104 protein-coding genes and 1 pseudogene (1 of these 105 cut by a window edge) are annotated in these 115,343 nt (G+C 48.6%); 24 read left to right on the top strand and 81 right to left on the bottom strand.

Translation table 11 applies throughout. The features are described 5' to 3' along the window. Nucleotides 1-55: 55 nt before the first annotated feature. The 4 genes from HP398_RS22720 to HP398_RS22735 form a co-directional block, all read right to left on the bottom strand. Entirely contained in the window at nucleotides 56-862 is an 807-nt protein-coding gene (locus tag HP398_RS22720) for a hypothetical protein (protein ID WP_173623699.1), read from the bottom strand. Then, entirely contained in the window at nucleotides 862-1,434 is a 573-nt protein-coding gene (locus tag HP398_RS22725; protein ID WP_173623795.1) for a Pvc16 family protein, read from the bottom strand. Before HP398_RS22725 ends, HP398_RS22720 begins: the two co-directional genes overlap by 1 nt. Before the next feature lie 113 nt (nucleotides 1,435-1,547). After that, nucleotides 1,548-3,704, bottom strand: coding sequence for an ATP-binding protein (locus HP398_RS22730; RefSeq protein WP_173623700.1), 2,157 nt, complete (start codon nucleotides 3,702-3,704; stop codon nucleotides 1,548-1,550). A gap of 18 nt (nucleotides 3,705-3,722) precedes the next feature. Beyond that, a complete protein-coding gene (locus HP398_RS22735) occupies nucleotides 3,723-6,479 on the bottom strand; it encodes an adenylate/guanylate cyclase domain-containing protein (RefSeq protein WP_173623701.1) in 2,757 nt (918 codons plus the stop codon). 170 nt (nucleotides 6,480-6,649) lie between these two features. Between HP398_RS22735 and HP398_RS22740 the strand changes: the two genes are divergently transcribed. Genes HP398_RS22740 through HP398_RS22750 form a run of 3 tightly spaced genes read left to right on the top strand, consistent with a single transcriptional unit; the run spans nucleotide 6,650 to nucleotide 10,165 of the window. Continuing rightward, entirely contained in the window at nucleotides 6,650-7,036 is a 387-nt protein-coding gene (locus tag HP398_RS22740) for a DUF4280 domain-containing protein (RefSeq protein ID WP_007721356.1), read from the top strand. 19 nt (nucleotides 7,037-7,055) lie between these two features. Further along, nucleotides 7,056-8,729 carry an MORN repeat-containing protein gene (locus tag HP398_RS22745; RefSeq protein ID WP_173623702.1) on the top strand — a complete coding sequence of 558 codons (1,674 nt, stop codon included), beginning with the start codon at nucleotides 7,056-7,058 and terminating at the stop codon, nucleotides 8,727-8,729. Between the two features lie 2 nt (nucleotides 8,730-8,731). Further along, the gene (locus HP398_RS22750; RefSeq protein WP_017250507.1) at nucleotides 8,732-10,165 is read left to right on the top strand and encodes an eCIS core domain-containing protein; all 1,434 of its coding nucleotides are present in this window, start codon (nucleotides 8,732-8,734) and stop codon (nucleotides 10,163-10,165) included. 59 nt (nucleotides 10,166-10,224) lie between these two features. Here HP398_RS22750 and HP398_RS22755 read toward each other — a convergent pair whose 3' ends face one another. From HP398_RS22755 to dpaL, 8 genes are all read right to left on the bottom strand, one after another. Further along, entirely contained in the window at nucleotides 10,225-10,863 is a 639-nt protein-coding gene (locus HP398_RS22755) for a pyridoxamine 5'-phosphate oxidase family protein (RefSeq protein ID WP_026043241.1), read from the bottom strand. Between the two features lie 94 nt (nucleotides 10,864-10,957). Continuing rightward, entirely contained in the window at nucleotides 10,958-12,232 is a 1,275-nt protein-coding gene (gene hutI, locus HP398_RS22760; RefSeq protein WP_173623703.1) for an imidazolonepropionase, read from the bottom strand. A 5-nt stretch (nucleotides 12,233-12,237) separates the two neighbouring features. Then, nucleotides 12,238-13,908 carry a urocanate hydratase gene (hutU, locus tag HP398_RS22765; protein ID WP_017250510.1) on the bottom strand — a complete coding sequence of 557 codons (1,671 nt, stop codon included), beginning with the start codon at nucleotides 13,906-13,908 and terminating at the stop codon, nucleotides 12,238-12,240. Nucleotides 13,909-14,071: 163 nt separating this feature from the next. Next, entirely contained in the window at nucleotides 14,072-15,568 is a 1,497-nt protein-coding gene (locus HP398_RS22770) for a helix-turn-helix domain-containing protein (protein ID WP_173623704.1), read from the bottom strand. A 98-nt stretch (nucleotides 15,569-15,666) separates the two neighbouring features. Beyond that, nucleotides 15,667-16,224, bottom strand: coding sequence for a signal peptidase I (gene lepB, locus HP398_RS22775; protein WP_017250512.1), 558 nt, complete (start codon nucleotides 16,222-16,224; stop codon nucleotides 15,667-15,669). 102 nt (nucleotides 16,225-16,326) lie between these two features. Beyond that, nucleotides 16,327-18,108: a sigma-54 interaction domain-containing protein gene (locus HP398_RS22780; protein ID WP_173623705.1), complete on the bottom strand. Its 1,782-nt coding sequence runs from the start codon at nucleotides 18,106-18,108 to the stop codon at nucleotides 16,327-16,329. Nucleotides 18,109-18,182: 74 nt separating this feature from the next. Next, nucleotides 18,183-19,343 (bottom strand): ArgE/DapE family deacylase, encoded by a 1,161-nt coding sequence (locus HP398_RS22785; RefSeq protein ID WP_173623706.1) that lies wholly within the window; start codon nucleotides 19,341-19,343, stop codon nucleotides 18,183-18,185. Continuing rightward, nucleotides 19,340-20,578, bottom strand: coding sequence for a diaminopropionate ammonia-lyase (gene dpaL, locus HP398_RS22790; protein WP_173623707.1), 1,239 nt, complete (start codon nucleotides 20,576-20,578; stop codon nucleotides 19,340-19,342). The genes HP398_RS22785 and dpaL overlap by 4 nt, the downstream gene beginning before the upstream one ends. A 761-nt stretch (nucleotides 20,579-21,339) precedes the next feature. Between dpaL and HP398_RS22795 the strand changes: the two genes are divergently transcribed. Then, nucleotides 21,340-22,560, top strand: a complete 1,221-nt coding sequence (locus tag HP398_RS22795; RefSeq protein WP_173623796.1) for a hypothetical protein — start codon at nucleotides 21,340-21,342, stop codon at nucleotides 22,558-22,560. A gap of 198 nt (nucleotides 22,561-22,758) precedes the next feature. Here HP398_RS22795 and HP398_RS22800 read toward each other — a convergent pair whose 3' ends face one another. The 21 genes from HP398_RS22800 to HP398_RS22900 all read right to left on the bottom strand — a co-directional run bounded on the left by HP398_RS22800 (nucleotide 22,759) and on the right by HP398_RS22900 (nucleotide 44,209). After that, nucleotides 22,759-23,337 carry a TMEM175 family protein gene (locus HP398_RS22800; protein WP_173623708.1) on the bottom strand — a complete coding sequence of 193 codons (579 nt, stop codon included), beginning with the start codon at nucleotides 23,335-23,337 and terminating at the stop codon, nucleotides 22,759-22,761. 310 nt (nucleotides 23,338-23,647) lie between these two features. Continuing rightward, complete coding sequence (locus HP398_RS22805; RefSeq protein WP_017250518.1) at nucleotides 23,648-24,061, bottom strand: VOC family protein; 414 nt, start codon at nucleotides 24,059-24,061, stop codon at nucleotides 23,648-23,650. A gap of 75 nt (nucleotides 24,062-24,136) precedes the next feature. Further along, complete coding sequence (locus HP398_RS22810) at nucleotides 24,137-24,889, bottom strand: sigma-70 family RNA polymerase sigma factor (protein ID WP_173623709.1); 753 nt, start codon at nucleotides 24,887-24,889, stop codon at nucleotides 24,137-24,139. 120 nt (nucleotides 24,890-25,009) lie between these two features. Further along, the gene (locus HP398_RS22815) at nucleotides 25,010-25,867 is read right to left on the bottom strand and encodes a putative RNA methyltransferase (protein ID WP_254476301.1); all 858 of its coding nucleotides are present in this window, start codon (nucleotides 25,865-25,867) and stop codon (nucleotides 25,010-25,012) included. 322 nt (nucleotides 25,868-26,189) lie between these two features. Beyond that, nucleotides 26,190-27,149 carry an ATP-grasp domain-containing protein gene (locus HP398_RS22820; protein ID WP_173623711.1) on the bottom strand — a complete coding sequence of 320 codons (960 nt, stop codon included), beginning with the start codon at nucleotides 27,147-27,149 and terminating at the stop codon, nucleotides 26,190-26,192. Beyond that, a complete protein-coding gene (locus HP398_RS22825; protein WP_173623712.1) occupies nucleotides 27,150-28,421 on the bottom strand; it encodes a type III PLP-dependent enzyme domain-containing protein in 1,272 nt (423 codons plus the stop codon). Beyond that, nucleotides 28,414-29,586 (bottom strand): DegT/DnrJ/EryC1/StrS family aminotransferase, encoded by a 1,173-nt coding sequence (locus HP398_RS22830; protein ID WP_217368833.1) that lies wholly within the window; start codon nucleotides 29,584-29,586, stop codon nucleotides 28,414-28,416. Before HP398_RS22830 ends, HP398_RS22825 begins: the two co-directional genes overlap by 8 nt. Further along, complete coding sequence (locus tag HP398_RS22835) at nucleotides 29,583-30,614, bottom strand: GNAT family N-acetyltransferase (protein ID WP_173623713.1); 1,032 nt, start codon at nucleotides 30,612-30,614, stop codon at nucleotides 29,583-29,585. The genes HP398_RS22830 and HP398_RS22835 overlap by 4 nt, the downstream gene beginning before the upstream one ends. Continuing rightward, the gene (locus HP398_RS22840; RefSeq protein ID WP_069847703.1) at nucleotides 30,583-31,230 is read right to left on the bottom strand and encodes a sugar transferase; all 648 of its coding nucleotides are present in this window, start codon (nucleotides 31,228-31,230) and stop codon (nucleotides 30,583-30,585) included. Before HP398_RS22840 ends, HP398_RS22835 begins: the two co-directional genes overlap by 32 nt. Further along, nucleotides 31,214-32,224 carry a polysaccharide deacetylase family protein gene (locus HP398_RS22845; RefSeq protein WP_173623714.1) on the bottom strand — a complete coding sequence of 337 codons (1,011 nt, stop codon included), beginning with the start codon at nucleotides 32,222-32,224 and terminating at the stop codon, nucleotides 31,214-31,216. Before HP398_RS22845 ends, HP398_RS22840 begins: the two co-directional genes overlap by 17 nt. Next, nucleotides 32,191-33,429, bottom strand: a complete 1,239-nt coding sequence (locus HP398_RS22850) for a glycosyltransferase family 4 protein (protein ID WP_371736780.1) — start codon at nucleotides 33,427-33,429, stop codon at nucleotides 32,191-32,193. The genes HP398_RS22845 and HP398_RS22850 overlap by 34 nt, the downstream gene beginning before the upstream one ends. Continuing rightward, on the bottom strand, nucleotides 33,389-34,591 hold the full coding sequence (locus HP398_RS22855) for an O-antigen ligase family protein (protein WP_017250528.1): 1,203 nt from the start codon (nucleotides 34,589-34,591) through the stop codon (nucleotides 33,389-33,391). Before HP398_RS22855 ends, HP398_RS22850 begins: the two co-directional genes overlap by 41 nt. Continuing rightward, nucleotides 34,592-35,308, bottom strand: a complete 717-nt coding sequence (locus HP398_RS22860) for a phosphocholine cytidylyltransferase family protein (RefSeq protein WP_173623716.1) — start codon at nucleotides 35,306-35,308, stop codon at nucleotides 34,592-34,594. After that, nucleotides 35,253-36,080 carry a CDP-alcohol phosphatidyltransferase family protein gene (locus tag HP398_RS22865; protein ID WP_017250530.1) on the bottom strand — a complete coding sequence of 276 codons (828 nt, stop codon included), beginning with the start codon at nucleotides 36,078-36,080 and terminating at the stop codon, nucleotides 35,253-35,255. The genes HP398_RS22860 and HP398_RS22865 overlap by 56 nt, the downstream gene beginning before the upstream one ends. A 15-nt stretch (nucleotides 36,081-36,095) precedes the next feature. Beyond that, the gene (locus tag HP398_RS22870) at nucleotides 36,096-37,493 is read right to left on the bottom strand and encodes a flippase (protein ID WP_173623717.1); all 1,398 of its coding nucleotides are present in this window, start codon (nucleotides 37,491-37,493) and stop codon (nucleotides 36,096-36,098) included. A gap of 23 nt (nucleotides 37,494-37,516) precedes the next feature. Then, nucleotides 37,517-38,212, bottom strand: coding sequence for a CpsD/CapB family tyrosine-protein kinase (locus HP398_RS22875; protein WP_017250532.1), 696 nt, complete (start codon nucleotides 38,210-38,212; stop codon nucleotides 37,517-37,519). After that, the gene (locus tag HP398_RS22880; protein WP_017250533.1) at nucleotides 38,187-38,939 is read right to left on the bottom strand and encodes a YveK family protein; all 753 of its coding nucleotides are present in this window, start codon (nucleotides 38,937-38,939) and stop codon (nucleotides 38,187-38,189) included. The genes HP398_RS22875 and HP398_RS22880 overlap by 26 nt, the downstream gene beginning before the upstream one ends. Beyond that, nucleotides 38,932-40,020: an LCP family glycopolymer transferase gene (locus HP398_RS22885; RefSeq protein WP_173623718.1), complete on the bottom strand. Its 1,089-nt coding sequence runs from the start codon at nucleotides 40,018-40,020 to the stop codon at nucleotides 38,932-38,934. The genes HP398_RS22880 and HP398_RS22885 overlap by 8 nt, the downstream gene beginning before the upstream one ends. Continuing rightward, nucleotides 40,017-41,912, bottom strand: a complete 1,896-nt coding sequence (locus tag HP398_RS22890; protein WP_017250535.1) for a polysaccharide biosynthesis protein — start codon at nucleotides 41,910-41,912, stop codon at nucleotides 40,017-40,019. The genes HP398_RS22885 and HP398_RS22890 overlap by 4 nt, the downstream gene beginning before the upstream one ends. A gap of 40 nt (nucleotides 41,913-41,952) precedes the next feature. Beyond that, nucleotides 41,953-43,233 carry a nucleotide sugar dehydrogenase gene (locus HP398_RS22895; RefSeq protein WP_254476303.1) on the bottom strand — a complete coding sequence of 427 codons (1,281 nt, stop codon included), beginning with the start codon at nucleotides 43,231-43,233 and terminating at the stop codon, nucleotides 41,953-41,955. Beyond that, nucleotides 43,226-44,209 (bottom strand): NAD-dependent epimerase, encoded by a 984-nt coding sequence (locus tag HP398_RS22900; protein ID WP_017250537.1) that lies wholly within the window; start codon nucleotides 44,207-44,209, stop codon nucleotides 43,226-43,228. Before HP398_RS22900 ends, HP398_RS22895 begins: the two co-directional genes overlap by 8 nt. A 193-nt stretch (nucleotides 44,210-44,402) precedes the next feature. Here HP398_RS22900 and HP398_RS22905 point away from each other — a divergent pair, with 193 nt between their 5' ends. Beyond that, entirely contained in the window at nucleotides 44,403-45,941 is a 1,539-nt protein-coding gene (locus HP398_RS22905) for a glycosyl hydrolase family 28-related protein (RefSeq protein WP_173623720.1), read from the top strand. 56 nt (nucleotides 45,942-45,997) lie between these two features. Here HP398_RS22905 and HP398_RS22910 read toward each other — a convergent pair whose 3' ends face one another. Both HP398_RS22910 and HP398_RS22915 read right to left on the bottom strand, forming a co-directional pair. After that, on the bottom strand, nucleotides 45,998-46,393 hold the full coding sequence (locus tag HP398_RS22910) for a hypothetical protein (protein ID WP_026043245.1): 396 nt from the start codon (nucleotides 46,391-46,393) through the stop codon (nucleotides 45,998-46,000). Between the two features lie 111 nt (nucleotides 46,394-46,504). Further along, a complete protein-coding gene (locus HP398_RS22915; protein ID WP_371736774.1) occupies nucleotides 46,505-49,516 on the bottom strand; it encodes a DNA translocase FtsK in 3,012 nt (1,003 codons plus the stop codon). 193 nt (nucleotides 49,517-49,709) lie between these two features. Between HP398_RS22915 and HP398_RS22920 the strand changes: the two genes are divergently transcribed. Continuing rightward, on the top strand, nucleotides 49,710-50,984 hold the full coding sequence (locus tag HP398_RS22920) for a hypothetical protein (protein ID WP_017250541.1): 1,275 nt from the start codon (nucleotides 49,710-49,712) through the stop codon (nucleotides 50,982-50,984). Between the two features lie 63 nt (nucleotides 50,985-51,047). On the opposite strand, the gene cysC is transcribed toward HP398_RS22920, so the two are convergent. The 9 genes from cysC to HP398_RS22965 form a co-directional block, all read right to left on the bottom strand. Then, the gene (cysC, locus tag HP398_RS22925; RefSeq protein WP_173623722.1) at nucleotides 51,048-51,653 is read right to left on the bottom strand and encodes an adenylyl-sulfate kinase; all 606 of its coding nucleotides are present in this window, start codon (nucleotides 51,651-51,653) and stop codon (nucleotides 51,048-51,050) included. 39 nt (nucleotides 51,654-51,692) lie between these two features. Next, a complete protein-coding gene (gene sat, locus HP398_RS22930) occupies nucleotides 51,693-52,835 on the bottom strand; it encodes a sulfate adenylyltransferase (protein WP_173623723.1) in 1,143 nt (380 codons plus the stop codon). Between the two features lie 42 nt (nucleotides 52,836-52,877). After that, nucleotides 52,878-53,594 carry a phosphoadenylyl-sulfate reductase gene (locus HP398_RS22935; protein WP_173623724.1) on the bottom strand — a complete coding sequence of 239 codons (717 nt, stop codon included), beginning with the start codon at nucleotides 53,592-53,594 and terminating at the stop codon, nucleotides 52,878-52,880. Continuing rightward, entirely contained in the window at nucleotides 53,591-55,129 is a 1,539-nt protein-coding gene (gene cobA / locus HP398_RS22940) for a uroporphyrinogen-III C-methyltransferase (RefSeq protein ID WP_254476305.1), read from the bottom strand. Before cobA ends, HP398_RS22935 begins: the two co-directional genes overlap by 4 nt. A 56-nt stretch (nucleotides 55,130-55,185) precedes the next feature. Continuing rightward, complete coding sequence (locus tag HP398_RS22945) at nucleotides 55,186-55,422, bottom strand: DUF3906 family protein (protein ID WP_173623725.1); 237 nt, start codon at nucleotides 55,420-55,422, stop codon at nucleotides 55,186-55,188. Nucleotides 55,423-55,461: 39 nt separating this feature from the next. Next, complete coding sequence (locus HP398_RS22950; protein WP_173623726.1) at nucleotides 55,462-57,078, bottom strand: nitrite/sulfite reductase; 1,617 nt, start codon at nucleotides 57,076-57,078, stop codon at nucleotides 55,462-55,464. After that, on the bottom strand, nucleotides 57,044-57,856 hold the full coding sequence (locus HP398_RS22955) for a sirohydrochlorin chelatase (RefSeq protein WP_017250548.1): 813 nt from the start codon (nucleotides 57,854-57,856) through the stop codon (nucleotides 57,044-57,046). The genes HP398_RS22950 and HP398_RS22955 overlap by 35 nt, the downstream gene beginning before the upstream one ends. A 162-nt stretch (nucleotides 57,857-58,018) precedes the next feature. Continuing rightward, nucleotides 58,019-58,912, bottom strand: a complete 894-nt coding sequence (locus tag HP398_RS22960; RefSeq protein ID WP_173623727.1) for an alpha/beta hydrolase — start codon at nucleotides 58,910-58,912, stop codon at nucleotides 58,019-58,021. A gap of 25 nt (nucleotides 58,913-58,937) precedes the next feature. Beyond that, the gene (locus HP398_RS22965; protein WP_173623728.1) at nucleotides 58,938-59,696 is read right to left on the bottom strand and encodes an arylamine N-acetyltransferase family protein; all 759 of its coding nucleotides are present in this window, start codon (nucleotides 59,694-59,696) and stop codon (nucleotides 58,938-58,940) included. A 146-nt stretch (nucleotides 59,697-59,842) separates the two neighbouring features. Here HP398_RS22965 and HP398_RS22970 point away from each other — a divergent pair, with 146 nt between their 5' ends. Continuing rightward, a complete protein-coding gene (locus tag HP398_RS22970; protein ID WP_173623729.1) occupies nucleotides 59,843-60,724 on the top strand; it encodes a LysR family transcriptional regulator in 882 nt (293 codons plus the stop codon). Nucleotides 60,725-60,766: 42 nt separating this feature from the next. Here the strand turns inward: HP398_RS22970 and HP398_RS22975 are convergent, their stop codons facing one another. The 6 genes from HP398_RS22975 to HP398_RS23000 all read right to left on the bottom strand — a co-directional run bounded on the left by HP398_RS22975 (nucleotide 60,767) and on the right by HP398_RS23000 (nucleotide 65,033). Next, nucleotides 60,767-61,534 carry a potassium channel family protein gene (locus HP398_RS22975; RefSeq protein ID WP_173623730.1) on the bottom strand — a complete coding sequence of 256 codons (768 nt, stop codon included), beginning with the start codon at nucleotides 61,532-61,534 and terminating at the stop codon, nucleotides 60,767-60,769. 147 nt (nucleotides 61,535-61,681) lie between these two features. Then, the gene (locus HP398_RS22980; RefSeq protein ID WP_017250553.1) at nucleotides 61,682-62,119 is read right to left on the bottom strand and encodes a DUF350 domain-containing protein; all 438 of its coding nucleotides are present in this window, start codon (nucleotides 62,117-62,119) and stop codon (nucleotides 61,682-61,684) included. A 21-nt stretch (nucleotides 62,120-62,140) separates the two neighbouring features. Then, nucleotides 62,141-63,388, bottom strand: coding sequence for a glutathionylspermidine synthase family protein (locus HP398_RS22985; RefSeq protein WP_173623731.1), 1,248 nt, complete (start codon nucleotides 63,386-63,388; stop codon nucleotides 62,141-62,143). Nucleotides 63,389-63,392: 4 nt separating this feature from the next. Next, nucleotides 63,393-63,653: a hypothetical protein gene (locus HP398_RS22990; RefSeq protein ID WP_017250555.1), complete on the bottom strand. Its 261-nt coding sequence runs from the start codon at nucleotides 63,651-63,653 to the stop codon at nucleotides 63,393-63,395. A gap of 11 nt (nucleotides 63,654-63,664) precedes the next feature. Next, nucleotides 63,665-64,111, bottom strand: a complete 447-nt coding sequence (locus HP398_RS22995; protein WP_017250556.1) for a hypothetical protein — start codon at nucleotides 64,109-64,111, stop codon at nucleotides 63,665-63,667. 145 nt (nucleotides 64,112-64,256) lie between these two features. Then, nucleotides 64,257-65,033: an inositol monophosphatase family protein gene (locus HP398_RS23000; protein WP_173623732.1), complete on the bottom strand. Its 777-nt coding sequence runs from the start codon at nucleotides 65,031-65,033 to the stop codon at nucleotides 64,257-64,259. Between the two features lie 261 nt (nucleotides 65,034-65,294). Between HP398_RS23000 and HP398_RS23005 the strand changes: the two genes are divergently transcribed. Continuing rightward, nucleotides 65,295-65,672 carry a hypothetical protein gene (locus tag HP398_RS23005; RefSeq protein WP_173623733.1) on the top strand — a complete coding sequence of 126 codons (378 nt, stop codon included), beginning with the start codon at nucleotides 65,295-65,297 and terminating at the stop codon, nucleotides 65,670-65,672. A gap of 47 nt (nucleotides 65,673-65,719) precedes the next feature. On the opposite strand, the gene HP398_RS23010 is transcribed toward HP398_RS23005, so the two are convergent. Beyond that, the gene (locus HP398_RS23010) at nucleotides 65,720-66,208 is read right to left on the bottom strand and encodes a PaaI family thioesterase (protein WP_017250559.1); all 489 of its coding nucleotides are present in this window, start codon (nucleotides 66,206-66,208) and stop codon (nucleotides 65,720-65,722) included. Nucleotides 66,209-66,429: 221 nt separating this feature from the next. On the opposite strand from HP398_RS23010, the gene ilvD reads away from it, so the two are divergent. The 3 genes from ilvD (at nucleotide 66,430) to HP398_RS23025 (ending at nucleotide 70,222) form a co-directional block, all read left to right on the top strand. Further along, on the top strand, nucleotides 66,430-68,106 hold the full coding sequence (gene ilvD, locus HP398_RS23015) for a dihydroxy-acid dehydratase (RefSeq protein ID WP_173623734.1): 1,677 nt from the start codon (nucleotides 66,430-66,432) through the stop codon (nucleotides 68,104-68,106). A 136-nt stretch (nucleotides 68,107-68,242) separates the two neighbouring features. Beyond that, the gene (locus tag HP398_RS23020; protein ID WP_173623735.1) at nucleotides 68,243-68,845 is read left to right on the top strand and encodes an ArsR/SmtB family transcription factor; all 603 of its coding nucleotides are present in this window, start codon (nucleotides 68,243-68,245) and stop codon (nucleotides 68,843-68,845) included. A 120-nt stretch (nucleotides 68,846-68,965) separates the two neighbouring features. After that, nucleotides 68,966-70,222: an MFS transporter gene (locus HP398_RS23025; RefSeq protein ID WP_173623736.1), complete on the top strand. Its 1,257-nt coding sequence runs from the start codon at nucleotides 68,966-68,968 to the stop codon at nucleotides 70,220-70,222. Nucleotides 70,223-70,361: 139 nt separating this feature from the next. Here HP398_RS23025 and HP398_RS23030 read toward each other — a convergent pair whose 3' ends face one another. Continuing rightward, a complete protein-coding gene (locus HP398_RS23030) occupies nucleotides 70,362-70,862 on the bottom strand; it encodes a C40 family peptidase (protein ID WP_017250563.1) in 501 nt (166 codons plus the stop codon). Nucleotides 70,863-71,311: 449 nt separating this feature from the next. On the opposite strand from HP398_RS23030, the gene trmB reads away from it, so the two are divergent. Continuing rightward, nucleotides 71,312-71,956: a tRNA (guanosine(46)-N7)-methyltransferase TrmB gene (trmB, locus tag HP398_RS23035; protein WP_017250565.1), complete on the top strand. Its 645-nt coding sequence runs from the start codon at nucleotides 71,312-71,314 to the stop codon at nucleotides 71,954-71,956. Nucleotides 71,957-71,964: 8 nt separating this feature from the next. Next, nucleotides 71,965-72,156, top strand: a complete 192-nt coding sequence (locus HP398_RS23040; RefSeq protein ID WP_173623737.1) for a hypothetical protein — start codon at nucleotides 71,965-71,967, stop codon at nucleotides 72,154-72,156. Between the two features lie 162 nt (nucleotides 72,157-72,318). Here the strand turns inward: HP398_RS23040 and HP398_RS23045 are convergent, their stop codons facing one another. From HP398_RS23045 to HP398_RS23060, 4 genes are all read right to left on the bottom strand, one after another. Continuing rightward, on the bottom strand, nucleotides 72,319-73,017 hold the full coding sequence (locus HP398_RS23045; protein WP_017250566.1) for a response regulator: 699 nt from the start codon (nucleotides 73,015-73,017) through the stop codon (nucleotides 72,319-72,321). Continuing rightward, entirely contained in the window at nucleotides 72,995-74,626 is a 1,632-nt protein-coding gene (locus HP398_RS23050; protein WP_429850210.1) for an ATP-binding protein, read from the bottom strand. Before HP398_RS23050 ends, HP398_RS23045 begins: the two co-directional genes overlap by 23 nt. Nucleotides 74,627-74,728: 102 nt before the next feature. Then, nucleotides 74,729-76,039 carry a CitMHS family transporter gene (locus tag HP398_RS23055; RefSeq protein WP_017250568.1) on the bottom strand — a complete coding sequence of 437 codons (1,311 nt, stop codon included), beginning with the start codon at nucleotides 76,037-76,039 and terminating at the stop codon, nucleotides 74,729-74,731. A gap of 327 nt (nucleotides 76,040-76,366) precedes the next feature. Then, on the bottom strand, nucleotides 76,367-77,479 hold the full coding sequence (locus tag HP398_RS23060; protein WP_173623739.1) for a M48 family metallopeptidase: 1,113 nt from the start codon (nucleotides 77,477-77,479) through the stop codon (nucleotides 76,367-76,369). 203 nt (nucleotides 77,480-77,682) lie between these two features. On the opposite strand from HP398_RS23060, the gene HP398_RS23065 reads away from it, so the two are divergent. Beyond that, nucleotides 77,683-78,519 carry an MBL fold metallo-hydrolase gene (locus HP398_RS23065; protein ID WP_017250570.1) on the top strand — a complete coding sequence of 279 codons (837 nt, stop codon included), beginning with the start codon at nucleotides 77,683-77,685 and terminating at the stop codon, nucleotides 78,517-78,519. A 280-nt stretch (nucleotides 78,520-78,799) separates the two neighbouring features. Here HP398_RS23065 and HP398_RS23070 read toward each other — a convergent pair whose 3' ends face one another. Further along, entirely contained in the window at nucleotides 78,800-79,780 is a 981-nt protein-coding gene (locus HP398_RS23070; protein ID WP_173623740.1) for an NADP-dependent oxidoreductase, read from the bottom strand. Nucleotides 79,781-79,953: 173 nt separating this feature from the next. Between HP398_RS23070 and HP398_RS23075 the strand changes: the two genes are divergently transcribed. Further along, nucleotides 79,954-80,511: a TetR/AcrR family transcriptional regulator gene (locus HP398_RS23075; protein WP_173623741.1), complete on the top strand. Its 558-nt coding sequence runs from the start codon at nucleotides 79,954-79,956 to the stop codon at nucleotides 80,509-80,511. A gap of 112 nt (nucleotides 80,512-80,623) precedes the next feature. Here HP398_RS23075 and HP398_RS23080 read toward each other — a convergent pair whose 3' ends face one another. Then, the gene (locus HP398_RS23080) at nucleotides 80,624-81,556 is read right to left on the bottom strand and encodes an aldo/keto reductase (protein WP_173623742.1); all 933 of its coding nucleotides are present in this window, start codon (nucleotides 81,554-81,556) and stop codon (nucleotides 80,624-80,626) included. Between the two features lie 148 nt (nucleotides 81,557-81,704). Between HP398_RS23080 and HP398_RS31450 the strand changes: the two genes are divergently transcribed. From HP398_RS31450 to HP398_RS23090, 3 genes are all read left to right on the top strand, one after another. Continuing rightward, nucleotides 81,705-81,902, top strand: coding sequence for a DUF6609 family protein (locus HP398_RS31450; protein WP_371736775.1), 198 nt, complete (start codon nucleotides 81,705-81,707; stop codon nucleotides 81,900-81,902). 112 nt (nucleotides 81,903-82,014) lie between these two features. Further along, a complete protein-coding gene (locus HP398_RS23085) occupies nucleotides 82,015-82,578 on the top strand; it encodes a DUF4303 domain-containing protein (RefSeq protein WP_173623743.1) in 564 nt (187 codons plus the stop codon). Nucleotides 82,579-82,701: 123 nt separating this feature from the next. Further along, a complete protein-coding gene (locus HP398_RS23090) occupies nucleotides 82,702-83,100 on the top strand; it encodes a VOC family protein (protein WP_017250575.1) in 399 nt (132 codons plus the stop codon). Between the two features lie 12 nt (nucleotides 83,101-83,112). Here HP398_RS23090 and HP398_RS30725 read toward each other — a convergent pair. The 6 genes and pseudogenes from HP398_RS30725 to HP398_RS23120 all read right to left on the bottom strand — a co-directional run. After that, a pseudogene (locus tag HP398_RS30725) lies at nucleotides 83,113-83,229 on the bottom strand (DUF1541 domain-containing protein); the annotation flags it as partial. Between the two features lie 54 nt (nucleotides 83,230-83,283). Then, a complete protein-coding gene (locus HP398_RS23100; protein ID WP_173623744.1) occupies nucleotides 83,284-84,150 on the bottom strand; it encodes an ABC transporter permease subunit in 867 nt (288 codons plus the stop codon). Then, the gene (locus HP398_RS23105) at nucleotides 84,122-85,084 is read right to left on the bottom strand and encodes an ABC transporter ATP-binding protein (RefSeq protein ID WP_173623745.1); all 963 of its coding nucleotides are present in this window, start codon (nucleotides 85,082-85,084) and stop codon (nucleotides 84,122-84,124) included. The genes HP398_RS23100 and HP398_RS23105 overlap by 29 nt, the downstream gene beginning before the upstream one ends. An 89-nt stretch (nucleotides 85,085-85,173) precedes the next feature. Continuing rightward, nucleotides 85,174-86,349, bottom strand: coding sequence for an anti-sigma factor family protein (locus HP398_RS23110; RefSeq protein WP_173623746.1), 1,176 nt, complete (start codon nucleotides 86,347-86,349; stop codon nucleotides 85,174-85,176). Next, on the bottom strand, nucleotides 86,346-86,894 hold the full coding sequence (locus HP398_RS23115; RefSeq protein WP_173623747.1) for an RNA polymerase sigma factor SigX: 549 nt from the start codon (nucleotides 86,892-86,894) through the stop codon (nucleotides 86,346-86,348). The genes HP398_RS23110 and HP398_RS23115 overlap by 4 nt, the downstream gene beginning before the upstream one ends. Nucleotides 86,895-86,994: 100 nt before the next feature. Next, nucleotides 86,995-87,714, bottom strand: a complete 720-nt coding sequence (locus HP398_RS23120) for an AAA family ATPase (protein ID WP_017250581.1) — start codon at nucleotides 87,712-87,714, stop codon at nucleotides 86,995-86,997. A gap of 95 nt (nucleotides 87,715-87,809) precedes the next feature. On the opposite strand from HP398_RS23120, the gene HP398_RS23125 reads away from it, so the two are divergent. Next, nucleotides 87,810-89,234, top strand: a complete 1,425-nt coding sequence (locus HP398_RS23125) for a L,D-transpeptidase (RefSeq protein ID WP_173623748.1) — start codon at nucleotides 87,810-87,812, stop codon at nucleotides 89,232-89,234. Nucleotides 89,235-89,377: 143 nt separating this feature from the next. Here HP398_RS23125 and HP398_RS23130 read toward each other — a convergent pair whose 3' ends face one another. The 4 genes from HP398_RS23130 to tkt all read right to left on the bottom strand — a co-directional run bounded on the left by HP398_RS23130 (nucleotide 89,378) and on the right by tkt (nucleotide 98,145). Beyond that, nucleotides 89,378-92,695 carry a collagenase gene (locus tag HP398_RS23130; RefSeq protein ID WP_173623749.1) on the bottom strand — a complete coding sequence of 1,106 codons (3,318 nt, stop codon included), beginning with the start codon at nucleotides 92,693-92,695 and terminating at the stop codon, nucleotides 89,378-89,380. 305 nt (nucleotides 92,696-93,000) lie between these two features. Beyond that, entirely contained in the window at nucleotides 93,001-93,351 is a 351-nt protein-coding gene (locus HP398_RS23135) for a hypothetical protein (protein ID WP_007721499.1), read from the bottom strand. 101 nt (nucleotides 93,352-93,452) lie between these two features. Beyond that, nucleotides 93,453-95,969, bottom strand: coding sequence for a PBP1A family penicillin-binding protein (locus HP398_RS23140; RefSeq protein WP_173623750.1), 2,517 nt, complete (start codon nucleotides 95,967-95,969; stop codon nucleotides 93,453-93,455). Between the two features lie 169 nt (nucleotides 95,970-96,138). Next, complete coding sequence (gene tkt / locus HP398_RS23145; protein ID WP_173623751.1) at nucleotides 96,139-98,145, bottom strand: transketolase; 2,007 nt, start codon at nucleotides 98,143-98,145, stop codon at nucleotides 96,139-96,141. Between the two features lie 129 nt (nucleotides 98,146-98,274). On the opposite strand from tkt, the gene HP398_RS23150 reads away from it, so the two are divergent. Then, on the top strand, nucleotides 98,275-98,430 hold the full coding sequence (locus HP398_RS23150; RefSeq protein WP_167403233.1) for a hypothetical protein: 156 nt from the start codon (nucleotides 98,275-98,277) through the stop codon (nucleotides 98,428-98,430). A gap of 15 nt (nucleotides 98,431-98,445) precedes the next feature. Beyond that, complete coding sequence (locus HP398_RS23155; protein WP_173623752.1) at nucleotides 98,446-98,904, top strand: NUDIX hydrolase; 459 nt, start codon at nucleotides 98,446-98,448, stop codon at nucleotides 98,902-98,904. Nucleotides 98,905-98,967: 63 nt separating this feature from the next. On the opposite strand, the gene HP398_RS23160 is transcribed toward HP398_RS23155, so the two are convergent. The 8 genes from HP398_RS23160 to HP398_RS23195 all read right to left on the bottom strand — a co-directional run bounded on the left by HP398_RS23160 (nucleotide 98,968) and on the right by HP398_RS23195 (nucleotide 108,546). Continuing rightward, nucleotides 98,968-100,488: an FGGY family carbohydrate kinase gene (locus HP398_RS23160; protein ID WP_173623753.1), complete on the bottom strand. Its 1,521-nt coding sequence runs from the start codon at nucleotides 100,486-100,488 to the stop codon at nucleotides 98,968-98,970. 24 nt (nucleotides 100,489-100,512) lie between these two features. Then, the gene (locus HP398_RS23165; RefSeq protein ID WP_173623754.1) at nucleotides 100,513-101,982 is read right to left on the bottom strand and encodes an amino acid permease; all 1,470 of its coding nucleotides are present in this window, start codon (nucleotides 101,980-101,982) and stop codon (nucleotides 100,513-100,515) included. A 24-nt stretch (nucleotides 101,983-102,006) separates the two neighbouring features. Continuing rightward, nucleotides 102,007-102,777 (bottom strand): DeoR/GlpR family DNA-binding transcription regulator, encoded by a 771-nt coding sequence (locus HP398_RS23170; protein WP_015892544.1) that lies wholly within the window; start codon nucleotides 102,775-102,777, stop codon nucleotides 102,007-102,009. Between the two features lie 19 nt (nucleotides 102,778-102,796). Further along, on the bottom strand, nucleotides 102,797-103,264 hold the full coding sequence (locus HP398_RS23175; protein ID WP_238144500.1) for an SRPBCC family protein: 468 nt from the start codon (nucleotides 103,262-103,264) through the stop codon (nucleotides 102,797-102,799). A 24-nt stretch (nucleotides 103,265-103,288) separates the two neighbouring features. Beyond that, the gene (locus tag HP398_RS23180; protein WP_173623755.1) at nucleotides 103,289-104,128 is read right to left on the bottom strand and encodes an NAD(P)/FAD-dependent oxidoreductase; all 840 of its coding nucleotides are present in this window, start codon (nucleotides 104,126-104,128) and stop codon (nucleotides 103,289-103,291) included. Continuing rightward, nucleotides 104,125-105,540 (bottom strand): NAD(P)/FAD-dependent oxidoreductase, encoded by a 1,416-nt coding sequence (locus HP398_RS23185; RefSeq protein WP_173623756.1) that lies wholly within the window; start codon nucleotides 105,538-105,540, stop codon nucleotides 104,125-104,127. The genes HP398_RS23180 and HP398_RS23185 overlap by 4 nt, the downstream gene beginning before the upstream one ends. A gap of 161 nt (nucleotides 105,541-105,701) precedes the next feature. Further along, nucleotides 105,702-107,744, bottom strand: coding sequence for a methyl-accepting chemotaxis protein (locus tag HP398_RS23190; protein WP_173623757.1), 2,043 nt, complete (start codon nucleotides 107,742-107,744; stop codon nucleotides 105,702-105,704). Between the two features lie 214 nt (nucleotides 107,745-107,958). Continuing rightward, nucleotides 107,959-108,546: a DedA family protein gene (locus HP398_RS23195; protein ID WP_017250594.1), complete on the bottom strand. Its 588-nt coding sequence runs from the start codon at nucleotides 108,544-108,546 to the stop codon at nucleotides 107,959-107,961. 434 nt (nucleotides 108,547-108,980) lie between these two features. On the opposite strand from HP398_RS23195, the gene HP398_RS23200 reads away from it, so the two are divergent. Together HP398_RS23200 and HP398_RS23205 are read left to right on the top strand one after the other, a co-directional pair. Beyond that, entirely contained in the window at nucleotides 108,981-109,736 is a 756-nt protein-coding gene (locus HP398_RS23200; RefSeq protein WP_173623758.1) for a hypothetical protein, read from the top strand. 68 nt (nucleotides 109,737-109,804) lie between these two features. Then, nucleotides 109,805-110,209, top strand: coding sequence for a phosphoribosylaminoimidazole synthetase (locus tag HP398_RS23205; RefSeq protein ID WP_173623759.1), 405 nt, complete (start codon nucleotides 109,805-109,807; stop codon nucleotides 110,207-110,209). A gap of 68 nt (nucleotides 110,210-110,277) precedes the next feature. Here the strand turns inward: HP398_RS23205 and HP398_RS23210 are convergent, their stop codons facing one another. The 3 genes from HP398_RS23210 to HP398_RS23220 form a co-directional block, all read right to left on the bottom strand. Further along, nucleotides 110,278-110,607, bottom strand: coding sequence for a hypothetical protein (locus HP398_RS23210; protein ID WP_017250597.1), 330 nt, complete (start codon nucleotides 110,605-110,607; stop codon nucleotides 110,278-110,280). A 188-nt stretch (nucleotides 110,608-110,795) separates the two neighbouring features. Next, the gene (locus tag HP398_RS23215) at nucleotides 110,796-111,002 is read right to left on the bottom strand and encodes a YqgQ family protein (protein ID WP_017250598.1); all 207 of its coding nucleotides are present in this window, start codon (nucleotides 111,000-111,002) and stop codon (nucleotides 110,796-110,798) included. Further along, nucleotides 110,999-111,397 (bottom strand): hypothetical protein, encoded by a 399-nt coding sequence (locus HP398_RS23220; RefSeq protein WP_069847806.1) that lies wholly within the window; start codon nucleotides 111,395-111,397, stop codon nucleotides 110,999-111,001. Before HP398_RS23220 ends, HP398_RS23215 begins: the two co-directional genes overlap by 4 nt. 61 nt (nucleotides 111,398-111,458) lie before the next feature. Here HP398_RS23220 and HP398_RS23225 point away from each other — a divergent pair, with 61 nt between their 5' ends. Next, on the top strand, nucleotides 111,459-112,757 hold the full coding sequence (locus HP398_RS23225) for an MFS transporter (RefSeq protein WP_483296518.1): 1,299 nt from the start codon (nucleotides 111,459-111,461) through the stop codon (nucleotides 112,755-112,757). A gap of 64 nt (nucleotides 112,758-112,821) precedes the next feature. Here the strand turns inward: HP398_RS23225 and abc-f are convergent, their stop codons facing one another. Next, complete coding sequence (abc-f, locus tag HP398_RS23230; protein ID WP_173623760.1) at nucleotides 112,822-114,747, bottom strand: ribosomal protection-like ABC-F family protein; 1,926 nt, start codon at nucleotides 114,745-114,747, stop codon at nucleotides 112,822-112,824. A 444-nt stretch (nucleotides 114,748-115,191) separates the two neighbouring features. Beyond that, nucleotides 115,192-115,343, bottom strand: partial view of a stalk domain-containing protein gene (locus HP398_RS23235; RefSeq protein ID WP_254476309.1) — the end only. It continues 682 nt past the right edge of the window; only the last 152 of its 834 coding nucleotides appear in the window; its start codon lies beyond the right edge, outside the window; its stop codon occupies nucleotides 115,192-115,194.

Raw genomic sequence — 115,343 nt, forward strand, 5'->3', positions numbered from 1 at the left:
CTATAATCAGGCAGCAGGGTGTCATGGACCGACGCCAAACAACTGCCGGATCACCCTATTTGGATCTGTTCATTTGGATGATACCTATGGATTGGGTCGTACCGGCTTGAATGGAAAGCTCGGCAAAACCAGCGGCTTCTTCCCGCCGCACTTCAATATTCATACGAGCATGAGTTTTTTCCAGAAACAACGGAAGGGCAACTACGAATTCTCCTCTGTCGTCGCAATGCGTTTCGAGCAGGGGGAGTAAGACAGTGCCTCTTGGGTAGGCAAAAGAAAGAGGTTCGGTCAAGGGATAAACCCGACCTTTTGGGGGACTTGCAAAACGAATGATCGTCCCTTTGCATGTGGGTGTTTCGAGAAGAAAAGCGTCAGCCAAATCGACTTGACCTTTTTTACTGGCTACGATTAGCTCCATGGCCTCTTTGTCAGCGTCCTCGGCCAATCTCACCGGGGCATCTCGCTCATACGAGATGACAGCCTGCACATAGGCTCCGCCAGCTGGGGAACCATCCTCCACGCAAGCTCTCCCTCGAACAAGGGAGTCTCCTGCCTGGAATGGATAGGCTGGACTCGGTTGCAAGTAAATGATGGACTCCGTGTAAGATGTACTCCCAGTGATCACGGAGAAGGACATGGAGTGATCCATATACTCCCGGCTGCTTATGGAGAGCGTGTAAATCCCATCAGGCAAATCCGTAAAGATATACCATCCGTCCCCTTTACATACGGGCACTTGTGGATGATTCGCCAAGCGAACAGACAAGCTCGAGCGAAAAGGGGCTCCTCTTGTATACATGTCCACCAGACGGACGGCATACGAGAAGACGGAACGAATGCGCACCTGGAAATGCTGATCCATTAACCATGACCTTCCCCTCGTATCCGAATATCCCGTTCCAGTACGCGCTTCGTTGAACGAACTCGAGTTGAATCGATATGAACCGGCCCTACCGAGTAGCCGATGGATAGCTTGTACGGAACATGTGGAAATAGTTGGATGAGTTTATCAACGGGAGGCTGCTCCACGACGACACGAAGCTCTGTATCCATGTTTGCGAGGGAGCCTTGAAGATGATCGCCACGCAAAATGGCGTTGTCGTAGAGAACCTGCATGGCACGCCCGAGGATGCGATGCTCGTCCAGCATGCGGGTATGCTGTTCTGCTGGGGAATGGGCGGTCAATATGTAGGATAGATTGACCGTCATTGGGGGATATCGCAACTGATCAGTACCTTCACTGATCATCATGTGCTGCCTCTCCTGACTTTCCCGGATTTCGTATAAAAACAAGGCTAGCGCCAAATCTCCTGGCTGAGCAGGCGAGCTTAGGCCGATCAACTCCGGCTGGCTAATCGGCTCCGGCGTCATCTCTTTGCGCAAAAGAGCGAGCAGCGTCTCTCCTACTTCAGCAATGGCGGTGTACTGGCTGATACCCGTTCACCTCGACATTATTTGACAGAATATACTTATCATAACATTGAAATTAATGGTTTTGCATGAATTTTTATCTAATTTTGTAAAATCATGCATCCTTCCGATACGTACTACCTGATGGCATACTCCCCCAAATCCTCTTTCAATAGCAGCTTACCCATCTTTTTTAACTCCTGCTTGGCAGCCGCAATCAAATGACTCATGGAAACGGGCGTACCTTCCGATGCAGCCAAGAAAGAGGCAGCGAGAACCACATTTTTGATTCCGCCCCCAGCAATGTGCAGCTTGGACGCGAGAAACTCAAAATCGATGTCAGCAGCTCGCGGCGTATCGGCCGGGAACATGCTGCGCCATATTTCTTCGCGATAGAACGGTTCGGGAAAAGGAAATTTCACCACGTAGTTAATTCTGCGCATGAAGGCCTCGTCAAAATTTTGTAGGAGATTCGTCGCCAAAATGGAGACCCCCTCGTACTCCTCCATCTTTTGCAGCAAGTAGGCCGTTTCCACATTCGCGTATTTGTCATGCGAATCTTTCACCTCTGAGCGCTTGCCAAAAAGGGCATCGGCTTCATCAAAGAAGAGGATGGCATTGCCGATTCTCGCTTCTGAAAAAATGTGGTGGAGGTTTTTTTCCGTCTCCCCAATGTACTTGCTGATCACCTGCGACAGGTCAATTTTAAAAAGCTCCAGACCTAGTTCATTTGCCACGACTTCCGCCGACATCGTCTTGCCCGTACCCGGAGGACCTGCAAACAACATGCTGACGCCCTTGCCATAAGAGAGCTTTCGCCCAAAGCCCCACTCCCCCAAAACAACATTTCGATAGGTCACCTGATTGCAGGCGTTTCGCAACAAAGTCAGTTGCTCCTCAGGCAAAATCAGATCTTCCCAGCTGTATTTGGGTCTCAATCGAGAAGCGTGCTTTTCTAGCGCATGTCTCATTTGCAGGAAACAAGCATCATGCAGGTGCATTTTCGTAATGATCCTTTCTTTCGTCTGCATCGCCATCTCATTTGCTCTGTGAAGCGCCTGATTGATTTGCCCCGCATTCAGCTTGAATTTCCCTGCGAAAACGCCTATGTCAATCTCTTGAGAAAAGCTCATGCCTGCACTGCCCGTTTCCCATAATCGCCTCCTTTCCGTTTCATCTGGACTAGGTACCTCCATTTCCAGCCAAATCCGCTTCCCCAGAGCGTTTTGCGGCTTCCATTGACTTTTCGCCACAATGGCAGTGGGTACTGAAAAGCTTTCGAGTTCATCCATCAACAGCTGCTTGCGCCCAGCTGTTTGTACCTCTTCTGTCAGAAAAACCTCGAACTGATGCAAGCACAGTACCCCCCGCCGCAGCTGCACCTCCCGCAATATCTGCTGTAATCTTCGTGCAAAAGCTTCCTCCCGGATCAAGCGCTCTGCATCGACGAACAGCACCGGCCGCCTGACGCGATGAAACAAATGCTTAACGCGATGCCTTTTACCAACACCAGTCGGACCATGCAAGTGCAGGAGAAGTCGCTCTAAATCTGCTCCTGCTGTTTCCCAAAATGTTTCAAAGCGCTCCTGCAAATGAATCGCGCTCTCCCCTACATATGGTTCCAACTCTTGATCTGGCAAGCTCCAGGATAGCCAAGGCGGCAGACTGGCATCACCTCCATCCCTTGTCGTCAAAAAGTGCAGCATGCGTTCATCCAGCTTTAACGGCCGAGAGAGCCAAGAGCCGCTTCCACCCATGTCCGCCTCGGTAAAAAGCAGCAATCGGCCCAGCTTGCTTTTTTGCGTAAACGCTGTCCAGGCCTCTATTCTCTCAGCAGCTGTCTGGCAAAATAGCTGCATCGCCAATTCGGGAGTAGGTGACTTGCACGTAATATCATCAAGGAGGTAGCCAAACAGCTTTTCGTACTTCCGATCCAGCTCGACTGCCAGGCAAAGAAATAAACATCCCAGCTCGAAGCGATTGAGCGAAAAAGCCTCTGCCACTGCCAGAATCGGTACGCTACCTGCTTCTTGCATGTGCAGGGCATCCAGTCGTTCCTCGCATGCTGCCACCCGCTCTGTGAAAGCTTCCCATAGCTGCGTTGCTGGCGGGGCTGCCTCGAGCAATTGCACGACTTCTTCCTCTGTGACAATCACCCCCCTCATTTGATCAAGCGGATAATCATCCCCCTGCTGTGCTCGCACTGCCAGCAAGCGCATCAGATGAACATCCAGCCATCGAAGCATTTCTTCGTAATAGTTCCACTGGTTGTGATTCGATTCGGGACTAGTCATTTCGCTTTTTCACCGCTCCTACGATATTTTCAATTCGCCAGACCAATCTCGTTCGGCCCCTTTTTGGGCGTATTCGTCGCATAAGTAGAAATACTTTCGCGCCGCCTGATCCCAGCGGTTTTGCTTGATGACGGACAGAAAAGCGGAGCGTGCATCGTGAAACCTCCCATTTTGATACATCACAATCGCTTGCTCAAACAATTCCTTCGTCTCCTCCTTGTGTGCACGAATCTGGTCAGTGTCCCCTTCGTAGACGTCATACAAATGCATCGGCTGAGCCTCTCCCTCTATATGCACCCAGCCTAAATCACGATATCGGTACGGCGTGCTCTCTCCCATTTTGGCAAACAGCGAATCGGACATCAGGATGCAGGCTCCGAGCGTTTCTGCCATCTTTTCCATTTTCTCCACCACGCGGACGTGATCCGATATGATCGCAGCCTCCAGACGCGTCGACTCGCCAATAATTCCGAGCATCAGTGGACCGTGATGCAGCGCAACCCGCAATTCAATCGGATCGTACCCTTTTTCCGCCCGTTGCTCGTTATAGTCCGCTAACGTACGGCGCATTTGTACAGCCGCATCCAGCGCGTCTTTCGCTTCTTTTGGATAAACAGCAAGCACGCCGGGATCGAGATATTCGGTAATCATTCCTTGATTCTCGTTCACAATCGGAGCAAAGCGCTTGAGAAACGCATTGATGACGCGGAAGGTCGTCTCTGGTCGCAGACGATGAGAGATGGCATGAAACGATTGCAGACTCATGCGCATAATCGCCATTTCCCGCTCCACCTGATCACCCAGCTCCACGTCGAGTATGCTTTCCTTCCCGAGAAAATGGATAAACTGCTGCGGCACAAAGCGATTGTTCGCCTCGCTCATCCTCGTGATATTCGAGATGTACTGACGAATGCGCTTTGCCATTTGGTTGAAGCTTTCTGCCAGCTTTTGAATTTCATCCATGGAGCGAACCCTCACCACCACACTGTAGTCGCCTTTTCCCATATCGGAGACGTTCGTTTGCAGATTGCGAATGTTTCGGTATGTCAGCCACGAGAAAAGGAAAAATAGACTCGCACAAATCGACCAGACCAGCGCAGCGCCTTTTCCGAGCTCACGGGACATGTCGGTGTGCTGCATACGGACTCCGTTCATTTCTCTGCCCAGCTCCAACACACCGGATAGCTTACCGGAGGAGTTGTATATCGGGGCCATCGCGTACATCCAGTAGCCTGTCCGATCCTGTGCTTTACCGGAAACGATCTCCCTTTTCATGACCACACTGCGGAACTCGTCATCAATGGGCACATTCTCAAACACTTCTGCGCTGTCATTGTCATCCATCATGAGAAACAATTCGCCATCTTTGTATTTATAAATCGTTTTGTACAGCCCCCTGTTCACATTCACATCATCTGGGACCTCCAGTTTTTTCAGGTCGGCCTGTACTGCTTGATAATCCGCATTCATGTAATCAATGGCTCCGTTGATTCCATCCAGCTTGTCCCCTTCGATCAGGGTAGAAATAACATAGGCTTGGAGGCGAAGATCGGTTTGATTTTCCTGCTCCATAAAAGAAAAGGTCAGCTTCGTTCCCTCCAGTTGAAGGAATACGGGGACAACAACTAGTGGAGCTATCACGATCGTTTGCTTGATAATCAACGGAATCCGGAAGAGGCGAAACAACAGAAACTGAATGACACAAAACAGGAGAATTTCCACGCCCAATCCTGTCCACCAGGTCCATTCCTTCAAGCGGTCTTTTTCGGATACTGACGGGGAAGTGAGCTTGGTCATCACATTTCCTTGTTGATCCAAGAAGACGAGCTGATTATCTGTGGCCACTACGAACTCATACTTGGGGGTTACAGCAAACGCCGTTAGTGCACTGCTATCGCTCGACTTGATCTGCTCGAATGTTTTGGAAGGCACCATCAAGGCGATTTCATCTGGATGTGCGGGATCGAAGCGTTCCATGACATTTTGATCGGAATTGTAGAAAAGGAGACGACCTGCTGGCCCCACTTTTACATGATTGGGGACGGTATGATTCTTTTCGGACCGTTCGGAGTGAATGTAGAGCGGCCCCTTCACTTGAGCTTCCCTGCTCCCAAGGGGAACGTCGACCTGGAAAACCTCTCCGCGCTTGGTAGTGACATAGGTAAGTTGCGGGTCTACTCCTGTGATTTCATTGACGTATACTTCATTAGGCAATTGGATTTGATAGAGTTGTGTGGGGGGTGAGTCAGAGGGTACAAATTGATAGGCAATCACTTCAGGGTGTTGATAAACATAAAAGGAAAGACGATCTTTCGCGACTTGCAGGGAGCGTACCTTGCCAATGCGCTTGTACGAGCTGTTCGCTCCGTATGAATCTTCATACACGACTTGTACGATTTCTCCATCTGGCGACATTCGCACGATTCTCTCGGATACGGTTCGCAAACCAAAGCTATCGAGCTTTGTAATCAGCACGTACGCATAGCCTTCTTCGTCGATGGCTACCTCTGTGAAATTTTCCAAGCCTTCTTCTGGATTTTGCTCCAGTACTTGTTGGTACCTTAGCGACCGATCAGGGGACAGGCTAATTAGCTTTTGATGTCCATCCGTTATGAGGATGACATCCTTTTGACTATTGACCGCGATGCTGTCGATCCCTCGAAACGGTACGCCCTGCTTCCCGCTTCTATCCACGTTCCAAACGAGCAGCAAGCCGATCCCAACAAACACAATCAGCAGTCCGGTCAACCAGGAATACTTCTTGTTATTTCCCATCGTTTGCGGTTCTCCCATCTCTCGAAAACATATTTTCGAAAATGATACCAAGCAACATTATACTAAAAATTACAAATTTCGCTATACATCTTCTCTATTTGACATTTATACTACTATACAGATTGATTTTCAATATCTTACCAGATGACTTATGCAAAGGAGTTGGCTTTATGGGACAACTCGTCTGCGGAGGAGCCATGCTACAGTGCAGCTTCGGGGCAGCTCCCAGCTCACTCATGGTGCTCCCAGTGAACCGCGTCACAACCAGTATGCCGATCGCAAACATCATGGACAATAAACCGATGGTAAACGTCCTTCCATTCGGGATGTGCAATACGATGTCCAACCCTCAGGTCGCAGCAGCTACAGCGGCGAAGCTGGGTGTTTTCACTCCGGTCCCCTGCGTTCCTGTCACCGCCGCTCCTTGGGTTCCTGGCTCCCCTACTGTTCTCGTCGCCAACATGCCTGCCCTCAATCAAACCTCCAAGCTCATGTGTAGCTGGGGTGGCGTCATCCAGATCACGAACCCCGGTCAAGCGACGATTCAGGTTCCCTGACAGATAGGGAGGAAACGTTATGGACAAACAACTCCAAAAGCTAACGGAACAAACGATTGTCGACCCGCTCATCAATCCGCTCAAAAAATGGGTGCAAGATTGGATAAAAAAAGGAGCCGCTCTCCCCAAGCAAGCCCTCGATTGGATCAAGAACGGCATTGCCGGACTGTTCGCCAAAAAAGAAACTTCACTCAACGATTACGTGCATATCGGCCGTTTTTACATCGCCAAACGCTTTCTCATTTTGACAGGACTATTCCTCCTTGTCCTAGTCTACTTCCTGTTCATCAATCCTCCCGATGCGCTTAACCGCTATTTGCAGCGTCCCATCGTCATTCATCTAAAAACTCCAAATCAACAGATTTCCGACACGGGTCTGGCGATTATCTACAACCCGGAAGGCACGATGATTTATCATGGCCAGCTCGTAGATGGTCTGTATGACGGAAAAGGCGAGCTCTATGACGACAATGGGAAGCTCCTTTACAATGGCGAGTTCAAAAGTGGCACTCCACAAGGCTTAGGCAAAGGATACCGGAAAGGCGTTCTCGTCTATCAAGGTGGGTTTGAAAATGGCGTTTACGCTGGTCAGGGAGCGTTGTACAACGACAACCAGCAAGTCGTTTTTCAGGGAGAATTCAAAAATGGGAAGCTCGATGGAGCCGGTCAGGAATTGTACACAAACGGCGCAATCAAATACGAGGGCGCTTTTAAAAATGGCGTGTACAACGGAGCTGGCAGGCTTTTTACGAAGGATGGAAAGCTGCTCTACGGCGGACTGTTTGACAATGGCTTCTACGGCGGTGAAGGTACCGATTACTACGAAAACGGGCTCGTGCAGTACAAAGGGCAATTTGTGGACGGCAGATACAATGGAACCGGTAGTTTTTTTGATCGGGATGGCAAGCTCGTGTATGAAGGTCATTTTCGAAATGGGCACTTCAATGGAGCCGGTACCAAACTCTCCACCAGTGGTAGCATCGTCTATCAAGGTGATTTTTTACTGGGTGTGTATCACGGGCAGGGCGAGCTTCGTGATGCAAGTGGCGTAACGCTGTATAAAGGCGGCTTTGCCGAAGGGCATTATCACGGAACGGGAGAGCTTCGTTCTGCCGAAGACGCTCTGTTGTATCAAGGGCAATTTCGCGCAGGTTCCTACGATGGCATCGGGGTGCTCTACGACAAGGAAGGCCTGCCGTTGTACAAGGGGTACTTCCGTGAAGGACGTATTTATTTACCTGGATTCATCGGCATCTCCAGGAGCAAGCTGGAAGAGATTATGGGCAAGCCCGACGATGACGCGCCAAAACAAGCCGAGGGAGCTGTCACTCCTTCTGCCGATCAAAAAGTACCCGAAGCTCCACCAGCAAACGAGGCCATCTTATCGTCTCAAAAGCTTACCTACCGTGACATGAGCATGGCTTTTACACTTGAACCAGCACCAGGACACCCTAGCAAGCAGATTGTCACTGCCGTCCACGTATATCACCCACAGATCATCTCTATCGTCAAAGAAGATCGGAACGAGCTCGACAGCAAATCTGCCATTTTGCCCAAGACGTCCACCACGTATTCTAACCGTTCTGGAGCTATCACGAGCTATTTGGTCGACCCGTATTTGTATCTCTATTTCTATCAAGCACAGCAAAAGGAACCCATTCAATTGGACGTGACAAAAGCAGAGGGGGTGTAATCATGCGACGCTATGAATCTAGCAAGCCATCTATGGATGCGACTCATGAAAAAACGAAAGCACCTGCTTCCAGGTCCATGCTCCAACCGAGCCAGGTCCAAAGAAAGGCAAGTCACTCTTCCCACATCCTTTCTCTGCAAAAGACTCTTGGCAATCAGGCTGTGCAGCGCATGTTATCGAGGACTCCCTTGCAAAAATCGGAGAATCTCTCTTCCGGCAGCGGTCGCTCACTCCCCGATTCCGTCCAAGCAAAAATGGAGAAGGCTTTTCGCACTGATTTTTCAGATGTACAGATTCACCCAGAATCGTCTGTCGCCTCCCAAATCGGGGCTGTTGCCTTTGCCCAAGGGAATGACATTCACTTTGCTCCCGGCACTTATCAGCCCGAGACGCGAAGTGGTCAGCAACTGCTCGGTCATGAGCTGACACATGTGGTTCAGCAACGACAAGGACGGGTAAAAGCGAACGTTCCGGATGCCAGCCTGCCGATCAATGACGATCCTGCTCTCGAAGCGGAAGCTGATCGCTACGGATCTGTTGCGGCTTCTGGTACCAAGCTGGACAGCACGGACCATAACACAACAAGTTCTGTATCATCCCCAATCATACAAGGAACGTGGGATGAAGCCTTGTTAGATGCACGCAGAATGTGGAATAAGCATGTGGCGAAAACCAATGATTTGCATGAAGGAACAATCAATGAACTTTTTGACGAGACAAACTACTTGTCTTACTTTAACAAAGTGAAATACAGCTACAGTCTGCACTCAAAAATTTCGGACATTTTCTCGGTTACAGGTGGGAACTATACAGAACTAGAAGAAGCACAGCGTCTTTTCGGACAGGAGATCACGCCATATTTCGGTCAAGATAAGGACAACGATCCTGACATCGATTACAACTATTTGGAGAAGCAGGAAAACGCCAACGATGAGAGTGTCCACATAATGGACGAAGACGAGGATCATTCCAACGTTTTAGAAGTAAATAAACGCGTTGCGATGGAGATCAAAACGATCAGCTCCCATGATGATTTACAAATTAACGCCCGCATTCACGAAGCGATCGGCCAATTGGACAAACGGCGCGACACTGGTAATTATGATGAATACGTCATCGTCATTCAAAAGTATCATTCGGAAAATCCTTGGCCTTACACAAAAACGGAAAACAATGCAGCTGCCGAACTAGGCGATCTCAAGCAAAGAGTTATTAATAGACTGAGGAGCATGACCAATCTGCCCACCTATAATATCAAGGTCATTTTCCGCGGGATCACCAAAGGAACGCCCACAGGCGGAACAGGTGGCGTAAATCCCGCATTCCTTATCCCGGAACACATCCGCTATTCGAATATGCAATCGTATTCGTTGGAGTGTTACTACTGGGGTGAAATCGGTGCAGGATGGCTGGTAGATGATCCTGTTCGCGAATAACATGACGAAACGGCAGCCATCACGCTGAATGGATGGCTGCCGTTTCTCTTTCGACATGATTAGTACAATCGTTTCGTATAGCTGTCTTGCAAGCCCTCCGCCACTTCTTTTGCCGTCACACCCGGAAGCTTCACATGGTCCGCCAGCATTTGTGCGACATTAGGAGTCGTCCCCTCTGCCGGCCATGACTCCGGCTTCCATAGACCAGAGCGCATAAATGCCTTCGCACAGTGAACGAAGCATTCCTCTACCTTCACACCGATCCCAAGCGTAGGCACCTTCCCGTTTACCGCCATCTTCGCCAGTATTTCTTCATCGCGAATAATGCAAGCCTTGCCGTTCACGCGGAACGTCTCTTCCAGCGTAGGAATCAAAAAGATAAGCCCAATATGCGGGTTGACCAAAATGTTCGTGATAGTATCCATCCGCTTGTTTCCTGGGCGCTCAGGGATGACGAGATGATGATCATCGATGACATGCACAAAACCAGGCGCATCTCCGCGTGGCGAAGCATCGCAATGGCCATCTTTGTCTGCTGTGGCAATGATGAGAAATGGCGCTTGGGCAATATAGTTGCGGCTATGGTCATCCAACTGGGTTATCGCCTTGTTCTGTACGAGACGACTTGGTTCTCCAACCATTTCGCGCAGTTGCTGTTCTGACGTGACCACATCACGGAAAATTCCGAATCCTGACATGAATAACCCCTCTTTCCTCTGCTTGTTCAAACCTGCCACCATCATACCACTTTTCTTGCTCATGGCAGAAGCAGGAAGTCCGGAGAGGGTCATATTACGCCAGTCTGCCCCCAGCAACGACAATCGCTCCGTTTTTGATTACTGTGTTTACGTGGTTGATTCCGTAACGATATTGCAAGGTCATGAAATCAGGGACGTCAAAAATCGTGACATCTGCTTTTTTCCCTACCTCAAGGCTGCCGACTTCATGCGCGCAGCGGATTGCGTGAGCAGCATTGATAGTAGCTGCCGTCAGCACCTCTGCTGGCGTCATCCCCATTTTCAGGCAACCCAGATTCATGATGAGTGGGAGCGAAACGGTTGGAGACGAGCCCGGATTGCAATCCGTCGAAATCGCGACAGCCACCCCACGATCAATCATTTTCCTGCCATTTGCTGACTCTGCCATCAGGAAAAATGCCGTACCGGGCAGTAACACAGCGATGACACCCGCTTCTGCCATCTGTTCAATCCCCTTGTCAGAGGCACGCAGCAAATGATCCGCTGATACCGCGCCAACAGAAGCTGCCAGCTCTGCCCCTTCATACGGTTCGATTTCATCGGCATGAATCTTCGGCAGCAACCCATGACGGACCCCTGCTTCGAGAATGCGTCGGGACTGCTCAGGGGTGAACACACCTCTTTCGCAAAACACATCGTTAAAAACAGCCAGCTTGCGACGAGCAACCTCTGGGATCATTTCCTCGATGACCACATCTACAAATGCATCCGGATTTTCCTTGTATTCGCGCGGCACCGCATGTGCACCCATGAAGGTACTGACGATGTCCATGGGATGTTCCTCGTGCAACTGCTTGGCGACCTCCAGCTGCTTCAGCTCATCTTCCAATGTCAGGCCGTAGCCGCTTTTCGCCTCAACAGTTGTAACCCCATGCAACAGAAATTGGTCAAGACGCTGCTTACTCTGAGCAAACAGCTCTTCGTGGGTAGCTGCGCGCGTCGCTGCGGTTGTCGAGTGAATTCCCCCGCCATTGTTCATAATCTCCATATACGTCGCACCGTTTAGCCGCATATTAAACTCGTTTTGCCGACTGCCCGCGTGCACCAGATGTGTATGCGGATCGATCAGCCCTGGTGTGACCAGCTTACCCGAAGCATCGATGATTTGCGCCTCATGCGCACGGTCTCGATAGTAAAGCGCCAGCTCCTCATCTGTTCCCACACGCTGGATAACGCCGTCTTCCAGCCAGATGCTTCCGTCCTCGATGATCGACAGCTCATTCATTTGCGCTCCTACTACCGGGGAAGAGGAGCTGCCAGCCAGAGTAGCAAGCTGACTGGCGTGGCGAATCCATACAGGTTTAGTCATGGCTCTTACTCCTTTATCATCGGAATGTGGACGCCTTTTTCCTTGGCTGTTTGAACTGCGAGGTCGTACCCTGCATCGACATGTCGGACGATGCCCATGCCTGGATCGGTCGTGAGAACTCGTTCCAGACGACGTGCTGCTTCTGGAGTACCATCTGCCACGATGACCATTCCGGCGTGGAGAGAGTAGCCCATGCCAACGCCTCCTCCGTGGTGCACAGATACCCAGCTCGCTCCGCCTACTGCATTGATCATGGCATTGAGAATCGGCCAGTCTGCAACCGCATCGCTGCCATCCTTCATCGCTTCCGTCTCACGGTTTGGCGAAGCGACAGAACCGGAGTCCAGATGGTCACGCCCAATGACGATAGGGGCCGAAAGCTCACCGCGCGCTACCATCTCATTGATGATTTGACCAAAACGCGCACGCTCGCCATAGCCTAACCAGCAAATGCGGGAAGGCAGTCCCTGGAACTGAATGCGCTCCTGCGCCATGCGAATCCAGTTGCACAGATGAGTATTGTAGGAGAACTCGCGAAGAATGACTTCGTCTGTCTTGTAAATATCCTCAGGATCGCCGGACAGCGCTACCCAGCGGAACGGCCCCTTGCCCTCACAAAATTGCGGACGGATGTAGGCTGGCACAAAGCCAGGGAAACGGAATGCATCCTCTACACCCTCGTTTTTTGCCACCTGCCTGATGTTATTGCCATAGTCGAAAGTAACTGCTCCTTTTTCCTGCATGGCGAGCATGGCGCGAACGTGTTCAGCGATGCTTGCTTTTGCACGGGATTCGTACGCTTTCGGATCGCGTGTCCGCAGTTCGGCTGCTTCCGCAAGTGACATGCCGATGGGAATGTAGCCGTTGAGTGGATCATGCGAGGAGGTCTGGTCCGTCAGCACATCCGGGATAAAGTCGCGAGCCAGCATGGCATTCAGCACTTCCGGTGCATTGCCTAACAATCCGATGGAAATGCCTTTTTTGTCGCGTTTCGCTTCTTCCGCCAAACGGATCGCTTCGTCTAGACTGTCTGTCATCACATCCAGGTATTTCGTGTCCAGTCTGCGTTGGATACGGGTCGGGTCCACCTCGATATTGATGCTGACGCCACCATTGAGCGATACGGCCAACGGTTGCGCACCACCCATTCCGCCCAAGCCAGCTGTCAAGGTAATCGTTCCGGTCAGTGTGCCTTCAAAATGCTGGCGTGCCAGTTCTGCAAACGTCTCGTACGTCCCTTGCACGATGCCCTGGCTTCCAATATAAATCCAGCTTCCCGCTGTCATTTGTCCGTACATCATCAAACCCTTTTTGTCTAGCTCGTGGAAATGCTCCCAATTCGCCCAAGCAGGCACCAGATTCGAGTTTGCCAGCAGCACACGCGGTGCATCGGTATGCGATTTGAATACAGCAACCGGCTTCCCAGACTGGATGAGGAGTGTTTCATCACTCTCTAACGTTTGCAATGTTTTGACAATCGCATCGAAGCATTCCCAGTTCCGTGCCGCCTTGCCAATTCCGCCGTATACGACCAGATCCTCTGTACGCTCAGCTACATCAGGATTGAGGTTGTTCAAAAGCATGCGCAGCGCCGCTTCCTGCACCCATCCCTTTGTATGTAATTGGGTACCTGAAAAGGCTTGGATCAATTGCTCAACGGATTGTGTCGTCGTCATCATTTCCACCTGCTTTTCTAAAAGGATGTATTTCTTAGCTCCATTGTAAAAAAGCAAGGAAAGACAAAAAAGGCACCGCACTTTCGATTTGGTGCCTCTATTTTCGATTCACATGCAACCGCATTCATGGTTTGACAAAAAAATCTGTCTTTTCTTTCGATTTCTATCTTTTTTTCTGATTTCGTAACAAACGTGGAGTTGTCCCTGTCTTTTCCTTAAAAATTTTACTGAAATAATTGGCGTTGATGAATCCACATCGCTCTGCCACCTCATGGACAGACAAGGATGTCTCGAGAAGCAATCGGCGTGCTTCTTTTACTCGCAACGATGTGAGTATTTGGCGAAAAGAGCTTCCTTGCTTTTGCGCGAGCAGCGTACTGAAATAGGAAGGGCTGCGGTCGATATAGCGTGCGACTTCCTCTAAGCGCAGTGCCGGATCGGTGTAGCGGCCTTCTATATAGCGAATCGCCTGTTCCACAACATCTGCACGGGACTCGTCGATGGAATGATGAGCGACATCAAGAAGCTGATTGATGAACAGCAGCAGTTCCACTACGATCCGATACAAGATCGGCGAGTAAAGAATCGTTTCGAAAACCCGGTGATACTCCTCTTCCAAAGGTGCGGAGTCAAGACCACGCGATTTCATGTAGCGCCTGACTTGGGCCAAAATACTCGTCAGCCGAATACGCAACAGTCCCGGCTCCGGATAAGGCTCTTCCTTGTAAAAGAAGTGTGTATACAGCCACTGCTTCAACTCTTCCCGATTGCCTTCATCCAGCATTTCAACCCACGTGCGCTGTTCGGCAGGGGTCAAAAATGGGTCAATCATCATCCAATTCACACGATTATCAATGACCGTCACTTGCCGATATCCTTTGAAAAAACGGACTTGCAGCGCTTGGCTCGCTTCCGTATACGTTTCGTTCAAGCTCTGCTCATAGTTGCTTGCATCATACATGACCAAAAAGAGCGGCGCATCACTGTTTGCTTCCCAGTCCATCAGCAAGCGCTTGCCCATTTGGTGGAGTGTAGAAGGCGAAACCGCAGCATCCATTGGAAAAACCCCCACAATGGTCTCTCCTAGCGGCAATAGATTGGGTTTGTCGCGAAACGGATATTCCTCAAAAAAGCGCAGCAGCTCCGGATGCCGCTTCGGATCCTCCAATTGAGCCAGCATGAGCGAAAAAGACTTGGCTTGAGCATGCCCGGGGAAAAACAGGTCAAGATACGAGACATCCCTGTCATTGTCCGCTCCCATTCCCTTCTCTTCGTTCATTCGCTTCCGATCCAAGCGCTCCTGGCAACATCTCGTCAGGATTCTCCTGATGTATTCAGGTGTCTGTGGCTTCAGCCATAGATCGCGTGCAAAAAGTCCAATCCCCTGCATCGCACGCTCGAATGTCGCCTCTGATGTGGTCACCACAACAGTCGGACGATACTGATCCACCAGAAGCTTCAGCCGATCCCACTGCCCGCGCCCAATCATGTCCAGTTCAATACAGATCACTTCCGGTGTATGCGCTTCCATCATTTCGTAAACGTCTTCCATGGTCCCGGCACTATGCACCTTGTCATACGGAATGGCATAGCTGGTGACGAGCCATCCGATTCCGATTCGTTCGTTCTGGTCCCGATCCGCTATCAAAATGCTGGGCATAAGCCGTCCTCCTTTTTAGAGCTATCAGAAGAGTGGGACATCTTTCTCTATGAAACAAAGGTTGCCCATAATTGGACAACCTTTTCTCACTCACGTTCTTACTTTTTGAGAGGATTTTCGATCATGGTTCCCATCACATGATCCAGCGGAATAAAACCAATATCGCGGGAATCTGTGCTGTGATTCCGGTTATCTCCCATGACAAAAACATGATCGGCTGGAACCGTGATCTTTCCGTCTGCTACATATTCCATCGTTTCTTTGATATATGGTTCGTTCAATGCCTCACCGTTTCGATACACCTTGTTGTCTTTGAACTCTAGTACGTCGCCTGGTCTTCCAATGACTCGCTTGACATACATCGTGTGATCATCGCCTTGACCTGTGACCAGCGACACCAAGGGATGCCCCACGATATCGTCCATCAACGTACGGTCTCGCTCTACCCGACTGTCGATCACGACAATCTCGCCGTAATCTGGCAAATAAGAAAACGTGTGTGATAGTTTAGACACATATATGCGCTGTTCGTCTTGTAAGGTAGGGTCCATGGAATGCCCATCAACCTTGAACGGTTGAAATACAAAGATTCCGAGGACAAGAGCGAAAACGACAGCAAAGGTTATCGATCGAATCCATCCTAATACTTCTCTCATTTTCTTTTGGCACTCCTTCCTTATACCATTCTCTCTTTCATTCATCGAAACCATCATACCACATTATCCGCTCAATCCCAAAAAATCAGCTAGAAGCAAAGATCAGGTGAGACCATACTCGCGCAGTTTCCGAAACAGCGTTGCCCGGCTTATGCCTAATAGTGCAGCTGCTTCTTCTTTTCGTCCGTTTCTATCCCGGATTTGTTGCATCGCAGTATCGATTGCTGCTCGTTCCAGTTCTTTCAGTGTAAGCCCTTGCTTTTGCCAGTCGAATGACCCCTGACTTTCTTTATGGGAATGCGAGGAAGATTCACGCAGCATTCCCGTTCGAATCGGCAAGCTCGAGGGCTGAACCCAAGCGTTTGCTTCCATATTGACTGCGTACTCGATTACATTTTCCAGCTCTCGGACATTTCCTCTCCAGTCGTGATGAAACAGGACGTTTTGCGTCTCTTGGGAAAAGCCGTGCAATTTCTTCCCCACCCGATTCGCATGCGCCAAAAGGATATCGTTCGCCAAAGGAAGTATATCCTCTCTACGTTCTCGCAGCGAGGGCAAGTGAATGGGAATCACATGCAATCGATAGTACAGGTCCAAGCGAAACAACCCCGCGTCTACCCGCTCCTGCAAATCCAGATGGGTTGCTGCAATGATCCTTGCCGCTAAGCGTATGGGCTTGCCGTTACCTCCAATTCGATACAGTTCCTTTTCTTGCAACACGCGCAGCAGCTTGCTCTGTAAGTGCATGGGCATATCCCCGATTTCATCGAGAAACAGTGTGCCTTTTCCCGCGACCTCAAACAACCCCGGTTTTCCACCCTTTCGCGCTCCTGTGAATGAGCCTTCCTCGTAACCGAACAGCTCGCTCTCCATCAAATGCTCAGGGATTGCGGCGCAATTAATCGAGAGAAACGGCTCGTCACGGCGCGGGCTTGCCTGATGAATGGCTTTAGCAAAGAGCTCCTTTCCGGTTCCACTTTCACCTTGGAGCAAGACTGTCGAATCACTGGCTGCTACACGTCTTGCCACTTCCTTTGCCTGTACAATCGCAGGACTGTTTCCACCGATCATCCGAAAAGCGTCGGGCTCCGAGTATCCACTCACCTGCCTTGCGATTTGCACGACTTCCTGTACATCATCTAGCGTAATCACCCATTCTTTGACCGTTCCTGCCAGGAGAATGGGCTTGATGGCAAACAAAAATGTCTTTTCTTCCTGCCCGATAGACAAAACGACCTGCTTTGGCGCAGACTGCGCGGCATCTGCATCGCGAATAGCGTCTATCCATCCTGCCATTTGACTGTCGTCGTGATCGAGCTGCAAATACTGACGGGCACGCTGGTTCGCCTGAATGATCCGATTGTCTTGATCGACGAGAAACATGGCTTTGTCCATTTCATCCATGACGACACGCAGCTTTTCTACCGTATGCAACTGCTCGACGTACAAGTAATGCTCTTTTAGCTTAATGGCGATCAGCTCGGCCATTTTTTGCAAATAGGTCAATATCGCATCCACATCCGCAAACAACCGCTCGCGCTGCTCCTCATCGAAAGCGAGCAGGCCGATCACACCTATATTTTCATTGTCTAATTGTATCGGGCAGCAAATCTCTCCCGTCTCCGTGCAATTTCCATAATGCATACAGGGACGACACCGCTCATCTTGCCCTGGATGCATGATCACAACAGGATGCCCGGCGAGCAACGACTCCCGGTATATATGGTCCTCTCCTGCCATCGTCCGCAAAACGCCAGCCTCATTCTTCCCCGTCCCTGCGATCCGCAAAAACTGACTGTCCGCAATCTCTACCTCTACGCGCAGAACGGATGCAACAGCCGAAGCAATCTGTTGCACACTTTCTTGAATATCTCGCAAGGGCATCGGGCTTCCCCTCCCGTCAATCTATTGCCTACATTATAGCGCATCACAAAGGAAGCCAGCCCTTATGCATTTTTTTACTGGCAAAAATCGCAAATTGTCTCCACCAAGATGGCACTCATGTCTACCAAGCTATCTACCTCTACATATTCGACTGCCGCATGCAGACCGGCTCCCACTGGTCCGAATAAGACAGTAGGGATTCCCGCTTCCTGCAATAATGCCGCATCCGTCCACCCTGAGAATCCGCATACTTCGGGTGTTTTTCCCATCACGCTCTTACACGCTGCCTGAAGAGCGATATAAACAGGTTCATCCAGCCCGACTTCAAACGGCTCTCGCAAAAATGACAGCTCGGCGCTTGCTTGGAACGTCTCATCTTCAGCGCGCAGCTTCTGTAGGATCGCTTCTATTTCATTAACCACGTCTGCCTCTGTCTCGCCCGGCAACGTCCTTCTCTCCCAGTCAATGCGGCAATAATCTGGGTAGGTGGACAGCTCTGTTCCACCCTGAATGAGTGAAGCATGGACAGATGCCGCACCGAGTATCGGATGAGCCGTGCCTTGAGCCAATCTGTCTGAAAGACGCTCCAGCTCTTGCAGGACCCTGCCCGCACGAACGATTGCATCAATCCCTTCTGCTGGACGACTTCCGTGAGCTGCCTTGCCCAGCACCTCGCATTTGACCCAGGCAAATCCTCTGTGAACGACGCCAATCGCCAGATCGGAAGGCTCACAGCATATCGCCGCATCTGCTTTGTATGCCTTTACCAGCTCCTCTGTGCCGATGCTTTTATACTCCTCGTCAGCGACAAAAGTCAAAATGACATCTCCTGCTAAAGTAACCTTTGCTTGTGCGATCGCCTCTACTGCGGCGATCATGGCCCCCAGACTACCCTTCATGTCCTGACTGCCTCTACCGTAAATTTTGTTGTCCACAAGGGTAGGCTCAAACGGCGGAATCTCCATGCGCTTGGCGCTCACCGTATCCATATGTCCGTTTAGCATCAGGGATTTGCCTCCGTCTGCTCCCCGTAGGATCCCGACGACATTGACCGCGGTGTCGTTAATAGGCGTGACATGAACCTCCAGTCCTGCCGCCTCCAAACGCTCTCGAATAAATGCGGCGATCGCTTTCTCGCCCGGTCCATCCTCATCAAGGTACGGGTTCACCGAATCAATCCGAATCAAATTCTGTACCAATGAAATCAGTTCGCCTCGATTGATCGTCACGTTCATTTTGTCATCTCCTCCTCTTCTCGGCATGCACCTTCCCAGATGATACGTCTGTAGATATCCCGATCCGTATCCCCTTCCGTACTAAAGCACAGAACAACGGAATTTTCATTCAAGCCGAGCTGCTCACGCTGTTGATGATACATAGGCTTGCTCATCAAGGCAGCAAGAAGCCCTACCCCGACTGCTCCACTTTCCCCACTCACAATGGAAGGGTCGTCTCCAGCCGGTGCCGCAAGTAGGCGCATGCCGTTTGCCGCCACGTAATCGGCACAGCTGACGAAGAAGTTTGCATGCCCCTGCAAGATCTCCCATGCCATCGGATTCGGCTCACCACATGCTAGACCCGCCATAATGGTTCCTAGCTCGCCGGTAGCTGCATGTGGTTGACCGTCGTTCTTTTCTGCTGAGAGGACCATGCAATTGGCGCTATGCGGCTCGACGATCACCGTCGTTAGGTCTTTATTTGCTTGTGCTGCTACGAAATGTCCCAAGACTGCGGCGGCCATAGAGCCGACACCTGCCTGCAAGAACAAATGCGTCGGCTGTTTGGCGTCAGTGAGGGCTGTGAGTTGTTCCATGGCCTCTGCTGCCATCGTCGTATAGCCTTGCATGATCCACGTGGGAATGGTCGTGTAGCCTTCCCATGCTGTATCTTGAATCACTTGCCAACCACGTTCCTTCGCCATTTGTTCTGAGAGACGCACGGCTTCATCGTAGTTTCCATTGATGACGTGGGCATGTGCACCCGCCTCCCGTATCGCATCTACCCGTTGCTGGGCGGAGCCTTTGGGCAAATAAACAACGGCATGCTGTCCGAGCGCTTTAGCAGCCCATGCAACTGCCCGTCCGTGATTGCCATCTGTCGCAGTGACGAAGGTGACTTCTCCGATTCGGTCTCTCATTTCTTGGGAACATAATGCTTCAAAGGTCATCTCTTCTGTTGATTTCCCCAGCTTTTCGCACAAGAAACGAGCCATCGCATAAGAAGCTCCCAGAACCTTGAAGGCATTGAGACCAAATCGCTTGGACTCATCTTTTACAAGTACCTGATCTACTCCCAGCTCACGTGCTAGTACAGGCAATGTAACGAGGGGAGTCGGCTCGTAGTTTGCAAGAGATTGGTGAAAGCCTTTGGCAAAACGGGTTTCTTTTTCGGTCAAATAGGTAGGAATGCGAGAACTCTCGCTATTTTTTCTATTATTTTTCACAACGTAGATTGGTGGGCGTTTATCCATCGATGGGTTCCTCCTCGGGTGGTTTCATCCTTTTTGATAGAGCAAGGATCGTGCCAACCGTACGAGGCGTGGGTGGCTTATTAGTTTGGTGGTAACCGTATCAAAATGAGATTAAATTGTATCATTTTGATACTTTAAGTCTTGTTTTGATACTCGTCATTCTAGCTGCTGTGGTGGGAGGAAACAGGAGAAAACGCTCCAGCTTCTTGGGTCACCAGCTTGGGGGATTGACTGCACGGCTCCATGGAAAAAGCGAAACCGCACCCAAAGTAGAGGTTCAGGGATGCTTTTCAGAGGTGGACGCTTAAAGGCGTGTTTCGCTTTTTCCATTGCGCCTCGGTAGGTGCCCGAAAGATCTTCGCTTATTTCTCCTGTTTCCTTACGAGCTGTTGGTTTTCAGATAGGCTTTGAAAGAATGTGTACAAACCATTAGCTAGGCCAGAGAAGAATATTTCTAGTCCTAGCGACTTTCGAAGTCCATCCCAGCTTTGCGGGGATTTGCGGGCAAAAGAAATGCAACATGCCCCTGCGACGGAGCGGCTACCACTTTTGCGTTTCCCCGCAAAGCGCTGCGGAGCGGACAGTCTCCACTTCCTAGCAGGACGTAGCCCGGAGCGTAGACTGGAAATATTCTTCTCTCCACCGCAGCAACTACAAGTTCGGTCTGGATTTATATGCTATATTTTTATTAATCTCCAAAGTACTGAGATGGATTGATACATAGCACAGAAGTCAGGAGTTAAGAAGGAAGGATGAAGGAAATGCCAATTCATAAGCAATCTCGTTCTCCTATTGGTTCTATTAGAGAAGATGGTCGTTATCCCATCGACCTGACTGGCCCACAGAGCCACACGCTTGTTCTCAAGCCCGGCGTAGGGAGCCTCTCCATCGGACCGTCACAATTGGGCAATAAAGCAGACCTTCACATCGATCCCTATACACCTATCAATTGGAGCGTATTCGATTCTTTTGCCACACCAGCTGGATCGCCCTGGCCGCGAGTTCTGTACTACACAGGTAGCGACACAGGCTTCTTCGACTGGGCCAAAGAACGCCCCATTGAAGGAATGTCATGGGTTCCAATCCTGCCTAATGACATAGTCGTGGACGCCAGCCATTCCAAATTGCACGACTTGTCTATCGAACTGGACAAGTCTGAAAGCCGTTTGCATCTAAAACTCCCGAAGCACCTGGTCTCTGAATATTTCCGTCTGAGTGTAGCTGGCGATCTATCGCGTTTCTCTGTCGATGGCGACATGCCATACTCTCTGACACTGAAGCCGGGCACCAGCCGCCGCAAGAATAAGGATCCCTTCTTGCTACCCGATCTGGGCGAGCTGCATCAGGTCACGAGCCTGACGCTTCGAAACGAACCGCTGGCGCAGCCTATCTCACTGGAGTGCCTAAGTCGATTTCAGAATCTTACATCACTGAGTTTGTGGGGGAATTTCTGCGATTTGGACTTGCTAGCTCGTCAGTCCCAGTTAACGAATTTGGAGCTGCGCTTCATGCCTGATCTGGGTGACTTGCCGCCATTACATGTGTGGCCTTTGCTTGACAGATTTATCGCCTATAACGTGGAGGAGATTGCTGGCAAGCGACTGAGACAGCAAATGAAAGCGCGAGCTAAGACCCGCCCGTGGACAGGCTACGCTTCAGTGAGCCAATTACGGAAGCCTGAGTGGTGGACGACCGAGTTTGGCCGCCCATTTTCGTCCTGGCCGAAACGTCTGGCCAAGCTGGCTAATGAAGCTTATGACGTTGCACAAGCGGCCTTGACTCAAGCCCGCAGCCTTGCTGATGCGGAGGCAGCCATTACCGCCTTCACCGTGCGTTTCAACACCCTCAAAGGTATCGAAACCATTGAACGAGAAGACCTTGGTGAAGCTGTATGGCAACTAAGCCAGTCTGACCACCAAATCGGCCAGCCTATAACGGAGGAGACAGCTCAACGCTGGTTCGACGCAGCACGCGATTACTGAATAAAGTGAAGCAAGGTTGATAATAAGTTTTAAGGCCATCCTTTGCGGGATGGCCATTTTTGAGTTCGTTGTATTCGACGATCGTTCTCCGTTCGTTTAATCAAGCTGTAAAGAAACCTATTTTTTTCGAAAAATAATTCATTTCGGATTTACTTGAAACAAAGCCTCCGGTTTGGAGGCTTTGCTTCTTCGGCCCAATTATTCGCTTCTCAAGATGTGCTCGATTCGCTTTTCTGGCACGACCCAGATCACAGCAACGAGTACGTAAAAGAAACCGGAAACCCATGGACCCACATACGCGGTCAATATTGCGAGCAAGTAGAGAAAAGGAGATACTTTCACCTTCCAGTCTCTGCCCATTGACTTTACGAATGCGGAATCGCCGGAATGCTGGCTAATGATTGCGAGCTGGAGAAACCTGTAAGAAGTCGCTGCAAGCAGAAGAACGATCCCGTACAATGCCATCGGGGCGGGGGCAAAATGGCTTTCCCCCATCCAGGCGGTCGTGAAGGGAATAAAGGATAGCCAGAAAAGCAATATCAAGTTGAGCCACATCAGCCGCCCGTTCATTGTTCGAATCATGTGCAACAGATGATGATGGTTGTTCCAGTAGATGCCGACATAAACGAAACTAAAGATGTAGCTAAGCACTTTTGGGCCTAGTTCGATTAACGAATACCAGTCTTGGCCTTCCGGTACTTTGAATTCTAGCACCATGATCGTAATGATAATCGCCAGTACGCCATCGCTGAACGCTTCCATCCGGTTTGCTCTCATTTGGTGATCACCTGTTTCCCTCTTTACGTGCTTCATTGATCTATAGATATCTGTAGTTATTCTATATGTTCTGCATAATGGCAAGCACCACCTTTTCGCTAATGAAGGACCGAAAAAATTGTTACGAACATTCCCTTGCGTTTCTGGCCGAATTGAACCGCAGGATCGCTGCGGAGCGGACAGTCTCCACTTCCTAGCAGGACGTAGCCCGGAGCGTAGACTGGAAATATTCTTCTCTCCACCGCGTCCCTGAATCTAGAAATAATTACCTGCTTAACTCTCTCAGGTGGCTTTATCGAACAGAATGACTCTATGCGTTTCGCTCTTCATCCTCAGCAGATGGCCATCCACCCCATAGATGGTTCAAGTGCCCATCTGGATCACGAAACGTAAAGCTATAGCCCCCGCCTCTCTTATACGTCATTTCACCTACTTCGATTCCTTTGCTTTTCAGTTCCTCATAAACCTCATGGATTTGGTCTACCTGCAAAGAGATGATCGGTTGGGCTTGTCCGGCCATATCGGTAAAGTCCAAACGCGGAACTTCCGGACAACGAATGAGTCCGAGACCTACTCCGCCTACGTTCAACCAAGCCTCGTTGTCTCCAGGTGAAAATTCGAAAGTAAACGGAATGCCAAGCACCTCCCGATACCACTTTATGGATACCTCCAAGTTTTTGACTGGCAGCTGTACAACCGCAAAGTTACGTACATGAATACTCATTTGTGTTCGCTCCTTTATTTCCAATATACGTTCACCCTCATAACGAAAGAAAAGAACAAAAAGAAACGGGTACCTCTACCATTTCTGAAAAAAATGCAGCAAATGTCCATCCGGGTCACGAACAGCAAAGAAAAGGCGATCGCCTGCTACCGAAACCTTTTCCACGCTCACGCCCTGCTCTGCGAGGCGCAGGTACGTTTGACAAATCGCATAGGCATCCCCCACACGAAAAGCAGCCAAAAATTGCTCGAACCCTTCTTTTGATACCAATCCAGACGAATCACGACGTTCAGCTTTGTCGATTTTCTTTTTGCTGGATGGGCTTTCATCCTGTCTGTATTGCTCTGCCAACACGAACAAGCGCTGGCGTGCCCTCTTCACACCTTCCTTCACTGCCCCTACAGTCGTATGCAGCAATGTGGCTGTTTCCTGCGCCGTAAACAAAAAAATGTCCATCATGAGAATCAGCACCATCTGTCTGGCATTTAGACGATCAGCCAGTTGCTCGAACACCTCTCTCTGCACAAACGCATCGGTTACAGTGGGTTGATGCAGATAGATCGCTTCATCAAACAGGGCGAGATGCTCATTCGCCTTTCCTTTCCGGCAATGATCGATCCAAGCATTCGTGGCAATTTGCCTCAAAAATGCCTTGGTCAGTTGTCTGCCTGGAGCCTTCTGCAAGGAACGATACACCTTCGTCAATGTTTCTTGCAGGAGATCCTGCGCATCCCAGTCGTTTTTCGTGAGGGACAAGCAATGCTTTTGGATATCCGCAAGAAAAGGTTTTACGCGCAAAAAGGAAGCATCTTCCTGATCCGCTCCCATACTATCCCCCCAAAATCTTTCTGACTATTCACATTTATTTTCGATAAAAGAAGGAACGCTGTCAAACAAAAGAAAACGACCGTCCAGAACGGATTTTTCCCGTTCAGGACAGTCGCTACGTTATTTCCTGCCAATCAACACAACCAAGTCTATCGTCATGTCCGCTCCTGCCAAGTCAGACACCCGTTCCAACTGCTCAGGTGTAGCCCCCCATGCCAACGGAGTCATCTGGAGCAGGGAAGAAAGACTCCCTTCATCCAGTCGGAACTGATACTGAATCCGTTCTTTGCCGATTAGCTGGAAGCTGGCTTTGAAGTGATCGATCGTACGATGATTCGCATATTTTGTTTTTGGTGTCTCTTGATACAAGACTTCTCGTAGTTCTCGCAAATAGTTGGCCTCGGGAATGACTTTGATCATCCGTCCATCATCAGCCAGGAGTCTATGAAACTCATCCGAATTGGATGGAGATAACAGATTGAAAATGTAAGGAAACTGTCTGTCGGCAAACGGCGCCTTCGTCAAATCGCCAACGCACCAAACTAATTCTGGATCGCTCTTCGCCGCGAGCATAACTCCCTCTTTGGCGAGATCGACACCCACTCCGATAAAGGGGACTTCGCTCGTTTGCATCACTCTCTGCCGAACCTGCGACAGATGATAGCCTTCGCCACATCCTGCATCCAGTACATACATCTGGCTTTCCTCGGGTTCTGTCGTATGCAGGATGACTTCGCTTAACACGTCATACAATGGATCAAAAAAACCTTGTTCCATTATCGTCCTTCTCGCTGCGAACATTTGCTTGTCATACTTTGTTTTGTAGGTTCGCGTAGCCAAGTGAACATAGCCGTGCTTGGATAAATCAAAGCAATGATGATTGTTGCATACCAAGCTGGTTGCAGGTACGTTGCGCATAGCTGCCTGGCAAATTGGACAACGAAAAATCTCCACATGCTGAGAGATAGCTGTAGACATCAAAAAAAGCACCCCATTCATTCGTATTTCGGTGAATGAAAAAAGGCACAGTCAAACAAACCCCAAGCATTTTCAAAAAAATGCGGGATTACGTTGATCTGTACCTCACATTACCGATTACGAACGAACTGGATCATAACCATAACAAGTAACACTCCTGACCTTCAATCGAATGAGCGACTCGCCCAACTATGATTGTAGCACAGTAGAGAAATATACTGTTACTGGTATTATAAAGTGTTGGTGCCGGAAAGCAGGGAGAGGGCAGGAACTCCGTTTTGCTTCCTGCCCATGCTCCGCTCATGAATGCCGATGGTTGCGTTCATTCCAGCAGCATGACCTCATCGTATTTCATCATGATGCTTCCTTCCTTGTACTCCCCCACTTTTGGCACATTCACCAGACCCTTTATGTTTTGAAGAAGCGCACGCACGCTGTTCACTCCGCTTTCGTGCGCATGCGGATATCCGCCGCCAAAACGGGGATTGATCTCCGACACAACGTACTGATCTCCCACCAAAAAACAATCGATGTCAATTGGCCCACGCGGCTCTAGGACACGAATGAGTTCCTTCGCTAGTGATAGCAAACGCGGATCTTTTACCGCGAGGGAGCGATCCGTCTCCCCCGCCCGCATTCGCAGCTTTTTGCGGGTGAAAAGTGTCACCAGCTCTCCCGAGATCAGATCCACATAGCCATCCACTCCGTACTCCTCTGCCTGTAAGAACGGTTGAATGACGACATCCTCCGTTTTTTCCATGAGCGCGGACCATTCTTGATCATTCTCCACACGTGTGATGCCCAAACTGGCACTTCCATACCGCGGCTTGACGATCAATGGATACATAATCTGCCCTGCAAAAAGCGCTGCTTGTACCTCGTCCATTTTGGTAAAGGTGGGAATGGCGGGAATCTGATGCGCGGACAAAAACTCATACGTTGCCCTTTTATCCAAGCACATCTCGATTACATCCCGGCTGGACACGATTACCTCGATGCCCTGCATGTAGAACCGATCTGCATGCGCAGCCAACAGTGTCAGCTCAGGGTCAATTAAGGAGAGGATTGCCTTGATCTCGTACCGTTGGCAAATTTGTAGCAGGGCATCGAGATAACCAGGATCATCAATACGCGGCACCTGCTCATGATAATGAGCAGCGTACAGGGCGGGGGCCGTCGGATCACAATCGACTGCGATGATTTTGCCAGTGTCACCCCATTCTCGTACAAAATAGTGGAGCAGCTTGACTCGCCTGCCTACACTGGTCACAAGTACGTTCATTCAGTTCACGACCCCCTGCTTGTCAACGTGAAAACGATAAACCGATTCGGGAATGAATTGTTGGAGAGTCTCTTTTCCTCTGACAATGATCGCTTCTTTTCCATCGATGGCGAGAACCGGCGGCCTCTCCCGAATAAAAGGTGGATTAAAGACAAGCGTATACGCCCCTACGTGTCCGAAGACAAAATAATCCCCGATATCAGGCAGAGGCCCCGTGTAGCCTTGAAGCAAATAATCTTTTTCCATGCACGTATACCCGACAACATGATAGCTCGCTTCGGGAACTGACTTGCGGTTGCACACAAGTCGGGCTGGCAAGAGGTGCGCGTGCATCGTCGGCTTGACATTGTGAATGCTTCCATCCACGAGAACAAACCGCTCTCCTCTGTTTTCTTTTACATCGATGACTTGGCACACGAAATCAAGGGCATCTGCCACGAGTGAAATACCTGGCTCCAGAATTAGCAACGGCGCATGATCCAGCTCTGCCAGCTCCTCCTTCATAACTGACGTAATCGCTTCGGCGTACTCCTCAAAGGTTGGTGCAGTCGTCATCCCAAACGAGGTCGGGAGCTCGCCATAGAATCCGCCTCCCATATCGAGAAAAGCAAGCCGCTCGCCCAGAAGCTGCTTCCCCACACGGCATAGATGGCGCGCAATTTGGCGATACACACCGACACTGCGATTGGTGGAAAAGTGTCCATGTAACCCGACTACATGCACATTCGGGGCGACAGCCAAATGGCTCAGGGCTTTTTCCAAATTGCCGTTTTCGACGCAAAAGCCAAATCGACTGACCTCGTACCCATTTTGCAGAGGACTGACTCCACCCCTGGACAAATCCACATTAATCCGTAGCCCAATCCGAAACGTCTTCTCGGGATACCGCTTGGCGTAGGCCACCACCCACGGAATTTCCGAAAAGGAATCCAGATTGATCAGGCTCCCCTGCTCCAGGGCAAGGTGAATGTCCTCTTCCGTTTTGAGCGGGCCGTTAAAAATGATGGATGCAGGATCGACGCCGAGCTTCAGTGCCAATTCGTACTCCAGTCGAGAAACGACTTCTGCATGCGCCCCTAACTGATGCAGCTTTTGGCATAAAAACGGCAAGTAATTGGTCTTATACGAATACGCGACGACCACATGCTCATAGCGTCGAGTAAAAGCCCGTTGGAAACGACGATAGTTCTCGGAGAGCTTCACTATGTCCAGTACGTAAAAAGAAGACGAGCACAGACTACGCCATTTTTCTATCTGCTCATGACTATACATGGCGCACCCCTTGCTCCTGGTTCAGGAGGCAGTTCGTGATAACACCGATGACTCGCTCCTGCTGTTCAGCGGTCAAGCTGGAACCGGACGGCAAGCAAACACCTCGGGCAAATAGCCGATCTGATACACTCTCATCAGGTTGATGCGGATAGTATTGGCACTGCGCGAACAACGGTTGCAGATGCATCGGCTTCCACACGGGACGGGCTTCAATATTTGCTTTGCCCAGTGCATCGATCAGTTGTGTAGCAGAGAGGGGTGTGTCCGCTGGATTCAGTGTCATCACCGTCAGCCATCGTGTGGATCGCCCTGTCGCCGGCTCTGGCATAAACGAAATACCAGGCAATTGTCCGAGAGCTTGTTCATAACGTTTGTAAATCCCTCGCCTTGCCTCGATTCGCTCCTCCAAAACGTGCAGCTGCCCCCGGCCAATTGCCGCCAATACGTTGCTCAACCGATAGTTGTAGCCCATCTCTTCATGCTGGTAATGCCTGGCTGGCTCCTTCGCCTGCGTCGACCAGAAGCGCGCCTTTTCGATCGCCTCAACGTCATCGGAGACGAGCATTCCACCACCTGAAGTCGTCATAATTTTATTGCCATTAAATGAAAAGGTCCCAACATGACCAAAGGCACCGCTCATTCTCCCTTTGTATACAGCCCCTAACGATTCTGCGGCATCTTCCACCACGCACACTCCATACTGCTCACAAAGCGCAATCAGCTGCCCCATTTCCGCGCTCTGCCCATATAAATTAACGATGACCACCGCCTTGGGCAACTTGTCCGCTGCTGCCGCTTCCCGCAGGGCTCTCTCTAATGCCAGCGGTGACATATTCCAAGACTCTTCCTCGGAATCAATGAATACCGGAGTTGCTCCCTGGTACAGAATCGGATTGGCACTGGCAACGAAGGTGAGACTGGAGCAGAACACCGTATCACCCGGAGCAACGCCTGCTAGCCTAAGCCCGAGATGGATAGCAGACGTACCAGAGGAAACAGCCAGTGCAGCTTTTACGCCCACATACTGGGCAATCTCTCTCTCAAAAGCATCGACGTGTTCCCCCAACGGCGCGATCCAATTGGAGGCAAAGGCGTCTGCCACCAAGTCCCGCTCGTCCTCCCCCATATGTGGCGGTGATAAAAAGATCCGCTGCTGCACACTCATTTCGACGTCCCCCCATTGCGATAGGCAGGAAAAAAATCTTGCTCGCCAGCCTGATCGACCTGTAGTTTTTGGCACAAAGCCAAATACACTTCCTCATCGTGAACTTTCTTGCCCATCCAGTAAGCAAAATGATTGCCATTTGCAAACGAGGACTTGAAACGGAACAAACCATCTCCATCCAAATTCCCTCCTCCAAGGAGAAGCAGCTCCGCTCCATCCAGCTTTGCCTGCTGGATCATGGCGTCGAAGAGGAGGTGGTTGACGCCAAGCGCCATGTCTTCCGTATGTGATGCCCCTAGCTGATAATGGGCAAATTGATTTCCACTGTGCAAAAGCACTCCCGCCACCGGCCGATCCTCATGCATAGCAAGCAGAAGCCGCGGATTGCACAGTGCTGTTTTTTTCATGAGTCCTAAAAAAAATTCTGGAGCATAGTAGTAGATCGCCGCGGCTTGGTTGCGGTCCATCGTCTCCCGATGCAACTGGATAAAAGAAGGAAGCCAATCAGTTCCGCCCAATGTAACCCGGACGTCGTTTGCTGCGGCCTTCCTCATATTTCGTCCCACGTTTTGCGTATAGTGGGCACGAATGTATGCAAGTGTGGGGCGCAAATCGACTGCCGTTACCATTCTCACCAGATCCAGTCGCATTTGACCCACGAACAGCTCCGCATTCCCCAGCAACGGATGAAAGCGAACCGTTTCCGTCAGGTAGTTTTTGTACCGACAGTAGACATGAAATTGCTCCTGGAACAATCGAGCAGCCGTCTGTCCCCCCACGACGAATGGCCCTCCGTATCCAATCGAAACCAAATCGGCATAGCCAGGAATCCACTCATCCAGACGTCTGACCAAATACGGGTAGAAAACCTCGTTCTCCCCACTCTTGAAAAAAACAGCTTCTGGCGTGCCCTGCTCCATTTCGGCGTACAGCTGTACGTATTCTTTCGTGTAGGACACATCTAATTTTAAAAACCGTTGCAAATATTCGGTCCAATCATCCAGTTCCGAAAGTACGATCAGGCTCACATGCTTCCCTCCCAGCGCGCTCTGTGTTTTCACTCCCTCTGAAGTCTTCTACCGTGACGCTGCCCTGCTGATTTATGCCTGTCGATTGAAAAACGCGTTTGATCGTCAGACCGATGATCCGCATATCCAGAAAAAAGCTGCCATTTTCTACATACCAGACGTCCAGCTCGAACTTTTGCTCCCAGTCAATCGCATTTCTCCCATTGACCTGCGCCCAGCCTGTAATCCCCGGCTTTACGTCGTGTCGCTTCAACTGCCGCGGCGTGTACAGGGACAGGTACTCCATCAGTAGCGGTCTCGGTCCTACGAGGCTCATTTCACCACGAAGCACATTCCATATTTGCGGCAGTTCATCCAAGCTATACTTGCGCAGAAGCGTTCCGAATGATCCCAGTCGCTGCTCGTCAGAGAGAAGCTCTCCACTCTCATCGCGTTCATTGGTCATCGTGCGAAATTTATAGATGAAAAATGGTTTTCCGTGCAAACCTGGTCGCTCTTGTACAAACAAAACCGGAGAGCCCAGCTTCCAGCGGATGAGCAGACTCACTAGCAAAATCAAGGGGGACAGAATGACGAGCATCAGGAAGGAAACGCAACGATCAAACAAGGACTTCATGCCGCACCTCCTGTTGATTCCACTTTGCTGCCGCTTCCTCCATGCTGAGGCTCTGCATGCCGTACCTCTCGCGCAACATGGCGTAATGCTGGAGGATTTCCTCCAAAAAGGACAAATTCTCTTCGATGTGACTCCCAAAGTTCTCCGGATGCCACCACAGATGATACAAGCGCTTGTGCTCCGCCGTATGAGTCAGGTCGCATTTGATTCTCTTCATGCGCCATTTTTCCAACCTCTGTAGGCGAGGAGAATAAGGACGCAAAAACCGGCTGGATGGAACATCGACCATTCCCTCTGGACTACGCCGCAATGATTCATAGTTGTTATGACCGGAGAGATTTACATACGCATCCATCAGTCGCATGGCTCGTTTGAACAATGTCTCTTCGGCAGCCCCTCTTGTGTGATACATCCAAGACTGCTCGTTGCCGCGATAAGAACGGAACCCCTTTTTCTTGCACAAAGATAAATAGGCAGGCTGTACCTGATTCCGCGGAAAAACGATGCTGGAAGATGAGTACCCTTTTTTGCGAGTGACTCTCTGAAAAGAGTCAAGGTCAGCAGCAAAAGCAGCGGGAGTCTGACCCGGCTCTAGACAATAATAGTGGGAAAGAGTGTGGCTTCCGATGAATTGATGCGGGTAAGAGGAAATCAGCTTGATCAAGGAAGGAGCAAAGTGATACGGATCGACCTGCTCATGCTCACCGATCGCATCTGTGTCCAAATAGGGATAGGGTGACAGCTTATCATCGGAATACACCGGGAGATGCCGTGGGATGACGCCTGCTAGCTCCTTGCGCGACTCGCAAAACAAAAAACCGACAGTAGCCCAGGTGACGTGCATTTCATACTTGGCAAACAGCTCCAAAAGTGCGGGGATCACTTGACGAACACCTAACAAATTTTGCTCATATGACTGAATGGTTCTCTTGTCTCGGACGCCCCAGTAAAGTTCAAAGTCTAGGGAAATGACGAATGCTCCCGTCTTGTCCAATCTTCTCCGCTGCCTCCTTTCTCCTGCCCTCTTTCTTCTCGTAGCTGACCAGTCAGTTGGGCAAACAAGGCCACCTGCTTCGCAAGAACTGTTCGCTCATCGAAGTGCTCAAGCGCGATGCTGCGGCTATTCTGCCCGAATGCTTCTCTGAGTCTGGAATCAACTACGAGCTTTTTTAAGGCTGCATACAAGGGACACACTTGTTTCGGTTCTACTAAAAATCCGTTGACACCATCCCTGACTTCTTCCCGACATCCACGGATATTCGTGGCGACGATTGGTTTTGCCATCGCCATCGCCTCAATGATGGATCGAGGCAGTCCTTCGCGATGAGAGGGAAGAACAAATATATCGCTGGCGGCCATCAGCTCCGGGATGTCTGTGCGGAATCCAGCCAAAATGATTTGCGGATGCTGGCGGCAAAGCCCTACGAAGTCTTGACCTCGCTGATCGCGTTCACTGGAAGACACGTCCCCCACCAACAAGAGGCGCAGGCGCGGAAATTCGCCCGCCAGCTTGCGAAAGGCTTCCAACAGCTCAAAAATCCCTTTCTCCGAGACCATACGTCCTACATAGGTGATCACCACATGCTCATCCCGCAGCCCCAGAGAGGCCTTGATAGACTTGACCTTTTCTCTCGTTACGTGTCGCGGGTGAAAGCGTTCTGTGAGATCAACGCCGTTGCCAATGTGCAGAATCCGCTCCGTCTGGGAGGAGAAGCTATCCTTCACGCTCAACTCGTAATCCTCTCGACTCTGAAGTAAAAGATAGTCAGTCATATGCCGGGCAAACCATTTTTCCAGCGTGTAGTATATCTGATACGTACTTTTGCTCATGCCCTCATGAAAGAAGTAGCCATGTGCTGTGTAAATGACATGTGGCACTCCTGCCAGCCTTGCCGCCACGCGCCCGAGAACAGCGGCAATCGGCGTATGGACATGCACGACATCATACTTCTCCCTTTTCATTAGTCGATACAATGCCCCAATTGTCACCAAATTGGAAATCGGGTCGATCTTTCGCTTAATGGGGATACTTTTGAGCGTCAATCCCTTTGCTGTTAACACATCAAAGCGCCCCGTATCCGAACACGCGGTATGCACCTCGTAGCCTTCACCCATCAGCTTTTCAATCAGAGGAAACAGCAAGCTTTCTACAGAGCGGTCAATTGCGCATACTTGCAAGATTTTTTTCAAGCAGATCACCGCCATTTTTGATCTGACGCGTATTGATTTCGGCTGTCACGAAATACAGCGCAAGCATGATCCAGAAAAACGTTTCGCGAATTCCGTTATGAGTGAGTCCGTACAAAATTTGGAAGACAAGTGGATACCAAGCAACCAATCGATGCCCACGGACCGCCCCATAAATCATGAGAATGAACAACACCGTGCCCATGACACCGTAGGAGAAGAACAGATTGGCTAAGGTAGAATGGAGTTCCAATGAAATGCTGCTGTTAAATCGATCGTACATCCCTTCCCCTGCTCCGAACAAAATGTACTCCGGATGGTTGGCAATCCGGTCATAGCCCCGCGCCGCCAAATTGTCATCCGAATCTTCCCCGAGTGATACCATTCGCTCTTCGATTTGTGTGTAAATAGATGCATCGCTCAGTACGTTTTCGTTGGTGTACAAATAGATGAAGAAGACAGTGAAGGACGAGACGAGCACACAAAGCAGATTCATCCAAAACAAGCCCGTTCGTTCTTTGATGGAGAGGAGCAAAAAAACGAGGTACATCCCTACAGCACTAATGATCGCTGCTTTCGACAAGGATGCTGCAATGATACTAAACGCCGTGCCGATCGCAATAAAGAGAGGTAGGGTCTTCACAGGTACGAAGCGAGCACACAGCAGGCATATCCCCATGCACAAAAGCCCAAAATAGCCGAGCTGGTTCGGATTGTTGAAGAACAAGGATTGCCTGAACTCGTCACTATCCGGTGACAGTCCTGACACGAGAATGAATGCCTGAATGAGCAAGGAAGTGGACGTAGCCAGGAAGACCCATTTGACGTACTCTTGAGGGTTGCGCCTGAACAAAATAACCAGGGCAAGCATCACGGCGCCGTTGTACATATACCACTTGGTCGAGCTGAATACATCCATTTCCCCGCCGAGTGCAATCGTCCATATGCCATTCACCATCATAATGTCGTACAAAAACAGAAGGGTAAGGAAGAGAAAAAGTCCGAGTCTGCGGTTAATCCGACCCAGGCGAAACAAGAAGCTGTAGCCGATCAAGATGAGCATAATAAAATCGGCGATTTGCGGATTGCCACTTGGGAAGAAGTAGAAGGGCTTGAGCACCACATATAGCAAAAGTAGAACCTTGTCCGGTGAGAGCTTCTCCTTGAACATCATTTACCTGTGCGCCAGATGGTTGGTGAATTGCAGGATTCGCTGATAATCCTCCCACGTATCAACCTCTGCCCAAAACAATCCCGGTGGTATTTGTGCGACATATACATTCCTTTCGCCCAAAAAAGAATAGAGGACATTTTCCCACCACAGATCATACTGCTTCTCCTGAATCAACCTTTGTAATCGACGCAAAAATATCGGCAGAAAGCTCTCGTGTAGTTTGGCAATTCCAACGTATTCACCAGTTGTCTCTTCCAGCGAGAGTCCCTTCCCATGACGAAGCAGCAGTCCGTTTTCATAACCAAATTTATAATCTCCCTCATAGCGACGGGCTGGATCAGCATACATGACGGGACACGCGGTCTCTTGCAACACGACTTCCAGTACCTTCGATTCAAAATAAACGTCGGCGTTCAACAACAAGCAGTCGCTTCCTTGCAAAAACTCGCGGGCGAACCAGAGGGACACCATACTATTCGTCCGATCATAAAAAGGATTGTGATAAAAACGAATAGGTTCATCTCTGAGCAACTCGGTAATCACGTTAGCTTGATAGCCCACCACCATCGCGATGTCTTCAATTCCGTGGCGCCTTAGCTCCGCTATCGTATTTTCAATGAGCGCTTGGCTTCCGATATCCACTGTGCACTTGGGAATTCCGTCAATTTGCTCGTTGATTCGTGACCCGAGACCTGCTGCCATGAGCAGTGCCTTCATCTGACTCCCCTCCTTCTTTCAGAGATGGCATGACGTATTTGATGTTCAGCTTCAGCTTGTACATCGATCTGGCCAGCCCAACAAACAGGTGGTAGAAGGACCATAGGAGCAAAAATAGCATCTGACCGCTGATTGCCCACAGAAATGCGGTAACCAGCACGCCCAACTGATAGCCCGTTTGGGTAAGAAAAAGGAAGACAAAAGCATCGATCCATTTGCTGCGCTTTCTCATAGAGACTGTTTCGTGAGAGATTTTCCCTTGACTAAAGACGAGATCGGAGCCATTGGTCGCCAATATCTCTGCAAAAATCGTGAGCAAAATCAAATAGAGCAGCCACGGACTCAACATCGCGTGATGATTCGTGATGCCGTATATCACACCGAATGACGCCAGGTAGAGTGCATAGTTGAGCCCGATGTCCAGCCATTCTCCTCCCTTGCTCTTCTGGTTGCGCATGCGGGCTACTTCTCCGTCGACGCAATCCGCCAAGTAGCACACCTGACAGAAGAAGCAGCCGAGCAGAAAGGATGCCGCCGTTCCGTACATAAATGCTCCAGCGCTAAGGAGTCCGGCGACAATCCCCCCAATCGTAATCGCGTTGGGGGATATTTGTGTTTTTCGGGTCAGCAATAAACTCACATAGATGGAGATGCGTCGTGTGAAGTAGTACGACCAAAATTCCTCCCTGCTCCACGGCTTCTGCACCTGCACACGGCAATAGCGGGTCTCTTCACTATCCCAAAACATAGACGGATACAGCTCATCCTTCACGGTAAGCCACCTTCTTCATGACCTCGTCTCCGAGAGCGAGACGGAATATTTTTCGGATAAAAACGGGATATACCACGTGCGAAAACCAAAATATTTGGATGCCCAATACGAAGCACAAAGATCTCGACAAATCAGGCTGATCGAAGTAGCAATGGCGGCCCCGATAATTCCATACAGCGGAATGAGACAAGCGTTTCCGATTATGTTTAGAGCAGCTGAACAGACAAGAATATTGCGGGCCGTTTTTTGATGTCCGGTCATCGTCAATAAGGGGATGACACTGCCTGTGCAAAAATTGACAAACTGCCCCATACACAAAATCACAAGGACGAGGCTCTCCCTCGCAAACTCTTCACCAAAAAAAGTAAGCAACGGAACGGCGAATATCGCTACGAGCAGATTGAGAGGAGCAGAGGTGAAGAAAATGAGACGATTGGCAAACGCAATCATCTTTTTCAAGCCGTCCATATCATTACGTGCGTACAGCTCAGAGAACTTGGGAGAGAGGATCGTATTGATGGAAATCAGCGCAAAGCCCGTCACCATTGCCAGACGAATGACCACACTGTATACCCCAACTGTTTTTGCATCCGTAAAAATGCCCAGCATGATCATATCTGTCCACGTCATAATCAATTCCATCGACGCACTGAGATACATGGGCAGTGCGACTGCAATAATTTCCCTCAAGCCAACGCCAGGTTCTCGCGTAGTCGGCTGTACACCATTACGGAATCCTCGGCTCGTCGCATACCACTGCCCCATCCCATAAACAGCATTCAAGATAACAGCAGCTGCGAGCAGTTGAATCAAGAGCATCGTACTGGATTCGAAAAAAGGAATGGCGATGAAAAGAAACGCCAAGTGCAGAAAACGCATACCGACGATATCGACAGTGATCGAGATAACAACCCGATGCAGTGCCCGAAACGCAGATGCATACAGCCTTGCGAGCGACACAAACGGAAGCATCCACGCGACGACTCGCAGTGCCTCTGCTGGCAGCTCCCCTGCAAACACGTAGGCGGACACCTGCTCTGAGAACACATGCAAAAGTACCCCAAGCACAATCGAAATCAGCGTCGCCCACAGCACTACTTTGTTGAATACTTCGGAAATCTGATAAAGCGAGCCTTTCGCGCGAAACTCCGAGAGAAAGCGGATTATGGCTGTATCCGTCCCCAAAACGGCCAGCACCATTCCGATGTTCATCAGGGTAATCGTCAGCGAATAGATGCCCAGGCTCTCGGCTCCATACTCTCTGGCAATGTAGAACTGCAAGAGATAGAGCAGCATGAAGCCAAGGAGCCGAAACAAAAACGTGAAGGCCGAGCCGCGAATCACTTCGTGAACATCGCGATCTTTATGCAGACGGTTCCATTGTCGTTGCCAAGCTAATTTAAGGGCATGCATGCTTACAAACGCCCCGCTTTCTGCTATGCGTTGTACCCATATCCGTAGTAGCCTTCTCTCTTCCCTACCTTCTTGTTGTTGAGAACAACACCGAGCAGATTGGCTCCTGCCGCTTTTAACTGCTCTACCGCTTTGACAGCAGAATCCCGCTTCGTCTTGCTTGCATCCACCACCATGACACAGCCGTCCATTTCCCTTGCCAGCACCATTGCGTCGCTTACGATTAATGGCGGGCTGTCGACAATCACAAAATCAAAATTGTGGCGCAGGTATGCCATCAATTCCAAGAGCCGTGGCGTTCCGAGCATTTCCGCCGGATTATGCGGGATTGGCCCTGCCGTAATGATCGACAGCTCTGACACGCCAGATGGTTGAATAATATCGTCAATCTGGCACATATCCGAAAAGTAAGAACTAATTCCGTACAGATTCGGCATATCAAAGGTGAAATGTACCCGCGGATTGCGCAAGTCAAAATCAAGCAGCACCGTTTTTTTGCGATCCTTTGCCATCATCAAGGACAGGTTGGCAGCGGTGATCGTTTTTCCCTCAGAAGCCCCTGGACTGGTGACTAAAATCGTTTGCATCAGCTTGTCGCCCATGGAAAACTGAATGTTTAAGCGAAGGGTACGGTAGCCCTCTACCAGCGGAGACAGCGGCTCCCAATGGGCGATCAGCTTTTGGTAACGATCATCAGGCTTCTGCCTTCTCATACTCATTCCTCACTTCCTCCACCTTGGGCTGGCGAAAAGCCTTCCGCGTTTTTTTGTCAATCACCGCAATCGTTGCCAGTACAGGTAAGCCTAAATACTCCTCCACTTCTTTTTCCGATTGAAGTCGGGTATCTATCTGCACCAACAAGAAGACGACGACCATAGATGTTGCCAACCCGAGGACAAAGGCGATCACCGAATTGAGGATTGGTTTTGGACTCACTGGAATGGCCGCCGGATTGTTTCGGGCTTCTGCCAAAATATGCACGTTGTTCATGCTAAGCATTTTGACGACTTCTTCCTGAAAGGTCGTCGCGATTGTATTGGCGATGAGCACAGCTCTGCCCTGATCCGGATCTTCTACTGTAATGGAAATGACCTGCGAGTCCTTAACTGGCTCCACCTTCGTTTGAAGCAGCAGATCCTCCATCGTAGCGCCCGCCCCGATCACTTCGAGCACGCGCTCCATCACCCGCGGACTTTCAATTATCACCCGATAGGTCTCAATCAATTTCAGATTGGAATCAATTTCCGCGACGGATAACATGCTCTCTACGGTTGAATCCAGCGAGCGATTCACTAATATCTCCGTCTTCGCCTGATAAATTGGTGTCAGTAAATAGAAGCTCACGAGCGCTGTTCCGATGGTGCATAAAGACGTAATCAAAAGGATCAGCTTCCATCGCTTCAACAACATCAGAAGTATTTCACGAAGATTAAGCTCCTCATTCATCCTGCTTCCCCCTTTGCCCCGCCATGCTGTCACTTCCTTCTTTCGGCAATTGTACGGGAGGTTCGATTTGTTTTTGAAAAGTTGAAAGACTCTCGGTCAACCTCTCACGCTCTTGCGGGCTGACGATATAGTAGTAGATTCCATTGATCATTTGACCCTTTCCTTCCAAACGAATCGTCTCGACGGAGGTAACTGCCGTGCTGTAGCTTAAGGCAAGCTGTTTCATCACATCAAAGGTCATGTTCGTTTTCACGTATTTCTCCATCGTCGCAAGGACGTCATTCAATCGGGTAGGCGCTGCAAGGGTTACACCTTTGTCCAGCAATGCCTTGATGATTTCCTGCTGTCTTTCGTTGCGCCCGAGGTCGCCTCTCGGATCTTCGTAGCGCATGCGAGCATAGACCAAGGCTTGCTTCCCGTCTAACTGGATGGGACCTACTGGAAAGGTGTAATCCGCATAAGTAAAGGCAAGCTTGTTGTTGACTTCCACTCCTCCCAGCGCATCGATCACACCTGCGAATCCTTCCATATTCGCGGTCACCACGTAATCAATGGGAAATTGGAGAAACTGTTCGACGGTGTCTACTGTCTGTTGCACTCCACCGAATGCATATGCGTGATTGATCTTATCCTGAGTACCTTTGTGAGCCATAGCGGTTCGCGTATCACGCGGTATGCTGAGGAGCAACGCAGATTTCGTTTTCGGGTTGACGGAGAGTACGAGGATGACATCAGAGCGCCCCTTGTCATTCTCTCGTTCATCAACGCCAAGAAGCAGCAGAGTGAGCGGTTCTTTGGACAAGATAGCGGAGTTCTCCACTTCAGCCGCAGACGTTGTAGTTGCTTCTTGGGAATTCACGGTCGGCGATTGCCTCACAGTAGCTGGTGCAGTCGCTACAGGTACCTCGACAGATTTCTGCGTGCGGACAGGGAGATACATTTTACTGGCCGTTTCTTTTAACGACAGATAGACATACACACCATAGCCACTCAAGCTGATGAGACAAATCAATCCTCCCCATACAAGCAGCCGCTTCCACTTTATCAAGGCAATCTTTTCCTTCCATTTGCTGACGCTCATCCGATCGCCACTTGATAAGGGACTGGCGTAGACTCTTCCTTCACGTAAGAAGTGGATTGATAGCCAGGAACGATCCCTTGCAAAGTCTCGATAATGGTTTGTTTGTCCTCCATCGTCGCTCCCTTGTCTGCAATTTGCTCCAACCGGGCGATCCCTGCCAAGAGCTCATTCCAGGAAAAATCGAGCGGCTTCCCAATAAAGATGCGATTATGGCAAGTAGACGACAAGCCTTCTTCCTCCGTCAAAATTTCTTCGTACAGCTTCTCACCCGAACGAACTCCCGTGAATACAACCGGAATATCCTTACCGGGCTCCAAGCCTGCCAAGCGAATCAGGTCGAGGGCCATATCGACAATTTTGACCGGTTTCCCCATATCGAGAATGAATATCTCCCCTCCCTGAGCGAGTGCTCCCGCCTGGATGACGAGCTGGGCAGCCTCAGGAATGGTCATAAAGAATCTCTCCATATCTGGATGCGTAATGGTAATCGGTCCACCTGCCCGGATTTGATTGAGAAAAACAGGAACGACACTCCCCCTGCTCCCCAGGACATTTCCAAAACGAACAGCCGCAAAACGGGTAAGTCCGAAATGGTTATAACCCTGGATCAGAAGCTCAGCGATCCTTTTCGTGGCACCCATCACACTGGTTGGGTTCACTGCCTTGTCCGTCGAGATCAGGATGAAATGAGAAACGCTGGTTTCCAGCGCGCATTCCGCAACGTTTTTCGTACCCAAAATGTTATTTTTTAATGCCTCACACGGGTTGTTCTCCATTAACGGCACATGCTTGTGGGCTGCCGCATGAAACACAACGGCGGGACGATACTCATGCATAATCGAAGCAATTCTTTGTCTGTCACGAATATCTGCAATCAGGCTGACCGTTTCCTGTTCAGGAAACAAACGCGAGAGCTCCAGGCTCATTTCAAAAATGCCGTTCTCTTCGTTCCCCAAGAGAAGCAGTTTCCTTGGACCAAATCTAGCTATTTGTCTGCAAAGCTCGGACCCAATCGAGCCGCCCGCTCCTGTCACAAGTACGACTTGCTGCCGCAAGTACCCCGTAATCTCTTCCAGATTGACCTGAACAGGCTCCCTTCCCAATAAATCCTCCAATGCTACATCCCGAATCATGTTCATCGTGATTTTTCCGCTGATGATGTCTGCTACATGCGGCAAAATTTTGACGCTCGCTCTCGTCGTTTTGCAAATGTCGAAAATCTCCTTAATCGTCTGCCGGGAAGCGGATGGCATGGCAATCACGATGTCTGATATGGAAAGTCGTTGCACGACGCGGGCGATGTCAGCCCGATTCCCTACAACTGGCAGGCCGTACACACGCAGATTTTGTTTGCTGGGCTCATCATCGATAAAAGCCACTGGACGTAGCTCCGACAAAGGCGAGGTTTTCATCTCCCTGGCTACGAGCACACCTGCGCTACCTGCCCCGATAATTAATGTGCGCCTGCGATCCTGGGTTCTTTTCTCCCGCTCTTCATACCACCACTTCCATACAAACCGGGAGCCTGTGATCCCGAACAAGACAAAGGCGAGCGTCATGAGAAAAAGTGAGGTGGGAAATCGGATGGACCAACCAAGCAGGTACGTCATTTTCAGTACCAGATAGAGAGCTAAAACGGAAAAGCTCGTAGCTAAAATGATCGAGACCAGTTCGCGAACACTGACATAGCGGAAAACAGCTCGATAGAGTTGAGCAAAGTGCATGCCTGTCACGACGAACAGTACGTGGCCCATCATCAAATACATAGGTTGATATTCGCTTATCTCCGCGAAAGAAAAATCAAATCGAACCAGGCAGGCCAACCAGACAGCCAAGCTGATAATTCCTGCGTCCGATAAGCTTAACCAGAATCTTCTCTTCCGGTAGCTCATATTCATCCGCTCCAGGTGATCGTTATTCAAAGAATGGTCATCATAAACGCCACAGACTAATTTCTGCCGGGCATGTTTCGCGATTTAGCACGCTTTTCACGTCTGCGATGACACCTTGCCCCTGATACAAGAGCCCTGCAAGCTCCTCCCATCCCAGGTGCAGATATCGCTCATGGGGTACGGCCAATACGATTCCGTGGGCAGGCTGCAGGTCTTCCCACTCTCGTAATTGAATACCGTATTCCTCTCTCGTCCGCTCTGGACAAGCCAATTCATCTGTCACTTGGACCTCTACTCCGAACTCCTTTAGTTCCTGAATAATGTCGATGACCCGACTATTGCGAATGTCCGACACGTTTTCTTTAAAGGTGATGCCCATGATCGTAATTCGCGAGCCTTGAATCGCAATATTTTGCCAGATCATTTGCTTCACGAGTGAGGTCGCAACGAACTTGCCCATTCCGTCATTGATCCGTCGTCCAGCCAGTATGACCTGCGGATGATAACCCACACTCTCCGCCCTGTATGTCAAATAGTACGGATCGACGCCAATGCAATGACCACCGACGAGTCCTGGAGAGAAGGGAAGGAAATTCCATTTGGTCCGTGCTGCTTCGAGTACATCTGCCGTAGAAATGCCCAAGCGGTCAAAAATAATCGAGAGCTCATTGATCAAGGCGATATTGATGTCGCGTTGCGTGTTCTCAATCACCTTGGCTGCCTCAGCCACCTGAATCGAAGGCGCTTTGTGAATACCCGCCTCTACAATCAACCCATACATCTCGGCAATCGTTTCACACGTCTGGCGATCTTGCCCTGAAACGACCTTGACGATTTGGGACAATCTCCGTTCCCGATCCCCCGGATTAATTCGTTCAGGTGAGTAACCGACGAAAAAATCAGTCCCCGCTAGCTTTCCAGACGCTTGTTCCAATACAGGAATACAAATTTCTTCTGTTACCCCTGGATAAACGGTCGATTCATAGACGACGATGGTCCCTGAACTCAGATGTTGCCCAACGCTTTCAGATGCGAGAATGAGTGCCCGCATATCGGGCCGTTTCGCAGAATCGACAGGAGTGGGTACCGTGATGATGATAAAATCGCACGCTGCGAGACTTGCGGGGTCATCTGTATACGTGATGTTGGCTCGCTTTAGCTCATTCGTCGACATCTCTCCCGTTTCATCCATTCCGCCCTCCAGACTGCGTATGCGTCTTTCGTCTATGTCAAAACCAACTACTGGAAGCACTTGCCCAAAAGCAATCGCGACAGGCAGTCCTACATATCCAAGACCTACTACACCCACTTTTTTACGCATGAGCCACACCATAATAGCTGACGTACCAGTCTACAAAGCGAGATATCCCTACATCGACTGGTGTTTTCGGTCGAAAGCCTGTCGCCTCATACAGAGCTTCCACTGACGCATAGGTAGCAGGAACATCCCCCGGCTGGATGGGCAAATAGTCGCGAACAGCCTTTTTACCCAGCTTCTCTTCCAGAATCGAAAGAAACGTAAGTAAATCGATCGGCTGGTGATTCCCGATATTGAACACCTCATACGGCGCCTTATCCCCTTCCCTTTGGGGAATTCGATTCATCAGCCGCAGCATCCCTTCGACGATATCGTCCACATACGTAAAGTCCCTTGTCATGTTGCCGTAGTTGAAAATGCGGACAGGCTCTCCCGACAAAATCGCCTTGGTAAACGTATAGAGCGCCATATCGGGTCGTCCCCAAGGCCCATATACCGTAAAGAAACGAAGTCCCGTTGCAGGCAGGCCGTATAAATGACTATAGGTATAGGCCATCAGTTCATTGGCTTTTTTCGTCGCTGCGTACAAGCTGACCGGCTCATCTACGGGATCGTACTCAGCAAATGGTAGCTTTGTATTCCCTCCGTAGACGGAGCTTGAGGATGCGTAGAGCAAATGCCTGACTCTCGACCGTCGGCACCCTTCCAAAATGTTCAGAAACCCGGTGATATTGGAGGTCGTATAAGCATGAGGATTTTCCAGACTGTACCTGACGCCCGCTTGAGCAGCCAAGTGAATGACAATCTCCGGCTCCATTTCTCGGAACAACTCGTCCATTTTGCTCTGATCTGCAATATCCGCTTTGAAAAAACGAAATGATGGATACGCTTGGAGGATTTCCAGTCGTTTGCTCTTCAAGACCGGGTCATAATACTCATTGCAATTATCTACCCCCCACACCGTCTGTCCTTGTTCCAAAAGCCGTCGTGCTACATGAAAACCGATAAATCCAGCTGCGCCTGTCACCAAAATCGACATACTATCCACCTCTTTGCTTATTCATACGGAGGTTCTAGGACAAATATGCCAGTGGCTGCCCGAAGTTTATGGAACACATTTTTTATGTAGTCCATGCCCTTTTTACCAAATGGTTGTCAACATTTGAGAAATGGTTGAATGAAATGAAAAGAAGACAATCTTGTCTACCCATTTTTTGGAGGAGAATGCTTTTATGTGGATTGATGTAAAAACGTACGGAGCAAAGGGGGATGGAGTGACCGATGATACCCAAGCAATTCAGGCTGCCTTGACTGCTGCTCTGAACTTGCAAATTCCTCTGTTTTTCCCTGCTGGCACCTATATCATTGAACCAAACAGGCTAGAGGTCATCCTGGGAACAGGAAAAAGCCTAGTGATGCTGGGAATCGGTCCTTACTCCGTGTTAAAAAGGAAAGCCAATTCGACTGCCGCAGATTGGCGCTGGCTGTTCTCGATTACATCCATGGATGGTGATGCGGATTCTTTTGTGGTCACCAACCTAAAGATTGATTCCAATGCCAGAGCAAACCCACTGCCTCCCGATCCTTACGATTACGAGCATAGCGCCGATTTCTACATTCGTGGTGGCGGTCCTAGCAGCTATATCAATTATGTAGCGCTACGACAAGTATGGTGTACGGATGGAATCGCCGACCATTTTTACTTTGCCGGAGAAACGAACTCCTATGTCCGCACCGTGCAAATTACCGATTTTTACAGTGACAACCGCAAGCGTACACGCTCAGATATTACGGTGACGGGTGGCCTGGAACGTCTGAATGCAGCGAATGTAGCGTGTGATCGTTTTGAGGTCGAGCTCAATGCAGGGTTCGACGGAGCCACACCCATGTTCGTAAACCTAAGCAATATCTCTTGCCGTCAACAGCTCGACTTGGAAGGAGATCTGTCCTCCCCGATGGTCGTGCAAGGTAGTCAGCTTGTTTCGCTCGCCAGCTTCAGTCTCACTGGCATGACAGGCTGTATCAGCTCCTCGGTTTTTTATACGGCACCTGATCAGAAAAATCGGGTGAACTTTATGAAAAACATGACCTTCAGCAACTGTCGCTGGGTATTGCATACGACCGCACAAGGAAGTACAAAGACGGTTGGTACCGGTCTGACCGTGGATTATTCGGACGTAGGTCTTGTATTTGATGGCTGCAGCTTCGAGGCCAACGATACAGCTACTTCCATCGGCGGCTATGCCTTGAGCTTGGAGCCATGGGATGTACTCGCCGAAAGACAGGTTACCGTGAGAGACTGTTCGTTTGACCCTCGGTTGACCCAAAACATTTCGTTGAACCGCTGCGGAAATGTCTCCCTCATCAATAACCGTTATTCCGGTTCTGATCACGCGATCATGCTCTTCGGCACCGGAACGTACCCATTGGTAGTCACCGTGGATGGTGGCGACTTCAGCCAGGTTACTGGAAAAATGTTTTATCACAAGTCTTCGGATAAAATAACCCTCTCCATGAAAAACCTCCCTGTTCCTGTTTCCCTCACTAGCGGCTACAAATCCGAAAACTCTACCTTTATCCCAACTGTTTCCATCAACGAACGTGTGGTGTATGTCGCAACAGCCCCCAGCGCCTCCGTCAAATACGGCGGTCTCAAAGGCGATACACTGCGCTTGATCACTCCTGTAAACAATCAACCATGCGAATGGATTGCGATTACGACAAATAAAACTGCCTGCACCTGGCTAACGACCAAAACGGCCAAAAGCTAAGGGGAATGAAAAACATCCATCTTGCCCCTCGTTGTGGGATAGATGGATGTTTGTTATTAGGCAATACGCTCCAAATCCGGATTGTAGCGTTTTACATAGGTATAAATTTCTTCCCCGAGCAATTGCGTTCTCACGAGCTCATCTGCCTGTTCACTCAAATGCTGGGTGAGTTGATTGGTTCCATTTTCGATGCGTCTTTTGGCAGCCTCAGGCAGCGTCAATACATGCGGTACGAGTAATTGCAGGTACCAGACGCCCTTTTCTTCCTCGGAGACATCGATCTCCAGTTCCATATCCGAACTATCGAAATCGTACAGCTGGTTAAAGAGCGACTCCCTTTTTTCCAGCGTCATTGCGGTAATGTCGATTTTTTCCACGCTCAAATAATACTCTTCATTGAACAAGACAATTTTGTCGTCAATCTCCTGATACTTTTTCGCCAGCGGATTCATCGTCATCGTTCCTTTCCATCTCACATCTATCCTATAGCATACTACCTTACTGAATATTTAGGCAACTCACCTGTGTAGAAAGGGCCTTGCTCCATGCAAGACCCTCGTTTTTTACAGGAGTGTCGATCCCTCCACTACGGCTTGTGCGTCCTCCTTGGAAATAAGGACAGCGCGAGCCTTACCGCCGCTTTGTCCTGCGACGTACCCATCTGCCTCCATCATTTCGATGAGACGAGCGGCACGGTTATATCCGACGCGGAAACGGCGTTGCAATCCAGATGCAGAAGCTTGTCCTTGATCGGCCACGAACACGAGCGCTTCTAGATACAACGGATCATCTCCGCTGTCAAACGATGCAACCTGCTGCTCCAAATCTTCTTTGCTGAAAATGTAAGCAGGCTTTCTTTGCTTTTTGATCATGTGCGTAATTCGCTCGATCTCGTCATCTGAAACGAAGTTCCCTTGCAGACGAACTGGAGTCGTGCCGCTCTCAAGGAACAGCATGTCCCCTCTACCCAACAGTCGTTCTGCCCCAGACTGATCGAGAATCGTACGTGAGTCAACTTGGGAGAACACGGCAAAAGCAAGACGAGTCGGTACGTTTGCCTTGATGTTTCCGGTAATAACATCTACGGATGGGCGCTGTGTCGCCAGAAGCAAATGAATACCGCAAGCACGTGCCTTCTGAGCGATCCGGATAATGCAATCTTCCACATCCTGCGGCGAGACCATCATCAGGTCAGCCAGCTCATCGATGATGATTACGATATAAGGCAGCTGATCATCTGTCGTCTGATTGTAGCGTTCAATATCGCGAACACCCGCATCTACGAACAGCGCATAGCGCTTCTCCATTTCTTCCACGGCCCACTTGAGAGAAGCCGTTGCTTGCTTGGCCTCCGTCACGACCGGCGTAACCAGATGCGGCAAATGATTGTAAGGGGCGAGCTCCACCATTTTCGGATCGATCAAGAGCAATCGCACCTGCTCAGGAGTCGCCTTGTAAAGCAGACTGACGATGATAGAGTTGATGCAGACACTTTTACCTGAGCCTGTCGAGCCGGCAATCAAACCGTGCGGCATCTTTTTAATATCCGCAATAATCGGCTCTCCGCCGATGTCCATACCGAGTGCGACCGCCAGCGGAGAGGAATGCTCCTGAAACTTGTCTGAGCTGATGATCTTTTCGATTAATACAGGCTGGCTGGACATATTCGGGACTTCGATTCCGATGGCATTGCGACCTGGAATCGGTGCCTCGATGCGAATGTCTTTGGCAGCTAAATTCAGTTTGATATCGTCAATCAATCCCGTAATCTTGTTCACTTTTACGCCGGGAGCCGGTTGCAGCTCAAAGCGTGTCACGGATGGACCTTTGACAATCCCTACTACCTGAGCGCTGACATTGAAATTCGCGAGCGTCTCTTCCAATAACAGCTTTTGAATTTGGGTATGCTCATCGTCGTCATCGCTAACCGGCGGGCTCGGATTCAACAGTCCCAAATCCGGCAAGTCGTATGGCGGCTGTGCTGACTCTGCTCCTTGGTCAGCTTCAGTGGACGAGTCTTTTACCGGAGCAGACGCAGGTTGCTTCGTCATGGATACCTGAGACATGTTCACGGGCTGTGCAGCGGATGCAGCAGGGACAGAGACTGGAACGGATTCTGGTATGGTTTCTGCAACGGATTCAGCAACTGGTTCTACAATCGGTTCTACAGATTCCACAACTGGTTCCACAATTTGTTGAACAATAGATTCAGGTTCAGTTGGCTCTGTTTGCTCTGGCGTATCTTCGGAAACCGAACCCACTTCTGCTGAACTGAGCTCCTGTGGTGAATCTACTTCTGCCCTTTCTAGCAATCTGCTAATTGCAGATGCATAGGCAGGCTCTTCAAGGCCATCGCTCTCTAGCTCTGTTGCGTCTTCTTGATTCTCCTCCCCAGCAGAAGGAGACTCCACGTGATCGCCATCATTCTCGCTCTCCACCTGCACAACCGCACTGCGTGTAGTGATCAATCTATGCTCGGCTTCCTCATGGGCTAGTCGCTCTTCCATCGTTTGAGAGTAGTCTGTCGGTTCTGGTTGCCCAATAGACTCCGATTCCTTCTCTTCGGAATTCTCGCTCGCCATTGATTCTGCGAGTTCTATCTCTTCAGTTTGTGCCTCTTCTTCCTCATTCTCCCGAGCTACAATCTCTTCGCCTTTTGGCTCAAAAGCATCAACATCAGAATCTTGCAGATCCGTAGCTTGCAACTCCGTATCTATCATTTTCCCTGCTATTTCTTCTGCTACCGTCTCTTCCATTTGTATGGAAGCAACAACCTCTCGTTCTGAATCAAGAGCTTCTGCCATAGCAGACTCCGAAGCAGTCTCTTCTCTTTCGTTATGTATAGATTCATCTCCAACAACATGCTGCGGTTCATTTTGCTCAAAAGAAGCAGTCTCTTGCTCCTCTGGAAAATACCGCTCGCTCATCTCTTGTTCCCACTGCTTCACCTGCTGCAAATGCTCTTCTTGCTCCAGACGCGGATATATGATTCCCGCAGTCGTATGAATCCGATGCTCTGCCTCGCGCGTCGCGGGGGTTATCTTCCCATAAACAGGGGAAACGATTTCAGACGGCTGGTAGGCACGCTTTTCTTCTGTAGAAAAAACGGGTCTCGTTACTTTTTCCGCTTCTTTTTGCGGCGTACGGTTTGGACGCTGCGGTATCTCGATGTTGTTTTTGACAAGCTCAGGTTTCTTTTTCTCGAAAACAGGCTCTGTCTTTGTTTCCAGCACACGATCATTTCCTGGCCGCACCGTTTCACGCTTGGGCTCGAATCTCTCACGAGGTGCCTGCTGACGACTGCGTTCATTCGATTCGGCAGGATTTACGCTATGATTACGCTTCTTGTCCAAATAGTCATCCGGGACAACTGGAAAACGAAACTGACGCTCTCTTCTTTGACGCACATTGTCTTCTATATCTCGATTGCTTACCCGTTCTTTTGGGTAGATGCTTTTTGTTTTCGCCTGAGGCTGAGGCTGACGGGGAACGGGATTACCTGTTGGGTTACCGGTACCTACTGGACGGCCTTCTTCCTCTATTTCTTCTTCTCTTTCTCCCTGAAAAAAGTTCATCAGCTTTTGAAGCCACGACCACATGTTGCAACGCCCTTTCTTCACTAACCATCTTTTCCCCTTCATCTTACCACGAAAATGGGGCAGAATTAGCTGGATTGTGATTTTTTTCCGTTTTTGCGAAACCTTTTCTCTACTTGTGCGTAGAAGAAGAAGGGAATAAAAAATAATATACATAGGGGAGGAACACATCATGTGGAAAAAAGGAAGCGCCCTTCTGGTAGCAGGTACAGTATTGCTGACCGGTTGTGCTGGCGAGGCATCCCTGGTGCGTGATTCTATCGTAGCGACAATTGAAAAGCCAAACTATGATTTTGAAGGCTCCTTGAAGCTGACAGGCGACGTTGAGAAATTGCCTGAAGCATTCGGAGAAACGGCTGACAAAGAAGGAACGGCGTTGTTGTCCGCTTTGAAAGCAGGCGTAACAGTAAAAGGCTCCCAGCTGGATATGGATACTGTGAAGTTTGAAGTAGAAGTTAAAGACGACAAACTCCTGCGCGACAACAAGCTGTGGACAGGTGACAAAAAAGCATCTGTTGAAACGATCGTTGACGAAGATAAAGTCTACGTGAAGTCTCCACTGGACAGCAAGTACTTGGTAATCGATTCGAGCGCATCCAATCCTTTCATGGCTGAGTTTGGCGGCTCCGATGCTGCTAACGCTGCGAAGCTGAAAGACTACCAAGACAAAATGAACGACCTTACTTTCAACTTTGTTAAAAAGTATGTAAGTAAATATGGCTATACATTGACAGACGCGAAAAACCATGGCAAACAATCCGTTACATTGCCGAACGGTGAAAAAGTAGAAGCGACTCACGTAACTGTAAAAATCGACGCAAAAGAACTCGTGAAAATGTTCTTCTTCACAGCTAACGATGCAGTAGCTAGCAAAGAAGTAAAAGATTTTGCGATCGATATGATGGTACTGACCACTTCCATGACAGAAGATCTGTATCCAGAACTGGGCAAGAAAACTACAGAAGCTGAGAAGCGTGCAACTGCAGAAGCAATGGTCAACGAAGGCATGGCTGAAGCGAAAAAATGGCTGGAAGAAACAGGTAAAGTATACACACCTGAAAAAATCGTAGAAGAAATGAAAAAAGAAGGCTTCCACAAGCTCGCTTGGAACCTCGACTTCTACATCGACAGCAACAAAATGCCTGTGAAACAAACAAGCGATCTGAGCGTAACTTTCCAAGCTCCTGAAATGAAGCAAGCAGTGACAATCGGTCTGGCTGCTGATCAATATGCATACAACTTCGGAAAAGCAACCAAGTTCAATGCGCCAGCAAAAGATGCTGGTCTGACTGTAGAACAGCTGGTGAAAGATGAAAAAGCAATCAACAGCTTTAGCGACAAAGGCTTTGTTCGTCCAATCGCTGAAAGCATGGTTGATCAACAAAAATGGATGGAAGAATTGACTGAGGATCTGGAAGCTGAAGAAGCAGCGACCACTACGAAGTAATATTTTTCCTCACGAAGAAAGCACGGCGCCTCTCGCGTCGTGCTTTTTTACATCCCCATAAAACTAGAGAATTTGCTGCTCTTCCAGGTATGTAAGGACACTCTGGACAGATTCTTTAATTGTCTGCTTGTCGCTTTCAATGACCAGTTCCACTTGAACAGGCTCTTCATACGGTGCTGAAATCCCCGTAAACTGACCAATCTCTCCACTTCTCGCTTTTTGGTATAGTCCCTTCACATCCCGGCGCTCACACTCATCCAATGAACATTTTACGTATACCTCGATGAATTCTCCTGCCTCTACCAGATTACGCGCAAGCTCCCGGTCTTCCCGATAAGGAGAGATAAATGCCGTCAAGGTAATCAAGCCTGCATCTACGAACAGCTTCGCGACCTCGCCAATTCGGCGAATATTTTCCCGTCTGTCCTCTGCCCCAAACCCCAATCCGCGGTTTAAGCCGTGACGTATATTGTCACCATCCAGTACGTAACTGGCTAGTCCTCTTTGATGCAATTCGTGTTCGACTGCATTAGCCAACGTCGATTTACCCGAACCAGACAGCCCCGTAAACCATAAGACACAGCTTTTGTGGCCTGCACGCTTTTGACGGTCTTGTTTGGTTACCGTCGTTGGATGCCATACGATATTCGCGGTGCCCTCTCTACTCATTGTCTCTCTCCTCTCTTACAACCGCTTTCTTCTAGCCGATTATGATACGGACACCGGTCGCATCCCTTCGATCAAGACCAGCGCGACCTCAGGACGGCTAAATTCAGGTGGCGGAGCCTCCCCGCGCGCCAGCATTTCCCTCACTTTTGTTCCGGACAGCGCGACATGGTGCTCACTATCATGCGGGCATGTTTTGGTAGAGGCCATGTTTTCGCAGCTCTTACAATAAAAGCTGTTCTCGAAAAATAATGGCGTAATCCCTAGCTCCTCTGGCTGGAACTGGCGGAAAATATGCTGGGCATCGTACGTCCCGTAATAGTTGCCAACACCCGCGTGGTCCCGACCTACAATAAAATGAGTGCAGCCGTAATTCTTCCTCACCAGTGCGTGAAAAATCGCTTCCCGCGGTCCTGCATAACGCATCGCAGCTGGGAACACGGCCAACTCTACCCGGGTAGCCGGATAGTATTTTTCCAGCAATACCTGATAACTGTTCATCCGCACATCCGCTGGGATGTCATCTGCCTTCGTTTCGCCCACTAGAGGATTTAAAAAGAGACCGTCGACGATTTCGAGTGCTGACTTCTGGATGTATTCATGCGCGCGGTGGACTGGGTTGCGCGTCTGAAAGCCGACAATCGTTTTCCAGCCCTTCTCGGCAAATCTTTCTCTCGTTTGTGCTGGATCGTAGTGATAGCTGGCAAAGCGACCTTTTTCGGCGCGCCTTACCAACGTAATGGGGCCAGCCAAATAAACGGCGGGACGCTCCAGTAGTTTTTTCACCCCAGGATGATTCGTATCGTCGGTACCATAGACGAGCCGGGCTTCACGCTCCTTGTCAGGTGAATAAATATCGGTGATCGCAAGAATGCCATAGACCGAACCTTGATGGCTCAACCGCACCTTGTCTCCAATCTGCAAGGCTCCTGCGACAGTGGTCGAGACCGGAAGCGTAATCGGAATGCTCCAAACGGTACCATCTACCAGTCGCATCTGCTCTACGACAGAAATATAATCCGCACGATTCAAAAATCCCTCAAGCGGACTGTAGCCCCCAATCCCGATTAACTCCAGATCTGCGAGTGCAAATGCATCTATCTCTACCTCATGCGTAGTCACCGACAGGTCTGCCTGTGGATCAAAACGGTTTACCAGCTCTCCCCCGTGAGGTTTCCCACTCATACAAAAGCCCCTCCTATCCTTGGTTTGTTCTTCTCTTTTTCGTTACCTTGCGAGATGCAAGCCACATTCCGTTTTCCCTGCTTGCGCCCAGCGCCCTGCTCTCGAATCCTCGCCCTCTTTTACAGGACGAGTACAAGGAGCGCAGCCGATGCTCGGATAGCTCTGGTCGTGAAGGGGGTTGTACGGCAATTCAAATGCCCGAATGTACTGCCATACTTCCTCCGACTTCCAATGAATGAGCGGGCATATTTTTAGCGACTGGAATTTTTCATCGCGATTGATAAAATCGACATTCGCTCTCGTGGCCGACTGCTCTCTGCGTAGTCCTGACAACCATGCAACCGCTCCGGTCAGCACACTTTCCATCGGCTGTACTTTGCGGATATGGCAGCACATATCCGGCTGCCTGCTCCACAATTCTTCGCCATGGAGGTCTGCCTGCTGTGCCAGCGTGATGTCCGGCTGCTTGACCGTTATCTGCAACGCAGGATACCTCGCTCTCACCTGCTCAATCAAGCTGTACGTCTCGGAAAAGTGGAGATTCGTATCCAAAAAAGTGACCTTGGCATCCTTTTTTATTCCACTGATCATATCGAGCAGCACCATGGCCTCGGCCCCAAAGCTACAAGAATAAATCAAATCATCTGAAAACGTTTGGTAGGCCCATCTGATTACATCTATGGTGTCGCCCTTTGCGAGACTATTATTGATGGAAGCGAGTTGTTCCTCTGTAGCTGTCGCAAAATTTAGCTGGCTCATGTGCCCCCTCCTTGATCATTCAGCGTACGATCCTTCCTGCGAACTAGTCGTCGACAAGACAAGCGTCTGCCCACGCTTGGCATGGTCGCGCACGCCATGAGCTGATTTATATGGATCGCTTTATCTTCATGGCTGCTTACGGTTTGCCAGCCCATTTCTCTCGCCGCAGCTGCTGTTTCCTTCCCGACACATACGATCGGTGTCTTTGACCAGGCATTGCCGGCGAATTGCGCCAGCGCTGACAGCGTATGAGCGTCATCCGTCGCAAGCCAATCAAATGACAATCCTGCCTCTTTCGCACCGAGGTGCTTCTCATCCCATTCCACTGTGCCTGCTTGGATCACTTGAATCACCTTGCCGTGGCCCAACGTGATTCTTTGCGGCTTCCTTGCCCCTATGCAAAGCACCTGCTCTTCTTTTTCCAAGGCAAGCAGGTCAGGGAATGCGAGCAGTGATGTGTTCTCATCCAGCACCAAGTCCGGATATATCCCCCGTTTCTCGAAAGCCTCAAAAGCCAGTTGCCCACAAACAGCCAGCTTGCTCGTCAAGCGCCGTACATCAAAACGCTGTTGTCGCAAGGCAGAAGTAAAAAAGAATACTTGCTGCTCATTCTCGAAGACGAGCCAACGATAAGTGGCTAGCTCTGTCAATGGTGTGTCAAACGTGCAGCGTTTGATCAAAGGAATCGGTAGGACTTCGGCGCCCAACTGCTCCAATGCAATTACGAGCTCGCTATTTCCTTCATCGCTTGTTCTTCCTGCAACGGCTACTCGTTGTCCGAACAAGGGGCGTGATTCGTACCAATTCAGCGATTCTCGCAGACGAACAACCTCACCAACAATAATGATAGCGGGTGCGGCAAAACGAGCCTGCTCGACTTCCTTATCTATCGTCCCAAGCTTGCCGATCAACGTCTCCTGCTCACGCACCGTCCCCCAGCGCACGAGAGCAACGGGCGTATGGACGTCTTTTCCATGCGCAAGAAGGCGCGCCCTGATGCGAGGCAGATTTTTCACACCCATGTAGATGACCAACGTTTCCATCGAGGCGAGGGCAGCCCAGTCCGGTTCCTTTCCCGCATTTTTTTCACACAAGTGACCGGTGACAAAAGCGACGGAAGAGTTGTAGTCACGATGAGTCAGCGGAATCCCCGCATAGAGCGGAGCCGCCATCCCGGAAGTAATCCCTGGGACGATCTCAAACGGAATAGAATGGTCACGGCACATCTGTGCTTCCTCTCCTACCCGCCCGAACATACTCGGGTCCCCGCCTTTCAGTCGAACGACATATTTCCCTTTTTGAGCTTCCCGGATGAGCAGGAGGTTGATCTCTTCTTGCGGCAATGTATGATGATCCGCCTCTTTCCCGCAATAGATGAGGGTGGCTCCCTTTTTTGCGTACGAGAGAAGCTGCGGGCTTGCTAGGCGATCGTACACAATCACATCCGCAAGCCGAAGCGACTCCATGCCGCGAATCGTCAGCAGCTTGGGGTCACCAGGCCCTGCTCCGACAAAAACGACTCTGCCTGTGTTCATTACGAATCCGTCCTCCTTGCTGCTTGGTTCCTTCACAGGAAGAGCCCTCGCCATATTTAAGTAAACGTAGAGGTTTCCACTACGTACCCGACTCCTTGGCGTCCGAACGGCTTCTTTTCAACCAAGCTCAGCTCTCTGATACGAGGTGGCACTATCGTATGTCGCAAGAGATTGTTCTCAGCTGAAGTGAAGGCTCGCTCATCCGTTTTGGCGATGACCACAACCGTCAGTAATCGACCTTCCTCTAGCACGGCTTCCAGCTTGTAAAGGTAGCTCTCTGTTTCCTCTGCCATGACATGTCACCCCTTAACCTGGCTATACCCGCACAAGCATTACGCTGGTTGCAGAATGGAGTCAACCTGTGCTTGGATATGGGAAAGTCCTACCCGCTCCACATAGCGCCAGTATGGTTCGCCTTCCTGACGATCCGCCTTGTACAGCGTGATCAATTGGGCAAGGAACGGACCGAGTCTGTCTACAGTAATCCGCGCGTTGAGCTTGCGGTTGAATTGCGGTTCCTCCAGTGTCCCACCTACGTAGATGTCAAACGCCTCTACCATTCCGTTCGATGTCTTGACCAGTGCGCCTTGCAGGCCGATATCCGCAATTTGGCGCTGACCGCAAGAATTCGGACAACCGATCATATGAATGCGCAGCGGCGTTTCGAGAACGACCGTATCATCCAAATATTGAGCCAGCGAACGCATCCGCTCCTTGGTCTCCACGATAGCCAGATTGCAATATTCCGTACCTGTGCACGATACGGCATACCCGACAAACGTATTGGGCTGCAATTTGAAACGGTTCACAATTATCGGCTCATTGCGGAAAGCTGCGACCTTCGCTTCGGGAATGTTGCGTATCAGGACATTTTGGGTGTTACAGGTGCCAATCGTTCCATCGCCATATTCGTCTGCCAGACGGGCAACTTCATTTAGCTCCCCTGCATTCATTCGTCCAACGGGAACAGACAAGCCTGCGTAATATAGTCCTGCTTGGCGCTGCTCGTGAATGCCGTAAAAGTATCCACCATTCCAGCCCGAGGTTAAATCGATACCACCCGGCTCAAGCTCTCCAACCAGCTCTATTAATTGCTCCTTGAACTTTTCCGGTCCCCAGTCAGCGACCAAGAACTTAAGACGGGCATGGGTACGTTTTTGACGGTAGCCGAAATCGCGGAACAGAGTCGTAACTCCTGCCGCCACTTTGACGACCTCCTCTGGTCGAACGAACACATCCAGTTGCTTCGCCAAGTATGGCTTCGCTGACAAGCCGCCACCTACCCATACATGAAAGCCGATTACTTCCTCGCCAGCCATGACTTTTTTAGCCGGAGTGAAAGCCAGATCGTTGATTTGCGCATGCGCAACGTTATGAATATTGGCAGAAAGCGATATTTTGTACTTGCGTGGCAGATTGGAGAAGTCACGATTGAGCAAGAAGAATTTTTCCAGCTCCGCTACGATGAGACGCGTATCCAGCACTTCATTGGGATCAATTCCTGCCAGTGGGTTCCCCATGATTTGCCGCGGGCAGTCTCCACATGCTTCAAAAGAGGATAGTCCCACAGAGGCGAGCCGATCAAAAATGTCAGCGAGCGATTCTACCGTGAGCCAGTGAAATTGCACGGCCTGACGTGTGGTCACATCCACCAGATCACGTCCATAATCTTCCGCGATGTTGGCGAGCACCCGAGCTTGTTCGCTGCTCAAAATGCCTCCAGGTATGCGCACGCGCATCATGAAGTGGCCGTTCTTTGGTCGCTGCTGATAGATGCCTGCCCATTTAAATCGATCCATGTCAGAAGATTCAATCGATGCGAAGCCTTCTTTGGAATAGGTGTTTACGATCGTTTCGATGACATCCAGACCGTCTTTTTCCAGCTTCGTAAACTCCATTTTGTTGAGGGATGGATCAGCAGCCCACTTCCACTGCTTTCTCTCTGCCATGCTCGTACATGCTCCTTTGTGAGAAGATGTCAGTTACCAATGCCATTCGAATCGATTGGCTCATCCAGTCCGCAATCAGGGGGTGGGGCAAGTACGCACTGCCCTCATAGCGATAAGCCAAGCCCGCAAGTCGTTTCGGGATTACTTGTCGCGTGAAATAGCCCTGGCTGACGAACAGAGGAAGCACGAGGACATCCCCTTTTTGTGCCAGTGAACAGGCTTGATCGTACAGAGTATCGGGCCTCAGTGTCGCATATCCGGCAGCGGCAAATGCATAGCGGTTTTGCAAGCGGAATGTCAGACGCAAGAGCAGCTTTTCCCACCGTTCATGACATCCAGGCAAGTCACTGCCGTGCCCGACGAGCAACAAAGCCTCCTGACTAGGTAAGCGTGATAGACTTGCGATTCGTTCTGCCACGATCTGCTCGACATTTCCGTGATCCTCCAATGGCGGACACCAGAGAATTCTTGCCTGAACCGGAACGCGAATCAGGTCTGTCTCTCCTGTCGGCCATGGGTCTAGTCCAAGCATCGCGCGGATTTCCCCTACGTGATTGCTTCCTGCCGTAGCGAATAGCGGAACGACGACAATCGTTGTCGCTCCTGATGCTTCCAGACGTTTCACTTCCTCGCTGATGCTTCGTCCTTCCACTCCTCCCAAGTAAGCTACCCGAATTGGCAAATCAGTGCGGCACTGCCAAACGGCTGATTCCACCAATGTCAACCAGTCAGGATCGGGTGAACCGTGAGCAATTACCAAAACCGCTGTTTTCGCCATCGGATAATCCCCTTATCCAAACTTATTTTGTAATTCATATATGTTTACTCGGAATTATAATTGGGATGGATTGCTCCGTCAATAACAAATAACAAAATCAATATTCCACTTGAACATAATAAAAAAGCAACCGCTATCTCGTGCGGCTGCTTGCAACGTTTGTTATTTTGTTGTAAATACGTCTTTTAAAAACTTCGAAACCTGAGAACGTGCTTGAACCCCTTTATCCATAATCCCAGCCAGCCAAAAGAATCCATGGATCATTCCCTCATAGCACTTATATTCTACAGGAACTCCAGCTTCCTTCAGACGCTTGGCATATTCCGCACCATCGTCTTTTAAAGGATCGTATTCTGCTGTAATAATAAGTGTCGGTGGTAAATTCTCCAAGTCATTGTTCAATAAAGCTGAAGCAAATACATTGTATCTGTGAATTTCGTCACCTAAATAGTTTTGAGCTGCCCAGAAAACTCCCTTAGTCGTAAGCAGATAACCTTCGGCATTGTCACGGTATGATTGTGCCTTGTCGAAAGTCAAAGTAAGATCGAGGTTCGGATAAACTAATACTTGAGCCGCTAATGAGAGATTGTTGTACTTTTGTGCCATGGTGGCAACTCCAGCAGCAAGATTTCCACCTGCGCTGTCCCCACCAATTGCTATTCTTGTTTTATCTGCATTCAGCATGGAACAATTTTCAGCTACCCATTTGGTAGCTTCATAACAATCCTCTAGAGGAATCGGGAATTTATGCGTAAAAGCTTTGCGATACTCTACTGAAACAACGATGCACTCAGCTTCATGTGCTATGTTTCGGCATAGGGTATCCACTTCATTAATGTCTCCTGCCACCCATCCACCACCATGCAAATAAACAAAAACAGGTAATGAATCTCTTTCATTTGGCGTATAAACTCGAACCTTGATATCACCGTTCTTTACAGGAATTTGAAAATCTTCTACTTTCGATACAGCTTTTGGTTCCCCATGCTCTCCACGAAGGGAAGTAACATCATTCACTCGTGCAAGATACGCTTTGGCTTGTGGATCTAAAGTCATAAATTAGTCCTCCTAAATTTTTTTATCAAATCTCGATCTGAAAATAGCGACGAACCGTTTCCTCAATCTCGTGTTCTTCCAGTTTTCGTTTTGTTTTCTCTTTGCCGTTGACGATGATCAACGTGTTTCCCAACAGGGTGATACGCCCATTTTCCGTTACTCTCGAAAGGAAATACATCTTGTTGAACATCGATTTAGGAGATGTTTCCGTTTGAACACAGATTGGATGGATGTTCTCTAAATTCCATAGATGGGAAGGTGTCTCAAAACGATATTGCGTTTCCCACTCCTCATCGCTCTTCTTTTGCAAATAGAAAAGCGCTTTGGTTTCATCCTTATATACACGATACATTCCATCACTATCAACAACTTCACCTCCGCTTAATGGAACAGGAAGCCGTGGCGAATTACCGCCCGTGCCTACATCCACCAAGTATTCCTTGTTATCAAGCGGTACGATAATGAACAAGTGAGCATTTTCAAGAGCCCAAACTCCATTTCCAACATATACGGTTCCTGCCATAAGGTAAGGTTCATAACCCAGTTCTTTTAGCAGAAAATAAAATATTCCGTTTAACTCGTAGCATACTCCACCCTTTTTGGCATGGACAATTTTTTGAAAAAGATCTTCTTCACGCAAAGACAGAGGTTTTTTGGCAAGAATATCAAGGTTCTCAAAGTGAACATGGAGAACTTGTTGTTTTTGAAGATGGGACAAGTATGCAAGACTCAGCTCATTTCTTCTCTCAGCCTGAATATGTTCTAGATATTTTTGTATATCCATGATATTATTCACCCCTTTTTATACTTAATCATTTACAATGTTTCCACTTACCCTTTTATTATAAAATTGATCATCAATAAATAAAAATATATAATTCATTATCATATTAATAACATAGGACATATCAATGTAAGGTGGTAACGACTATGGAATTGCTTCAACTCAAGTATTTTCAGATAGTCGCTCGTACGGAACATATGACAAAAGCGGCAAAGGAACTCCACATCGCCCAGCCAGCTCTCAGTGTTACCATCGCTCGCTTGGAAGAAGAATTAGGAGTCCCTTTATTTGATCGGATTGGGCGACAAATCCGCCTGAATGTTTTTGGACAAGCTTTTCTCAAGAAGGTGGATACAGCTCTTGGGGCGCTGGAAGAAGGGAAGCGCGAAATTGCAGATCTGGCTGGATTGGAACGTGGAAGTGTTTTGTTAGCTACGACAACCTTGAATCGAGTATCTGAATTACTGGCACCTTTTCTATCCTTATATCCTCACATCAGCTTTCGCATCACCCAAGCAACGACAGAAGAATTGAAGGTTCAACTGCTCGAAAAAGGTGAAATCGACTTTTGCCTCGCTACTTCCTCGATTGATCGGCCGGGAATCTGTAATCTGCCCTTATTGACAGAAGAGATCGTACTGGCAGTGCCAAGTGCTCATCGTCTCGCAGGCCGCCATCGAATCCACCTCAGCGAAGTAGCAAATGATCCGTTCATCAGTCTAAAACCGGGGTATATGTTCCGTGAGATCACCGATGATTTCTGCCGAGAGGCTGGTTTTCTACCCAATATCGTATGTGAAGGGGACGAACCTGCAGCCATCAGCGGCTTGGTACGCACTGGCCTTGGTGTTGCATTTTTACCAATCGCCGCTAAAAAGGAATTGCCACCGCTTACGCTCCTTCATATTGAGGAGCCTGTTTGCCAATGGACTCCTCATTTGGTTTGGCATGAAAAGCACTACTTGTCACTTGCTGCACAGACCTTTCGTGAATTTGTTGTACAGCATTACGCTCAAGAAAAACAGTAATCACAACAAAAAAGCTGTCAGGCCAATACCTGACAGCTCCTCTTATTCCTCACTCTTTTTCCTCGTTCGACGATACAGCAAATCCATACTTTCCTTGAGCGTCTCATACTCGTGCTCGGTCAAGTTTTCGATCTGTTGGATATTTGTGATCGTCTGCTTTTTGATCTCTTCGGTCAAGCGATCTTTCTCATCCGGGCCTTTGCTTTCATGTGTCTCTGTCCAATGCGTAGCAAAATTCGCCGTCAAAGCTCCTAGCATTCCGATCCCCGTTATCATCAAGATCGTCGCCATGATTCTTCCTCCCGCCGTCACGGGCGAAATATCACCGTAGCCGACTGTCGTGGTTGTCACAATCGACCACCACAACGCATCCGGGAAGCTTTTGATGTTCTCGTTTACACCGTATTCGAGCAAATAAATAGCAGTCGAGCTCCACAGCATGATGATCGTGACGACACCAACTACTTGACGCATCGGGCCTGATCGAATGATTCCCAACAAAAACGGCGAAGCACGCACAATACGCACCAGCCGAAGCACACGCATGATTCTGGCTAAATACAAATAAGAGTCCAATGGAATCATCGCGATCAGGTCGAACCAGTTGGCGAAAACGAATTTTCGTTTGTCTTTCGCCCTCCATAGCCGGACCAAATACTCGACAATCAGCATGATGATCAGCGCATTGTCTACCTTGTCCATCAGTTCATCAGTCAGCAGAGGGTGATTAGAGAAGTCTGCAAACAACAGGATCGCATACGTAATCACTAGCATAATGATAAAAATCTCATACATGACGCGCCAGAACAAAAAGACTCCTCCCCGTGCTCATAAGTGCCTGCTCAAAATATGATCTGTTCCGCATCGAAAAAGAGGCGAGAACCTGAAGCGGGAGGAGCCAAATGTAGAGAACCTACACGAGCACCAGACTTCGAAGGTGAACGCCTCTTTCCATGCTTAGTAGCTGATCAGCGCAGCCATCAACAAGCCCGCTGCAATACTCAAACGCGAAGCGAAAATACCGACGGCTACGTTCCCGTTCGGAATTTCAGACACGACTTTAAATGGTGTGACCCATTCGAACAAATAAAAAACGATGACTTGAAATACCATTCCTACAATACCCCAGATGACTAAATCCCACAAGTTAACGGAGTGGTATACAGCCGAAGCGAGGACGATTGCCAAACCGATGATTTTCCCTCCCAAATCGTGCGAGGCTGCTTTTGCCGCTGCCATTTTCTTCGGATCGTCAGTCTGTGCCCCCTGCTTGATCAGATCAAATTCTTTGTAAGGAGTCGTGATTGTAAACACAAAAATTCCCACAGCCAATATCGGAATGGTTACTGCCAAATACGCCAAAAAATTCAATACGTAATCCAATTGTCCCAACATGTAAATTGTCCTCTCCTTTCGCTACTTGTCTATGCCGACCGGCAAATAATAGGATAGGTTGTTTGTAATCGGTCCTCCGACACGGGCTACAATGGCCGATGCCTCTGTGCCGATCCAAAAGGACCCCCAGAGTAGCCGCCCAGCATAAGCTCCCTTCACTGTCTGAACCGTTATCCGTGGAAGCTCCACACGTTTCTGATAAATCATCGGTTGCTCCCAGTAAAACTCTTCCTGATCCTTCTCTTGCAGCGTACCATCTGATGCAAACAGCATGACACCGCCACCTTCCCGCCCAAAAATCGGCTTCGTGACATAGTCCTCCCTGCCTGCAAACCGATTTTCAAAATAAGTCGGCAGCATATAAGCTTCGATGATCGCGTGCTCCTCTTCGGTAAAAAATTCATTCGCCTCATGCAAGTTCCAGATGAGTGCCTGCAAAGCCTTCGTCTGAATGAGAAACGCAGAAGGAGGATTCATAATGGCGAGTTTTTTGCGGGCAATCAACGAAAGCACATGCTCACCAGTCGGGTAGCCATCTTCATCCTGTTCTACCGCCAGCTTTTCCAAAGCATGCAGACGGTACAGCACATCGACTGGCAGTAGCTCCTCATTCTCCTTTACATAGAGACGATCTTGCCAAACACGCAAATGCTCCAAAGCGGCAAACCGAGCAGACAGACCCGATTGGTTCAATAAGTACAATGTCGTTCCCTTGTCTTCCTCATGCCAGTCGAGCGAGCTAAACCAGACAGAATCCGTATCATAGCCCTGTGCCCGATACGCGTCGACCACCTTGCTGAATGCCGAACGCAACTGCCGCTCCATCCCTTCATTCGGGTCCTCGCGCTGGAAATGGAGACAAGCACGACCGTTCACATAAAAAGCCTCGACGATTCCTGTAGGGGTATCGCTGTTGCACTCAAGCATCTTCAATCCTTCTGTTGTCTGGGCAAAATCAAAGCGTCCAATCACAGTCGGCACTGTTTGGGAAACGACAATCCTGACTGCCTGCAAAGCCTGCTTTGGCACTCCTAGTTCCAACAACAGGGAGTCCTCTGCACGCTGCAATACCGGAACGACCTTGGTAAAAATTTGCCCAAGCCGCTCGGTTGCCATCGCGATTTCCTCTCGAAAGGAGGGAGGGATCAGGTGGATATCATAAAGCGCATACTCCTCGCCATACATCCAATCCCAGGTAAATACGCCCTCTTCCCGCATCGGGCCATACAGCGCCTCTCGTTCTCGTCGGTTAAGGTCTTCCACTTCCATCACCTCACCCGGAGCTGGAATAGCCCGAGCTGCCGATACCGCCTTTGGAGCTGCTCGTGCTTATGCCACTCGATACTCCGGATTTGCTCTTGTAAGACCTGTAAGTAGAGCTCGAACCCCCACTGCTGCTGCTATCGTCACAATAGCCGTCATTGTCGTTATCGTAGCAATCATCATCATAGTCATCCCCGGAAGAACAACCGCTGATCGCAAGTGCTGCAGCGACGAACATTCCGACTACTTTCTTCGATTTCGTTTGTGCCATCTTTCTTCCTCCTACACTGGCTTCGCGTAGTAAATATAAACCTGCCGATCTTCATCCACCTCGGCTGATGTCTTCTCCCATTCGCGTCCATTCACGTACAAATAGTCGCTTTGCAAATGCAAGAGAGCATCGTCATCGTCCTTGAAATAAAACGTGTGTACGAGCGGATAAACGCGTGCATTTTCTTGATATTCACGCATTTCGATCTGGATGCTGCCCCAGCGTGCAGTCACAGCCTCCGCGTAATCGACAGCTTGCTCTTCTGTTGAGCGCTTGACGTAAATGACATACGTGCCGTTTTCGATTGCACAGGAAGTCTTTTCATAAACGACATGCCCCTTCACCAAATAATCGCAAGCAAAACGCAAGGAGACCTCGTCTTTGTTCACGTTGTCGTAGTAAAACTGAACAGGGTATCCCCTCGCCTCATCCAGCAGCCGATATTCCAGTCGTGCCATTTTTCTCACCTCTTTTACCTATCACAGAATAACAAATCATGCGCAACAATTTTATACGTGCACCGAAACATTTAGTTGCCAATAAATGAAAAGAAATCCAGCTGAGCCATAAACCGCTACATAAGTCCTACTTCTTTTGTTCCCGTTACTGTCGAATCATACCGCGAATCGTTTCATGCAAATGTCCGTTGCTCGCCACTAATGAAGGCGTGTGATCTTGTTGGAATGGCTCATGCTGATACGGTTTTCCAGACCAGTCCGTAATCGTTGCACCCGCCTCCTGGGCGATAACAATTCCGGCGGCCACATCCATAATATTGGAACGTTGCATCACGATATAATCGAGCCATCCGTTTGCCAGCAAGCACCAGTCCAGGGCAGGCGCAATATTTCGCATGAGACGCTTGGTCTGGAATACAAACGGTTCCGTAAAAGCCATCTCTTCTTCCTTCGTTACCGTGTCACGTCCACGGATGTATGTACCGACTGCACGTGTGAGGTCTTGACGGTTATTGACGTTCAATCGTTTTCCGTTCAAATAGGCTCCTTTTCCTTTTTCCGCCCAAAACATTTGACCCGCTACCGGATTGTAGACGACGCCCAGCACCAGCTCGCCCTTGTGCTGCAAGGCAATCGAGATCGAGAAATACGGATAGCCGATAAAATAGTTATTCGTTCCATCTAAAGGATCGATAATCCACAGATACTCTTCCTCGCGGGAAACCATTCCGACCTCTTCAGAAAAAATGGTATGTGTCGGGAAGTGACGATGCAGGACCTCAATGATGCGCTTTTCACTGCCTTTATCCTCTGGCAGCTTCACGTCGTTATGCAATTCCTCATCGGGCACGAGCTGTTCGAGAAAACGTTCCTTCAAAAACGCACCCGCGACACTTGCTGCTTCTTTTGCTATTTCAATCATGACATTTCGCTCCTTTTTCTCTTTGGAACACAATAAGTCGGCTTTCAGCACCGAGAAGATGGCGAGAACCGAACGAAGGAGGAGCGGAGTGTAGGCAATCTACATGAGCACCGGACTTCGGAGGTGAACGCCATATTCGATGTCGAATTCGCTTTCTGGACTACTTCGTGATCAAAAGACGACTTTTTGAACAACCTTCCACTTGCACTTGTGCAGGAAAGATTACTATCATAGAAAGACACCCGAAGGAGGGGGATAAACATGAACACCGACTTCATTCGGCTGAAAAATATGGAAGGTGAACTCAAATTCACCCAAATGAATAATAGCTACGGCTTCTCTGTCACCACAAAGGAGCTCGTTTTTTTCAAGCCACATATGACCTACCATTTGTTTTTGCAGGATATCATTAGCATGGTCCCGATGAAGCTGGACGTTAGCCCTGTCACGTTTCGGCATCAGAGTGAGGCGGTTCATGCCTCATTTGGTTCCGATTACTACAAGCTGACAGCCAAATGGGCGCGGATTGTTTCCCGATCCGGTATCGTCGAAAAAGAAAACATGGAGTTTATCGTGCCGCTTTCCACCAAAATGCTCGCTTATATTTCGGAATACAGCGGTCTCGTTGTCATCAAATAACACCGTCAACCCTCGCTCTCGCCTTTTTGGTGTGGAGCGAGGGCTTTTTATTTCCGATCATTTCTGGATAGCACGATGAACGTTCCTGTACCATGGGCGATCCGCCTATCCCGATCATCGTAGACACTGCCCTCCATGACGACCAACGTGTGTCCGCGATGCAAAAAGCTCGCTTCTGCGCGCAGCCGCTCTCCTATTCCCGGAAGCAAATAATTGACCTTCAGCTCTGTGGTCACTGCATACTGACTAGGTGGCAAGGACCGATTGATCAAGGAGCCCATCGCTGAATCGATCAAAGTCGCGAGAATCCCTCCATGAACAACTCGACCTGAATTGTGCATAAAAGGGGTCAGAGGCAATTCGAAGCGATACGACTGTCTTTCTTCGTCAATGAACTCTCCCTTTAATCCAAGAAATCCAGAGATAAACGCGCTATTCCTTTCCCGCTTCTGCTGAATGGCAGCAACAGCCAGCTCGAGAATGCGGCGCTCTTCTTCATTCCCGTCCGACCAGATGTTTTTTAGCTCATCTAACATTTTGTTCACTCCAACCGAAATGGAATCGATTCTTCTATTTTATCCCAAACAAGTTGATTTCGCTATGATTCCTAAACTTATGCCAATCGAGAGCAGCTGTCCGAACCACTCGAGACTGAGCAAATGTTCAGACTTTTACGGTTGTTTCTGTTATTAAAAATTGATAAGATAGTTCAAAACATAAGACAGGCATTATCCGTATGGGAAGGGAGTTTTTCAAATTGGCCAGACAACGCAGTGACATGATCAAAAAAGGATTCGACCGCGCACCGCACCGTAGCTTGCTTCGTGCAGCAGGTGTAAAGGATGAGGATTTCGATAAACCGTTTATCGCCATTTGCAACTCGTACATCGACATTATTCCAGGTCACGTGCACTTGCAGGAGTTTGGAAAACTGGTCAAAGAAGCCGTTCGTGCTGCTGGCATGGTTCCATTCGAATTCAACACGATTGGTGTTGACGACGGAATTGCTATGGGACATATCGGGATGCGCTACTCCCTCCCGAGCCGCGAGATCATCGCAGACAGCTTGGAAACCGTAGTCGCTGCTCACTGGTTTGATGGCATGATCTGTATACCGAACTGTGACAAGATCACACCTGGGATGATCATGGGCGCGCTTCGTGTCAACATTCCAACCGTATTTGTAACCGGTGGTCCTATGAAAGCCGGAAAAACGAGTGATGGTCGCTCCATCTCACTTTCCTCCGTATTCGAGGGTGTCGGAGCTCACCAAGCAGGCTTGATCAACGATCAGCAACTCGAAGAGCTGGAGCAATATGGATGCCCGACTTGCGGTTCCTGTTCTGGTATGTTTACAGCGAACTCGATGAACTGCCTGCTCGAAGCCATCGGTTTGGCTCTGCCTGGCAATGGTACCGTACTCGCTGTCTCTCCTGAACGTCGCGAGCTGGTACAAGCATCTGCTGAAAAACTGAAAAATCTGATTGAACGCGACATTAAGCCACGCGACATCGTGACACTCGAGGCAATCGACGATGCATTCGCACTCGACATGGCGATGGGTGGGTCAACCAATACCGTTCTCCATACACTGGCGATCGCACAAGAAGCAGGCATCGAATACCCGATCGAGCGTATCAACGAGGTAGCGAAGCGCATTCCGCATATTTGCAAGCTGGCGCCTTCCTCCGACTATCATATCGAGGATTGCCACGAGGCAGGCGGCGTATCAGCCGTTCTGAAAGAAATCGCGAAAAAAGCAGGCGCGATCCATCCAGACCGTATCACTGTCACAGGCAAAACCCTTGGCGAAAACATCGCTGACGCCGAAATCAAAAACGATCAAGTCATTCGTCGCCTGGACAACCCGTACAGCGCTTCCGGCGGTCTCGCTGTTCTGTTCGGCAACCTGGCGGAGCAAGGCTCGATCATCAAAACAGGCGGTGTCGATCCTTCTATTAAAAAGCACGAAGGTCCAGCGATCTGCTTCGACTCCCAAGAGGAGGCTCTGGCAGGAATCGCTGCTGGCAAAATCAAGTCCGGTCATGTTGTCGTCATCCGCTACGAGGGACCTAAAGGCGGCCCAGGCATGCCAGAAATGCTGGCTCCTACCTCACAAATCGTGGGTATGGGCCTCGGTAAAGAAGTCGCTCTCGTCACAGATGGACGTTTCTCCGGTGCTTCTCGCGGGATCAGTATCGGTCACGTGTCTCCAGAAGCCGCAGAAGGCGGTCCAATTGCCTTCGTACAGGACGGAGATATCATCTCCATTGACCTCGAGGAGCGCACGATGCAACTGCTCGTGGATGAAGCCGAGCTGGCTCGCCGCAAAGAAGACTGGAAAGAATTCGAGCCAAAAGTAAAAACAGGCTATCTGGCTCGTTACTCCAAGCTGGTAACGAATGCGAGCATGGGTGGTATTTTGAAAATCTAGTGTTGCAAGTAAAAGCAAAACCCTTCCTTTGTGAATCACTGTCACTTAGGAAGGGTTTTTGTATTGACTTTTCCAGCTATTCCCTTCTACAATCAAGTTAATAAAATTTAACTGGTTAAAAGGATTGTGATGCATATTGGAGCAAAAGTCGATTTTTATCATCGAAAACTACGATCAGCTAAAAGTGATCAGTGACCCGTTACGCACGAAAATGCTGATGCGTCTGGTGGAAAAGCCGCACACAGGGCAACAGCTCTCCCAACTTTTTGGACTGTCCCGCGCGAAGATTCTCTACCACCTGCGTGAGCTGGAGAAGCACGGCATCATCCAGTTGGTTAAAAAAGAAGAAAAGGGCGGCAACATTCTCAAGTACTATCAGGCGGTGGCAAGAGGCTTCATACCCGCTGATCATCTACTCACGTATACGGAATCGAAAGAGGCTACCAGACAATCTTACGTCGAAGTCTTGCAACGTGCGAAAACAAGAGCGCTCAGTGCTCCTGAAGAAGCCTTTGCGCTGACGTCAACGGAAGTGGAGAAATGGCCGCGCATCTCCCTGCAATCAGAGGTCAGAGTCAGCGAGCAGGCGTTTGTGTCCTTTTTGCAAAAATACCGGAACCTGCTCCACGAATTGCAGCAAAGTTCCCTGGATGACCCCTCTTCCATGCAGGATTACTACCTGATGATTACGGGATTTCAAATTGATGAACCGTTATTCAAAAAGGATGAACAGCAGTAACAAAGGAAACGGTCATACGATAATTCCACCTGTGTATGAAAAACCTATTCGAGTAGGTTTTTCTTTCGGACATTCGGTTAATATTTTTTAACCGGTTAATAATAAGGAGAGTGAATTTCCATGGAAGCTGTCCCGAAGCAATCTAGCCTTCCCTCGGCGGATACATCCCGCTTGTTTACGAAACCCTTTACCCTTCTTTGGTTGTCCGCCCTTTGTTCCGGACTCAGTATCTCACTCTTTCTTTTCTCGCAAACCTGGTATATCATCCAGGTTTTATCTCAGGAGGCCTCGTTAGGCATCGTATTTATGGCGGCAACCATTCCCAGAATCGTCTTCATGCTCATAGGCGGAACGCTCGCTGATCGGATGAGCAAAAAGAGAATCCTGACGATCACAAGCCTGTTGAAAGCATGTTTGATGCTGTTGCTTGGAGGAATCATCTGGTGGGGGTATTCCTCGCTTGCGCTGTTTGTTTGGTTCGCTTTCTTCTTCGGTACCATTGATGCCTTTTATTGGCCAGCTCAAAATTCGTTTATACCGTCAATCGTACCCTCTACTTCCCTTTTGCGTGGGAATTCGGTGCTGCAAACAACAAACCAAACCTCACAGCTGCTCGGTCCTGTTCTTGCCGGTTTTGTGATTGAGTGGGGAAGTTACCCCTTTTTATACGGCTTTGTTGGGCTGCTTCTTCTGGTTGCAAGTGTATCCGCATGGTGCATGCCGAAACAGGAACCAGCCATTCTTTCCAAACCACAGCAAAGGCTCAAGGAATCGATAAAGGAAAGCTTCTATTATGTCAGACAATCGGATTTCCTTCCCTTGCTATTGACCGCTATCATCTGTCTGAACGTATTTCTGATGGGTCCCTTATACATCGGCTTGCCGATTTTTGTAGATCAGGTGTTGTCTGGTTCTACCCTGCAGTACAGCTTTTTGGAAGGGGCACTCGCTTTTGGCATGCTTGCCGGGGCAATCGTGCTCACACTCACGACACTGGGTCAAAACAGGTTGCAGATCGCCTTTCTTTTCATGATGATGCAAGCGCTTGTCTTCTTTGCTTTTAGCCTCACCCAACAGTTCTGGCTAAGCTTGCTTATTCTTTTTACGCTTGGCATCACGTTTTCACTCATTAATATTCCGATTCTCTCTTTTGTTCAGGAAAAGGTACCACAAGCCTCGTTGGGGAAAGTCATGAGTTTGGTCTCGCTCTCCTCTTTAGGTTTGCAGCCGATTTCACAGGCGATAACGAGTCTTTTGATCGCATGCGGACTAACGGCCAAGGAAGTGATGCTGCTTGCCTCCATCCCTCTCTTCATTGCTTCCTGTTTCTTTTATTGGCGGCAAAAGTACGCTCGGCCTACAAAGAGATCCGATTGAATTATTCGCGAAAGCAAAAAGGGATGATCTGCAATGGATCATCCCTCTTCCGTATCGTATTTACAAAACTTGCATATTCACTCTTCGCAACTTTACAGTGTGCGAGACGTATTAGTAAGTAGAGAGCCAAACGAGTAGATTACAAGACTCGCCGTGCCGAAACGAAGCGCTTCTCCCAGGACGTGCCTTTAAAGGTCGAATACGTCACTCCTGGTTTTCCATATGTATGTAAGAGTTTATTGTTGCCTGCATAAATCGCCACGTGTGTAATCCGTTTGGACGTCGTCGTTGTACTCGCCTTGAAGAACACCAGGTCTCCTTTTTTCAGGTTCGACTTGGACACACTCGTTCCTACCTTGGCTTGATCGCGAGAAGTGCGTGGTATGCTCTTGCCAACTGCGACTTTCAATACGCGCTGTGTAAAGGAAGAGCAATCAAATACGGCTGTGGTATTACTGCTTGCACCGAATTTATAAGGCGTACCCATATACTTTCTTCCCGTGGCAATGACCTTGTCCGCCTTGGATTGCGTCCACGCAGCCTCGGCTACATTTTGCTCTCCTGGCAGTGGAGCGACAATCGCTGTGACTCCCAATGCTACTCCCATTACGATTCCTATGAGGGCTTTATGTAATTTCATGCTGTTCATCCTCCCTTTTCTTGTGAAAAAGATCCCTGCTCAACAAGGGACCATTTTATGCAAAGTTTGGCTGACTTCTCACTTGTTCTCTACTTTACCAAAGCCCACCCTCTATGAAATTACCAAAAACTTACCAAAAACTATTTTTCCAACTGGATACGATTACCGCTTGACGCCTTCGCGCTTGATTTAACAGGCATTCCTCAAATTTTCAGTCTATTTCCTTACCATAATGTCCCTCTCAAATTGGCAAAATTTATCCAGCCCCCATTTGTTAAAATCCGCGTCCCATGCGACTTTCGTCCTAGTTCCATTTACAAAAAACCCCTTTTCCCTCCTTTTTCACGTAATCTGCATTTGGAATCTCTCTTTCCTTTCTTCTCTCTCTACTTGCAACTAGCAGGGAGTCATCGTAAAGTAGATAGGAGTTCGTTTTGAAGGAGGCACATATGCGACTGCGTAACATTCCAGGTGCCGAAGCGGCCCTGAGAGAATATCCGACGTTCGTAGACAATCCCCTTTCCTATAAAGGAAATTGGAAAGAACGCTTCGGGAATAACAACCCGATTCATGTGGAGATCGGCTGTGGAAAAGGACGCTTCATTAATACACTGGCCGAGCGTCACCCTGACATCAATTTCATTGCGGTTGAACTGAAGGCGGAGGTCGTTCTGCGCGCTGTCCAGCGTACGGAGTATAAAGCTGTTCCGAATCTGGCCTTTGTCCAGTACGACGCTTCCAAGTTGACCGAGTTGTTTGCCGATCATGAAATTTCTCGCATCTATCTGAACTTTAGTGATCCGTGGCCAAAAACCCGTCATGCGAAACGCCGCCTTACTTACAAAAACTTCTTGAACACCTATCGTCAGGTACTTGTAGCAGACGGCGAGATTCATATGAAGACAGACAACGAGAACCTTTTTGAGTTTTCACTCAACCAATTCGCTGCGGAACGCTTCCAGATGCGCAATATCACCTTTGACCTGCACCAGTCCAAGTTGGCGGCAGATAATGTAATGACGGAGTACGAGGAGCGCTTTTCTTCTCGTGGGCAGCGCATTTATCGGGTGGAAGCGAGCTGTGTGATTAAGTAGACCCTGGTTTGAGTCAACATAGGGGAGGAGAAGAAAAAGCACAGTTCTCTTCGACTCTGACACGCCAGCATGGGGGATTGACTGGCCGTCTCCATTTCAAAAAGGGGACCGTCGAGCCAAAGCCACCCTACGGGCGGAAGTTTCTCACAGAAGAAGTGTTCGACAAGCGTGGTCCCCTTTTTGAAGTTCCGACTGGGTAGGCGTTGTCAAGGTCTGCGAGATCTGTGCTTTTTCTTCTCGCCAGCTTTGTTGGTTCGTCGGAACCTTTTAAATGCTTAACAGAAATCATTATTATGCATAAAAAAACCCTCCGCACTCTCAAGTAGGCTTTGAACCTTACTTGTGAGAACGGAGGGTTTTTATTATTCTTTTTGCCGCCCGACGCTCTTGTATACGCGCTCTGGTCGTCCGACGACACCGTACGAAAGGTCTGCGATAGCGTCTCCTTTAGCTACTAAATATTCTAGGTATCGCCTTGCTGTTGAACGGCTAATGCCTGTTTCTTTGCTGACCAAATCCGTCGTAGCCTCCTGTATCTGCATGAGAAAGCCTGAAATCTTGTCCAACGTAATTTGATCAATTCCTTTGACTGCCCTTGTCTCGGTTGCCTTCTTTTGTCCCGTCCGGGTAATCAGCTCATCGATTTGGGCTTGACTGATCTGATCGGTGTCTTTTTTCCAATCACTCACCTTTTGCCTGAACTCCTGATAATTCCGTAACGTTTGTTGCAGGCGTGCAAAGATAAGTGGCTTGGTAATAAAATCGAATACGCCATAGCGGATCGCCTCAACGACCGCATCCACTTCTTTGGCTGCTGTCAGCATGATGACATCCGTTGTAGGGAACTGCTCCTTTATGATCGACAAAAAATCGAGGCCGTCCATATCCGGAAAATAAATGTCGAGCAACACGAGATCAGGCTGCAAAATTTCCATTTGGTCCTTGGCCTCTTGCCCATTCGTGGCAATGCCAATCACCTCGTATCCCTCCACTTTTTCCACGAAGCGTCGGTTTACCTCTGCGATTCTCAGGTCGTCTTCAATAATGAGTACCCGAATCATCAATAACGGCCTCCTTCCGTTCTGCCGTGCGTGCGTCCTTTGGTATCGTCACAGTAAAAATCGTTCCGCCTACCGGATTTCCCGTATGTGTAATATTGCCGTGTACATGTAAAACAGCTTGTTTGACTAAGTGCAGTCCGTAGCCATGATTCGGCTGCTGTTTGGTAGAGAAGCCCAGCTCAAAGATTCGTTCAGCATTTTCTTCGGAGATGCCTGGCCCCAGGTCCTCTACCTCTATGAGCAAGACCTCTTCCATATTGAGCAAAAAGATCGTGATTTCTGGTGCAAATGCACCTGGAGCTTTTACAGCGTCCATCGCATTATCTATCAAATTGCCGAGAATGACAATCAGCTGTGAGCGATCAATCGAGGCAGGAATGTCGCGGAAGTTGCTTTCCGGATCTATTTTCAATTCCACTTTGCGCTCGTTGGCTTGATTCAGCTTCCCAAGCAACAAACCACCTATCAGTGGGTCGGGGACTTCTTGCATAATAAACGTCGTATTGTGGACATGCACATTTAGCTCAGAAGAAATCGTTTCAATGGCTTCCTGATACGATTCAAGCTGGATGAGTCCTGATATGAGATGCAGTTTGTTGGAATACTCGTGCGTCTGGGAACGAAGGACTTCCGCGTACTCCTTTACCCGTGACAGCTCCTGTGTGACCTCGAACAGCTCGGACCGATTGCGAAAGCTCGCTACCGCGCCTATAACATGGCGCTCCTTATCCATAATCGGGACGCGGTTCACGACTAATACGTGCTCGTCCACATTCGTTTCGCGGTCAAATTCGGCTTTCCCAGTCTCAATCACCTCATGAAGGCCCAGCGAACGAACCAGCTCGTCCTGTTTGTCCATGATACTGTCTTTATCCTTCGCTTGCCCCAGCATATGGAGAGCCGTCTGATTCGCGAGCGTGATCGCCCCTTCCTTATTGATCGCCACAATGCCTTCACGAATCGATTCCAACACGGCTTGATTTTCCTGATACAATCGCCCGATTTGTTCAGGCTCCAAACCAAATATCGCTTTCTTTACATTCTGTGAAAGAATGAGCGTAGCCACCACACCCAAGAGCAAGGTGACGATGCCGATGACGAAGATTCGATTGCGATATGATTCAATCGTTTCATTTATATCCTCAAACAAAAAGCCGACAGAAACGACCCCCATCACCTTTCCTTCCTCATCATAGATCGGTGTCTTTCCTCTGAGTCCGGGGCCAAGCGAACCGACTGTCTCAGAGATGATGGATTGCCCCTCAAATACTGCCTCATTGTCGCCTCCCACCATCTTTTTGCCAATCTGCTCTGGATCAGGATGTGAATAGCGGATGCTTTGCAAATTTCCCACTGTGATAAAAGCCGCATTCGTGTCCACGCGTATTTTTTCCACGATTGGATTGATAATCTTGGCAGGATCTTCTGCGTCAAACGCCTGTTTGATCTCGGACATCTGCGCGACGGTCTTGGCGGTATGCAGCGCGCGCGTCCCGATCTCATGCTCTAATACGCCCGCCAGCATCTGTTCAAACATCGTACCGAGTATGACCGTCACACCAAAAAGGAGCGAGCAAATAATCAACATCAGCTTGCTGTGAAAACGCACATCGTTCCCTCCTCTTCTTCTCATTGTATCTCATTTCGCTCGATGACGAAAAAAGAGGCCATGAACAGGCCCCTTTTCTTATTTCTTCCTTCTTATAGTTGACTAGAACGAGATGACTCCGGTAAGAAGAGCAAGCGCAATCATCACGATCGATGTTCCAAACGCCCATTTCAGGATGAACTTTTGGGTTTCCGCATAATCGACCCCAACCATTCCGATCAACAGGTACTGTGCTGCAAACAACGGGCTGAGTACATGCAGCGGTTGACCCAGGATGGAAGCGCGACCAATTTCCGCTGGATCGATTCCGTAAGCTGCTGCCGCATTTGCTAGGATGGGAACGATCCCGAAGTAATACGCATCGTTAGACATGAAATACGTGAATGGCATGCTTGTCAGCGCCACGAGTAGAGGCATATGAGAACCAAGTGAATCTGGAATCCAGGAAACGAGTGTGCTCGCCATCGCATCGATCATTTTCGTTTCAGTCAAGATGCCTGTAAAGATTCCCGCAGCGAAAACCATGGATACCGTAGCCAGTGCGTTAGCTGCGTGGGATGCAATCCGCTCTTTCTGATCTTGCATTTTCGGGTAGTTAATAAACAGGGCTATGGCAAAAGCGAGCATGAACATCGTCGGCAGTGGCAAGAAGCTCGTAATCAGACCGACCATCAGGGCTGCTGTCAACAACAGATTGAACCAGATCAGGCGCGGACGTTTCAGTGCAGCAGTCTCATCCGTAGCCGCTACTTCTTGTCCTGCAAGCGATTGCAAATCTTCATCTGGTATCTCAATAATCCCCAGACGCTTGCGCTCTTGTTTGCCCAAAATACAGGCTACGATCATAACCCACGCAATTCCGCCAATCATCACAGGAATAACAGGAACGAAAATCTCAGAAACATCCATATGGAGTACACTCATGACACGTGCTGTCGGTCCACCCCAAGGCGTCATGTTCATGACACCGAGTGCGAGCATCGGCATGACTGCCAAAATCATCGGTCTAATTCCCAGCTTGCGATACAAAGGCAGCATCGCGGTAACGGTAATCATATACGTCGTGGTTCCATCTCCATCCAATGCGACCAAGGTAGCGAGAATCGCTGTACCTACAATCACCTTCAGTGGGTCACCCTTCACCATTTTCACGATTTTCTTAATTAATGGATCAAACAGACCCGCATCCATCATGACTCCAAAGTATAGAATGGCGAACAACAGCATAATTCCCGTAGGCGCAATTTTCTTGATACCTGCAAGCATCATGTCGCCAATTTCTGTCGCACCAAATCCGCTAATTAACGCAAAAATAACAGGAACAACAATCAAAGCAACCAATGCCGAAAGCCGTCTCGACATAATCAAGTACATGAAAACGGCTACCATGAGAAATCCAAGTAATGCCAGCATACGCTAGTTCCCCCTTGCAAGAATGCGCTTACAATGATGTTGTAGCAACCATTACGAATGCGCTTTCATATTGTGCTGTCATTATAACAATGTTCGTAAAAATCCGAATAGAATATGCGCATAAACTGTTTTAACCGCATTTCCTCTATTAACATCATAAAAATTACGACATGCGCATATGGTGATCGGCCATGCAAGTACATAAAAAAGAGGCCATTGTTCACTGAAAATCATGTGTTAGACTGTGAAAATATAGTTGTAGACTGATAAAAAAAGGCCCCACCTAAGAGAGAAGAGCTCCCAGGCAAGGCCTTTTCGTCCGTCAAATTAAACGAGCTTGGCGCGATAGTCATCTATGATTCGATGCTCCATTTTTTCCTGTAGGTGGTCAGTCATTTCCTGGCATATCCGGTTGTATTCCCAATCCGATATCTTATAAGCAGGAGGAGCATCTTGATGCAGCAACATGGCGATCCGCATATGAGTCGCAGGGTGTGTCGTGTCCATGCTTTGTTGACTTCTTTCCAGGATGCGCACTATGCGCATTTTTTCCTTTCCAGGCAGCTTAGAAAAAGTCTCATGCAAGTGCTGACCCAGTGTCATACTTTGCTTTTGCAAAGAATGTCTTGCGATCAGTGGCTCCACCACGTCGTTCATGTGGATGATCTGCAACAGGGAAATGAGATGCTGGCTGCCTGCAAGCTGAGCCGCCATACGATCCGCCTCATATTCAGCACGTTGACTCTGATTCCAATAAAGATGAATGAGAACAGCCAGCAAACGATAGGGAATCCAAAGTAGAAGCCGCATGATGCCTCTGCTGAACGTGGCGATGAATGAAAAATGGTATTCATCATCCTCGTCTTGGATTGGGTCAAGCAAATCGCACCAATTCAGGAGAATACGCTGTGCATGCGATACCAGAGCGCTCCGCCTAATGTCATTGTTACGGCAATGAGCCAGCTCATGGGCAAGCAATGCGGTCAACTCTCCCGGTGTGCACGCAAACAATAGTGGATAACCGATGACAACCACCCGCCTTCTGCGCCATCCATATTCAGTGGTATACGCCTCAAAGTAAGGAGAGAGCGCGAACTGTATTCTTTTTTCGACCCCCATCTTTTGCGCCACGGTTTCAAATATCTTCATGGTGGTTGGGTGTTCATCAGCATTCAAAAGAATGGTCATTTTCGGAAACGGATGGGGTCGAGGCCGCGACAACCATGCGAACAGGAGGACTAGCAGACAGCTTATGAGGATAAAGGGGCTGCTATACCAGGCGACAAGTCCGTACAAAGAAAAGAGAAAGCCTGCAACGGAACATCCGATTACGACGAGTGAGTACGCGGATGCCACTCTCTCGCTCACCCCCTGTTTGGTTACGAGCTCGGTGCGGCCCTTTAGCTCTTTGAACAAGGCTTGACCGTATGTATCACGCATTTTCCTCTCAAGGCGCTGTCTGACAGCATTCTACCACGAGTAACTGTTCCTGATAAGATAGTTTGGAAATATAATCCACCCGGCAATTGGGATAAGGTATGTAGTGTTGAATGAAATGTAGTGACAGAAATTTCGGTATAATATAATTGCTTGGTTTTGTGGAGGGCATTAGATCTTTATGACATGAAGAGGAGGATATCTCAATGAAATTAACTGTGCTGGTTGATAATAACACTTACATCGACCGCTACTTTGTTGGTGAGCCAGCTGTTTCTTATTTAATCGAAGATGAAGATATGAGGATACTGTTCGACGTAGGATACTCAGATGCGTTCATTCGCAATTCAGAAAAGATGAGAATTGATTTGAGAAAACTTGATTACGTTGCGCTGTCACATGGACATAGCGATCATACCTGGGGATTAGATCCGCTCATTCGAATGTTTTCTGAAGCGAAACTTGAACAATTAGAATTCAGACTCCCAACCATTATTGCTCATCCCGATGTATTCTACAGCAAACTCTTGAATGGTGAAGAAATAGGGAGTTTGCTATCTGCTGAGAAAATCAGTAGGCATTTTAAATTGGAATACACCAAAAAGCCGTTGTGGCTGACGGAGAAGTTGGTCTTCTTAGGTGAAATTGAAAGGACTATGCCTTTTGAAGCGGATAACGCTATTGGACATATTGCAAGAGATGGCGAAATCTCAGAGGACTACCTGCTGGATGATTCTGCACTGGTTTATAAAGCTGAAAACGGACTTGTCATCATTGTTGCATGTTCACACTCAGGAATCTGCAATACCATTGAATATGCCAAAAAAGTTTGTGGAGACGATAGAATTCTCGATATAATCGGAGGATTTCATCTGCTAAACCCTGGAGAATATCAGATGAATGAAACCGTGGAATATTTTCAGACTGTCAAACCGAAATATTTACATGCTTGTCATTGTACAGATTTGAAATCGAAAATTGCATTATCAGATGTGGCGAATGTATTGGAGGTTGGAGTGGGTTTAACTCTTGAATTTAGATGAGACTCATTAAGCTAACGGGTTTCGATAGCTTAATAAATAACTAAAACGCGGCTGCCAGTATAGATCGGCAGCCGATCTGCGCTAAAGGGCAGATTAACGCAACATTTCAAGAGCTGTAATCGTAATATTATCTGCTCAAGAGGACGGAAACAAGCAATGGCAGTGAGGGGGAACCCAGCACCGCCATTGCTTTATTTTTGCATAATGATTTGATCAGGCAAGCTATCCGTCAAGTGCGCAAACTTACTTTTGAGACATCCCATTTCACTAAGCAAGATGTTTACCCCATGCTTTTCGATATGACGATTTTCCCCCGTTTCGGCAGCTCTTCGCTTTTGCGGTACGCCTGAAGCAGGCCCTGAGCAGTAAAGGGATAGGTCTCATTGATGTGGATACTCAACTTGTTCTTTTGCATATGGCGAACAATAGAATCAAAATCGGCACGGTTGGGTCTTGCATGGAAGAAATGCGCGTCAATGCCCCGGACCTTTGGATATTGATTGATCGCAAATGTCGCCACTGAAATATAGGAGCCGCCATCCTTGATGACCGAGTAGTTTTTCTCTCCCCGATCTCCTGGTAGCCCGGTACCGATTGTGGATGGGTCCATAGCGGAATCAACCACGATATCGATAGGATCGGTTATTTGGGCGGCAAAGTCGACTTTCGTGTAGTCGAACACCTCGTCCGCACCGAGTCCTTTGACGAAATCATGATTATAGTCCCTCGCGGTTGCGATAACATATGCTCCATGTTGCTTGGCCAACTGGACCGCTGCATGTCCCACACCTCCGGCACCGGCATGAACAAGGATACGTTGTCTCGGTTGGAGACGGCCATGCTCAAACAGCGCTTGCCAAGCTGTCAGGGCAACCGCAGGCGCGGCGCCTGCCTCTTCGAAGGAAAGACTCTCTGGGATAACAGCGAGATGATCTTCCTCCACCGCAACGTAGTCCATGTAGGAACCCATCGGAACCAAGCCCATGACACGATCCCCCGACTTGAAATGACGCACTTTTTCGCCAACCTCTTTTACGATGCCGGCTACATCAAAACCAAGAACGATCGGTAGTTGAGCCGGAAATTTATCAGCTATCGGACTCTGAAGAATCGCGCCGCTGCGCATTAGAATATCCGCAGGATTAATGGAAGAGGCGTGCATTTCGACTAGAACTTGTGTATCGGTGAGTGTGGGAACTGGCACTTCCAGTTCCTCTAGTACTTCGGGGATTCCAAAGCTTGTCAAAGCAATAGCTTTCATGATTATACCTCCTCTTAAATTGAACACAAGTTGAATTTTCAACATGTGCCTTATATAGTAAAAACGTATCAGAGCGATAGATGATGTCCAATGGTTAAAACAAGCCCGGTTGTTGATTTTTCAACAGAGGGCTTCAATATGTTCATTTTATATAGGTTAAAGGGGAGAACGATATGGACAGACGTATTCAAAAATCGAGGCAAGCGATTATGAATGCTTTTATGAGGCTAATGTCAGAAAAGGACTTCGAGAGCATGACGGTCAATCAAATTGCGGAGGAAGCGAATGTCAATCGAGGAACAGTGTATTTGCATTTCGCTGATAAGTACGATCTACTCGATCAATGTATGGAATTTCAAATTAACCAGTTACTGCGGAATTGTATGCCTGAAGAGGGGGTGGTTCATCTCACTTCCAAAACCGCGCTACAGCGCACGTTTGAATATTTGGAGCAGCATGCTTCTTTCTATTCCATAATGCTGAAGAGCAAGGGTAACGCGGTTTTCCGAAGCCAAATGGAGACAATGTTCCGGCAAAGTCTGAGCGAGCATCTGGATTCGATCAATCTCGATCGGAAATTGAACAAGGATATTACGGTGCAATTTTTTATTTCAGCGGGAGTGGGTGTATTGGAATGGTGGATTACCCATTCGATGCCGTATCCGGCATCGGTCATGGTTGAACAATATTGGAATTTGCTGAACCGAATTCAATTGCAAGTGTTCGAATAAATAGCGTATTAAAATTAGAAAAATAAATTAATAGACAGTGAAAATAAAGGCTTTAAACTGGCTAACCTCATAATACGAAAGGGCAGTAGTACGAGGGTTCGCCACAGAGAACCTATTTAAAAATACGATCAATTTCGTTGATTTCTTCTTCTGTCAGGTGGACGTCTACTGTTTTTAAATTATCCAGCACTTGCTCTGCTCTTTGTGCCCCGGGAATGACAACATCAATTGAATCATGTGTTAAATACCAAGCAAGGACTATATGAGCAACTTCGGCATTTTTATTATTTGCAATTTTACGGAGCTGCTCTACCTTTTCTAGATTTTTTTTGAATTTATCGCCCTGGAAGTGAGGCATATCTTTGCGTAGATCATTGAATGCCATATCTTTATTGTATTTACCGGCAAGCAAGCCTGATGCTAGTGGAAAGTATGGAATAAACGAGATATTATTCTCTGTCGTATATGGAAAGAATTCTTGTTCCGCTTCACGCTGCAGCAAATTGTAGTTTCCCTGTAATACCTCGACATAACCATCCTTATTTGCTTCTTTCAATTGTTCCAGTGAGAAGTTAGAAACGCCAATTGCTCTAATTTTACCTTCGTCTTTTAGCTGTTTTAAGACTCCAACCGCCTCATCTTTTGGTGTATCCTCATCTGGAGCATGAATATAAAATAAATCTATGTAATCTGTTTGTAGCCTTTTCAAACTATCTTCAACGGCTTGTTTTAAATAAGCAGGCGAATTATCCATGGTAACATCATTGCCGACAAGTGTAAGGCCACCTTTTGTTGCAAGGATATGTTCATGACGCTTTCCTGCTTCTTTTATCACTTCACCTATTAGCTCCTCTGAACGTCCTGTTCCATAAAAAAACGCTGTATCTAAAAAATTCACTCCATGGTTGATCGCAGCCCGCACCAAATCTTTTCCTACTTCTTCATTTAAATTAGGATAAATATTGTGGCCACCTACAGCGCTTGTTCCAAGTCCGATTGGATTGACAATTAAATCTGTTTTACCAATTCGTGTTTGTTTCGTCATTCTCTTCAACTCCCTCTCATTTTTAAGCTTAGCGTACGTTTTCGCGCGAGGTTTTTACCAGTATCTACATCATAATTCATTACGTTACGTAAGTTTCAAGTGCAAAATGATTTTTTGAATATTTGCATAAAAATAACCCTTTACCCTGGTGCATGGGAAAATTATGTTGCCTTTAGCAACACTAGTGTCCTTAAATGCCTTCATCGGAGAAATGAATCCAACTATTGATTTTCATGTATTTGCATATGTGGATGTTTCACTAAAAATGCTCTTTGGTATTTTATTGTTACGATCGGGTTCGATAACGAGGACAGGCATGCTGCCGCTCGACCTATGCCGAGGATGAGAATAACCTCTTATCCGAACAATGGCTCTGCTATAAACGATATATTGCGGCGGTTCGTCGATCCATGGCCGACCCGCGAACTATTCCCTACAGTGAGGAAGGAGTTGCCCCGATGGATTTCGATTTCCCATTGCTGAAGCAAGAGATTAAAACGGCGGCAATGCAGGCCTTTGACGAGATGAATAAGACGTGCCAGGACGATAGGGTAATCGCCTTTGCGTTGTACAGCGACGAAGGCGCCATGACGGTATGTCCTGCTGTCAATACGAAAGCGCATCTTGATGGTATTGTCGAGAGCGATCCGGAACATGCGCTGTATTTCAAATACGAGCCTGCGGAATGGAGGTTCGAAGGTCAAGGGTCTGAGGAGGCCTTCGGTGCGATTTGCGCGAAGTTGCGAAGTTTCATCCTGACTGAGGAGCCCTCGGCAAGGCATGAAAGCGGCCGTTTCGTTGCGTTTCGGGAGGCGTTGTACGAAACGTGTATCGAGGCGCTGGAAGAACTGGTACGCTCGGGCATCTTTTCCGGTGCTGTTGGTCGCGACATCATCGTCTTGTTCGCAGTTTCCGACTATGAGTTCGAGACAGATTCGTATATGCGGATGATTCGAAGGCTGAATGCCGACGACACCATCCGAAAGGAATGCGCGGCTTATGTGAAAGAATGGAGCGATTAGCCCCAAAAGACCTGCCTCCATTGATTTAGTGAAAAGAAAGCAATTCATAAGAAATATCAATTTTCATATTTGCTATGATGGAATGAATGACAACCATTTACAAGCGGAAAGCAGGGTGTACATATGGAGAGTTTAGGATCTAGGAATGTGGATGTCATTACGCTGTTTGTTGAGGATTTTCAAAAGGTGAAGGCGTTCTATCAGGAAGTATTCGGATTTCAAGCCGTATATGAAGACGAGGTCTCGTCGGTGTTTAACTTCGGGAATATGAGCGTGAACCTTTTAGATATTTCCGAGTCACACGAATTGATGAAACCGGGAACAGTCGCAACGCGTGAATCCGGATTCCGTTTCCTACTCACCATCTGGGTCGATGACGTGGATGAGGCCTGTGAAGAATTGAAAAAACGTGGGGTTGCTCTACTGAACGGTCCGATCGACCGGCCGTGGGGAGTGCGAACGGCTTCATTCGTCGATCCGGCAGGACATGCCTGGGAGATCGCGAAACAAATATGTTGTTGAAATTCTCTTCTCTTATTTAGCGGATAGCTCGCTGCCTACGAACCATTTATGGTTTTTCATGACTTCTCCGCCCGTTGTCGGCGTGTAGTCCAGCATATAGACAGTGGTTTGCTCGGCTGGATCAATAGACCCAGCTTTCGAAAAGAAAAAGAACGGCACGAATTAGCCGTTCTCTTGTTTTTCTTATACATCTCGCTTTTGAAACACCCGAATGGACAACCCCAGCGCTACGATGCCATAAAAAATGGTGTAGATGAGCATGGCAGTACTCGGAGGAGAAGTCGTACCGAAAATGCCTTGTGAAGCAAAGGACAGCGGATCGTCAGCAGAATCAAATAGCGAAAGCGTCGCTTGCCTAAACAGTGAATCGGCCGGAAAGAGCAGACTGGAAATAATCCCGATGTTGGTAAGTGAGCTATTGCTAAAGACCGCACCGAGCTGCTCGATAAAGCCACCGATGAAGCTGATCCCGTACAGAATGATCAGGATGATGCCCCCCGTTACTGTTGTAGTCATACTGCTCAAGAACATGGCTACACAGACAAGAATGATCGGCATACCTACGAAGAAAGCTGCTGCTTTCAGGATTTGGCCTCCTCCTACCTGAACAGCCAACGCACCACCGCCAACCCATTGGTTGATCGCCAAAAGTCCGAAGAACATCAGGAGCGCGTACAGCCCAAGCATACTTGCCAACCCGAAAAATTTCCCCAGCACATATTTGTAGCGAGGAAGTGCTCGTGCTAGCCACGTATCGATCTGATGGCTTTCGATTTCAGAGGCAATGCTCCCGACACTGCTCAAAATCGCCAAGAGTGCGGTAATGATGGAGCCAAAGTACAAGCCCATCCCTAAGAGTTGCGTGGAAAAGAAGTTTTTTTGCAGCAAAGCATCTGGACTTAAGCCACCGAACGATTCCTTCATTTCCTTGACCGCATAGCCTGTTGCAAGTCCAAACAGCAGCAGGAAGGCCAGCGACATGATCAACGTAATCGTGAAAATACGCTTGGAGATCATTTCTCTATACGTGATTTTGATGATCGGCCACATGTCGTTCCCCCTCCTTTCTCTGCACCCAGTACAGAAATACGTCTTCTAGTGATTGCTGCTTGCGCACGACTTCATGTACTCCAGCCCCTGAAGCAATCAACTGTTGCAACAGAGTGGGTACGCGATTGTCCTGATCCAGCGTCATTAACCATGTATCACGGTTTTCCTCTTGTCTTACGAGACGACTCTCTGTGACGAAGGAAGGAAGCTCGTTTGGAAAGCCTTCGCTATCCTTGTCCACTGTCAATTCAATTTGTGGTTGGACGGTGCTCAGCTTGCGCCAGTCTCCTTGTACGACCAGCTCACTACGGTGAATGATCCCGACGTAGTTGCATACACTCTCCATTTCACTCAGTAGATGACTGTTGAGAAAAACTGTCTTTCCTTGGTCACGCAGCCGCGCGATCAGCTCACGTACTTCCTTTCGCCCGATTGGGTCCAGTGCGGAGGTCGGCTCATCGAGGAAGATCAGCTCTGGATCGGATAAGAGGGCGCAGGCAATCCCGATACGCTGCTGCATACCTTTGGAATAGCCCCGGATGCGTTCACGCTCACGTCCAGCCATTCCGACCAGCTCGACGACATTTTTTATCACTGATTTGCTCTCGCGATGTGTTAATCCACACAACTCAGCATGATGCTCCAAGAGCTGCTGGCCCGTCAACCAATCAGGATAGCGGAACAGCTCTGGCAAGTATCCTACCTTTTTTCGCGATTCTACACTGCCAATCGGCTGCCCAAGCATAACCGCTTTGCCATCCGTCGGGTGCAATAACCCGAGCATCGTCCTGACAAAGGTACTTTTACCCGCTCCATTTTGACCGAGGAAACCAAATACGGAGCCACGTGGTACTTGTAGCGTAATATTTTTGCAGCCAGCTTTCCCGTTATATTGTTTGGTCAACTCCCAAGTCTCTATCACATAATCTGACATCGCTTACCTCACTTTCTCCATTGCAAACGGGACAAAGCAGAGCCTTCCTTCTTCAGGAAAACTCTGCCAATGCCCCACTATTTGTTTACTTATTTCAGTTGTTTCGCAAAATCCAACAGCCTATCAGCGTTCTTTTCGCTACCTTCCAGCATGTGAATCTGTCCATCCTGCTGCCACATCAAATGTGTATTGTATTCACCTGTGATCAGCATTCCGTTTTGACCATTCACTTTTACTTCCTTCATCTTGCTCTCGCCGTCTGCCATGTATGGCACAGGGAGGGTATGCTGCCAGTCTTCGATGCTAATCATCTGCTTTTTCACTTGATCCGGTATGAACGGCAGGGCCAAGAGTGTCTCGCGAAGCTGTGCCAGATCAACTCCCTCTGGAGCAGTTAACTCAGGTGCGTCCACGACAGAGTAGCCATAGCTTTCTTTTCCTGCGGTCATCCAGACGTTTTGCATCTGTGGGATCTTCAAGGAGAAGCGTTTGCCACTCAGCTTTTCATCAAAGCGCGCCTCTACCTGCAATTGCCCCAGTAGCTTGTTTGCACGATCGGCATCGATTTCCATGTGCATGGTGTAAGGGGAATTGACGTTTACGCTATCCACCGTGACATCCTGCGGCAGCTGTGGCAGCTTCACGCCTGCCTTTTCAGCGGATTCCTTGTTGTTGTAATAGTAGCTTCTTTGCTCAAGTTTCTCTTGATCATTTTCATCAATCCAGATTTTTCCGATCCCATTCAGTTCCATCTCGCCCACATTGCCGTTTGCGATCCATTGTTCTAGCTCTCGCAAATCCTCTTGCGTCACTTTGACAAACTCTACTTTATCCATGCGGAAAATGGACAGAAAATCGTTCGCTGCTGCTTGTACTTGGGGGAAAGACAGGGACACAGCCAATACTGCTGCTGCCGAAGCGCCTGTCATCCATCTTTTTGTTTGCTTGTTCATCTGATTCCAGCTCCTTCTGATTGTTGCTCGATTGGTTATCATTTGTCGATCTTGTGCATATGTGTCAGTCGTTTTCTCGATGGATTGCGAAAATCGCTGCCACGCTGCTTCCGTATTGACCTTCACATTGCTTGTCTCGGAAAAAGCATGCTCCATCTTCTCACGCGTCCAGCTATCCAACGCGGACAGTTCGTCCAGCTGTGTGCGGCAGGTTTCACAGTAGTCCAGATGAAGCAGGAATTGCTCACTTTCTTTTGAGCTGCATTCACCGTCCAAGAACGCCTGGATAAAGCCTGTATCAGCACATTTCATTCCTCTTCCCCCCTCATCCGGCCATAGATGGTACGAAATTTACTTTTCGCTCTCGCAAGGAGTGTTCCCACCGAGCTGATCTGCGTCCCAGTCGCTTTAGCCAACTCCGCATAAGGAAATCCGGAATACTTCATGACCAGTAAGGTTCGTTCCCGCTCGTCTAGCTCCTCTAGCACATCGCGGACGATACTCTGGGACTCTTTTGCAAGCCACATCTCTTCTGTAGAAGGACTGACGTGCTCTTGCTCGGATGCACTTCGCTCTTGTCTTGCGTACCTGCGTTTTTCTGAACGAAGATAGTTGTACGCTGCGTAGAGCGCGGACTTGGACAGCCATGCCGGGATATGTTCGATCACCGAGCGATCCGTATGGTAAAAGGAGAGAAATACATCCTGTGCAATATCTTCTGCCGTTTGTTGATCTTTCACAATACGCATGATCTGTCTGACCACAAACGGATAATAGGTTGTAAACATTTCTTGAAAGGAATCTGCTTGATCCTCTACTCGAGCATGGTTCATCACCAGGTTTGCTTGCACCTCCACTGGATTCCTCCTTCCTGCGTGCGCCATTGACGAATGCCTCTACTGCTTCGTTCATCTAATAGAAACCACCAAGGCGATTTTTGTGACAGGAAAGATCAAATTATTTTTCATTTAAAAAGATAGCCGGATTCTCTAGGAATCTCCGCGTTAATTGATAGTGCTCCGTGTCCCGATAATTCACCTCTTGGACGGGGGATTCATCGAAATTGAGAATTTTTGCGTCTGGGTAGCCCAGTAGTATCGGTGAATGCGTCGCGATGATAAATTGTGCCCCTTCCTCCACCAAGTCCTGCATGAGGTACAGGAAGGCAATCTGACGCTTGGGCGACAAAGCAGCCTCGGGCTCGTCTAATAAATAAATGCCCCTACCATTGAATCGGTTAGCAAATAGAGCGAAAAAAGATTCTCCGTGCGACTGGTTATGCAGGGAACGTCCGCCGTAGCCAGAATATCCTGTGCCACGAATGCGCTCAGTCTCGTCAATATGACTGGCAAAATGATAGAAGCTCTCCGCCCGTAGAAAAAAGCCATTCGTCATTTTGGGTAGCCAGGAAAGACGTATGTAGTCACCCAAGCTCGAATCCGAGCGATCTACGTCATAATAATTGTTCCGCGACCCACCAGCTGTATGAAACCCGCATTGATAGGCAACCCCTTCGAGCATCGTAGATTTACCAGAGCCATTTTCTCCTACGAAAAAAGTGACACTCGCTTCGAGGTCAATCGTTTTCAGCTTGCGCAAGGATGGCAGGTGAAACGGATATTCTTTCGTATTAGGAAATTCCTCACGCAGCAGCTTGATCGTTCGCAAATAGACCATTTTTACCTCCACTCTCATTATTTTCCCGACTCACGCCGATACATCCTTATAAGGGCGCCTTTTTAAACGCTCATTTATTTGGGGGAGAAGTATCCGTGGACAAGGTTTCCTTTCTTCAGGAAAAAAGTACATTTCATATGAAATATCCGGATCAGAGCGACCTCGCCTTTTACCGGTGGTATACGACTCAGTATCCAACCGAAGCCATCGGCTGGTTTCACCTTGGCCAAGAACGGGAGACACAAGGAAATACAGAACAGGCTCTCGAAGCGTACAGGCGTGGTCTGGTATCCAAGCAAGGCTCGTACTACAACGAGACCCGTGACGCTTATCAACGACTGCTGCGGGAGCGACAGCGCAATACGTTGGGCCATCGAACACGTTTACTCTTGGCGTCACTCTTGTTTCTCTATTTTCAATTCGCTTTTTCACCAGGACCGTTGAGAGATGCGTCAACCAAGACAACGCCACAGGCTGCCAAACAGCCCGTACCGACAACTGCACAAACTCAGCCACATGTCGAGGTCATCGCAGTTCCTCCTACACTCAGTGCCCGTGAGCTATCTGAGCAGGTCCGGCGCTATGTAGAGTCACGTCGTCCTGCTCTTACGCAGCCTTTTACAGTGATGGTTGTCCCAGAAGTGCCTGGTTCGCCGTTGTTTCGTCCCTTGCTGTTTTATCAGCCGCGCGAAGTCCGAGGGATCTTGCGTTACAATCCGACGAGTCGGACTGTTCTCAGTGAAAAATGGTGGGATAAACCTGTGCAGTTGGAACGAGAACCGACACTTGCCACAGGTAAGACAGAACTCACGGATGAGCAGCTAACCCTCCAGCATGTACTGATCTTACGTAACGCCTTGTATCGCTATTATCAGCAAACGGGTACGTTGCCTGCCCAGCTGTCTGATCTGGCTGGCGCTTATCCAGGCAATTATTTGCCGCAAATTCCAGTACCACCAAAGAGACTTTTACTCAAAAGCTATCCGTATCATCCCAAAGCTTTCTTGCCAGAGTCCGCATGGGACAGCTTGCGCAATGTGCTGCCGCTTCCCGGCTATCCGGAGCCAGTGGCGCCTTTCGAACCGTTACAGCTTCACTTGACTACCTCGACACATACGATGAAGCTCATCAGCGGTTCCCATCTGGTACGCAGCTATCCCGTAGCCATAGGCAAAAACGGTTCTACACCCGAAGGCTACTATACCATTCAACAAAAAATCAATCAGCCCCGCGGACATGACAATATTTATGGAACGAGGGGCATGGTCTTTCAGGAGAACGGGTATGCCATCCACGGGACAAACCATCCCGAGAGCATCGGCTCATCTGTTTCGCTCGGATGTGTTCGCTTGTACAATGCCGCTGTCGAGGAGCTGTACAGCTTTGTTTCATTAGGGACAGAATTCATGATCTCCAATGCCCCGTCCTCTGCCCAGCCTTGGAGCAACCCTGTTCCATTCGTTCTCCCGGCTGGCCCTGAGGAAGAGACACCACAAGTCATTTACAATTGGCTCCATTAATTCTTTAGGCTACGTAAAGAAAAGACGTACGGAACGCTATCCCGTTACGCGCTGATTTTTACCAGACGTTTATCAAACGAAAAAAGCCCTTCTATCCCATTTAAAAAAGGGGGAGAAGGGGCTTTTTTCGTTTGATTGGGGGATTACTCTGCGTTTACGATAACTCTGTACGGAATCGTCGTGTTGTTCGTGTTGTAGACTAACAAGTAATATTTCCCTGGTTTTGCCTCAAATTCTCCAGTCAATTTCTTACCTGCGTTTTCGGGGTAGGCCAGATACGTATCGAGATCATCTTCATGGAATACCACCCAGTTTAAGCCTTCGTCCTTCTCGCTACTTACCGTAACTTGAACGATCCCTTCCTCTTTAACCTGAATGAGGTACGTGTCCTTGTCATCTGTACGATCGGTTTGACCACTTATCTCTTCGCCCAATCGTAGCACATTAGCCTCATCGAATGAATTGTTCGGCTCCGTTTCGGATGGTTCTGATTCTTCTTCTGGCAATTCAGCGGTTACTTTGTATGGAATGGTTTCACCGTTAAAGTTGTACACGGACAAATAATAGGTACCCGGAAATGCTTCAAACTCACCCGAGAGCTTTTTTCCTGAGGTATTGGGGTAAGCGACATATTGATTCAGATCATCCTCGTGGTGAACGACCCAGTTCAAACCAGAATCATGCTCACTCGATACGTTGATTTTCACTGTTCCGTTGCCCAATACTTTCAAAGCAAAAATGTCCTTGTCGTCTTGTTTGCTTGTTTGACCACTCAATTCCACATTGCTTTTCAACACATTTGCCTCTGAAAAGCTGTTGTTTGGTTCTTGTTCCTTTTCTCCAATTTCTCCACCCTGCTCCTCGATCGTGATGCTCATCGATTTCGCAGTAACCGCTCCTTTGTCATCCGTTACGCGCAGTTTCACGGTATATTCTCCCTGATTTTCGTAGACATGCGTAGGATTGGCATCACTGCTGCTTGTGCCATCTCCAAATTCCCACAGATAGGATACGATGCTACCATCCGGATCGGAGCTTCCGTTACTGCTGAATGCAACCTCCTCGTTTACGGCTGCTTTTGACGGACCGTTCATGACAATAACAGGCGGCTGATTCTCCCCATCTCCTTGTTCTGGAAGTACCCCGTGGAAGGTGACTTCATATTCAAACTGATTGGACGCATTTACTCTGTAGTTGGTAAAGTAGGCGGTTACGGTTTTGTAGCCGTTCCATGGATGGGAAGTAAGTGTGGTTAGAAACTCGTCTGTGATGCGACTCATCGTTTCCCAGTCTTTCTTCTCCCCTTCTGCCTGCGTACCCGTGTACGTCCCTGTTAACGTAAAGGTTTGGAAGAACTCTGAATCGTGCCTTTTGGTAGACACATTTTGCAATCCGGTGACATCTTCAATTTCCTGGAAGATTTCCGCACTTGCTTTAGGGGCCGGCGTTACCAGATAATCATCCGACACCAGCGGCACGGTCAGATCAGGATAGCTGTCTACCAACGATTCCATGGTACGGTGGTAATCCCGATTTAGCTCTGAATCATTGCTGAGCGTACGGATTAACTGGTCATAACCGTCAACGTTATTGGCCTCTATGTAATCCATGATATCATCGAGCTTGTTCCAGTCCTCTTTCATCATGTGATACTGCAAGGCGTATGAATACGTATAAAAGTCCCACGAGCCGTAGCGTGCGTGCAAGGTTTGAGACGCCGTGTACCAATTTTTTTGTCCAAAGCGAATCAGATTGTTGACCATTGATTTTCGAGGCAGAATACCTGTTGTTCGCGTGGAGCCTGCAAAGAGTTCCGCCCCTCCTTCTTCAAACCACGACAGTCTCTCGTCTCTGTAAATCGGGCCTTCATTCCACAAACCAGGTATAGCATAGCGCCCTTGCAAATAGTGCGTGAACTCATGACGGAACAATTCTTCTAGTGTGTACGTACTCTGCTGCGGTGTTCGTTCGTAGGTGAAGAAAGTTCCTTTCCCCTCGATATACATACCCCCGTTGTCTGTTTCATAGCCATACAGGGGGTTGTTCATCTTGTACTCTGAAGGACTATTGTAAAGGACGATGGTCAAAATATCGTCGGGGTTCCCTTCTTCCATCGGTTCATCTCGTCCTGCCATCCGATGAAACTGAGCTTTTACCTCTTTTGCCGCCCAATATAACCGTTTCACTTTTTCTTCTGTGACATCTCCACCTGTTTTCATGACGATGCTTCCGTCATCAAACGCATATTCTTTGGGCAGATATTTTTCGATGGCATCCTCACGAATCTTGTTAAACTGGATGTCCCTTCCCTGCGCATCTTTTCCGCCATAGACCGTCTGGATCAGCTTCGCTACCTGCATATACTGTAGTCCCACATACGGATAAAGCACTAACGCTTCTGTGAGGACCTCGTTACCCTTATTCGGATTGGAATGGTATTCTCCCAAATAAGCACTGTGATAAAAACCATTGTCGAGGACCCATTCTTTTGCTTCATCTGTATCGCCATGCAAGGCGAGATTTCCCAACTCGTTCAGATACGTATCTATTTTGCCGTAAAACTCCTGTTGCTTGGTTGGTTCATCCACTCTCCACATCAGAATATAGCTAAACTGGCTCATGATACGGAAAACAGCATCACCCGCACTCCGCTGCGTAATGAAAGTATCCATTTGTTCTTCGTATTGACGGATGATCGGTGCAGCTTTCTCTACGAGGGAAGCGCTTACAAAAGTATTTCCGATAAGTCCACCAAATGCACCTACTACCTCATTTTGAGCATCTGTCCCTAATTTAAAATTTGGATTGTCTGCAATGGCTTGCAAAGCAGGGAACACTTTTTGATGCTCGCTTCTCTGATTGAGATAGGATAATTCCTGATGGTAGTAGCCGAGGTAATATCCAGAGCGAAGCACCTCAACCAAGGTGTCAATTCCTTTGGAATCGCTGCTGGAGTATTGTGTGCCTCTGACTTGCAATGCGTCAATAATGGCTTGAACACGCTGACGATCGTTGTAAAAGGCATACGAATCGGGGGTAAAATCAAATAATTCAGGAATCTGCTCCCAGTTGATCGTCACCAGTACATTGACCAATTCGTCGTAGCTGAGCTTGTTCAAATCGGACATCGCGTACTTTTCGACATTTGCCTTCATGCTCCGTTGCTGTTCCTTAGAAGGCTCTTGCTCCTCTACATTCCAGGTCGGCTCCACTGGATGCGGATATTCTCCTGCTTCGTCACTGGATTGATGCTGAAACGAGGTGATCGGGTCCAGCTTTCTCTCCACATATTTTCCAGAAGGCGGAACGTTTTGACTCCCATCCCTACCGATCGTACTTGCATAATCGTTGACTGCCAAGGCTTGGACAGGACTACCAACCATCCCCAATAGAAATGATGTCGAGAGAAGGACACCAGCCATCATGCGGCTAGTGTGTACCGTGGAACGCTTTTTCTTCATGAATGAGCAAACCTCCTTTGAATGGTAACCGCATTTTTGTTTGTTGCGAGGAAACCGTATTTTGTTTTGTGCAGACTCACCTTCTCTCCATTTGGAACGCAATAACATACATGCTGATAAAATTGCAATTATGGTGCCAATACATATAACAGAAAAGAAGAGTAAGAATGTATACATTTTTTTACAAATATTCATAAACATGTATAAGATATTAGACACCGTTACTATGAAAAGCGAACTTTGCTTCGTACACGCAAAAAAGCGCGTTCCCGGAAGTGGGAACGCGCCATGTTTTACTTTCACATCTATTTTTCTTCTTCCAATTCTCTCATCGATTCTTCTTGCTCTTCTTCTGGGTTCCAATAATCGAGCACTTTTCCTTGCAGAACTTTGCCTTGAATGAATTCTACCTGCTGCTCACTGAAATCCTCTGTCCACTCAATACCCAATTGTTCAGCTAGACGTACGACGGTCAGCAATTCTGACCAAGCCACGTAACGTTTGTACCAGAAGAACTGTGGCTGTTCGTTCATGTATGGGTAGAGATCATCGAAATCGGTGTGTTTACAGTCAAGAGCTCGCTCAAAATTCACCTTGGTTTGGCGTAACTGTTCCTTGAAAAATGTGGGTAGATCTCTTTGTGCGTAGCCAGACATGGACTGTCCCCCCTGTCTCCCGATTTATTGGTATTGTACCACGCGAAAGAACCTGTGCAAATAGTCGAATCGGTTTTGAATCGTTCTTGCTGGGCTAATCTTTAGCCGTTTGATGCATCTGGGAACTGGTTCTGCCCCTCCTCTTGTGGAGGTGGCGGTAATTGGATTCCGTTGGAGGAACCATTTGTCTGACTAGGTTCTGGATTCACGATATCCGGTGGAACCTCACCTGTTCCCGGATTTGGCGATTGCCCACCATCTCCATTATTTGTATGCTCACCAGTTCCTCCGGTACCTTGGTCAGGTGGAATTTCACCATTGCCATTTTCCGTACCACCCGGATTTTGTCCCTGATCGTTACCTTCCTCATTATGACCTGGATCTTGATTAATCAGATTCTCCAGCTTCTTGGAGTCGATCGGGACTTCTTTTGATGGTGTCCCTTCCTCACCTTGCGCATTTCTCGGAACAACTTGATAACGATATTGTCTTGGACTATCCAGCACATCTACGAACGAGGTTTCCTTCATACCCGCAGAGATGAGTTGTCTTTCGCCGTTTTCACTAATGCGGTACAAATCGTACGTACCACCTTCAGTTCCGCCAATCCAGCTAAGCACTACCTTCAATTGGTTATTATCCAATGTCATGTCTGCAGCCAATTGGATTTCCGGTTCAACTTCCTCTTGTTTATGTTGTACGATGCCTTCTGGTCGAACGAAGTCCGATGACGGCACACCTTTTAAGGCTGTTCCCAACACTTTGGAGAACATTTGCGCCGTCATGCTACTTCCTTGGTGCATCAAATGCTGTTTGTCCTCCGGATCGAAGCCCATCCAGACTGCACCGACGTATTCCGGTGTATATCCGACGAACCAAGCATCCTTGTTTGCTTTGCTGTCGCCTGCTATCGATTGGGTCGTACCGGTTTTACCTGCAACATGGCGGCCAGAGATACGCGCTGCCTTCCCTGTCCCTTCCTGAACCGCTTTCTCCAGCATAGTGTGAATCTCCCACGCTGCTTCAGGCTTCAGTGCCTCAGATTGTTTTGGCTGGTATTCACGGACGACACCCTCATCCTTGTTCTCAACCTTGGCGATCGAGTGCGCCTCGGACACTACCCCTGCATTCACAAAAGGTGTATATGCCTGAGCCATTTCCAGCGGGGATGTACCTACACTCAAGCCCCCGAGGGCAATTGCCAGGTTTCGATCGTTCGGAGTCAGCTCAATGCCGACTTTCTTGAGGTATTCCAAACTTGCTGGTACACCAATCTCATTTAATAACCAAACCGGCGGGATATTCGCAGAGTCGATCATCGCCCGGTTCATGCTCACCGTTTCCGTGTATCGGTTATTGTAGTTGCGCGGCTCGTAGCCATTGAAGCTCTGCCTTTTGTTGCTCAGTTGCGAGTTCGCGTTCCATTTGTTGATATCTTTATTGACTGCTGGAGCGAACACCGCGATCGGCTTAAAGCTGGAGCCCGGTTGACGCTTCATGTCTGTCGCATAGTTAAAGCCTTTTGCCGCATAGTTGCGTCCGCCCACCATCCCGGCAATTCCGCCCGTTTTCGCGTCGATGACAATCATCGATGATTCTACACCGCGCTTGGCGCCGTCTTTCGGGAAGTTTTTGGCGTTGGCATATTCCGCTACCATGGCATCCTGTACTTTCGGATCGAAGGTCGTGTAAATGTTCCAGCCTCCGCGGTACAGTTCTTCTTCTGTCACGCCAAACGTAGCTTCGGATTCTTCCACCATATGGTCAAAAAACGCGCGATAGCCTTTTTTCAAGCTCGCACCCGCCACTTCATGCGGTTCGGTCGGCAACGCCTCTGCTTGCGCTGCCTCTTTTTGCTCATCGGTAATGATTCCTTGCTCATACATCAGACGAATAACGGTGTCTCGACGCAGTTTCGCTTTTTCCGGATTGTTAAAAGGTGAATAAGTGGTCGGTGCTTTTGGAATGGCCGCCAGCATCGCTGCTTCCGCAACAGTAAACTTTTCATCGCTTACCGACTTGCCGAAGTAATACTGGGCAGCATCCTCTACCCCAAATTCCCCTTCGCCCAAATAAACGCGGTTCAAGTACATCTCTAAAATTTGATCCTTCGAATATTTGCGCTCCAAGCCAATCGCGATACTCATTTCTTTTGTTTTACGCCAGAACGTTTGGTCTAGGGTGAGAAAGACGTTTCTTGCCAGCTGTTGGGTAATGGTACTTCCCCCTTCAGCTAACGATCCTTTTTTGATGTCATTGACGATGGCGCCACCGATCCGGACCATATCGACGCCTTTGTGTTCATAAAAGCGCTTATCCTCTACGGCGAGGAAAGCATTGATCAGAGTCTTTGGCATTTCATTAATCGGTTTGTATATACGGTTCTTCTGACGAATCAGACTCGTCATTTCTTTCCCGTTTTTGTCGTAAATGACAGTTGGTTCTGCTTTTAAGTCCTGTAGCTTTTGTACGTTTTGCTCAATCATCCGATCTCCCGCATACAACAGGGCGAAGTAGCCCCCAATTACACTAAGGAAAAGGAATATTGCAAACGATACGGCAATCATCAGCAAGTTGTTCTTTTTCTTCCTGACTTTCTTCTTGGCCTTTGCTGCCATTATTTACCTCCTGGTCTTCTCTCTCTCCCCCACATCTTATATAGACGGTCCCGTTTCAAAAAAGTTTCTGTTTTGGGTTGTAGTCTATCATTCCATACAAAATTCCGTTTGTCACTGGAAAAGCCTATCTCCTGAAACAGAAGATAGGCTTTTTCCTAAAGGTTAACGATTATTTCAGCAGTTTTTCTGCTTCAGCCACAACGTTTTCTACTGTGAAGCCGTATTCCTTCATGATGCGCTCACCTGGTGCAGATGCGCCAAACTGATCGATTGCGATGACTGTACCGCTATCGCCAGCGTAACGCTCCCAACCCATTGGAGAGCCCATTTCTACCGCCACGCGTGCTTTTACAGCCGGTGGAATTACAGCGTCGCGATACTCTTTCGGTTGACGCTCGAACAGGTTCCAGCTCGGCATGGAAACAACGCGTGTTTCAATACCTTTCGCGAGGAGTTGCTCACGCGCCTGCATCACGAGGGATACCTCAGAACCAGTTGCTAACAGGATGAGCTGCGGGTTGCCGCTTGGCGCGTCTGCGAGAACATACGCACCTTTGCTCACGCCTTCTGACGCTTTCTCAACGGTCTCAGGCAGGACTGGCAGGTTTTGACGAGTCAGCACCAGTACAACTGGCTCATCTGTGCGGGATACAGCATATTTCCAAGCCTCGTTCGTTTCTACTGCATCAGACGGACGAAGAATGGTCAAGCCTGGCATCGCACGCAAGGAAGCGAGCTGCTCAATCGGCTCATGCGTCGGTCCGTCTTCACCAACTGCGATCGAGTCATGTGTAAATACGTACACAACTGGCTGCTTCATCAGTGCAGAGAGGCGAATCGCCGGACGCACGTAGTCGGAGAATACGAAGAACGTACCGCCGTATACTTTTACACCACCGTGGAGAGCCATACCGTTGAGGGCTGCACCCATTGCGAATTCACGAACACCAAACCAAATGTTGCGGCCATCGTAAGAGCCTGGCAGGAAGTTGCCCGCTTCTTTAATCACCGTGTTGTTGGAATGTGCCAAGTCAGCAGATCCGCCCAGGAAGAACGGAACGCTGTTTGCCAATGCATTGATCGCATTACCGGAAGCAACGCGTGTCGCCAGCTTCGCGCCAACTTCGTACGTCGGCATATGGTTGTCCCAACCAGCAGGCAGATGACCTTCTTGTGCAGTCGTAAATTGCAGCGCCAGTTCCGGATACGCTTTTGCATAAGCAGCAAACTGGTCGCGCCAAGCAGCTTCTGCTTTTTCTCCAGCATCAGCCAAGCCTGCAAAGAAGTCAGTCACTTCTTGTGGTACGTGGAACTCACTTTCATGGTGCCACTCGTAGTTTGCTTTTGTCAGCTTCACTTCGTCTTTTCCAAGCGGAGCGCCGTGAGAAGAGCTGGAGCCGCCTTTGTTCGGGCTTCCGTATCCAATGACGGTTTTTACTTCGATCAAGGTAGGACGATCCAAATCTTTTTTCGCTTCTGCGATAGCCGCGTCAATAGCAGCCAGATCATTGCCGTCTTCTACGCGAATGTATTGCCAACCATACGCTTGGTAGCGATCCGCTACATTTTCAGAGAAGGAACGGGAAAGCTCCCCATCCAGAGAGATATCGTTCGAATCGTAGAGCACGATCATTTTGCCCAGTTTCAAGTGAGCAGCCAGAGAAGAAGCCTCGCTGGATACACCCTCCATCAGGTCACCATCGCCGCAGATTACGTATGTGTAATGGTCAACGATGTCAAAATTGTCGCGGTTGTAAACAGCTGCCATGTGCTTTTCAGCCATCGCCATACCGACAGCCATCGCGATCCCTTGTCCCAGAGGACCCGTTGTCGCGTCAACACCCGCTGTGTGTCCAAACTCAGGGTGACCAGGCGTTTTGCTGCCCCATTGACGGAAGTTATGTAGGTCTTCCAGTGAAACATCGTATTTCATCAGATGCAACATCGAGTATAATAGCATAGAGCCATGTCCTGCTGAGAGGACAAAACGGTCACGGTCAATCCATTTTGGATTGCTCGGATTTACTTTCATAAAGCGGCTCCACAGTACATGTGCCATAGGGGCTGCCCCCATCGGCATTCCCGGGTGACCGGAATTCGCCTTCTCGATGGCATCAATCGCCAACGTGCGGATGGTATTAATGGATAGCTGATCAACAGACGTATGCTGAGTCATCTCGCAAAATCCTCCCTGCGTTTTCTAGAAATAACTACCGAGTATCGGGTAAAAACACACTGTGCCATTATAGCATAGTTCCCATTTAGAATCATGTTCGCTTTGCATGAATGAAGGAGGTCTTTTTCAATGAATTGGCTTTATCTTATAATCGGAATCGTCCTGGGTGCTGCTGGAATTATTATGCTGCTTATGGGCTTGACCAGCTCACCTATATTGAAAAAAAACAGACTGGAACGCCGTAGACAGGCTGCCGAGAATCATCGCCCGGAAGAATATCATTAATAGAGGAGAATTCGCATGCAGATAGAGCGCTTCGCGATGCAGGTAGCCGTTCACCTTTTCCTAGTGAAGGGTGCGCAAGTCCTGTTATTACGCCGCTACAATACCGGCTACGAAGACGGCAATTATAGTGTTCCCGCTGGACATCTGGATGGGAATGAAGAAGTGAAGACAGCCGCGATCCGCGAGGCAAAAGAAGAATGCGGAATTGACATCGATCCAGCGAGCTTGGAGATGGTAGGCGTCATGCATCGTCGCTCCAATGATGAGCGCATCGATTTTTTTGTCGCTGCCACAAAATGGCGCGGAGAAATTATCAATGCCGAGCCGAATAAATGCGATGAGCTCGTATGGGTGGACATGGATAAATTACCCCCGAACGTCATTCCTTATGTGAGACAAGCTCTCTCGAACTTTAGACGAAAGCAGTGGTTTGACAGCTTTGGCTGGGAGCCTGCATTCGACTTGAAGAAGTAATAAAAAGCAACCAATCCGCCAAAAGCATTGTGCTCGCATTGGCAGTTTGGTTGCTTTTTCACATTATCCTTCGCTTACTTGTAACAGAAGGTGAATCGCCTTGTTCCAACGAGCACGCAGTCTTTCCCTCACCGCTTCGTCCATCTGCGGCTCATAGCGACGCCCTACCTTCATTCGCGCTTCTAAATCGTTCACCGACCACCAGCCGCACTCTTCCCCGAGTAGAAACGCAATCCCCATCGCTGTTGTTTCATTGATCTGGGGCACCTCAATCGGAACACCCAGCAGGTCTGCCTGAAACTGCATCAAATACGGATTGTCCGTCAAGCCGCCATCTACACGCAAAACCGAAATCTTTTGTGCGACTGCCTGTTCCATTGTGACAAACACATCCGCTACACGGTGAGCGATCCCTTCCAGCATCGCTTTTGCCATCAGCGGTCGGTCAGTATGCTGGGAGAGTCCGAGAAACACCCCTCTCGCCTCCGAGTTCCAGTATGGCGTGCCGATCCCATTCAATGCCGGGATAAATAAAAGATTGGTTGGGGCTTCTCCTTTGTGCAGCTCTTCATACCACTGCTCCGACCATCGTTGCAGCTCGTCTATATCCTGATACAGCCCAAGCTGCTCCTTGCCCCATTCGACAGCAGACCCCGCCGCATAAATCGCTCCATCCAGCGCATAAGTATGCTTGGCCCCGCGTTTCCAGACAAGCGTCGTCAAGAGTCCGCTCTCTTTCGTAGCAGGCGGTTCGTTTCCCACGTTCATATAAGCGAAGCAGCCCGTGCCATACGTGCATTTGGACATACCCGGCTCTATGCAGAGATGACCGTAAAGGGCGGCTGGTTGATCCACCTGGCTGACGAGAATCGGTGCTTGAATGCCGCAAAATGTAACCGGATCTGTACGGCCAAACAAGCCAACTGTTGGACGAACCTGCGGTAACCAGTCTTCCTCTATCTCCAAATACCGCAATATTTCCTCATCCCAATTCCCCTGCCGATGAGCAAACAACAGCGTTCGGGCAGCGGTGGAAGCATCGGTTACATACGAGGCACCTCCTGTCATCTGCCAGATCAGCCAAGAGTCAAGCGTGCTGCAATAAGCCTGCCGCTGTCGGATCTTTTCTTGCACCAGAGGCACTTCCTCCATCATCCATCTCATCTTAGTCGCAGAAAAATACGGGTCAATCAAAAGTCCGGTTTTCTCGGCTACCTTCTGTGCCCACACACCATCCGCCTTCCAACGCTCGGCGATTTGATCGGAGCGGCGGCACGACCAGACGACAGCCGGATAAAGCGGCTCTCCGCTGACCGAATCCCAGAAGACGACCGTTTCTCCCTGATTAGCTAAGCCTACCGCTTCCACCTGCTCAGGTTCGATACGTCCCTTGAGCAGCACGTCAGCGACACCCATCAAGACCTTTTCCCATATCTCCTCCGGGTTATGCTCCACCCATCCGGATTGTGGATAATATTGCGTGTGCTTCTGATAGCTTTCAGCAGCAACCCTTCCAAGGTGATTTACCAGTAGCACCTTGGTCCCAGTTGTTCCCTGATCGATCGACAGCAAATACTTCTCCATACAGCAGACTCCTTTTTCATTATTCTAGGCTGAATGATCTTCTTTCTCTTCATCAAATCGGAATGTTCTGTCTTTAATACCAATACGGCCCTCCATAATCCCTTTGCGGAACAGCAGATGATACAAAATGACGCCAACAGCCAGCAAGGTAGCTGCGACGATCGCTACGCTATGGAAATTTTTCGGAATGGTCAAGATGCCAATTTCAAAGATCAACCAAGCGATAGCAAGGAAAGTGAGCGGTGTGCGCCACTTGCCCAGGTCAAAGTACTTCGATTTGGGCAGTTCCTTGCGTTTCCAGGCATAAGCAGCAATCGTTGTCAGATAGAGAAGGGCAGGTAGAACCGAGGTGGCCCCTACCAGAAGGGTTAGGGAATCTGCGAATAACACAGCGAGAATGCCTAGCACTAAAACGAGTAAAACTGCGTTTGTTGGTACGGAAGTCTGGGGTGATACCTTCTTGAAGATGGAGGAAGCGAAGAATACATTGTCGCGTGACAACGCATAGATGAGTCGGGAAGCGGAAGCCATGATGATCAAGCCGCACGCGAAGATGGAGATGAGGCAAAGCACCAAAAAGAAGCTGGATACAGCAGAACCAAGACTTGTTTGCAAAATGTACGGAATCGGATTCGCTACACCGAGCACAGCCGGCAGATCCGTGATGGCAACTGAAATGACGATCAACAGCAAGAAACCGATCATACCACTTAGTAATACGGATAAAATCATGGCACGAGGAACCGTTTTCTTTGCATTGATCGTCTCCTCAGAGAGATTCGCAGCAGCCTCGAAACCTACCAATGTAAAGGAACCCATCAGCGCAGCCATGATAAAAGCGCCTAGGTATGAACTGTCCGATTGAGTCGCAGCGGTACCCATATCGGTCAGCATGCTCCAATTTGCCCCGTTGTACATCACCACTGCCCCCAGCACCACAACGATCCCGACCATACCGATCACTTCAGTGTATACGGCGATATCATTAATACGAGTAGCCAGCTTCACTCCATAAATGTTTAATAAAGCTTGTACGACCAGTGTACCAATTACGATCCAGATCAGCGTTTTGGAGCCTGTATCCCAGCCAAACATCTCGGCAATGATGGGCGCCAGCGCATAGTCAACAGTTGGAACCACGATAACGAGAAAGCAAAAGGCAATCCAGCCAGCAAACCAACCAAGCCCCGGGTTGGCAAGACGTGTCACCCATTGATAGGAATAACCGCTCAATGGAATGCGTCCAGCCAGCTCTGCAAAAATAATGGCAACTAACAAATGCCCAATGGTTACAATCGGCCAGGTCCAGATACCAGCCGGCCCTGCCTTACTAAGCACAAATCCATAATTACTAAAAATGCCTGTGGTAATGGAAATGAAAGAAAACGCGACGGCAAACGAACTGAACAGTTTTAATGTCCGTCTCAATTCTTGCTTATAATGATACGTTTGCATATCTTGCGAATCATTTGCTTGTACCGATTGTTTCACCATTGATTGCCTCCCTCACCATTTGCTTTACACGGATGTCTTAGCAACGATGACTTGCAATCCTTCCTGAGCGAGTCGCCCAGCAAGAGATTGGGGTAGTTCCTCATCTGTAATGACTACGTCGATGTCGGATAGCTCTGCCACCCTCATAAAAGCGGTTACATTTATTTTGGAATGATCAATCAGTGCATATGTTTCTTTGGCGTTTGTAAGCATCAGCTGCCTGATGTCTGACTCGCCCACATGGTAATCCGTAAAACCAGTTTCTGCTGCCAATCCCCCCACACCAATAAACGCTTTGTCTACAAACAAACCCTCGAGGCTTTTCCTGGCGATCGGACCGGACATGGCCAGATCCCCTGCGCGCAATTCACCCCCACTCATGATCACCTTCGCATCCGGGTGATGAGATAGTTCCAATGCCACCAGTAGCGCATTGGTTATCACCGTAATTCCTTTTTTATGGTAAAGGTGTTTGGCGAACAATTGTGTCGTCGTGCCCAAATCAATATAGATCGCGTCGCCGTCCTCCACCAAGGAGGCTGCGGCGACCGCAATCGCCTCCTTCTCCGCCAAGTTTAATCCACTACGCTTGGCATAAGGAGGTTCCACGTTGGTTTTATTCAGAATAGCGCCACCATGCACCTTTTTGAGTAGTCCCTGCTGCTCCATTTCATACAAATCACGCCTGATTGTTTCGCGCGTCACCATTAATCGGCTGCATAGCTCCGCAATACGAACGGATTGATTTTCTTGTAGCATTTGCAGGATCAGCTGCTGTCTTTCTTCTTGTAGCATGGATGATCACCATCTTCTCTTAATTGTAAATCTCCTGACTAGACTGGAACAGGGTCTGGACGTTCGTCGCAAATTCTTCTGCCTTTTTCTTCACAGTCCCTTTCATTAGTATATCTCCTAATGATGCCAGTCGTCCTGTCATTTGCAAATCCATCTCATATTGCACCCGTGTGGTTCCCGGCTGTTCCTCTTTTAGCTGAAGGTGCAATTGATTGCGGAACAATCCTGCCAACGCTACCGGTTGTCCAGTCATCTCCACTTGCAGGGCTTCTCCATCTACCGCTTCTTTTAATTCCCCCGTGACGCGGAATTGAATCGTCATAAACTGTATTTTCACTTCCATGTTCGCTTCATAACGGGTGGGGCTGCTCATTTTTACTTCTTTGCAGCCTGGTACGCAGCCTGACAGCTTTTCAACATCCATAAAGACGGACCATACATCCGCTTTGCTTGCCTGAATGGTAAACGAGTCGGATAGCTTCATCATGAACTCTCCCTTCTGATGATCGCTTTAAAAGAGGTGCTTGGCTGTTTCTTTCGCCAATTCCATCGAATTGGTGTGATCATCGTCACCAAGGCAGGTACAGCTCCCTGCTGCATAAACATCTGGCAAATTCGTTTTCCCTGTGGCATCTACGATAATGGCATCGTGTTGATCACGCTCGATTGGCGCTCCTTTCAAGAAAAACGTGCAGGGCACCCGACCCTTTGCAAAAATGAGCGTATCGCACGCCACTTCGTCTATCTCATCCGTCATCCGATTTCGCAGCTGTACTCCTTCTACACGGGACAATCCCTTGATAGAGGTAAGCTCCCAATCTGATTCAGCATATTTGACTAGATTGCTCGTCTCTTTTTCCAGAAGGACCGCTGTACTGCGAGAGATTCTGCCATTCTCGATCAACACAATCTTGCGGCCCGGCTGATATCCTCGCTCGATCAACTGCATCGCCATCATCGGCGTCATGACTCCTGCTGGACGTGTCCCCGGAATTTTGTGCGCCTCACGCGGTTTTTCCAGCGAGCCTGAGGCGATCAGTACCTTTTTTGCCTCAATAGAATAGGTGCCCATCGGCGATTGGACGTACAACTGGTGCAGTTGACCGTTTGCCCCTGGGAAAAAACCGACGACAGTTGATTGTTCGTGAATCTCGTAGCGAAGGGACGCGGCTTTTTCCAGCAGTTCCCGTTCTGGAGCAAACTCATCAGAGCTCCAATACGGTAAGGTGAAGCCACCTCTTCTCTTCTGGTAATCGATCATCAGAACAGAGCTGACTCCTCTTTCCCACGCTGAAAGGGCTGCTGTCAATCCCGAGATTCCTGCTCCAATGATCACCAATTCATACATCATGCCTGCTTCTCTCCTTGTGCTACAGCTAGATAGGAGTTTCTTACTCCTTTTAAAGGCTGCTTCCCGGTGTGTTCAGGATAGGTCTCGGCCATAACATCGATGATTTTGGGAATACAGCAGTTTCCTTGGCATTCTCCTAAGGTGGCGCCCGTCCGCCGCTTCACTCCATCAATGGTCTGTGGGGTGAGTGGACGCTTTAAGGAATTGACGATCTCACTCCGGGTAATGGAGCGGCACAGACAAATGATTTCTCCTGTTTCCTGCTCTTCTGAAAATAGATCCGGCAGGGCATGCTGTGCCTGTTCGTTTGTTTGCAGCTCAAGCCCGGCTTTCTGGAGAGTTGCCGCTACCAGCTCTGCTATGCCAGGCGAAGCAGAGAGTCCAGTGGAACGAATCCCGGCGGCATGAATCATGCGTGGCTGTACAGCGGATGGACGGATGACAAAATCTCCTTCGCTGCAAACTGCCCTGACTCCGGCAAACTGACGAATCGTAGTAAACTGCCGAGAGTCGGGAACCAGCTTCTCACAGCCTGCCAGTACCGATTCCATGCCGGCCTGAGAGGTGGATCGATCCCATTTGTCCTCTTGATCCTCCGCCGTTGGCCCAAGTAGAAAACCGCCGAACACGACTGGTGAAACCAACACGCCCTTGGAGGTTTTCGTAGGAACAGGCAGGATGATCGAGGAGATGGATATCGCCTCTTCGGTCAGGATAAACTGGCCTTTACGTGGTGAAATCGAGAAGCTCTCATCTCCCACCATCCGGGCAATTTCATCGGACCATAATCCGGCAGCATTCACTGCATATCGGGTCGTGACCGTTTCACCATTTTCCAGCGTAAGGCGCAAGTCCTCTCCATCCGGTACTGTCTCGATGTCGGAGACGCCTTGCCCAAGAACAACCTCCGCACCGTTTAGCACTGCTATCTCTCCGAAGGCTCTGGTGGCCCAGAATGGATCGCAGATTGCTTCACCTGGCACTGCCAATCCGCCTGTTACCTTGGCTGTCACAGCGGGATTCATCTCGAGAATCTCCTCAGCAGACATCCAGTGAACATCTACGTCATTCGCCTTTGCATTGGGAACATAGGTGGTTTCGATTATCTGCTTTTCTTCTTCGTTTGTCGCCACCATTACGGCACCACAAGGAATGAAGGGGATTCTCAGATTCTCAACCAATATCGGCCATAAGCTGCGGGAGCGGCGAAGGCACTCTGCCTCAACCGTGCCTGGCTTTGCATCAAACCCGGTATGAACAATCCCACTGTTCGCCTTGCTTGTCCCTTCACAAACGTCAGGCTGCTTCTCGATTAAAAGCAGTTTCAGTTGATAAAACGAAAGGGCGCGTAATATGGCTGTACCGACTACTCCACCACCAATCACCACAACGTCGTACTTATGGTTTTGCATTCTGTTCCACCAACCTCGGATTTTTGTTTGCAAAACATTGCTTTTGTTTGCTTTATTTCGTATTCATTATATTCTGACTTGTATTTTTCTGTCAATAAACGAACTGCTCCCATCGTATGATAGCAGCAGCTCATCATTTTGCATTTTTTTGCAAACAGCGGTTAGATTGTGAAACGGTTGATCATTTGTTGTAATTCCTTTGCCATCTGGTTTAATTGCTCCGCGGATGTAGAGAGCTGGTTCATCGAGATGCGCTGTTCTTCCGCTGAAGCAGCCACATTCGATGCACTTGCGGCAGATTCCTTTGCAATGGAAGACAACTGCAAAATGGATGCGGTCACCTGTTCCGTAGCTGCTGACATTTGCTCTGCAACCGAGGAAATTTCCTGAATCTGATCCGCTACATCCTGGGTAGAATCCATGATTCGGCGGAATGCTTCCCCTGTTTCATGGGCGATCTGGATTCCCGTTTCAACCTCGCGTGTTCCTTCATCCATAGCTTGTACCGCTGACGTCGTTTCCCGCTGGATTTCGGTAATCAGGTTGGCAATTTGGTTGGCCGAGTCGTTGGACTGCTCTGCCAGCTTGCGCACTTCATCCGCTACCACAGCGAAACCTCTGCCCTGTTCACCTGCACGAGCAGCTTCTATCGCCGCATTGAGTGCCAACAGGTTCGTCTGGGATGCGATGCTTGCGATTACTTCCACGATCTGTGAGATTTCTGCTGAGCGGCTATCCAGCGAACGAACGACATCGGCAGAATGGCTTACGGATCGATTAATCGAATCCATCTGTCCTGACACCTTTTCTACGGATTGGTTGCCTGCCACCGCTTCGTTTGCCATATGTTTTGATGATTCGGCCATCGTGGAGGAGGCTTCGGCAATCCGCTGAATACCGATCGCCATCTCTTCCATAGCCCGCGCACTTTCTTCGGCACTATGCTGTTGATTCTCAGTGCCGGTTGCTACTTCTTGGAACGACGAGGCCACCTGGCCAAAGGCAAGTCTTGCTTCATGAGCCTTCTTTGTGGAGGTTTCCGAGACTGTTCCTACTTGACCGGTATAGCCGCTAATATTTTTCATCATTCCGTGCAGATCTTCAATGAATGCATTCACTGCAGTCGCTACGTCGCCAATCTCATCCTTTCGCCGGATTGGGATCGTCTGGGTCAAATCCTTTTTTTCCACCAAATTAACGATGCCTGCTTTCAGTTGCAGCAGTGGACGTGCTACCTGTCGATTAATGAACCAGTACAAGAACACGAGGAAAATGCTGATGGAGACACCAAAAATAATCAGACTGATGTAAAGATATTGGGTAATCGGCCCATTAATCTCTGCTGCGGGCATGACAGTAGCTAGCGTCATGCCCGTTTCCCCGATTGGAGCGAAGGTGACGTATTGCTTTTGCCCACCTATGGTAGCCTGGATCATCCCCGTTGCGGTTGCTTCGGTAATGTTTTGGGCAATGTCCTTAAGCCCCGTCTCAGACTCGTCAGTCATTTTCACTTGCAAGTTCTTTTGTGCATCGCGATGGGAAACGTAAATGCCCGATTTGGAAACGATAAAACCGTAACCTGTTTCGCCAACCTTCAGATTTTCGATGCTTTTGTTAAGCTCCGTAAGTCCGATATCCAATGTCGTCGTACCGCTGATCTTGCCTCCCACTTTAATGGGCGCAATGGCTGTAACCATAGGAACTTTGGAAATCGGGTCGGCATACGGCTCAGTCCACACATATGGTTTGTCAACCATCCCCGCTTTGTACCAATCCTGCGCAAGATAATCATAGCTACCGTCGCTGTAAGCCGGATCGAGCTCTACTTTGTCGTTATTGCGGATAGCGTACCTGCCGTACAGCTTTTGCGAGCTGTCGAAGCTGTATGGCTCCATCCAAAATCCACCGCCCACAATCAACGGCTCAGACGCTACGACATCGACCAGCGTCCCTTCGAGATGCTTGATGGTTTCCTTCGAGCCATGAGAGACAGAATAAGTGAGTGTTTCCGAGAGCTTGCCTGTCTTGTCCAGCATACCATTCAGATAAGCCGCCTCTTTGGCTACCTGCATTTGTAGCTTTGCTTCTACTTCATTCGAGATAATTTGCTCAAACTGGAGAAAACCAAACACTAGCTGAAGAATAAAAATACCGATGGTGATGGCAGCCAAAATGGTTACCAGCACATTTTTTATGCTCCTCATGCAAAAGCCTCCAATCACACAAATTGAAAAAATGGAAATTCATGACACGACGACATTTGGTAATCTACCCCACTATTACCATATGTAAACTTCTTTTTCACAAACTTTTAAAAACGTCAGAACATTAAAGAAAATAAATCTACCTAACAAAAAGGCGCCTGCCATCCGAAAAGTTCGTGGATAGTAGACGCCATACTCTAGGAATTCGTATCGATTACGAAACAGGTGGTTGCTTATTCGTTCGAGGTTCTTTCATTCCACCAAGACGCTGCAACTGGCGAATCATGAGGAACGAAAACCCTGCGAAACAAACGATCGTCAACGTAATTTTGCTATATTGATAAACTCCCGCAACCATTATTTCCAGTTGATCGGAGAACCAATAGCCTGCGACAAAGTAATGCAAGATCCAAACGATACTGCTCGGCAAAAAGAATAGAAGGAACTGCCGAAACGGCATTCGGCTGCCACCGGCGAGAATAGGCACGATATGACGAATAATCGGAAGAAAGATACCAAAAACAAGTAGCCAGCCCATTGACCCGCGCAATGCCGACAGGAAATCAGCACGCAAGCCCAGATTCCGGACCATCCAGCTAAATGCCTTCGCTCCCAGTAAGTACCCCGCGTAAGAAACAAGGAAAAAAACGGGGTATATGACCGCAAATGCTGTAAAAAAGTCCGCTCCTGTATTGGCAATCTGCGCCCCCACGGTCATGACCGTAATCTCATCAGGAATGAATTTTCCCAGCATGCCTGTAACCATCTCCCAGAATAGCTCGTAATACCCTGTAAACTCCACCTGTGCCGCCTCCTTTCTCTCTGCACTCTATCCTAACGGGTAAACCTTTCAAAAGAAGACAGAATTCCTTAAGAAATGAATAAGGATTTCTGAAGAATTTCTTACGAAGTGCGCAAAAAAGCTCATTCCCTCTTTACATTCAAAGTGGAATGGGCCTTTTTAGGTTTATAAAATGGTTTTTGTTTATGATGTTTCCTTCACTAGAGATTTAACAAATTTTTTGAAGTGTTTATTGGTAAGTGCAGTTAGTTATATGGACGATACCTTATCGTTCAGAGATATTATTTTATAAACTCAGAAAGATATGCAGATTATTTATATTTTAAATAAAAACATTTTAATAAAAGTTAAATTATGACAATTTCCGACAATGACAGTGTGATATATTTCTTTCGAAAGTATAAACAATCATATTAAAGGGGAAGATTCACACAATGAAAATGTTTAAACGCCTGTTTACTGCGGCAATAGCTTCAGTAGTGTTAATGACTGGTGTAGTCACAACACAAAATGTGTCAGCTAATGAGGTTGTAGAGAACAGCAAAGTCACTACTGTTGAAGTAAAGTCGCAAACTGAAGAGAATAATGATGAAATAACCGTACAAACTGAAGCGAATGAAGTGAATGTAAGGGCAAAAAAAGGTAGAGGCGACGACGACCCAGATTTGACTGAGGAGCTCAGTTATGAAACTGTCCATGGTTTATTAGGCAATGACTATGTACGTTATTGGGATGACGCGGGTTTTGATTTTCCAGCAATGAATGCTGTTATGGAGTATAGAACCTGGAAAAGAAAAATGGACTACATGGACTTCTCATCAGTAGCGGACTACGTTAATAGTGCCGGAAGATATAGAGAATATGCTTTGGCTAAGAAAACCAAACGTTATAATGACGGCAAAAACCTGATCGTTCTTAATAGGGCAAAAGATATCATAATGTTCGCCCCTGGTTCAACTGGTAGAACTACCCCGAATACTAACAATGAAAGAAAGGCAATGGAGCAAGCAAGAAATAATCCTAAAAATGCAGAGAAATACAATACAGTTATGAAAGACCCACGCTGGCCTGCAGAGGATGGTTGGGTGAAGATGGGCAGAGATGACTATGGACCTAATAAAGATGTAGAGATTCATTTTGTCTACAACAAAAGCTTAAAAGTATATGAAGACTTCAAATTCAAAGATTAACTCTGCCCCCGTATCATTAATGCATTGAAATCAGAGAACATACTTCTCAGAACTAAGGAGAATGTTGATTGAAAGTAAAATGTATCCATACCTTAGGTAAAGATGTTACAAATTACTATGGAGATAGATTTTTATACAGCGAACAAACCCAATTTTCTGTAGAAATCGGCGACGAACTTACTGTATATGGGATGTTTCAATGTGAAAATTCATTGCGTTTCTTACTCCACAACAAAAGATCTAACAAACCAAACTGGTATCCATCCGAATTGTTTGTTATCACAGACCATACCCTTCCACCAAATTGGTACTTCGGAGATCGAAAAAATCATAAAATACCTGCCATTTGGGGATATGAAGAGATGGTTCTTGATGAAAACCACTACGAAGATTTAATCGAACGTGAAGCACATGCTAAAGAAGTCTATTTTAAGAGAAAAGCAGAAATTGATGAGTTCTTTGAGTCTCGTTAACAGTATTGATGAGTATCTCTTGAAAACGCCTAGTTCTAAGAACTAGGCGTTTTACAAATCAAATAGGATTAAAAATCGTCAAGTTTAGCCCATTCAAAATCATCATCTGTTAACTGTTCTTTAAAATTCATCTCTTGCAAGAAATCGTCAACAGTATTTTTTAATGCTTCTTCGATACTTTTACCTGTTCCCAAACCAAGTACAGCCGGTTCATCATCAAGTCTCTTTACTCCAATATTTGTAATACCATAGAAATGTCCATCTTGTTCCTCAAATATTTTCACTTTGAACTTACCAGATGGAGTTCGTCCAAATCCAGTTTCCTGAATACGGAATTCTGCCACGCATTTGTCAATACCTCTTACTCCATCGATCTTAATATTCTTCCAGTTGGTCATTACTACTATCTCCCTGTTGAGTTCATTTCGTACGAAATAATTGTACCAGTTCACAAATTAATTGTATCGTACCTGTCGAAATCTGAAATCATTAATAACTGTACTTGCCAAAAAGGAACTAATGACCACAAAAAAACGTGCTTACCATCTCCCGCATACACACGGCTTGGCAAACACGTTCTTACTCTTTATTCTATTCCCTCAACCTTTCGCTTGCTGCGCAACGCTGACATGGCTTCTATGAACTCTTCCTTGTCAATGACATTCAGCTCATATAGCTCCCGAATTTCATCTTCTATCAACAGCAAATCCCCTTCAGGATCGCCAGTATAAATAACCAATCCGAAACGGTGCAGAAACGCCTTCAAATCGAATTCATTCGGGTTTATTTTCAATGAGCTCCCTCCAGATCGATTTCCATCCTGGCGAGGACGGCATCGTAATCAAACTCGACAGCAAAGCCGGTAATGACGATGATCTTCGCGTGTGGATACGCTTCTTGCCACGCCTCCTCCTCTTCCGGTTTCAATCCGACGATATACAAAGGGTCCACGGACAACTGTGGGTGTTCTTGACACAAGCGTAAAAACTCCTTGCATCTCTCCTGTTCGACAGCCGCATTCAGGACGAGGACAGCTCGCTCAACTTCTCCGGACTCTCTTTGTTTAGCCAGCAACTCAAACGTTTTGACCGAAGGCACAAGGGCGTTGATCTCAGGAAAACGATCGAGCACTTCATCCAGCCAATCATCTTCATGCCAGGCTAGGTAGTAAAGCATCGCAGTAGACATGTAACAAACACCTCATGGATATATACTTGACAATATAAGTAGCCATTCTTATTTCTTTTCTATTATAGCACGTCTCGCCAGAACTGCCCACGTTGCTGGCTTGACTTCACCTTTTCCTTCACGTAAGGTGGAAAAAGCAAACAATCCGCTTGAAAAGATTTTTGTGCGAAAAGAGGTAGACGTAGTGAATAAGAAGCACCTTGCCCTCTTGTTCTTTATTGCTTTTTTCATCATGCTCGGTTTTGGCATCATTATCCCCATTCTTCCCTTTTTCGCGGAAAAATTGGGTGCGACATCGTTTCAAATCGGCGTGCTTTTTGCCAGCTACAATATTATGCAGCTGGTGTTTGCACCGATTTGGGGAGCACTTTCAGACAGAATCGGGCGAAAGCCACTCATATCATTCGGGCTGTTCGGCTTTTCCATCACCTTTATCCTGTTTGGACTAGCTGACAGTTATACGGAAATGCTCCTGTATCGCATTTTGGGTGGAATCGTCTCGGCTGCCGCATTGCCAACCGTAACCGCTATGGTGGCGGATCTCTTCCCTTCAGAAGAACGTGCAAAAGGGATGGGAATCATTGGCGCCGGGATTGGACTAAGCTTTGTCTTCGGTCCGGTAATTGGTGGACTGCTCAGTGAATTCGGCTTTGCCGTTCCCTTCTACGCTTCGGGTATCGTGGCGTTGCTTACGTTTTTCCTGATCCTGTTTGCCTTGCCGGAGAGCTTGCCGAAAGAAAAGCGGGCGAATCTACAAAAAGAACAGCGGCAAAATCCGCTTGTCTCTTTGTTTGGTTCCATGTCCTTGCTGTACGGTATTTTGTTCACCGTCTCCTTTGCTTTTTCCGGACTGGAAACGACTTTTGCCCTGTACATAAGTGATTTGTACGGTTTTACCTCCAAAGACCTCGGCTATATGTTTCTCGTCATGGGCTTGATCGCTGCCGCGGTACAAGGCGGGCTCATCGGAAGAATGGTCAAGCAGCTAGGGGAAGCAAGCGTCCTCGTCATTGGGATGATTCTTTACGGCATTGGATTTTTTGCCATTCCGTTGTCGGGTAATTTTTGGGTGCTGGCGCTGATCCTCTCGTTATTCGGAGCGGGACAAGGAATGATCAGAGCGACAGCCACAGCGATGATCACCCAACGGACGACGCAAGGACAAGGCGTAACGAGTGGGGCAATCAGCTCGATGGACAGCCTTGGACGAATCTTGGGTCCATTAGCTGGTGGAGCGGTTTACCAGGTCTCCCACAGCGGTCCGTTCTTCCTCGGAGGAGTCTTGATGGTATTGCTCCTTCTCTGGTTCGTCAGCGGCTATCGTCGCCTGCCAGAGCCAAGCACTCAAGCACAATCGTAAGCGATACAAAATGAAGCACCGCCAGCATTCAACACTTTGCTGGCGGTGCTATTTTTATTGCAGCCTACTGTTCCTGTAGCACCATCCAAGCCGAAAAGGTTCCGTCTATCTCCTGCTGCACCTGATTGATCGATTGTTGCCAAGCCACTAACTGCTCATAATCTGCCCCTTCACTTTGGAGCAAGGCTGTCAATTCACCTTTTCTTTCTTCTAACAAAGCTATTTTTTGTTCAAGCTCTGCCAACTTGTATGGATTCGGACGTTTGGCTGTCGCATTCGTCACGGCCGTCTCTTGAACTTGCTTGACTGCTGGCTGCTTTCGCTCTAGTTCCTCCGGCTTACTAGCACGAGCTGCGATCCGCTGCTTTTGCTTTTCCCTTGCTTCCTCATAGGTACCCACATCGTGAACCAGCCGCTTATTTTCCACCCAAAACACACCATCTGCCATTTTTTGCAGGAAATAGCGATCATGCGAGATGATAAACAACGATCCGTGAAAATCCGCCAACGCTTCCTCCAATGTTTCTCGCGCTTCAATATCCAGATGGTTGGTCGGTTCGTCTAGAATGAGCAGGTTGATTTCCTGATGCATCATTTGGGCCAAGCGCAGTCGCATTCGCTCTCCGCCGCTCAACTGCCCGATCCGCTTGAAAACTTGTTCACCGTAAAACATAAACCGTGCCAGTAAATGTCGTGCTTCCGGCTCTGTCACTCTTGCTACCTCACGGAAAACATCAATCAGCCGCTGATTTTGATCCCCTTCCAAAGCTTGCTGTGACAAGTAGCCCACCTTAACGCTGCTGCCAATTTTGAGCGTACCTATGTCTGGCTCAACCTCTCCTAGTAGCATGCGAATCAACGTAGATTTCCCGCAGCCATTTGGTCCAAGCAGCGCTTTTCGCTCCCCGTAGCGCAACAAAAAGCTAGCGTCCGCAAACAATTGTTTTCCGCCAAATGTTTTCTGTACCCCCGTCGCTTTCAGCACATCCTGCCCGCTTCGGTCGGTCTTCATAAACTGCAAGCCCATGCGATCCGCTTCCATTTTCGGTCGCTCGATACGCTCAATCCGCGCCAGCGCCTTTTCCATGCTTTTTGCCCTTCGGTGAAAAGCCTCGTTCGGCGGATTGGAACGATTGCCCCACTCCTTGAGCCGTTTGATCGTTTCTTTCATTTTCTTGATTTGCTTCTGCTGTTCCTGATAAGCGGCAAACTGGCGCAGCAAGCGTTCTTCACGCTCCGTAGCGAACGCGCTGTAATTGCCGATATAGAATTCGGCTTCTCCTCCGTCCACATGATAGACAGACGTGACGACCGCATCCAAAAAATAACGGTCATGGGAGATGATCAGGATCGTACCCTGATAATTTTTTAAAAACTCCTCTAGCCACTCCATCGACTCCACATCCAAATGGTTGGTCGGCTCATCCAAGAGCAAAACATCGCTTTTCTGGCAGAGTAGTTTTGCAAGGCCAGCCTTTGTCTTTTCCCCACCGCTGAGTTGGGCAAAAGGTGTCGCTAACAGTTCTGCACTAACGCCCAAGCCCTGTGTCACCTGGGTCATTTTCGTCTCCCACTGATAGCCATCCCGTTGTTCAAATTCATCTTGCAGCTTTTGATAGCGTAGCATGAGGCGGTTTAGCTCTTGTTCATTTTCGTAAAGCAATCCCATCTGCTGCTCGAGCTCGCGCATCTGCTCCTGTAGCTTGATGACATCGGCAAACGCGCTGGCTACAACATCCGTCCCCGTCCACTCAGCCGGATACTGCGGCGTTTGCGGTAGGTACGCCCAAATCGTTCCTTTTGCCCGAAAAAGCTCACCCGAATCGGGGCCCTCGATACCTGCCAGCAGCTTGAACAACGTGGTTTTGCCTGCTCCATTCGGTCCGACGATCCCAACGCGTTCTCCTGCCTTGATTTCCAACGTGATATCTTGTAAAACCGGATCTGCTCCGTACGATTTCTGCAATTGCTGCGTCGCGACAATAATCATGATTGTTTCCTCCTTGAAATGTTGGTAACGGTTCAAAATAATGGATTTCCTGGTGGCCCCGGCACAATTTTTGAGACCACCCAGCACGTGCGAGTGGACGCAAAAAAGCCGCAGGCCATTACCTGCGGCATCGTGAAAGGGACCGACCTTACGTCAGTTACCCATTATAGACAAGAACAAACCGTCCCTGATCGATGCATGGTACGCCTATGGAAACTCCGTTCAGTTGTATGCGCAAAAAAGGACAGACTGGTCCCGTTGAATACAAAATCATGCGTCATACTGGAAGTTTCTACCACAAACCATGCTTGCAGAGTTCCGAACACGTACACACACCTCCATTTCTCAAGGGATAGGAAATCACAACCATATCTTACATCAGGAGCCACACAAAAACAAGAGGGCCTGCTATAGCAGACCCTGTACGTCGTTTGCCCGATTTTCTTATCGACTTCCGTTGCCGTCTGTGGCAAACAGCGGCTTCTTTGTCTCAGCATCCAGGAAGACAATCGTCGTGTAAGGTGGCAGCTTCACTTTTGCCGCCAAGTACGGATAGGAAATCACTTGCGGGTACATTCTCCCCGGATCAGGCAGCG

The sequence above is a fragment of the Brevibacillus sp. HB1.4B genome (assembly GCF_013284285.1).
GTDB lineage: Bacteria > Bacillota > Bacilli > Brevibacillales > Brevibacillaceae > Brevibacillus > Brevibacillus porteri.

What these genes read in the sequence shown, in the direction of transcription:
- HP398_RS23080 (WP_173623742.1), bottom strand. Translation starts at nt 81,556, where the DNA reads ATGACGAAACAAACACGAATTGGTAAAACAGATTTAATTGTCAATCCA.
- HP398_RS22870 (WP_173623717.1), bottom strand. Translation starts at nt 37,493, where the DNA reads ATGCATGCCCTTAAATTAGCTTGGCAACGACAATGGAACCGTCTGCAT.
- HP398_RS22960 (WP_173623727.1), bottom strand. Translation starts at nt 58,912, where the DNA reads ATGACTTTAGATCCACAAGCCAAAGCGTATCTTGCACGAGTGAATGAT.
- HP398_RS23005 (WP_173623733.1), top strand. Translation starts at nt 65,295, where the DNA reads ATGAACACCGACTTCATTCGGCTGAAAAATATGGAAGGTGAACTCAAA.
- HP398_RS23070 (WP_173623740.1), bottom strand. Translation starts at nt 79,780, where the DNA reads ATGAAAGCTATTGCTTTGACAAGCTTTGGAATCCCCGAAGTACTAGAG.
- HP398_RS22875 (WP_017250532.1), bottom strand. Translation starts at nt 38,212, where the DNA reads ATGAGTATGAGAAGGCAGAAGCCTGATGATCGTTACCAAAAGCTGATC.
- HP398_RS22860 (WP_173623716.1), bottom strand. Translation starts at nt 35,308, where the DNA reads ATGAAGGCACTGCTCATGGCAGCAGGTCTCGGGTCACGAATCAACGAG.
- dpaL (WP_173623707.1), bottom strand. Translation starts at nt 20,578, where the DNA reads ATGGATAAACGCCCACCAATCTACGTTGTGAAAAATAATAGAAAAAAT.
- HP398_RS22935 (WP_173623724.1), bottom strand. Translation starts at nt 53,594, where the DNA reads ATGAGCCAGCTAAATTTTGCGACAGCTACAGAGGAACAACTCGCTTCC.
- HP398_RS23030 (WP_017250563.1), bottom strand. Translation starts at nt 70,862, where the DNA reads ATGAAATTACATAAAGCCCTCATAGGAATCGTAATGGGAGTAGCATTG.
- hutU (WP_017250510.1), bottom strand. Translation starts at nt 13,908, where the DNA reads ATGACGACGACACAATCCGTTGAGCAATTGATCCAAGCCTTTTCAGGT.
- HP398_RS22795 (WP_173623796.1), top strand. Translation starts at nt 21,340, where the DNA reads ATGCCAATTCATAAGCAATCTCGTTCTCCTATTGGTTCTATTAGAGAA.
- HP398_RS23200 (WP_173623758.1), top strand. Translation starts at nt 108,981, where the DNA reads ATGAAAATGTTTAAACGCCTGTTTACTGCGGCAATAGCTTCAGTAGTG.
- HP398_RS23170 (WP_015892544.1), bottom strand. Translation starts at nt 102,777, where the DNA reads ATGCTACAAGAAGAAAGACAGCAGCTGATCCTGCAAATGCTACAAGAA.
- HP398_RS23110 (WP_173623746.1), bottom strand. Translation starts at nt 86,349, where the DNA reads ATGAAATGTGCTGATACAGGCTTTATCCAGGCGTTCTTGGACGGTGAA.
- HP398_RS22945 (WP_173623725.1), bottom strand. Translation starts at nt 55,422, where the DNA reads ATGGCAGAGGAAACAGAGAGCTACCTTTACAAGCTGGAAGCCGTGCTA.
- HP398_RS22950 (WP_173623726.1), bottom strand. Translation starts at nt 57,078, where the DNA reads ATGGCAGAGAGAAAGCAGTGGAAGTGGGCTGCTGATCCATCCCTCAAC.
- HP398_RS23135 (WP_007721499.1), bottom strand. Translation starts at nt 93,351, where the DNA reads ATGTCTGGCTACGCACAAAGAGATCTACCCACATTTTTCAAGGAACAG.
- HP398_RS23185 (WP_173623756.1), bottom strand. Translation starts at nt 105,540, where the DNA reads ATGCAAAACCATAAGTACGACGTTGTGGTGATTGGTGGTGGAGTAGTC.
- HP398_RS22745 (WP_173623702.1), top strand. Translation starts at nt 7,056, where the DNA reads ATGGACAAACAACTCCAAAAGCTAACGGAACAAACGATTGTCGACCCG.
- trmB (WP_017250565.1), top strand. Translation starts at nt 71,312, where the DNA reads ATGCGACTGCGTAACATTCCAGGTGCCGAAGCGGCCCTGAGAGAATAT.
- HP398_RS23075 (WP_173623741.1), top strand. Translation starts at nt 79,954, where the DNA reads ATGGACAGACGTATTCAAAAATCGAGGCAAGCGATTATGAATGCTTTT.
- HP398_RS22730 (WP_173623700.1), bottom strand. Translation starts at nt 3,704, where the DNA reads ATGACTAGTCCCGAATCGAATCACAACCAGTGGAACTATTACGAAGAA.
- sat (WP_173623723.1), bottom strand. Translation starts at nt 52,835, where the DNA reads ATGAGTGGGAAACCTCACGGGGGAGAGCTGGTAAACCGTTTTGATCCA.
- HP398_RS23055 (WP_017250568.1), bottom strand. Translation starts at nt 76,039, where the DNA reads ATGCTGGCATTACTTGGATTTCTCATGGTAGCCGTTTTCATGTACTTG.
- HP398_RS23105 (WP_173623745.1), bottom strand. Translation starts at nt 85,084, where the DNA reads ATGTCAGATTATGTGATAGAGACTTGGGAGTTGACCAAACAATATAAC.
- HP398_RS22855 (WP_017250528.1), bottom strand. Translation starts at nt 34,591, where the DNA reads ATGATGTTCAAGGAGAAGCTCTCACCGGACAAGGTTCTACTTTTGCTA.
- HP398_RS23140 (WP_173623750.1), bottom strand. Translation starts at nt 95,969, where the DNA reads ATGGCAGCAAAGGCCAAGAAGAAAGTCAGGAAGAAAAAGAACAACTTG.
- HP398_RS22900 (WP_017250537.1), bottom strand. Translation starts at nt 44,209, where the DNA reads ATGTCGATTTTGGTGACAGGCGCAGCTGGATTTATCGGTTTTCATGTA.
- HP398_RS23000 (WP_173623732.1), bottom strand. Translation starts at nt 65,033, where the DNA reads ATGATTGAAATAGCAAAAGAAGCAGCAAGTGTCGCGGGTGCGTTTTTG.
- HP398_RS23175 (WP_238144500.1), bottom strand. Translation starts at nt 103,264, where the DNA reads ATGATGAAGCTATCCGACTCGTTTACCATTCAGGCAAGCAAAGCGGAT.
- lepB (WP_017250512.1), bottom strand. Translation starts at nt 16,224, where the DNA reads ATGAGAGAAGTATTAGGATGGATTCGATCGATAACCTTTGCTGTCGTT.
- HP398_RS23155 (WP_173623752.1), top strand. Translation starts at nt 98,446, where the DNA reads ATGCAGATAGAGCGCTTCGCGATGCAGGTAGCCGTTCACCTTTTCCTA.
- HP398_RS23190 (WP_173623757.1), bottom strand. Translation starts at nt 107,744, where the DNA reads ATGAGGAGCATAAAAAATGTGCTGGTAACCATTTTGGCTGCCATCACC.
- HP398_RS22810 (WP_173623709.1), bottom strand. Translation starts at nt 24,889, where the DNA reads ATGGGAGCGGATCAGGAAGATGCTTCCTTTTTGCGCGTAAAACCTTTT.
- HP398_RS22970 (WP_173623729.1), top strand. Translation starts at nt 59,843, where the DNA reads ATGGAATTGCTTCAACTCAAGTATTTTCAGATAGTCGCTCGTACGGAA.
- HP398_RS22740 (WP_007721356.1), top strand. Translation starts at nt 6,650, where the DNA reads ATGGGACAACTCGTCTGCGGAGGAGCCATGCTACAGTGCAGCTTCGGG.
- HP398_RS23180 (WP_173623755.1), bottom strand. Translation starts at nt 104,128, where the DNA reads ATGATGTATGAATTGGTGATCATTGGAGCAGGAATCTCGGGATTGACA.
- HP398_RS22735 (WP_173623701.1), bottom strand. Translation starts at nt 6,479, where the DNA reads ATGGGAAATAACAAGAAGTATTCCTGGTTGACCGGACTGCTGATTGTG.
- HP398_RS22840 (WP_069847703.1), bottom strand. Translation starts at nt 31,230, where the DNA reads ATGAAGTCCTTGTTTGATCGTTGCGTTTCCTTCCTGATGCTCGTCATT.
- HP398_RS22980 (WP_017250553.1), bottom strand. Translation starts at nt 62,119, where the DNA reads ATGTTGGGACAATTGGATTACGTATTGAATTTTTTGGCGTATTTGGCA.
- HP398_RS23150 (WP_167403233.1), top strand. Translation starts at nt 98,275, where the DNA reads ATGAATTGGCTTTATCTTATAATCGGAATCGTCCTGGGTGCTGCTGGA.
- HP398_RS22990 (WP_017250555.1), bottom strand. Translation starts at nt 63,653, where the DNA reads ATGGCACAAACGAAATCGAAGAAAGTAGTCGGAATGTTCGTCGCTGCA.
- cysC (WP_173623722.1), bottom strand. Translation starts at nt 51,653, where the DNA reads ATGAGTAGAGAGGGCACCGCGAATATCGTATGGCATCCAACGACGGTA.
- HP398_RS22905 (WP_173623720.1), top strand. Translation starts at nt 44,403, where the DNA reads ATGTGGATTGATGTAAAAACGTACGGAGCAAAGGGGGATGGAGTGACC.
- HP398_RS23060 (WP_173623739.1), bottom strand. Translation starts at nt 77,479, where the DNA reads ATGCGTGATACATACGGTCAAGCCTTGTTCAAAGAGCTAAAGGGCCGC.
- HP398_RS22910 (WP_026043245.1), bottom strand. Translation starts at nt 46,393, where the DNA reads ATGAATCCGCTGGCGAAAAAGTATCAGGAGATTGACGACAAAATTGTC.
- HP398_RS22995 (WP_017250556.1), bottom strand. Translation starts at nt 64,111, where the DNA reads ATGGCACGACTGGAATATCGGCTGCTGGATGAGGCGAGGGGATACCCT.
- HP398_RS22880 (WP_017250533.1), bottom strand. Translation starts at nt 38,939, where the DNA reads ATGAATGAGGAGCTTAATCTTCGTGAAATACTTCTGATGTTGTTGAAG.
- HP398_RS23100 (WP_173623744.1), bottom strand. Translation starts at nt 84,150, where the DNA reads ATGTGGCCGATCATCAAAATCACGTATAGAGAAATGATCTCCAAGCGT.
- HP398_RS23065 (WP_017250570.1), top strand. Translation starts at nt 77,683, where the DNA reads ATGAAATTAACTGTGCTGGTTGATAATAACACTTACATCGACCGCTAC.
- HP398_RS23130 (WP_173623749.1), bottom strand. Translation starts at nt 92,695, where the DNA reads ATGAAGAAAAAGCGTTCCACGGTACACACTAGCCGCATGATGGCTGGT.
- HP398_RS23210 (WP_017250597.1), bottom strand. Translation starts at nt 110,607, where the DNA reads ATGACCAACTGGAAGAATATTAAGATCGATGGAGTAAGAGGTATTGAC.
- HP398_RS22785 (WP_173623706.1), bottom strand. Translation starts at nt 19,343, where the DNA reads ATGAACGTGACGATCAATCGAGGCGAACTGATTTCATTGGTACAGAAT.
- HP398_RS22820 (WP_173623711.1), bottom strand. Translation starts at nt 27,149, where the DNA reads ATGAACGTACTTGTGACCAGTGTAGGCAGGCGAGTCAAGCTGCTCCAC.
- HP398_RS23090 (WP_017250575.1), top strand. Translation starts at nt 82,702, where the DNA reads ATGGAGAGTTTAGGATCTAGGAATGTGGATGTCATTACGCTGTTTGTT.
- HP398_RS22965 (WP_173623728.1), bottom strand. Translation starts at nt 59,696, where the DNA reads ATGGATATACAAAAATATCTAGAACATATTCAGGCTGAGAGAAGAAAT.
- HP398_RS23085 (WP_173623743.1), top strand. Translation starts at nt 82,015, where the DNA reads ATGGATTTCGATTTCCCATTGCTGAAGCAAGAGATTAAAACGGCGGCA.
- HP398_RS23025 (WP_173623736.1), top strand. Translation starts at nt 68,966, where the DNA reads ATGGAAGCTGTCCCGAAGCAATCTAGCCTTCCCTCGGCGGATACATCC.
- HP398_RS22830 (WP_217368833.1), bottom strand. Translation starts at nt 29,586, where the DNA reads ATGAGTGTGCAGCAGCGGATCTTTTTATCACCGCCACATATGGGGGAG.
- HP398_RS22985 (WP_173623731.1), bottom strand. Translation starts at nt 63,388, where the DNA reads ATGGAAGTGGAAGACCTTAACCGACGAGAACGAGAGGCGCTGTATGGC.
- HP398_RS22755 (WP_026043241.1), bottom strand. Translation starts at nt 10,863, where the DNA reads ATGTCAGGATTCGGAATTTTCCGTGATGTGGTCACGTCAGAACAGCAA.
- HP398_RS22955 (WP_017250548.1), bottom strand. Translation starts at nt 57,856, where the DNA reads ATGGCGAAAACAGCGGTTTTGGTAATTGCTCACGGTTCACCCGATCCT.
- HP398_RS23220 (WP_069847806.1), bottom strand. Translation starts at nt 111,397, where the DNA reads ATGTCTACTGCGATGCTTTACTACCTAGCCTGGCATGAAGATGATTGG.
- HP398_RS22885 (WP_173623718.1), bottom strand. Translation starts at nt 40,020, where the DNA reads ATGAGCGTCAGCAAATGGAAGGAAAAGATTGCCTTGATAAAGTGGAAG.
- tkt (WP_173623751.1), bottom strand. Translation starts at nt 98,145, where the DNA reads ATGACTCAGCATACGTCTGTTGATCAGCTATCCATTAATACCATCCGC.
- HP398_RS22805 (WP_017250518.1), bottom strand. Translation starts at nt 24,061, where the DNA reads ATGAGTATTCATGTACGTAACTTTGCGGTTGTACAGCTGCCAGTCAAA.
- abc-f (WP_173623760.1), bottom strand. Translation starts at nt 114,747, where the DNA reads ATGATTATTGTCGCGACGCAGCAATTGCAGAAATCGTACGGAGCAGAT.
- HP398_RS23010 (WP_017250559.1), bottom strand. Translation starts at nt 66,208, where the DNA reads ATGTTAGATGAGCTAAAAAACATCTGGTCGGACGGGAATGAAGAAGAG.
- HP398_RS22780 (WP_173623705.1), bottom strand. Translation starts at nt 18,108, where the DNA reads ATGCCCTTGCGAGATATTCAAGAAAGTGTGCAACAGATTGCTTCGGCT.
- HP398_RS22915 (WP_371736774.1), bottom strand. Translation starts at nt 49,516, where the DNA reads ATGAACTTTTTTCAGGGAGAAAGAGAAGAAGAAATAGAGGAAGAAGGC.
- HP398_RS23160 (WP_173623753.1), bottom strand. Translation starts at nt 100,488, where the DNA reads ATGGAGAAGTATTTGCTGTCGATCGATCAGGGAACAACTGGGACCAAG.
- HP398_RS22890 (WP_017250535.1), bottom strand. Translation starts at nt 41,912, where the DNA reads ATGAGCTACCGGAAGAGAAGATTCTGGTTAAGCTTATCGGACGCAGGA.
- HP398_RS22895 (WP_254476303.1), bottom strand. Translation starts at nt 43,233, where the DNA reads ATGCGTAAAAAAGTGGGTGTAGTAGGTCTTGGATATGTAGGACTGCCT.
- HP398_RS23120 (WP_017250581.1), bottom strand. Translation starts at nt 87,714, where the DNA reads ATGGTCTATTTGCGAACGATCAAGCTGCTGCGTGAGGAATTTCCTAAT.
- HP398_RS22920 (WP_017250541.1), top strand. Translation starts at nt 49,710, where the DNA reads ATGTGGAAAAAAGGAAGCGCCCTTCTGGTAGCAGGTACAGTATTGCTG.
- HP398_RS23165 (WP_173623754.1), bottom strand. Translation starts at nt 101,982, where the DNA reads ATGGTGAAACAATCGGTACAAGCAAATGATTCGCAAGATATGCAAACG.
- HP398_RS22720 (WP_173623699.1), bottom strand. Translation starts at nt 862, where the DNA reads ATGGATCAGCATTTCCAGGTGCGCATTCGTTCCGTCTTCTCGTATGCC.
- HP398_RS23045 (WP_017250566.1), bottom strand. Translation starts at nt 73,017, where the DNA reads ATGATTCGGGTACTCATTATTGAAGACGACCTGAGAATCGCAGAGGTA.
- HP398_RS22800 (WP_173623708.1), bottom strand. Translation starts at nt 23,337, where the DNA reads ATGAGAGCAAACCGGATGGAAGCGTTCAGCGATGGCGTACTGGCGATT.
- hutI (WP_173623703.1), bottom strand. Translation starts at nt 12,232, where the DNA reads ATGACTAAACCTGTATGGATTCGCCACGCCAGTCAGCTTGCTACTCTG.
- HP398_RS22770 (WP_173623704.1), bottom strand. Translation starts at nt 15,568, where the DNA reads ATGCCCAGCATTTTGATAGCGGATCGGGACCAGAACGAACGAATCGGA.
- HP398_RS22750 (WP_017250507.1), top strand. Translation starts at nt 8,732, where the DNA reads ATGCGACGCTATGAATCTAGCAAGCCATCTATGGATGCGACTCATGAA.
- HP398_RS22815 (WP_254476301.1), bottom strand. Translation starts at nt 25,867, where the DNA reads ATGTCTACAGCTATCTCTCAGCATGTGGAGATTTTTCGTTGTCCAATT.
- HP398_RS22825 (WP_173623712.1), bottom strand. Translation starts at nt 28,421, where the DNA reads ATGTATAGTCATGAGCAGATAGAAAAATGGCGTAGTCTGTGCTCGTCT.
- cobA (WP_254476305.1), bottom strand. Translation starts at nt 55,129, where the DNA reads ATGAACACAGGCAGAGTCGTTTTTGTCGGAGCAGGGCCTGGTGACCCC.